The organism is Pedobacter roseus (genome assembly GCF_014395225.1).
GTDB lineage: Bacteria > Bacteroidota > Bacteroidia > Sphingobacteriales > Sphingobacteriaceae > Pedobacter > Pedobacter roseus.
This window is the reverse complement of sequence record NZ_CP060723.1, coordinates 3,690,978-3,806,320: the sequence shown is the minus strand read 5'-3', so window position 1 is coordinate 3,806,320 and position 115,343 is coordinate 3,690,978. Positions and strand designations below refer to the sequence as shown.

The window sequence follows — 115,343 nt, the reverse complement described above, 5'->3', positions numbered from 1 at the left end:
TTTTGATCAGGTTTTCCAGGTGCTCGGTATCATTTACAAATATCATAATCGATCCATCAAATATGCCTTCATTGGTATCAACAGTGATGGAACGCATATTTACTTTAAAGTCGGTAGAAATAACCCTCGTAATGTTATTGATTAAGCCAACATCATCAATACCTACAATACGTAAGCCAGTTAAGAAGGTGAGCTCCTGCTGTTTGTTCCATTTTGCTTTAACAATCCGGTATCCATAGTTTGACATTAATTGGGCAGCATTTGGACAATTTGTTCGATGGATTTTAATGCCCTCACTTACCGTAACAAAGCCAAAAACATCATCGCCGGGAATTGGATTACAACAAGCCGCTAAAGTGTAATCTATTTTTTGTAAATCTTCTCCAATCAATAAAATGTCGTTTTCCGAGCCCTTCATTTTAGATTTAACCATGTCAACCGTTAGGTTTTCAGGGCGTTCCGGTCCTCTGTTTTCTACTTCTTTCTCGGTTGTCAGGTATTCTCTAATGTCTTTCAGCTCAATTTTTCCAAGGGCTACATTTACAAAAAGCTCTTGTGTTGAAGGAAGTTTGAAGAAATAACTCAGTTTTTGAATGTTATCGGTATTATAGGTGATTTTTAGTGATTTTAGCTTTCTTTCCAGAATTTCCTTGCCATTTTCGGCAATTTTGCGCTTTTCTTCTTTTAAAGATGATTTGATTTTTGATTTTGCCTTTGCGGTAACCACCACATTCAGCCAATCTTCTTTAGGCGTCTGCTTGCTCGAGGTAATAATCTCTACCTGATCGCCATTTTGAAGTTTGTACGAAATCGGAACCAATTTGTGGTTCACTTTTGCCCCGATACAGGTTGCACCCACGTCGGTATGGATCTCGAATGCAAAATCCAAAGCCGTGGCACCTAAAGGCAACTGGATTAAAGCTCCTTTTGGTGTGAAGATGAAAATCTCATCAGAGAAAAGGTTCATTTTAAAATCGTCGAGGAAATCCAAAGCATTGGCTTCAGGATTGCTTAACATTTCACGTACTTTCTGGATCCATTGATCCAGACCGTTATCATTACTCGATTCTTTGTATTTCCAGTGTGCAGCAAAACCTTTCTCTGCAATTTCGTTCATGCGCTGCGTACGGATCTGTACCTCAACCCACTGTCCGCGTGGACCCATTACTGTAGTGTGTAAACTTTCGTAACCATTTCCTTTAGGTGAGGAAACCCAGTCGCGTAAGCGATCTGGATTGGGACGGTATAAATCGGTTACAATTGAATAGGCTTTCCAGCAGTCGGCTTTTTCATTTTCCGGAGCCGAATCTAAAATAATCCTGATGGCAAAAAGATCATATACCTCTTCGAAAGGAATATTTTTCTTTTTCATTTTATTCCAGATCGAATGGATCGATTTTGGTCTGCCGTAAACATCGGCTACCAAACCCTGCTCGTGTACAATTTCATCAATCGGTTCGACGAATTTTTTAATGAAAAGTGCACGTTCTGCTTTTTTCTCGTTTAATTTTTTTGCTATAAATTTATAGGTGTCCGGATCAAGATATTTCATGGAAAGATCTTCCAGCTCCGATTTTATCGCATATAATCCCAAACGATGGGCCAATGGTGCATATAAATAAATGGTTTCTGACGCAATTTTAAGCTGTTTGTGGCGCGGCATAAAATCCATTGTACGCATATTGTGCAAACGATCGGCTAGTTTGATCAGGATTACCCTTACGTCATCAGCCAGTGTAAGCAGCATTTTACGGAAGTTTTCGGCCTGTAAAGAGCTGTTGGTATCAAAAACACCCGAAATTTTGGTTAAACCATCTATAATTTTAGCGGTTTTCTTGCCAAATTCACGTTCAATATCTTCTAAAGTAATGTCGGTATCTTCCACCACATCGTGCAGTAGGGCGCATACAATAGAAGTTGTTCCCAGGCCGATTTCTTCAGCAGCAATCTGCGCTACAGCGATAGGATGATAAATATAAGGTTCGCCAGATTTACGGCGCATATCTTTATGGCTTTCGAGTGCCATATCGAAAGCTTTCCTGATTTCCTTTTTATCGCCCTTTTGCAGGGTAGATTTACTTGCCCGTAATAATGCCCTATATCTTTTTAGAATTTCTTGCTTTTCCGCCTCTAAATCAATCACTAACTCTGTTTTCATTTGTATTTTTTGCGTAAAAATTGCGTCTTATTTATGAATAAAACTTATATTAGTTTTGTGAAACAACTAATATATGAAATAACACCTAACTTTGTAAAAGTATAAATTTATGAAATTTAAAGGGCTCTTTTTTCTTTGTATTGTAATGATTTGTAGCTTTTCGCTACGGGCGCAGGATACTGGTGCTCCAATCTTTCCTAAAATGGGAAAAAGCGATACTATAAGAGTAGCCTCAACAAACGATAATGGTGTAATGATCCCTTGGATGCAGCTTAACGAGGTAAGCATTTATGCAGCCAGGATCTGGAAATCGCCGGCAGAACAGGCTGCTTATAACCGTTTAAGGTACAATGTATTAAAAGTAATGCCTTATGCGCTGTTTGCTAAACGCCGCTATGAGCAATTGGAGCAGGATTTAGCCAAAACACAAGAGAAAAAAGAACAGAAACAACTGGTTAAACAATGTGATAAAGAAATTAAAGACATGTTTAACCGCGAAATAAAGGATTTAACGATTACTCAAGGTCAGATTTTAACAAAACTGATCGACCGCGAAGTGGGGCGGACAACTTACGAAATTGTAAAGCAGACTAAAGGTGGTTTTGCTGCATTTTCTTATCAGATTGTTGCACGTGTGGTTGGACATAATTTAAAAAGCACTTACGATCCTAATGAGGATAGGGATATAGAATCGATTATCCGCACCTCTGGATTTTATCAATAACATATAATGCAGGAACGCATTCCGAATATTTATTCATTCAAGGTTAAAAAGATCAATGGCGAAGAGCAGCCGTTATCAGCCTACCGCAACAAAGTTGTTTTAATTGTAAATACAGCCTCCGAATGTGGTTTTACGCCGCAATTAAAAGAATTACAGCAGCTTAAAGACGAGATCAATGATCCGGATTTTGAAATTTTAGGTTTTCCCACCAACGATTTCGGGAAGCAGGAGCCTTTAAATGGTTCAGATATTGCTTCCTTTTGTGAGATTAACCATGGGGTGAAATTCCCTATTTTCGACAAGATTATGGTGCGTGGGGCACATGCCCACCCACTTTATCAGTTTTTGAGCGATAAGAAACAGAATTCAAAATTAAGTTCGAAACCCCGGTGGAACTTTCATAAATATATAGTAAACAAAAATGGCGAACTGGTCGATTATTTTTTGCCATTTACCAAGCCACTGAGTTCTAAAATTAAAAAGAAAATTCAGCAGTTGCTGAATCAAAATGCCCAATAATTACATCATGAAGTTAGATATTTTAGTTATAGCCGTGCACCCTGATGATGCAGAGCTTTGCTGTTCAGGTACTATTTTAAAACATATTGCCCTCGGGAAAAAAGTTGGAATTGTGGATTTAACCCGCGGAGAACTGGGTACGCGTGGTACTGCCGAAACCAGGGATGAGGAAGCGGCAGATTCTGCAAAAATTTTAGGTTTACATGCCCGCGAAAATCTGGGTATGCGCGATGGTTTTTTTCAGGATGATGAGTTTCATCGTTTGGAGGTTATTAAAGTGATCAGGAAATATCAACCTGAAATTATTTTAAGCAACGCATTGGAAGACCGTCATCCTGATCATGGCAGGGCTGGTGACCTGGTTTACGATTCGGTATTTTTATCGGGTTTGCCAAAAATCGAAACTTCAGTAGACGGTGTTAAACAGGAAGCGCACCGTCCGAGATTATTGTTGCAATATATCCAGGACCGTTATTTAAAACCAGATATTATTGTAGACATCACCGATCATATTGATAAAAAAATAGAATCCATCAAGGCTTTTAAAACCCAGTTTTATAACCCTGACGTAGATGGGTTACAGACTTATATTTCTTCTCCTGAATTTTTTGAAAGTATGATCGGCCGTGCCAGGGAATTTGGTAAAAGCATCGGCGCCACTTTTGGCGAAGGTTTTACTTCAAGGAAATTGCTAGGGGTTGATAATTTATTTGATTTGAGGTAGCCGTTTATATAGCCGACATTTAGTCCCGTTTTAATCAATAAATTGTTTCAAAATTGTAGAAAATAAAAAAGGCAAGCCTATACGGTTTGCCTTTTTCGCTTAAAAAACAAATAATTATTTATTAGCGTCAAAATTGCCCTTTATTTCACCAGCTTTAAAAGCAGCTTTAGTTTTAAGGTCATCAACTTTATCCGCAGCTTTATCTGCCAAATCGCTGGCTTTATCTTTCAGATTTTCGCCTGTAGCTTCTGAGTTTCCCTTAGCTTCACCTGCAGCAAATGCGCCTTTTGTTTTTAGCTCATCGTATTTATCGTCTGCTTTATCTTTTAACTCTTCTGCTTTGTCTTTTACATTTTCCCATGTATCCTCTGCCTTATCCTTAACATCTTCCCAAGCATCTTCTGCTTTATCTTTTAATTCGTTAAGTTTGTTTTTTGCTTTATCTAAGAAACTTTGTTCTTGGTCTTGATTTTGATTTTCTATGCTCATAGCTAATTAAATTTTTCAAACTAACAACTTAAATCAGATATAGTTTTAAATTTTTGCTGTTGCCCTGCCAATGTCAAAAAATTTAACACAAAATAACAAAAACACCCTTTATTTGTTATTCTCAAAACGAATAATAATGGCGAATATATTCTCATCTCTCAAAAACGCTTACAATCTTTTTAAACATGTAGATTTCGATAAACTGGAAGCTTTATCGAAAAAAGTTGATTTACCTAAAATGGTAGAAACCATCTCGAGCCTGGATGATAAACAAATACAGGGGATGATGAAAATGATGGGCGGATCGCATAAAAAGAAAGAATTGCCCCCAATTGAAGGCGATTTTTATCACCTGGGCGATGAAGCCTTAAAAGATGAAGACCGGGAACTTCAGTTAAAAGTGCGTGCTTTTTTAGAAAAAGAAGTAAAACCGATTGTAAACCATTATTGGAATAAGGCCGAATTCCCTTTCGAAATCATTCCAAAATTGGCCGAACTTAATATCTGTGGTTTAACCTATAAAGGGTATGGCTGTCCTGGTAAATCAAATTTAATGGAAGGTATTTTAGCTATGGAAATGGCGCGGATTGATACCTCAATTTCTACGTTTTTTGGTGTGCAGAGTGGTTTGGCCATGGGATCGATTTATTTATGCGGATCGGAAGAGCAGAAACAGCAATGGTTGCCACTGATGCAGCAATTTAAAATTATTGGTGCATTTGGTTTAACCGAGCCTGAAGTAGGTTCTGCGGCGGCGGGAGGCTTAACCACCACCTGCAAAAAGGTAAATGGCAAATGGGTGTTGAACGGGCAGAAAAAGTGGATCGGTAATGCAACTTTTGCAGATATCTTAATTATTTGGGCCCGTGATGAAGAAAGTGGTGAGGTTAAAGGTTTTATTGTGAAAAAAGATAATCCAGGTTTTGCGGTAGAAAAAATGCAGGATAAAATGGCTTTGCGCATTGTACAAAATGGGATTATTACTTTAACCAATTGTGAGGTTGAAGAAGCCGATCGGTTGCAAAACGCAAATTCATTTAAGGATACGGCCAAGGTATTGCAGATGACAAGGGCTGGAGTGGCCTGGCAAGCGGTAGGTTGTGCCCGTGGAGCCTATGAAAATGCGCTGGAATATACCCGTAACCGCAAGCAATTCGGTAAACCTATTGCCTCGTTTCAGTTAATTCAGAACCATCTGGTAGAAATGTTATCGAACTTAACGGCCATGCAAACACTGTGTTTTAGGTTGTCGCAGTTGCAGGATCAGGGATTGTTGAAAGATGAACACGCTTCGTTAGCCAAAGTATTTTGTTCGTTGAGAACACGTGATGTGGTAAGCAAAGCCCGTGAAGTAATGGGTGGCAACGGTATTTTACTGGAATATAATGTAGCGCGTTTCGTGGCCGATGCTGAGGCGATTTATTCGTATGAGGGTACGAAAGAAATTAATACGTTGATTGTAGGTAGGGCCATAACCGGTTTCTCAGCTTTTGTTTAGTTTAAAGAAAAGACAGACATATTTTTTAGGGTTGGGAAATGAATGTTGGTATTTCATAGCTGCTGAAGCCCTGCCATTTGCTTTAGTCCCGACGAAAAGTCGGGAGATGCCGCTGCTGTCAGGTTTAGGAACAAAGGTAGATACACGCTGCAACCCAAAAAGAACTACGGTTTTGGCCAATTAGCCCCGGTTGAAACGATACCCTGCAGCAACGAGGTATGAGGCAGCGAAGCGTATAAGTAAAACGGGAATAAACTTAATGTTTTGAACAGGCCATGCGCTTCATAATAAAATTTGTGTTTTGAGAATGAAAAATTTGTAGTCTTGCTTTAATCATTAAATTGCTTTTAACACCCAGGTTTCGCGGATTCTTCCAATTTTATTTGCCTGTTCTTTCATTTTTTTTAATAACTCATTATCAATGTATTTTAATGAGGAAAGCTGATGCCAAACTGAAGTTGCTTTGGTGATCAATTTAAAACCTTGTTCTAAAAAGAAGTTTTCTGCCTGTTCAAAACTTTCAAACTTATTATCTTCTACGTGGTGCGCCTCCAAAAATTGAGAAAAATGATCATTGTTCTCGTTTTTAAGTGCAGGGCGTTTAACATAAACATCAGCAGTGATCCAATAACCGCCCCTTTGTTTTAACGATTTATGGATGGTTTTACATAACGATATCTTTTCTTCGGTGTTCAAATACACCAATAAACCTTCATTTATAATACTAATCGGGCCAAGCGGTATTTGATTTATAGCATTCAGAAAAGCATCCTCGTTCAATACGTTTAAAGCTTCGGTTCGGAGTTTTCCTTTTAGGTTTAATTTCTCCTCAACCATTAGCCGCTCAACCAAATCTTTCTTGATATCAATAATGCCTTGTAAATCGGTATCCAGGTAGTAAATAGTTGGATGCCTTAAAACCAGATCCAAGCCTCTAAAAGAGTAACCAGAAGAAATTTCTAAAATATTTAAAGAGCCCGAGGCAAAAAGTAAACTATCAAGTGATAAATACCTGCTTTCGAAATGCACCAGCCGTTTTAAAAATACCTCGTCAAAATCTCTGTTTGATAAATGTTCAAGCGCGTTATTGCCATAAATTAATTTTACGGCATCAGCAACAAAGGGAATATCCGTTAAGCTTTTGGCCAGCAGTAGCGATTTTGCTGAGGGACTTATCGAACTGTGATCACGATTCATTTGTAATTATACCAAAAAAATCTCTGTCTAAAACGGATACTTATTAAATGCAACCTGACTCATTGCGCTCTTTTCGAATAGCGCAATACAGGATTTGTTATATTGAGGGTCGAAGTTTACTTCTCCAGGCTCCAAAGTTTTCGGAACATTGGCATTTTCCATAAAGAAGTAAACTTTTGTATTGCCATATTTAGTGTGGGGCATTAAATTACCGTAATCTTCCATTTCTTTCCACACTGAATCTTTAACGGTTACCACATAAATGCGTTGCACAGGACCAGTATTATTGGCGTTTCTGTACTTCACAATTTCTTTAAAACCGGCTTTCATATCTTCAACTCCAGGCTGATTAAAAGTATCTTTCACAATAAAGAACGTTAAAACCAGAACAACAGCAACGATAAGGTAGGAAAGTGATTTTTTCTTCATGCCTACAATAAAGGCAATATTTTTTCCATAACCGTCAAGCCTTCGTCAATATGCTTTTGTTCAATGCACAGTGCCGGACGGAAACGTATAGTTTTTTCGCCACAGCCCAGAAACATCACATTGTTTTCCAGCCCTTTGCTGATAAAAGTATTACGCATTTCTTTGTTTGGGAAATCGAATGAGCACAATAAACCTCTTCCGCGCACATTACTCATTTGATCGAATTTATGGGAGAACTTTTCTAGGTTATCTCTTAAATACCCACCTACCTTTGTTGCATTTTCACAAAGCTGATCTTCTTTTATAATTTGTAAAATCTGCGTAGAGCGTACCATATCTACCAGGTTACCACCCCATGTAGAGTTGATGCGGCTGGGAACTTTAAATACATTGCTTTCAATTTCATCTACTTTACTTCCTACCAGGATACCGCATACCTGCATTTTTTTACCAAAAGCAATGATATCTGGTCGGGCTTTTTCGCTAAAATGCTGGTGACACCAAAATTTGCCGGTTAAACCCACGCCGGTTTGTACTTCATCGTAAATTAAAAAAGCTTCATTTTCATCTGCCAGTGTTTTAAGCTGGATCAAAAACTCCTCCCGCAAGTGGTTGTCGCCACCTTCTGATTGTATGGGTTCTATAATGATGGCACAGATTTCATCTTTATTTTCAGCAAAAGCTTTTTTGATCTGCGCGATCGAAGCTTCTTCCGTTGCGATGGCATGGTTTAAATGATCACCCGAAAGAGGGAATTTAACCTCTGGAACGGCAACCCTTGGCCAGTCGAATTTGGCAAACCATTTGGTTTTATCGGGCAGGGTATTGGTTAAACTTAAGGTATAGCCGGTACGGCCATGAAAAGCCCTTTCGAAGTGTAAAACCTTAAAACCTTTTTCTTCCGTATATCCTTTGGCAAAGTTTTTCTGAACTTTCCAGTCCATGGCTACTTTTATTGCATTTTCTACCGCTAAGCCACCGCCTGCAATAAAAAATGCATGAGGCAGGTAATCAGGGATACCAACTTCCGAAAATGTTTCTACAAACTGTGCATACTGCTGGGTGTAAACATCCGAATTTGAAGGATTGGCCAAAGCTGCCTGGAACAGGCTGTTCTTAAACCCTTCATCGCTGATCATTTTAGGGTGGTTATAACCTAAGGGAACGGAGGCGAAACAGGTAAAAAAATCGAGTAAAGTTCTGTTGTATTTCGAATCGTAAATGTATGCACCATGACTCTTTTCCATATCATAGGTCAGGTCGAAACCATCGGCCAAAATGTGCTTTCTTAACGATTCGTTAACGCGATCTGCAGGTACTGTTAATTGATACATAAACTTGGTTTTGGTATATTCCAAATTTAGTTAAATGTGCCTAAAATCAAAATTTAAGCACTTTTTGTGAGAATTACGTAAAAAATAGGTTTAAATCGTTTAAAGTATGATTATAGACAAAATTGGGTTTTGGACTTCACAGATGTGGAAAACTTTTTCGCCCGGATGCCTTATAAAATGCTCGCTTACCACAAATTATTAAAGCTTTTATCTTTTGAAATTAGTGTTGGAATAGCGGGAAAAAAAATATTTTTATCCTGCCTGAGAGAAATTAAACGTTAATATTACGTTTATTTGTGCCGGATGTAATACTGCCTTAATTTATTTTGTATCTTCGTTTCAGACCAAATACCACCCCGTCCCTAAAATTATATGTTTAAAAACCTTAAGATTTTTCTGATTCTTATTGTATTTGCTATAACCAATGCGGGTTTTGCCTTTGCTCAGAATAACCTGCTTTCGGTAAAATATGTTGGTGTAGAAAAAGGGCTGTCGAACAATATCGTAAACTCCCTGTACCTGGATCATTTTGGTTTTATATGGATGGGTACCTACGATGGCCTAAACCGCTACGATGGCTACGGATTTAAAGTTTTCAGAAATAACTGGGGTATTGAAAATTCGCTGGTAAACAACCACATTACCGCCCTTAATGGCGACCAGGATAAAATCTGGATCGGTACACAAAAAGGTATTTCTTATTATAGCTACTCAGACGGAGAATTCCATAGTCTGAAATACCTTGAAAAAGGCCAGCCCATCAATTTGTCCTTCTCTGTTAATTCGATTGCTGTTGATAAAAGCTCGAACGTTTTTATTGCTACGGATGAACATGGGCTGTTTATGCAAAAAAAAGATGCTCCCCGTGCCGAATACATTAGTTTAAATGGCGGTAAAATACACGCTGTGAAAGGCCTCTGTGTTGATGAACAGCATGATTTATGGTTTTATGCCAAAGATTATGGCCTATGCAGGTATAATATCCAAAATGGGAAAACCCAGTTAAACAATTCGAAAATAAGAAATGTGACGGCCATTGTTAACGGTAAAAACGGGAAACTTTGGATTGGTACCGAGCACGGTTTGTATACTTTTGATAAAGTAGCCAATAGCCTTAAACAGGTAGATAACTATCCGGTTGCTGATAACATTATGGGGCTGATGCTCGATGGCGAGGGGAAGTTATGGGTATCAACTGATGGTAATGGATTGAGGGTTTATGATACGAGACTTAAAAGTTTAAACAGTTTGCCTACCGGGCGTGAAAAAGGTTTTATATCCAGTAACTCCATTGGTCAGGTGATTGAAGATGGGGAGAAAAGAAAATGGATTGCTACGCTGCGGGGAGGGGTAAACATCATCGATCAGGAAAATGCGCAATTCCGGACGATAAAAAATGATCCTTTGAACAAAAATTCTCTGATCAATAATTTTGTACTTTCTTTTTGCGAGGATAGCACCCAAAATATTTGGATAGGTACCGATGGTGGTGGTTTGAGTGTGTGGAACAGAAAGACCAATACATTTAAAAATTATGCTGAAAACGGTGGTGATGGCGCGCTACAAAGCAATTTTATTACCAGTATGCTGAGCGATGCTGAAAATAATGTTTGGGTAGGGAGTTTTAGCGGGGGCATTGACCGTTTTGACAGGCGATCGGGGAAATTTATCCACTACAGGTGTTACAATAGTGCAAGGGGTTTTGATGATATCAATATCTGGAAGCTCTATCTGGATAAAGGTAAAAATATCTGGGCCGGCACCACGCGTGGAGGTGCATTGTACCTATATAATAAAGCTTTAGATAAATTCGAACTTTTTGATAACAGGCTTAAAGATATCCATACCCTGTACGAAGATACGGAAGGCAATCTTTGGGCTGGTAATTACACACAGTTGATCAAGGTTGACCGGAAGTTTAAAAAACACATTTATTTTACGGTCAATACTGCCATAAGGGCCATAAATGAAGATGCCAAACAGATGTTGTGGATCGGTACGGAAGGTGGAGGCCTTTTGTGCTTTAATCCCCGAACAAAGAAAATTAAACGCTATTTTGAACAGAACGGATTACCCAGTAATTCTGTACTCAATATTCTGCCCGATAATAACGGCAGCTTTTGGTGCAGCACTTATAATGGCTTATCGCAGTATAATCCTGTAACAGGGAAATTTAAAAGTTATTATTCTTCTGATGGCCTGCAGAGTAACCAGTTTAATTATAATGCCGCATTAAAATTGCAAGATGGTGCTTTTTTATTTGGTGGTACAGCAGGTTTTAACCTGTTCTATCCCTCAAAAATAAAGCAGAACCGCAGGGTGCCAAAAATTGTGCTCACCGATTTCAGGATCAACAATATTCCGCTCAATCAGGATTCTGCCTATAAAAATACAACGGTAGTCAACCTGCAAAAAATTTCAATCCCTTATAACGCTGCGGTTATTTATGTCGATTATGCAGCCATTGAGTTCTCTTTTCAGGATCAGATTGCTTATGCCTACTATTTAGAAGGCTGGGACAGGGACTGGAACTATGTAAACAAACTTTCTACGGCCTATTATTCGAGGCTGGATGAAGGCGAATATAAATTACATATCAAAAGTACCGACACCGAAGGCAACTGGAGCAATAATGAAAAAATTATCGTGATCAAGATTCTGCCGCCCTGGTATCGTACCTGGTGGGCTTATGCGATTTATATCATTCTTATTTCTAGTGTAGTTTATGTTTTTCAGACTTACCGCAACAGGCAGCGTAATTTAAAACATGAGGTAGAAATTACGAACCTCAAAATGGAACGTGAGAAGGACCTGAACGAGAAAAAACTTGATTTCTTTACCAATATTTCGCACGAATTACGGACACCGCTTACCCTGATTGTTAACCCGATTAAAGACATTTTAAGTAGTAAGGAAGCCGGACAGGAAAAAAACGATCTTAATGTAGTTTACCGGAATTCGAGGCGTTTATTAAGTCTGGTAGATCAATTGCTTCTTTTCAGGAAAATGGAGAGTGAAAATGATGCGTTAAACATTGTAAAATTAAACCTCTACAAATTTGCCAAAGAAATATTCTTATGTTTCGGTTATACTGCAAAAAACAATAACATCGATTACATTTTCGAATGTGAAGAAGAAAGCATCGAGATTTATGCCGATCGGGATAAACTGGAGATCATCCTGTTCAATCTTTTGTCTAACGCTTTAAAATTTACCCCAATGGGCGGAATGGTGAAATTAAGCATCGTTACGCATCATAATGGGGTTAAAATTGAAGTGAGCGATAATGGTCCGGGTATTGCTAATGAGGTTGCGGAAAAACTCTTCGATAAATTTTATAAAGCTGCCGGTAAAGAATCTTTAAAAATGGGATTCGGCATTGGTTTGTACCTGGTAAAAAGTTTTGTAGAACTCCATAAAGGCAAAATATACTTTTCGTCGGTTAAAGGTGAAGGCACCACTTTTTCGATAGAGATGCCACTGGGTGACTCTCCAACCGAACTGGTAGATTGCGCAGATGGCGACCAGTTGCTTTATATAAACGAACTGATGGCACAGGAAGAGGAAAGCACTGATTTTACCGAACATGACACTAAAGGCAACCTTGAACTGCTGATTTCTGATTTGCATAGTATACTCGTTGTGGATGATAATACGGAGATTATCGGCTACATTAAACAGATTTTTCAGGATAAGTTTAAAATTTATAATGCCACAAACGGCCTTGACGGACTTAAAATATGCAAGGAAGTTTTGCCTGATATTATCATCTCGGATGTTAATATGGACGGGCTTAATGGTATTGAGCTTTGCCGGGCTGTTAAAGAAGATTCAGAACTGAGCCATATTCCGGTAATCCTGCTTACGGCCGATCCGAGCGCCGAGGTTCGTTTAAGCGGTATAGAAGTTGGTGCCTACGATTTTATCAGTAAACCTTTTGATAAGGAACTTTTTTCGGCCAAAATTAATGGTATCATCAAAAACAGGCAGAACCTGCAATCGTATTTTTATAATGAGATTACGCTTAAATCAGATGCGCACAAGGTTTCGCAGGAGGATAGGGGCTTTTTGCAAAATTGTATAAATATTATCGAAGATAACCTGACCGAAGAAAACTTTAGTGTAAAAACCCTGGCCTCTGCATTGGGGATGAGCCATTCTAACCTGTATAAACGGATCAGGGCAACCTCTGGTCAATCGGTGAGCAGTTTTGTAAGGTTTATCCGTTTAAGAAAAGCTGCAGAATTACTGATCAATACCAACCTGAATATTAACGAGGCTGCTTTTAGGGTTGGCATTAACGATATTAAATATTTTAGGGAGCATTTCCAGAAATTGTTCAACCTTACCCCCTCAGAATTTGTAAAGAAACACCGTAAAACTTTTCATAAATATTATAATCTAAATTCGCTCGGTTAACTTAATTAAGCTGTATATAAATGTATTTTCCTAAATCACCCCCTGTAAAGTATGATTTACCCCCCTGTTGCAAAGCGTAAAAAGTTGCTATTTAGCCAAACCAAATATAACCAGGAATTACCATTGGAAATTCGATATGCTTGCACCAATGGCTTCCCTAAACTGTTATGATGTTGTATAAATTCAATCCCTATCTTTTGTTTCCAACCAGACCGGCTAAAATTATAAGCCAAAAAGCATGTTTTTTATTCCTGTTAATAGTGTTTGTTGCATTGCTTTTGTCTTTTGATCATTGTGAGGCACAGCAGGTAAAAATAAGCTCAATTGCCAATAACGGATGGGCCAATAATTCAGTAAATGCTGTTATTTTTCGCAAAAACTCTATTGTAACCTATAAAAACACCCAATATGCGGCTTATTATGATGCAGATCAGTTTGTAGTTTTGGCTAAAAGACAAAGTAAAGCCAAATTCTGGATCTGCAATAAAACGCAGTATCAGGGTGATGCAACTGATGCGCATAAATCCATCAGCATTGCAGTTGATGGGGCAGGCTACCTGCATATTGCATGGGGACAGCACAATAACCAGTTAAATTATGCTAAAGCAGTTTCTGCCGGTTCGCTTACCCTTGGCGAAAAAGAAGCAATGCTTGGGAAAAAGGAAGAAAAAGTAAGTTATCCCGAGTTCTATAAACTCAGCAACGGAGATTTGCTTTTTTTCTACCGCGATGGTGGTTCCGGTAATGGAAACTTAATGATTAACAGATATTCGGTTAGTGCCAGGCAATGGAGCCGCATACAAGACGGTTTAATTGATGGGGAAGGTAAGCGGAATGCGTATTGGCAGGTGGCAACCGATAAGGCCGGTGGTTTGCATATTTCGTGGGTATGGAGAGAAAGTCCTGATGTGGCCAGTAACCATGATCTGGCGTATGCGAAATCAACCGATGGTGGCATCACCTGGGTAAAAAGCACGGGAGAAAAATATAAATTGCCCATCACGGCATCAAATGCAGAGTATGCCCTTAAAATTCCTCAAAAAAGTGAACTAATTAACCAGACTTCGATGTTTGCAGATGAAAACGGAAAAGTTTTTATCGCAGGGTACTGGACCGATAAACCAGATTCTATCCCACAATACCACATTGTTTTTAATGATGGTAGCGGCTGGAAAGTGAATAAACTAACATTCAGGAATACACCCTTTAGTTTAAGTGGCGGTGGCACAAAGAAAATTCCAATTTCCCGTCCGCAGATTATAGCCTGGCCTTACCAAAAAAGTTATGCTGCCGGAATTTTGTTCAGGGATGCCGAGCGGGGTAACAAAGCTTCGATTGCATTAAATCAAAATATTTACACCAATAACTGGAAATTGGAAGACCTGACCCAAACCAGTGTGGGCGATTGGGAACCGAGTTACGATACCGAACTTTGGAAAGATCGTGGCATCCTGAATATTTACATCCAAAATGTAACCCAGGTAGATGGGGAAGGGAAGGCCGCAACGAAGCCAACAGCTGTACAGGTATTGGAGTGGCTGCCTAAAAAACAATAAATAAACTGAAACGCACAATGATTAAACTAAATATGAACTTGATTTCGCGCTTATGGCTGCTGGCTTTTTTAATCCCCTTTCAACTATCAGCACAAAAGAAAACCGCTGCAGGTGAAAAAATGTCGGCTTACCTGTTTGTATATTTTACCGGGAATAATAAATCCGAAGAGGCCATACACTTTGCCATCAGCAATGATGGTTTCACCTATAAGGCCCTGAATAAAGATCAGCCTATTTTATCTTCCGCAAACATCAGTTCAAGCGGAGGCGTACGCGATCCGCATATTTTGCGTGGTGCCGATAGCAAAACTTTCTACATGGTGGCCACCGATATGGAATCGGCTAAAGGATGGGATTCCAACCGGGCAATGGTGCTGCTAAAATCAACCGATTTAATCCACTGGAGCTCTAAAGTAGTCAATATCCAGAACCGGTTTAAAGGAAACGACAGTTTAAAACGGGTGTGGGCACCGCAAACCATTTATGATGCGAAAGCCAAAAAATATATGGTGTACTGGTCGATGAAACATGGCAACCAGCCCGATATCATTTATTACGCTTATGCCAACTCAGATTTTACCGATCTGGAAACTAAACCGAAACAACTGTTTTTTAGTCCTACAAATGGCTCTTGTATCGATGGTGATATTATTTACCACGATGGAAAATACAATCTTTTTTTCAAAACAGAAGGTGAAGGGAATGGCATTAAAAAAGCGGTTTCGAGTGAATTGACTAGTGGTTATGTGCAGGAAGATCATTATTTACAGCAAACCAAAGAGGCGGTAGAAGGTGCCGGGGTATTTAAGCTTAATAATAACAGTGGTTATATCCTGATGTACGATGTGTACATGAAAGGCCGCTACCAGTTTACCAGAAGTACGGATTTAAAAAACTTTAAAGTGGTTGATGAAGCCGTAAATATGAACTTCCATCCGCGCCACGGTACCGTTTTGCCCATTAGCTCGGCTGAAGCGGCACGATTGGTTTCTAAATGGTATTCGCCACGGGCAATATTCGAATCGGCAACTGCTTCTGTTATCAAAACCAATAATATTGTGGTCGATTCGGCCAAAAACACCGTGTTTTTTCCACTTAAGTATGGTACTAATTTAAAGGCGGTAAATCCACAATTTATTTCTTTTCCGGGCATTGAAATTTCTCCGTCCGGACCGATCGATTTCAGTAAAGGTGCAGTAAATATCAAAATTAAATTAGCAGGTAAAGCAGCCCAATCTTTTACGGCATCGGCTGAAATAAATAATAATCCGGTGCTGTCCGGTTACTTTGCTGATCCTGAAATTATTTACTCCAATAAAACCTCAAAATATTATTTATACCCTACCAGCGATGGTTTTACAGGCTGGAGTGGTACTTATTTTAAAACATTTTCCTCTACCGACCTGGTAAACTGGAAAGATGAAGGCATCATTTTAGACCTGAACCGCGATGTAAGCTGGGGGAAAAGAAATGCATGGGCGCCAACCATTGCAGAGAAGAAAATCGGAGGTGAATTTAAGTATTTCTACTATTTTACTGCAGCCCAAAAAATAGGTGTTGCGGTTTCCGATCATCCGAACGGGCCATTTAAAGACAGTGGCAAGGCATTGATTGATCAAAAGCCAAAAGGCATAAAAAACGGTCAGGAAATTGATCCGGATGTATTTACAGACCGCAAAACAGGCAAGACTTATCTTTATTGGGGAAATGGTTACATGGCCTGTGCACAATTGAACGATGATATGGTTTCTATTGATAGCAGTACCCTAAAAATAATTACGCCGACCAAGGATTTCAGGGAAGGGACAGAGGTTTTCTACCGCAATGGAAAATATTATTTCCTATGGTCGGAAGATGATACCCGGAGCGAAAATTACAGGGTAAGTTATGGTTATTCAGATAACCCAACAGGCCCGATCACCATCCCTGAAAATAACCTCATTTTAGCCAAGATACCATCGGAGGGCATTTATGGCACTGGCCACAACAGTGTCATTCAGGTTCCGGGAAAAGATGAATGGTACATGGTATATCATCGTTTTACGATTCCGAAAGGAATCAGTATGGGCAGCGCCGCAGGTTATAACCGTGAGGTTTGCATCGATAAAATGGAATTCAATGCCGATGGTACCATCAAAAAAGTCATTCCAACCAGGAAAGGAATAAACCCAATCAAATAATGAAGAAAATATACATCACACTTATACTGGCAACATTGTTTTCAGTTATAGTAAGGGCACAAAACACAAGACCAGAAATACTCCAGATCATCAATAAGGTAAACCGTTACTGGCAAAGCAACAACAAGGCCGAGGTACGTGCTTTTTGGGATAATGCAGCCTACCATACCGGGAATATGGAGGTATTTGCCTTAACAAAGGATGAAAACTATCGTAAATATTCGGAAGATTGGGCTGCACACAACCAATGGATGGGGGCAAAATCAACCGATAAAAGCCAGTGGAAATATAAATATGGTGAAACCGACGATTATGTGCTTTTTGGAGACTGGCAGATCTGCTTTCAAACTTATATCGATCTCTATCATTTAGATCCAAAGGAATATAAAATAGCCAGGGCCAAAGAAGTAATGGAATATGAAATGGCTACACCTGCAAACGATTACTGGTGGTGGGCCGATGGTTTGTACATGGTGATGCCGGTAATGGCCAAACTTTACAAAACCACAGGCAATAAACAATATCTCGAAAAATTGCACGAATACTTTTCCTACGCCAACAGCATTATGTACGATCAGGAAACGGGGCTTTATTACCGCGATGCCAAATACGTGTACCCCAAACATAAAAGTGTAAACGGGCAAAAGGATTTCTGGGCGCGTGGTGATGGATGGGTTTTCGCCGGTTTGGCAAAAGTGCTTAAGGATCTGCCCAAAAACGATCAGCATCGAAAAGAGTACATCAGCAAATATAAAAGAATGGCCGATGCCATTGTCAAAAGTCAGCAGGCCGAAGGCTATTGGACAAGGAGTATGTTGGATGCCGCACATGCCCCAGGGCCCGAAACCAGTGGAACGGCCTTTTTTACCTATGGTTTACTCTGGGGAATTAATAACGGTTACCTCAAAGAAAAAACTTACCTGCCTGCCGCCATAAAAGGCTGGAAATACCTTAGCGGAACGGCTTTGCAGGAAAACGGGAAAATTGGTTTTGTACAGCCCATAGGAGAGAAGGCCATTCCGGGTCAGGTTGTTGATCAAAATTCGACTTCTAATTTTGGCGTGGGTGCTTTCTTGTTGGCAGGATGTGAATATTATAGATTTTTAAAGAAATAAAATGAAAACTTTATACAAAAGCTTATTGGTGATCGCAATTGCTGCTTTAACCTTACCAGTATCGGCACAGAAAAAGAAAAAAAATGCCGAAAACTTAAGCGACAGACAATTTTGGCTGCAACAAATGGATAAAATGGTAAAGCCGGTTTTGTATAACCTGGCTAAAGATAGTCTGCGTATTGCGATGCCGCAGGTTACCTCCATCCATATTGATAATAAAGAACACCGCATAAAAGTACAATATGTGGAGGTTTTGGGCCGTGTTTTAAGCGGAATAGCACCATGGCTGCAATTGGAAGATGGAGACGCAGAGGAAATTGCACTCCGCAAACAATACCGCGAATGGGTGTTACAGGGTTTGAAAAACTCCCTCGATTCTAACGCCAAAGATTTTATGAACTATGATATAGGCGGGCAGCAACTGGTAGATGCTTCTTATGTGGCACTGGCCTTAATCAGGGCGCCATGGATATGGGAACACCTGGATGCGAAAAACCAATCGCTGATGATGAAATCGATCGTCACCACCCGTAAATTTAAACCCGTATTTTCGAACTGGTTGCTGTTTTCGGCCATGAACGAGGCTTTTTTAGCCAAATTTGGCTACAGTTGGGATCCGATGCGTGTTGATTATGCCTTACAGCAAATGGAGCAATGGTATGTGGGCGATGGCATGTATAAAGATGGCAGCACTTATGCTTTCGATTACTATAACAGTTATGTAATCCATCCATACCTGGCCAAAATAGCCGAAATTATCGGAACCAGGGTAAAGGATTACAACAGCATGTTCGAAAAAATAAGGAAAAGAAACGAACGTTATGCCATTATCCAGGAGCGCCTGATCAATACCGATGGAACTTATCCTGCTACCGGCCGATCTATCGTTTACCGTGGTGGTGCCTTTCACCATCTGGCAGATATGGCTTATAGAAAAGCCTTACCTAAACAGCTAAGTCCTGAACAGGTACGCTGTGCGCTTACCGCTGTAATCAAAAAAACACTCGAAAGCCCTGGCACTTATAAAAACGGTTGGTTAACCATAGGTTTATACGGTTCGCAGCCCGATCTTGGCGATTTTTATAATAACCAGGGTAGTCCTTACATCTGTACCAATATTTTTCTTCCTCTTGGTTTGCCTGCCAGCGATCCCTTTTGGTCTAACCCGCCTGCAAAGTGGAGTGCGCAGCGCATCTGGACCGGAGAAGATTTCCCTAACGATCACAGTGCCGATTTAAGATAATATATCAACCTTAGCGTAATGCTATTAAGTTGAGAATTTTTAACCACAGATGCACACAGATAAACACAGATTGATATCTGTGTGCATCCTTTTCATTTGGGCTAAATAAGACTATACTTGTATTTATCAAAATAAACGTTTTTTTAACGTTTAAAAATCCTGCTAAATCTCCAAAATTGCTTAAAACAGCGTTTTTTTAACATAAAATCAGAATTTAACCCCCTTAATTACCGTATTACCCCTCACTGGGTAGGTGATATTTGTGCGTAATTTGTTTAATCCAAATATAAAACTATCCCTACATGTAACTAAATCACCATTACCCGTCATCAGGAAAGTCTCTGATTGACCGCGGAAAGAAAAATGTCAATTATGCTGTAATTGATTTTTACCCCTAATAACTAACCAAATTATATTATGCAAAAAAAATTACTATTATCATTAAAGTATATGGCGCTGCTGGCAATATTCGTTATTGCGGGTGCGGGTCATCTAATCGCCCAAACTGTTCCAGCAGAAATAAGCGGTACGGTACAGGATGCTAAAGGGGTGCCGATCCCTGGTGTTACCGTAAAAAACTTAACTTCCGCAAAAGTAGTCGTATCAGACGGCAACGGAAGGTATAAGATCGCCGCTGCTAAAGGCGAGAGCTTATCTTACAGTTATATTGGTTATACTACCATTACGCAGGTTGTTGCCAGCCAGGCAGTTGTAAATGTAAAACTCCAGGAAGCTGGCGACAAAACATTAAACGATGTGGTGGTTGTGGGTTATGGTACGCAGAAAAGATCGGATGTAACCGGTTCAGTAGTATCGGTACCTAAAGCAAGGCTGTCTCAATTACCTGTAACCAACGTGATGCAAGCTTTAGAAGGTGCGGTTGCGGGGGTTAACGTTACAACAACTTCATCAGTACCGGGTAAAGAACCTGCAACGCTTGTACGTGGGCAGAACTCTATAAACGCCAACTCAGGCCCTTATGTGGTAGTAGATGGTGTTCCTTTGACTAAAACAGGCGGTTCGCTGAATGATATCAATCCAAATGATATTGCTTCAATGGAAATTTTGAAAGATGCCAGTGCAACTGCAATTTATGGTACAAACGGCTCAAATGGTGTAATTTTGATCACCACAAAAAGAGGAACCTCGGGCAAACCGGTAATCCGTTATAGCGGTTATGCCGGATTAGAAAACCTGGCGCATATTTTAACTCCGCGCAGTGGCGAAGAGTATCTTCAAAAATATGCAGATTATTTAAAGCAGACCAATCAGGTACAACAGCGTCCGGTGCCTAATATTGGCGAACTTCCGGCCTACAATGCCGGTACCACTACAGATTGGGTAAAAGAAGCAACACAACAAGGACAGATGCAAGATCACAACCTGAGTATTTCAGGCGGCTCTCCTGATGTAAAATATTTTATTTCTGGTGATTACCTCAACCAAAAAGGTGTGGTAAAAGGCTACCAGTTTAACCGTGTTGCACTGCGTTCTAACCTTGATGTAAATGTAACCAGTTTCTTAACTGTTGGTACGTCATTATTCCTTACCAGTAACAATTATGATGGCGGAAGGGCAAACTTATTGTTTGCAACAGCCATGAGCCCTTACGGACAAGAATATAATGCAAACGGAACCTATGCCATTTATCCAATGAACCCTGAGCAGTTGTATACCAATCCGCTTTTAGGTTTAAACACTACCCAGATCAGCAGGACAACAAATATTAATGGAAACGGTTATGCTGAAATTAAATTTCCGGGAGCATTAACAGGTTTAAAATTCAGGTTAAATGCAGGGTATACTTATTTTCCTAAGCGGGAGGGAAGTTACATCGGCCGTTTAGCTAACGACATGCTGGGTACGGCCAGAAGTTTTAATGCTTCTACCAACAGTTATACCATCGAGAATATTTTAACCTATTCTAAAGATATTAAAAAGCACCATTTCGATTTTACTGCACTTTACAGTGCACAAGAACGTAAGTACAACGAAACCACTGCTGGTGCTGTTGGCTTTATAAACGACGAACTTGGTTTAGACAACATTGGTGCCGGCGCTACGCAAACCAGTGCTTCTTACCGAGATAGGTATGGCCTTAATTCGCAAATGGGACGTTTGTTCTATTCGTATGATAGCCGTTATTTATTAACCTTAACCGCTCGTAGAGATGGTTCATCGGTATTTGGCGTAAATACCACCAAATATGGCGTTTTCCCTTCAGCAGCGATCGGCTGGAACATTTCTAACGAAAGTTTTATGAAAAATGTTTCCCTGGTAAATAACCTGAAATTAAGGCTTTCTTATGGCAAAACGGGTAACGAAGCCATTCCGGTTTACAGAACCATTACCACTGATGGAACTGCCCGCTCACCATTTAACGGTATCAGTACCATTGGTGTACAGGCTGGCAATCTGGGTAATACCTCATTACAGTGGGAAACCACAAAAACAGCCAACATCGGTATCGATTTTGGGATCCTTAAAAACAGGATCAACGGTAGCATTGAGGCTTACCAGAACAAAACCAGTGGATTATTATTGGAAAGAAGTTTACCGATCATCACAGGTTACAGCAAAGTATTCGATAATATTGGTAAAACAGAAAACAGAGGTTTAGAGCTCACCTTAAATACACAAAATTTTGTTGGTGATAAATTCCGTTGGGAAACTATGCTGGTATTCGCTACCAATAAAAACAAAATTACTTCATTGTATGGCGATGGGAAAGACGATTTAGGAAACAGGTGGTTTTTAGGTCAGCCGATTAGTGTTGTTTACGATTATAAAATGACGGGTGTTTGGCAAACTGGAGAAGACGTTTCAAAACAGGATCCAACCGCAAAACCAGGAAGCTTAAAATTTGCTGATTTAAATGGTGATGGAAAAATTACCGCTGATGACAGGACCATTCTAGGGCAGATTGCGCCAAAATGGACTGGTGGGATTACCAATACTTTCCATTACAAAAATGTTAACCTGAGCATTTTTATCCAAACTGCACAGGGAATGACGAAAAACAACCCCGATTTAACTTATGGTGATGAAACCGGCCGCAGAAACACACCAGCCGAAATTGGATATTGGACACCTGAAAACATGAGCCAAACCAGGCCGGCACTATCTTATAACAATACTTTAGGATATGGCTATGCTTCGGATGCAAGTTATACCCGCATTAAGGATGTTACGTTGAGTTACGTTTTTGGTCAGTCGGTTTTAGATAAACTGCACCTGGGTAGTTTAACCGTTTACGCCAGTGGCCGTAACCTGCACACCTTTACCAAATGGGTAGGCTGGGATCCTGAAAACAATTATTTCACCCGTGGCTCTTTAGACTGGGTAAATAACTATCCCATCACCAGGACTTTTGTATTCGGTTTAAATGTTTCATTACGTTAAATTTTATTATCATGAAAAAGAATATAACCATCATAGCAGCATTAGCGGTATTACTTTTTGCATTTTCATCATGTAAAAAAGCATTTCTGGATGAAAAACCCTTTTCTTCATATACCCCATTAACCCTCACCGATTCCCTGGGCTTCGAGGCCTCTTTAATCGGTTTATATAACCATACCAGCACCATTTTTTCGTGGTCTGACCAACAGGGATGGCCAAGTGTTTGGCAGGTGGGTACCGATGTTGCCAATGCAACCAATAACCAGCAGGGCGTAGAAATCCCTTATTATAACTATGCCACTTTAACCCCTACCGATAATGGTTCTGCCCGCACCTGGAACAGAAACTACATCATGATTAATTTAACCAACATTATTGTTGATGGGATCGAAAACCCTTCGGTTAATTCGTTAAGTGCCAAAGGAAAAAGCCAGGTAAGTGCCGAAGCTAAATTCTTCAGGGCTTATGCCTATAATAACCTGGCTACCTGTTATGGTGGTGTGCCTTTGATTGTTCATGCCTTAAGCGGTCCAAAAACCGATTTTGTGCGGGCACCGCTTGATGATGTAAACAATTTTATTGTAAGCGATCTTATTTATGCTGCGGCAAACTTACCTGATATCGAAGCGGTGAAAACCAATTCAAAAGGCAAAATGTACGGTAGGGCCAACCGTTTTATGGCCATGCAGCTCCTTGCTGAGGTGTACCTTAGAATGAATAAACCAGATTTGGCCGAACAGCAGGCGCAGGCCATTATTGCCAGCGGAAAGTTCAGTTTAATCAAAAACCGCTATGGCGTTAAAACCAGTGTTGGCGGCGACTATTATTCTGATATGTTTCAATATGGAAACCAAAGACGCTCGCAGGGCAATACGGAAGCCATTTGGGTGTTAGAACAAGAAAATCCAACCAGTGTGGTAGGCGGTATTACCGATAACCCGCAACAACGTAGGGTTTGGGGTGCAGCCTATTACAATATTGCCGGTATGGCATTGGCCGATTCGTTGGGTGGCCGCTCCATTGGCCGTTTGCGTTTAAGTAACTGGGTTTTATATGGCTTGTATAAGGGAAAAGATATCAGAAATTCTCAATACAATATCCGTAGAAGATACTATTACAATGATCCGAACCCTACTTATGCCGCAAGATATGGCAAACAGGTGCCTTTTACAGGACCAGATACCCTGATCAATATTTGTCCGAGTACGACCAAATGGGGTGCTTTTGATCCGAACGATACTTTTGGGTACGCGATGATCAAAGATTTTATCCTGATGCGCCTGGGCGAAACTTATTTATTGCTTGCCGAAGCACAGGTAAAACAGGGTAAAACCAGCGAAGCTGCAAATACCATTAATGTATTGAGAACGCGTGCAGGTGCAGATCAGGTTTCGGCATCCCAAATGACAATGGATTTTATTTTGGATGAACGTGCCCGCGAACTGATCGGAGAGGAAAACAGAAGGATGACTTTAATGAGAACAGGTACCCTGGTAGAAAGAGCACTTCGTTTAAACTCAAACGATGCTTCTAAACCGATTACCGGTTTAACTGCTAAAAATTTATTGTTACCGATCCCATTGGGTGAAATACAACTGAATAAAGATGCCGTTATTACCCAAAATCCAGGTTACTAATTAGTATAGTTGATTATCAGGGTCATCGCTAATTGGTGGCCCGATAATTAAAACATTGATTATCTTACCGCATCAAATTTTTTTCAAAACAAAACCTGATTATGCTTAAAACCAAATTATCCCTGGCACTGATTTTATTCTTTATTTCATTTTCGAATAGCTTATTGGCACAGGAAAAGCTCAATGCTTTTTTTCCCGGTAAAATATGGAAAGACAATAATGGTGTGCACATCAATGCACATGGAGGCGGCATTGTAGAATACAAAGGTACCTACTATTGGTATGGAGAACATAAAATTGAAGGCGAAAAAGGAAATACAGCGCAGGTGGGTGTACACTGTTACTCATCAAAAGATTTATATAACTGGAAAGACGAAGGCATTGCTCTTGCCGTTTCTGATGATCTGAAAAGCGATATTGCCAAAGGATGTATTTTAGAGCGCCCGAAAGTAGTGTACAACAAAAAGACCAAAAAGTTTGTGATGTGGTTCCATTTAGAGCTTTTGGGCAAAGGTTACGAAGCTGCCCGTGCGGGCGTGGCCGTTGCCGATAAAGCAACCGGACCTTATACATTTATTAAAAGTTACAGGCCAAATGCGGGCAAAATGCCATTTTATGCAAGTGGTACACCTTTAACTGAGCAAGTAAACTGTGATAAACCAGCCAATAAAAGCGATGGTTTTTTCTGCAGAGATTTACCCGGAGGCCAAATGGCCAGAGATATGACAGTTTTTGTTGATGACGATGGCAAAGCTTACCACATTTTCTCTTCCGAAGAAAACTTTACCCTTCACCTTGCAGAGTTAACGCCAGATTATTTAAGCCATACCGGAAAATTTATCAGGATATACGTGGGCCATCAAACCGAAGCACCTGCGCTGTTCAAAAAAGATGGAACTTATTACATGGTAGGCTCAGGCTGTACCGGATGGGCACCTAACCCGGCCAGGTGGTTTAAATCAAAATCTATTTTCGGTCCATGGGAGTTTATGGGCAATCCCTGTGAAGGCGAAAAATCAAATATTACTTATGGAGGTCAGAGTACCCATGTGCTGCCTGCCCCGGGTAAAAAAGGAGAATTTATTTTTATGGCCGATAAATGGGAACCTAAAAATGCAATCGATGGCCGCTATTTGTGGTTACCGGTCAAATTTGATAAAGGAGATATCAAAATCAGCTGGCTCGATAAATGGGACCTGAGTATCTTCAAATAAACTAGAAAAAAGCAATAAAAATTAAAAATACAAATTGCGCTAAAAAGCGGGATAATGGATATTTTTTATCCTAAAATTCTATCTATGAATACATTAAAATTAAAAACATACCTGCTCGTTATTAGTGCTTTATGTTATGCCGGAGTGGCATTTGCACAGCAGGGCAACCATACTTTTAAACTTGGTGAAAGCGATTTCCTTTTAGACAACAAGCCTTTTCAGATCATTTCAGGAGAAATACATTACCCAAGGGTTCCGAAAGAAGCCTGGCGCAACCGAATGAAAATGGCAAAAGCCATGGGCTTAAATACCATAGGCACTTATGTGTTCTGGAACCTGCACGAACCCCAGAAAGGAAAATTCGATTTCTCGGGCAATAACGATATTGCAAGCTTTGTTAAAATTGCCAAAGAGGAAGGCTTGTGGGTCATCCTGAGGCCTAGTCCTTATGTTTGTGCCGAGTGGGAATTTGGTGGTTATCCTTATTGGTTACAGAACGAAAAAGGTCTTGTTGTACGCAGCAAACAGGAAGAATACCTGAGCGAATACCGCAAATACATTAACGCCGTGGGCAAACAACTGGCACCATTGCAAATTAACCATGGGGGTAATATCCTGATGGTACAGGTAGAAAATGAATATGGTTCTTATGCCGCCGATAAAGAATACCTGGATATTAACCGCAAAATGTTTATCGAAGCAGGTTTTGATGGATTACTCTACACCTGCGATCCTGAAATTGATATTGTTGGTGGACACTTAAAAGGTTTACTGCCGGCCATCAACGGTCAGGATAACCCTGAAAAGGTTAAAAGCGCCATCAATAAATACCATGAAGGTAAAGGACCATACTTTATTGCCGAATGGTACCCAGCCTGGTTCGATTGGTGGGGAACTGCACACCATACCATTCCCGCCGAAAAATATACCGGCAAACTCGATTCGGTATTGGCTGCGGGCATTTCTTTAAATATGTATATGTTCCATGGCGGCAGTACAAGGGCATTTATGAATGGTGCAAATTATAAGGATATTTCGCCTTACGAACCACAGATCAGCAGTTACGATTACGATGCCCCTTTAAACGAAGCAGGTAATGCGACCGAAAAGTTCAGGCAGTTCCGTGCAGTGATCGAAAAGCACCTGCCAAAAGGCACAAAATTATCGGCCATCCCTGCCGATAAACCTGCAATTGCGATTAAAGCTTTTCAACTGACTGATGCGTCATACATTTTTGATCATTTGCCAAAAGGTACTGAGAACGATAAACCGCTAACTTTTGAAGATTTGAATCAGGATTATGGTTATATGCTCTACCGGACCAAAATTGAAGGTGGAAAAAAAGGATTGCTAAAAATCAATAAACTGCGTGATTATGCCCTGATTTTTATCAACGGTAAAAGGGTAGGGGTTTTAGACAGAAGGTTAAATCAGGATAGTATCATGCTCGATTTACCTAATGGCAGCCTGCAACTTGATATTTTTGTGGAAAACATGGGAAGGATTAATTTTGGTAAATACCTGTTAGACAATAAAAAAGGCATTACCGAAAGCGTTTTTTTTAATGGTAATGAGTTAAAAAAATGGACAATGTTTAGTTTGCCTTTTAACCATACTAAAGAAATAAGTGCTAAAGGAAATGTGAATCAGGTTAATGAAGGACCAGTGATGAGAAAAGGAACTTTTAACCTTGCCAAAACCGGCGATACCTATCTCGATATGCGTACCTGGGGTAAAGGCGTGGTTTGGATAAATGGACATAATTTAGGGAAATACTGGTCAATTGGCCCTCAGCAAACCATTTACTTGCCAAAAGAATGGCTAAAAGCTGGTAAAAACGACATCACTGTTTTAGAATTACTGGATAATAAACAAGCTACGGTGGAGGCCATATCTACCCCGATTTTAAACAGCCTGAAAAAATAATTAGAGGGAGTAAACCAGGGGATGCAAATGCAGATTCCGCTGAATAATTTTTTACCTTAGGTAACTGTAATGAAAATGCCAAAATTATCCATCCTTAAATTATTGAACATGAAGTACTGCCTGTTTTTTTTACTGATCTGCGCAAAATTAAGCTTTGCCCAAAACCTGCAGGATTATCGCATTAGCCCTGTAGAATTTAATAAGGTAAAACTAACAGATAAATTTTGGCTGCCCCGTGTAGAAACCAATAAAGAAGTTACCATTCCCACTTCATTTGCCCGTTGTGAAAATACCGGGAGGTTAAAAAACTTCGAAATGGCGGCAAAAAAAACAGGGAAATTTTGTACCACTTTTGTATTTGATGATACGGATATTTATAAAACCATAGAAGGTGCTTCTTACTCGCTGGCCGTATATCCGGATGCGAAGCTAGAGGGCTATATCGATTCCCTGATCGTGGTTATTGCCAATGCGCAGGAACCGGATGGTTACCTCTATACCGCAAGGACCATTAACCCTGCAAACCCGCCATCCTGGTCGGGAAAAGAGCGTTGGGTAAACGAAGGGAATATGAGTCACGAATTGTATAACTCCGGCCATTTAATCGAATCGGCGGTGGCACATTACCAATCAACAGGCAAGAAAAACCTGTTAAACATTGCCATAAAAAATGCAAACCTGCTCGTGGCCACATTTGGGCCGGGCAAAAGGAGTGTAGCACCCGGACATGAGATTGTTGAAATGGCCCTCGTGCGTTTATATAGGGTTACTGGCAATGAAAGTTACCTGAAACTGGCGAAATTTTTTATCGATCAAAGAGGAATAAAGCAGTATGATGCAAAGGATAAAAACCCCTGGAAAAATGGTGCATATTGGCAGGATCAGACGCCGGTAATCAACCAGGATGAAGCTGTTGGACATGCGGTAAGGGCCATGTATTTATACGCTGGTATGGCCGATGTTGCTGCCTTAACCGGAGATAAAGATTACCTGAATGCCATTGATAAAATATGGGCCAACATGTGTGGCAAAAAAATGTATGTAAACGGTGGCATTGGTGCTGTACCCGATGGTGAACGCTTTGGTAATGATTACGAATTGCCCAATGCCACTGCTTATAACGAAACCTGTGCCGCAATTGGCAACGTATACTGGAACCAGCGCATGTTTTTGTTGCATGGCGATTCAAAGTATATTGATTTAATGGAAAAAGTGATGTACAATGCATTGCTTTCGGGGGTAGGCCTGGATGGGAAAACATTTTTCTATACCAATGCGATGCAGATTTTTGATGGGCCGCTGCATAAAGATGCTGAGCCGGGCAGGTCGGGCTGGTTCGAATGTTCTTGCTGCCCAACCAACATGTCGCGCTTTTTACCATCTCTTCCCGGTTATATTTATGCCCAGTTCAAAGATCAGGTGTATGTAAACCTTTTTGTGGCCAGTTCTACTGATTTAAAGGTGAATAACCAATCGGTTAAAATTACCCAGCAGAACAATTACCCCTGGGACGGAAACCTCAATTTTAATATAGATCCACAAGAAGCAAGCAATTTCAGTCTTAAACTACGCTTGCCGGGCTGGGCAATAAACGAGGCGATTCCGTCTGATCTTTACAGCTACAACCAGAAAGGCAAAGCAGCATTTACGATAAAAGTAAATGGTAAAAACGCAAAATACCAAATCGAAAAAGGTTATGTAACCATCCAAAAACTTTGGAAAAAAGGAGATAAGGTAGAATTTGTGCTTCCAATGGAAGTGAAAAAAGTAACCGCAAATGCGCAACTTAAGGAAGATGCAGGCAAGATCGCTATACAGCGCGGACCAATGATGTTCTGTGCGGAAGCGGTAGATAATACAGCAAAAATAAGTGCGATTAAAGTACCTGAAAATACACAGTTTAAATATACATTTAATCCAAACCTGTTAAATGGAGTGGCAGAACTGAGCGGTAATGCGGTAACAACTGCAGCTAACCGAAATAATGTAATTGTGCCACTTAAACTTATTCCATACTATGCCTGGGCAAACAGGAGTAAAGGAGAAATGAGTATCTGGTTCCCTGAATTGTAGGATTATCAGTATTATTTGCCACGGAGGCTCATAAGTGAAAATCTTCCAAAATTGTCACCCTGAGCGTAGTCGAAGGGCATTCGGGCGTATAATACACTTCGATAGATCGTCATCCCCAACCCGATAGCTATCTCGTCGATTGAGAATTTTAATGAAAAATGTTTTTAGCATTAGGATTCACGCCTGCGCGGGAATGACGACCGTTTTAAGATAGCGTTATAGATTTGCCACGGAGACTCAGAGCACACGGAAAATCCCCTGCGGCTTGTCATCCAGAGTATAGTCCAATGGCATTCGGGCGTATAATACACTTCGATAAATTGTTATTCCCAACCCAATAGCTATCGGGTTGGGAATCTTAATGAACCATGTTTTTAGCATTAGGATTCCCGCCTGCGCGGGAATGACGACCTTTGTAGGAATGGAGCCCACGCATTTGCTACGGAGGCTCAGAGAACACGGAAAATCCCCCGCAGCTTGTCACCCTGAGCGTAGTCGAAGGGTTCTTTATGATTAACTCAAATACAGTATCCTTCAATTTCATTTAAAATCAAATCCCGATTGGGAAAATAATAATCGTTATAATAACGTTTAAAAATGGAAAAATTTATCTAAAAAGTGCTTTTAGGCATGTTTTATCATGATTTACCCCCTAATATTTACCATATTACCCCTCACACAGTGCAGGTTTTTTATAGTTATTTGTTACATAACCAGATATAAAAACTAACCACTATGACAAAAAGAAAACTACGCAAACTCCCCTAAAAAACATTAAGATTTTAGCATCCAGGTAACGGGATGCCGCCGCAATACCAGCGTTAAATTTTGCCTGTTGACCAAAATAAGCAAAGCACTATGGTATGTGTATGAAATGAATATGCCATCATGAGATACTAACTATATCCGTGGTGATGGCATGTTATTGACCAAACTAACCAAATAACTAATTTCTAGCCTGAATTAAAAAATGAGAAAAAGCTACAAAAAGTCAGCTCATGTAATCCGCTATTTATTTTCGCCAAAACTGGTATTCCGAACGGTTTTGGGATTATTGATGCTGATCTGCTCCTTAAATGCCAAAGCCCAAACGGAGGTAACCGTTAAGGGTATGGTAAAAGATACCGTAGGTGGACTGCCCGGTGTAAACATTAAAGTTTCCGGAACCAACCGGGGAGTTTCGACCGACGAAATGGGAAGATACAGCATTAAACTTCCAAAATCTGGAAAATTGCTCTTCTCGCTGGTGGGTTATAAACCTCAAAATAAAACTGTTGCCGATTACGATCGCGGAGCAGATGGAAGTTATACCATTAATGTAACGCTTTTGTCGGATGCCAACTCGCTCGATGAAGTAGCCGTAGTAGGTTTCGGAACGCAAAAGAAAACCAGTGTAATCAGTTCGATTACGGCCATTAATCCGAAAGAACTTAAAGGGCCAACGAGTAACCTTACCACTATGATGGCCGGGCGTGTTGCCGGGATGATCGCCTACCAAAGAAGTGGCGAACCCGGTGCCGATAATGCCCAGTTCTTTATCAGGGGACTAGGAACTTTCGGCGCGGGTAAACAGGATCCTTTGATTTTGATTGACGGGGTAGAATCGACACAAAATGATATGGCCCGACTACAGCCTGATGATATTTCTTCGTTCAACGTACTTAAAGATGCTACCGCTTCTGCTGTTTATGGAGCCAGGGGAGCCAACGGAGTCGTGCTCATCCTCACAAAATCTGGTCAGGCCGGTTTAACCAAATTTAGCTTCAGGGCCGAATCGTCTTTATCTTCCAATACCAAAAATTTCAAGTTTGCAGATAACGTCACCTATATGAAACTCGCAAACGAAGCCGCGCTGACCAGAAACAGGCTTGCCATTTTACCTTACCTGCAAACCAAGATAGATGCTACGGCAGCGGGCGAAAACGAACTGCTTTATCCAAATAACAACTGGATCGAACAGCTAATAAAAGATTATACGGTTAACCAAAGGTACAACCTCAATATTTCCGGAGGGGGCACCAAGGCTAGTTATTATATTGCTGGTACCTATAATATCGATAATGGGGTGCTTAAAGTGGCCGATCTCAATAATTTTAACAGCAATATCAAACTGAAAAATTATTCGGTACGCTCAAACATTAATATCAACCTTACCAATACCACCGAGGCCATTCTTAGGGTTTACGGACAGTTTGATGATTATACCGGGCCGGTAGGCGGTGGCGGTGCCACTTTTAACCGCGCAATATGGTCTAACCCGGTGATGTTTCCGGCCGTTTACCCGGCCAGTTTATCGCCTTACAGCAATCACCCTTTATTTGGTAATGCTGTATCGCCAACAGGCGCATTATATATGAATCCTTATGCAGAGATGGTAAAAGGTTATCAGGATAAAAATGCCTCTACTTTACAAACGCAAATCGAGATTAAACAAGACCTGAAATTTATTACCCCGGGTTTAACGGCCAGGCTGATGAGTTACGCACGCAGGTATTCATATTTCGATATTTCGCGGGCCTACAATCCATTTTATTACTCGGCAACAGAACAGCCTGATAAATCAATCGGTTTAACGCTGATCAATGGTGGCGGAGCTTTATCAATCGGTCCGGTAGGAACAGAGTACTTAGGTTACTCTGAAGGTAAAAAAGACCTGAACTCTACTTTTTATGCCGAATTTTCTGGTAATTATAGCCGTACGTTAGCACAAAAACATGCGGTTAGCGCCATGTTAATTACCACCATGCGCAATTACCTGGCGGCAAACCCAGGCAGTTTACAGCTTTCTTTGCCTTCGCGTAATCAAGGGGTTTCGGGTAGGGCAACCTACGGCTACGATAACCGTTACCTGGCCGAGTTTAACTTTGGTTACAACGGTTCTGAACGTTTTGCGGCAAATAACCGCTTCGGTTTCTTCCCTTCCTTCGGTTTAGGTTACAATGTTTCTAACGAGAAGTTTTTTAAACCCTTAACCAAAGTAATTACCAGCCTGAAACTGAGGGCAACTTATGGTTTGGTGGGTAACGATCAGATCGGAAATGCAGACGACCGTTTCTTTTACCTCTCTGAAGTAAATATGAACAATGGTACCTATGGGGCAAATTTTGGCGAAGATGGTCTGTATTACCGAAATGGTATTTCGATATCACGTTATTCAAATCCATTAATTACCTGGGAAAGATCTAAACAAATTAACCTGGGTATGGATATGACACTTTTCAACGACCTGAGCCTGACGTTTGATGTTTATAAAAACGAACGTTCCAATATTTTAACCGACAGGACTTTCATTCCAAGCACCATGGGTTTACAGGCCGCCATAAGGGCAAATACCAATAAAGCAGAGAGTAAAGGTGTCGATTTTGCAGCCAGTTATAACAAGTCTTTCAGCAACAGCATGTTTTTATCGCTCCGTGGAAACTTTACTTATGCCACCAATAAAATTCTGATTTATGATGAACCTTCTTTTAATGCGAATGAAGCATACCGTTATCATGTTGGTTTACCTACAACCCAGGCCTTTGGTTTAATTGCAGAGCGTTTGTTTATTGATGATGCTGAGGCTAAAAATTCGCCAGTACAATTTTCTGGCGTACCCGGTGTAAATTATGGTGGTGGAGATATCAAATACCGCGATGTAAATGGCGATGGGATCATTTCAGATGCCGATCAGGTTCCGATTGGTTTACCTACAAGCCCTGAAATTGTTTATGGATTTGGCGGAACATTCGGTTTTAAAGGATTTGATATCTCAGCTTTCTTTCAGGGCTCTGCAAGGTCATCTTTCTTTATTAACCCGGGCAATATTTCTCCATTTGTACTCAATAAGGAAGAGGGGAATCCAAATGCAACCCAAAATGGATTGCTGGAAGTAATTGCTGATAGCCACTGGTCTGAACAGAACAGGGATACCTACGCTTTCTGGCCACGCTTAAGTCCCAACTTTGTAGATAATAATACACGTACCTCTACCTGGTGGATGCGTAATGGCGCTTTTTTAAGGCTAAAGAGTGTCGAAGTGGGCTATAACCTGCAAAACAAACTGCTCAAAAGATTGGGCCTCAACAGTACAAGGGTTTATGTTAACGCCACCAACCTTGGTGCACTAAGCTCCTTTAAACTTTGGGACCCAGAAATGGGCGGAAATGGCTTGGGATATCCTGTCCAAACCGTGTACAACATAGGTGCAAGTGTATCTTTTTAACGATTTAGCTGAAAATAAAATATGAAGACCAACTATCATTTATTTCAAAAAAATATGGCAAAGCCCGCTTTGGCAACATTGGCACTCGGCCTTTTGTTAAGTGTACTGTCCATCACATCCTGTAAAAAATACCTCGATATCGTTCCCGATAATGTGGCCACGATAGATAATGCCTTTACTTTAAGGAATGAGGCCGAAAAATATCTTTTTACCTGTTATTCCTTTCTTCCAAAGGATGGTGACCCCTTATTGAATGTAGGTTTTATGGCCGGGGACGAAATCTGGACCTCTTTAGATGAACGCGAATTTATCTCTTATGGCTGGAGGGCAGCCCGGGGAGGTCAGGGTGCAGAAAATCCATACCTCGATGCCTGGAACGGCCGCTATCAGGGTGGTGGTGCCGGCGATAACTTTGGCCTTTTCAAAGCGATCAGAAACTGTAACATCTTTTTGGAGAATGTGCAGGATTTATCCAAAATCCCTGATTTAAGCATGTCAGAACGCGAACGCTGGATCGCTGAAGTAAAGTTTTTAAAGGCGTATTACAATTTTTACCTGATGAGGATGTATGGACCCATCCCGATTATCGATACCAATTTAGGCATCAGTGCCAATGAGGATGAGGTAAGGGTAAAACGCGCACCATTTGACGAATGTGTAACCTATGTAGAGGGTTTGCTCGATCAGGCAATACCGAACCTGCCACAGATTATTACCGATAAAAGTACCGAGCTAGGCCGCATTACCAAACCCATTGCCCTGGCTATTAAAGCAAAACTATTGCTTACTGCTGCAAGCCCTTTATTTAATGGCAATGCCGATTATAGTGGTTTTGCAGATAAAGATGGGGTTAAACTATTTAACACCACCTACGATGCCAACAAGTGGAAAAAAGCTGCAGATGCAGCAAAAGCCGCTATTGACGCCGCTGAAGCTGCCGGTTTTAAACTTTACCAGTTCCCTGGCACTACTTTTAAACTTTCTGATACGACTTTAAGGCAGTTGACCATTAAAGGTGCTGTAACCGAACGTTTTAATATAAATCTCGAACACATTTGGGCAAATCCCAACAGTAGGACAGGTACCCTGCAGCGTACTGCTATGCCACGTTTGGCCACTACGGTTGTAGTGGGTAGCGCAAGGCAACAACTGGCACCACCATTAAAAATTGCCGAAATGTTTTACAGCAGAAACGGTGTGCCTATCACTGAAGATAAAACTTTGGATTTTACCAATAAATATACACTTCGTACTGCGGTTAAAAGTGAACGCTTTTACATCAAAGAGGGCTACACCACCGCCAGGATCAACTTCGATAGGGAGCCAAGGTTTTATGCTGATTTAGGTTTTGATGGTGGCGTTTGGTATAAATACGACAGCCCGACCAATTCTGATGAAGGTACCTTCTCTGTGGAGGCGAAATCGAACCAGGTGGCGGGTGCCAATAACTTTGGCTGGTATAACGAAACCGGATATTTTGTTAAAAAACTGATAGACTGGAACATGATTAATGGTTCTAACGGTGCAAGTTACAGGGATTATCCATGGCCGCAGGTAAGGTTGGCAGATCTTTATCTGATGTATGCCGAAGCACTGAACGAAACATTGGCTAGTCCATCAGCAGATGTTTACGAATACCTTAACCGGATCAGGGCCAGGGCCGGACTCGCAACCGTACAAGCCGCCTGGACTAATTTTTCGAACAACCCCGGCAAATTCAGCAACAAAAACGGCATGAGGGAAATCATCCAGCAGGAAAGACTGATCGAAATGGCTTTTGAAGGCAGTCGTTTTTGGGACATCAGGAGATGGAAACGTGCCGCAGAGGTACTCAACCAAGCCATCACCGGATGGAGTGTGTACCAGCCCACTAACTCGGAATATTATCGTGTAAGGACCATTTTTAACCAGAATTTTGTTTCACCACGCGATTATTTATGGCCTTTAAGAACTTACGATTTAACTGTTAACCCTAAACTGGTACAAAATCCAGGTTGGTAATATCAATTTTAAAAGCATATCAAGATGAAAAAAATAAATAAAAACCTGTTATTGCTGCTTTTAAGCACGGTAGCCTTTTTTTCGGGCTGTAAACAAGATACCATCGGCCCATTGGAAAACAGTACCACCGTACCAGGTCAGGTATCCAATGTTTCGGTAACCAATGGTCCCGGTAACGCAACACTTACTTTTAGCCTGCCTAACGATAAAGACCTGCTTTACGTAAAGGCCGTTTACAACCTGTCTAACGGTCAGGAGATGGAGGTTAAATCATCGTATTATGGCAATAGCCTGCTGGTTGAAGGTTTTGGCGATACCAATGAACATGAGGTTAAAATTTATGCCGTAAGCAGGAGCGAAGTGGCTTCGGCGCCTTATGTAATCAAGGTAAAACCGCTTGAAAATCCAATCTGGGGTGTATATAGAAGTTTAAAAGCGGTTGCCGATTTCGGTGGACTTAACTTCAAAGCAACCAACCCTTCAAAAGCAGATTTGTCAATAGAGGTATTTGTCCAGTCTAAAGGCAAATATGTGCCCACTTCGAAAAACATTTATACCGCTGCCATTGATATTGATCAATCGGTTCGCGGTCTGGATACGTTGACACAGAAATTTGCCATCAGGATCAGGGATAGGTGGTTAAATTATACCGATACCCTATTTGCTACATTAAAACCCCTTTATGAAACTACAATCCCAAAATCTACCTATAAAGAAGTGATTTTGCCTGGCGATAGTCCGCAGGAATATAGCAATACCGGCGTCTCGAAAATGTGGGATGGTAATATTATCGATTGGCCAAGTGTATGTTTAACCAAACCAGGGGTATTGGTTCCGCAATGGGTAACCTTCGACCTCGGAAAGCTCGCTACGCTGAGCCGTATCGTGATCTGGAACTATCCTGAATACCTGAATGCCGGCAGAACCTATTATTACGGAGGTAATTTAAAAGAGTTCGAAGTATGGGGAACTGATAGTCCACCTGCAGATGGAAGTTACAACAACTGGGTATTGTTGGGTAAATACAATTCGCAAAAACCATCAAAAAGTGCCTATGGCGTTCAAACCAGCGAAGATTATGCCTTTGCCAATGCAGGGATAAGCTACAATTTCGCTGTGGGCCTTAAAAAGGTCAGATACCTGAGGATCAAATCGATCAATAACTGGCAGGGTACCACTTTCATGAGTGTATCGGAAGTACAGGTTTACGGCGACCCGAGATAAGGCATTTACTTAAAAGAAATTTAGAAATGAATAAGCAAAGCATATATAAAAACAGGTTAACATTAACTGTTCTGGCCCTGGCAGCAGTTATTTTTAGTGCCTGTACAAAATCAGACGAGTATAAAAAGTTTACGCAGGGCGGCGAAATTTCTTATACAGGTAAATTAGATTCCATTAATATCAAATCGGGTAATAACAGGGTATTTATACAAGGGCTTTTCCTGGCAGATCCGAAAGTTACCATTTGCAAAATATTCTGGAATAATAAAGCAGATTCGGTGGTGATCCCGGTAAAGAAAAAATATGCTACCGATACCCTGAAGTATTTTGTTGAGAAAGTGACCGAAGGAGTACAGAATTTTGTGATTTATACTTACGATGCGGCGGGTAATAAATCGATTCCGGTTTATAAAACAGGCCGATCGTACGGGGCAAGGTACCAGGCTTCACTCTTTAACAGGCCGATCGAATCGGCTTTTACAGATGCATCGGGCGCAACCAAAATTACCTGGCTGGGCATGGACCGTTTAACCGGGGTTTTTGCAACAGAAATTGAGTACACCGCATTGAGTAATGTGGTCAAAAAAATCAGGACAAAAATCGATGACAACACCACGTCAATAGCGGATATTAAACCGGGTACAGGAATCAGGTACCGTACTTTATTTTTGCCAGATACCATATCTATCGATACCTTTTCTACCGAATTTCAGTCACAACGTGTAGGCGCAGATATTACCGCAACCTATTTCAAAAATAGTGGTAATCCATTTTTGGCTGCAGCCAGCGGAGGGAGGTGGCGCAATATTGCCGATTGGACAGTTACAGCAAACATTAAAAACCATGGCGGCCTGGGTGGTTGGTGTTCCGATTCGGGCGGCTGTTTAGCCATGGAAATGGGCTGGGACGGCACGGCTAAAATTGTAAATGGTAAAATTTATCAGAGCTTTACACTACCTGCCGGAAATTACAGTTTTGAAATTGTGATGGCCAAAAACGAAGCCCTCGATCCTGTGTACATTGTAGCTGCCGCCGGAGATACACTACCTGATGTTGCGGATGTAGCAACTTCATTGGGTTACACCAATTTTGCAAACAACAAATTTCAGTTTAGCCTGGCGCAACCTACAAAAGTTTCAGTTGGTTTCTTAGCCTCTATGACTACAGGCAACCAGTTTTGGATTGTAAAATCAGTTACGCTGAAATCACTTTAAGCCAATGAAAAACAGTAGCTATTAACATTAAAGAGATTTTTTGTTGACCGGTATTAACCGGAAAGGGCGTTTTACGAAACATTCTTTCCGGTTTTTTTTGTGCTTTAGCACTGTTTTAAATCATGCAGGTGACTACAGGATGGATTGCCAAAATAGAATATGCATATTTGATTTTAACCAGGTATTAATTCTTACCCTGTCGAAAGGCATGCGTATTCCCAGCTTATGAGTAAAAAGAAATTACTTCTGATTTTTGTATCCCTCCTCGGCCTATCCTTCATTAATAAAAGGTTACCGATTAAAATCATAGCGGTAAAGGTCGATGCGCCATTTAATATGCCTGCCATTAAAATTCCCGATTTTTCAGTAAGCAAACAATTTTCCATTGCAGATTTTGGCGCCGTTCAGGGAGATAAAGTAAAAACATCAAAAGCGATTTCTAGCGCAATTATCCAGGCAAATAAAGAAAAGGGAGGCATTGTTGTGATCCCTGAGGGCGAATGGTTAACGGGTAAAATTCATTTAATGAGTAACGTTAATCTTCATTTAAACAAAGGGGCTGTCCTTTTATTTTCTGATGATCCTGAAGATTACTTACCTGCAGTACCCAGTTCCTGGGAGGGGCTTGAGTGTTACAATTACTCGCCATTGATTTATGCTTACCAATGCAAAAATATAGCGATTACCGGTGAAGGCGAAATAAAAGCAAAAATGGAGGTATGGAAAGGCTGGTTTGCCAGGCCTCAGGCCCATTTAGAAAGTATAAAAAAACTGTACAATATGGCGGCGGCCTACAACCCGGTGGAAAAAAGGCAAATGGCCAATGATTCTGCACATCTGCGCCCGCAGTTTATCCAGTTTAACCGCTGCGAAAATGTATTACTCGAAGGAATAAAGATCACCAATAGCCCATTTTGGACCATACATCCTTATCTTTCAAAAAATGTGGTCATCAGGAAAATCAATGTTTTTGCACATGGACATAACAATGATGGTATTGATCCAGAAATGAGCCAAAACGTGCTCATTGAAGATTGTGTGTTCGATCAGGGCGATGATGCAATTGCGATAAAATCAGGACGAAATCCCGAAGGGTGGCGGTTAAAAACGCCTTCTAAAAATATCGTGATCAGGAATTGCCTGGTTAAAAACGGACATCAGCTGTTGGCCATAGGGAGTGAACTTTCGGGCGGGATTGAAAATATATTTATCGAAAACTGCAAAGTTCAGGATGGTGCAAAACTGAATCACCTCATTTTTATCAAAACCAACGAACGCATGGGCGGTTATGTGAAAAATATTTTTGCGAAAAACATTACGTCAGGTAAAATAGATCTTGGAATATTGGGCATCGAAACCAATGTGCTTTATCAATGGAAAACCCTGGTGCCAACCGTCGAAGTGAGGTTAACCCCCATAAAGGATGTTTTTTTAGAGCAGATTAGGGCAAAAGAGGTAAAGTTTATATCCAGGATTTTGGGAGAGAAAAAACAGCCAATTGAGCATATTTCCTTAAAAAAGGTCACTGCTGATGTAGTTAGCGGCCCAGCTAGCATTCATGAAAATGTGAACGGTTTTGTGGAGCAAAAATAATGGGTATCACTCAAAAAACATATAAAGTAAAAATTACGGTATGACAATCAAAAGGATATTTTTATTAAGCACATTAGCTGTGTTCTTTTATAATGAAGGTTCTGCCCAACAGAAACTGGCCTATAAATTTGATTTTGGCCCGGGAAAAGTAGCTAAGGATTATATTCAGATCCTACCCGAAACAAGTTTTTCCGGTAATCAGAAATATGGATTTGATTTTGATACAAAAGTAGAAGCTGTTGATTATGGCGGTAAAAATGCACTCACTGCCGATCTGGTTAAAAGTACCAGGCCATTTTACTTTTCTGTTGCCGTACCTGAAGGAAATTATAAAATCACCTTAACCTTAGGCGATCCGAAAGCTGCTGCTGTAACAACTGTTAAAGCCGAATCGCGCCGCTTGATGCTCGAAAACGTTAAAACAAAAGCTGGCGAGTTGATCACCAGAACTTTTATTGTCAATATTAAAAACAGAAATATCAGCGGTGGACAGGTGGTGACATTAAAACCACGCGAATTAACAAAACTTGATTGGGATGATAAACTTACACTCGAATTTGATCAGAATACGGCATTAGCGGCCATGGAAATTGAGCAGGTTAAGGATCAGATAACGGTATTTTTAGCGGGGAACTCAACAGTGGTTAACCAGGACGATGAGCCATGGGCATCATGGGGACAGATGATCCCCGGTTTTTTAAACCAGGCGTAGCGATAGCCAACCATGCAGAATCGGGCTTAACGCTTGGCTCATTTTTAGGCAGTAAACGGTTAGCTAAAGTATTGAGTGTAATGAAGCCCGGCGATTATTTATTTATTGAATTTGGGCACAATGATCAGAAAGAGAAGGGACCTAATGATGGTGCATATAAATCGTACACGGAGCGCTTGAAAACATTTATAACTGAGGTAAAGAAAAAAGGTGGAATTCCGGTGGTGGTAACTTCAACCAGCAGGCGGTCTTTTGGTGCCGATGGTAAAATACAAAACTCCCTGGGCGATTTTCCTGAAGCGGCAAGAAAAGTTGCTGCGGACGAAAATGTAGCTTTAATTGATCTTAATGCCATGACAACCGAACTGTTTAATGCTTTGGGAGAACAAAATTCGATCAAAGCTTTTGTACATTATCCGGCAAATAGCTACCCGGGGCAGGATAAACCTTTGGCCGATAATACGCACTTTAACCCTTACGGCGCTTATGAAATTGCGCAATGCATCATCTTAGGCATCAAATCGCAAAAACTGGGCATTGCTCAGTACCTGGTTAACGATCTGCCCGATTTTAATCCTGCAAAACCTGATGATCCGAATGCTTGGAAATGGCCGGAAAGTCCTAAAAGTAGTTTGGTTAAACCAGATGGGAATTAATTTTGTCGTAATTCAAGGGCTTTAAGATTCCCGCTTGCGAGGGAATGATGGCGTTATTTTTTTATGTATAGCTGTGGCGTCCTTTTCGATCCCGAAGATTAGGGAAGAAATCTTTTAATATAGTTCAAAGATCTCTCCACTGCGCGTTGCTTCGGTCGAGATGACGATTTTTCTAATATTACTTTAACTCTTTTTGAAAATAAACCAGCAGATTAAAAAGTGGAGTTCGTCATTCCCTACCCGATAGCTATCGGGTTGATTGAGGATCTTAATGCAAGGGCTTTAAGATTCTCGCCTGCGCGGGAATGAAGGCACTATTTTTATCTCGCCTTCTTCACCCCCTCACTCGTCATTACAATTCTTTTAATCGTTCCATCGCTGTTATAGTTTAAATAATCAATGCAAACTGATCTTCTAAAGCTACCACCATCGGTATTAATGGCACCGTTATGGTAAATGAAATACGATTTTCCTTTAAAATCAATGATGGCCTGGTGGTTGGTGTTCGAGTTTCCGGCAATTTCATTTAAAATCCCTTTATACTCCCAGGGACCATTCACATTCTTGCTCATGGCATAAACAATCTTTTCAGGGAAACCAGATGCATAAGATAAATAATACCAGTTTTTGCGTTTATGGATCCATGGTGCTTCTGTAAATCCGGGAACGTTTACTTTCTGAATGGGACCATCCAATTCAATCATATTTTTTTTCAATTTGGCATAGTAACATTGTTGATTGCCCCAAAATAAATATGCCTGTCCGTCATCATCAATAATTACCGTTGGGTCAATATCATCCCAGCTAATTTTTACATCAGTGGTCATATCGTTCGTAATCAAAGCTTTTCCAATTGCATCTTTAAAAGGTCCGCGGGGATTATCGGCCACTGCCACACCAATTGATTTACCATGGATGGTGCCGTGCTGGATGGCCACATACCAGTAAAACTTTCCATCACGTTCAATAACCTGCGAAGCCCACGCATCATCGCTGGCCCAGGCGAAATTTTTTACATTTAATGGCGATGGATGTTCCTTCCAGGTTACCATATCGGCCGATGAATAACATAACCATTCGTGCATTTCGTAACGTTCTTTGCCTTTGGGCGCCACATCATGCCCGGTATATAAGTAAACCGAATCGCCATGAACAAAAGCAGCCGGGTCGGCAGTGTATTTATCCGTAATAATCGGGTTGCCTTTTGAAACGATAATTTTCTCTTGTGCTTTTACACTGAGTAAACTCATGGAAAAACCTAAGATCGATAAGAATATTTTTTTCATGCTTATTGGGTTAATAGCGCTTTTAATTCGTTATGGCTAATGTTTAAAATTGTTCCGTGTCTTAATCCTTTTGGAAGAGAGATTTTTTCAGAAACATCGGTCCAGTTTTTTAAATCTGTTGATAGAATGGCGCCATATTTATGATCGCGGTATTTATCAAAATAAACCAGCCAATCGTTACCTTTTCTTAGGGTTGTTGGTCCTTCGGCCCAGTAATTTCCGGTAATGGCTGCGCTTGCTTTCGAATAGGGACCAATTAGTTGTTTTGCATAAGCCACTTTGATGTTTTTTTGAGCAGGCTCGCGGGTTTCATCTTTTAAAAACATCACAAATCTTCCATCATTATTTACAATGGTGGCGTCAATTACATTAAAACCAGGCTCATAAAGCAATTTGGTATCAGAAAAACTTTTAAAATCTTTGGTGGTCACATAATAAATGCGATGGTTGTAGCCATCTTCCATTTTAGAGGCCGTTTCGGTAAATCTGCCGGTGATGGTACTTGCCCAGTAAATCATGTACAGTTTGCTTTTACTATCGTAAGTAATTTCGGGTGCCCAGGTATTTCTGGCGCCATCTTCTTTGGCCATTACCGGAATAAACTGTTGTTCGCTCCAGGTAATTAAATCTTTAGAGCTGGCATAACCAATGCCTTTATCTTTCCAGCTTACCGTCCAAACCATGTGGAATAAACCATCAGCACCGCGGATAATACAAGGATCCCTCATTAATTTATCCTTACTCACCGTTGGTTTCAAAAAGGAAGAGTCATTTTTAAGCGCGCTCCATTTGTAAGCGTCGGTACTATAAGCAAGATGTAAACCATCCTCTCCGTTATTTTTGAAATAAGCAAAAAGATAAACATCCTTTTGGGTTTGGGCCTTTGCCTGAATAGCCGCAAAGAGCAATGCGATTGAAAAGTATATCAGTTTTTTCATGTTATTCTATCACTAAAACAAATCCTCCATGTGGTTTCATGGTAATTTTAATAGTTGCGTTTGAGGTGAGTTCGCTTTTAACAAATGAAAGATCTTCATTTCCATCTGTAATCAATGTGGCTGTTTTTCCTCCAAATTTATTACCATCAAAACTGATTTCTTTCGCAAAAGTTTCGCCGTTTATGCCGCCGATGTACCATTTGTTGCCCGATTTTCTGGCCATTACCACAAATTTGCCCGGATAACCGTCAATCAGTTTCGTATCTGACCAGCTGGATGGAAAGTTTTGCAAAAATGTTTTAACGTAAGCAGGTACTTTAGCCATTCCATCAGGCGTTTCTGCCAAATGCTGTACTCCCGACTGGAAAATTACAGGTAAGGCAAGTTCGAAACCATTTGTGGTATTACGGTTTATTTTTGGGAGTTTGTTCAAGGTCATTGGGGTAAAATCCATGGGGTCGAACACATTCCTGGTAAAAGGGATGGTGGTGGCATGCAGCGGTTCTTCATTGGCATTCTCCTGTTCGAAAGTAATAAATTCCATTCCTCTAATCGATTCCATGGTTACCAGGTTAGGGTAGGTACGTTGCCAGCCTCTTGGTAAGGTGGCACCATGGCAGTTTACACTTAAACCGAATTTGGCGGCATCTTCAAAAATTTCAAGGTAATATTTAATCATCGATTGCCCATCGCCACCAAAAAAGTCGACCTTAATGCCTTTAATACCCATTTTTTGGAGCATTGCAAATTCTTTCAAGCGGCTTTCTTTAACATTAAGTTTGTTTCTGGGCGTGTATTTTACGGTATTCCAATCGCCTGCAGAATTATACCAGAGGATTAAACCCACATTTTTTGATTTAGCATAATCTGCCAGTTCCTGCATTTTATCAAAACCAATTTTGGTGTCCCAGTCTACATCGATCAGGCAAAACTCCCATTTCATATCTGCAGCAAAATCGATGTATTTCTTTTGTACATCATAAGTGATGGAGTTATCCTTTAAAATAATCCAGCTCCATGAGGCCTTGCCCAACTGAAATAAATCGGGGTTGATATTGCTTTTGGCAGGGTAGGCCAGATCGGTCCCAAGGGTAGATCCGGTGATGGTTTTTAAACTGCCGATGGCAATAATGCGCCAGGGCGTGTACCATGGCAATTCAGATTCGGGGTTTACATTTTGCCCTGTAAAAGCTTCTCTTTGATCAGGAAAACCGACTTCATAATTTCCATCGGCTGAATTTTGTTTAAGGCGTGTTGCGCAATAATTGCCATCCAGGCCACTTTCTGAGATCAAAAGCCAGGTATCTTTATAGTTGAACAAAGCCGGATAAACCCAGCCTGCATTTGTTGGGGCAGGGGTACCCACATTAATTTCCTTTTTGTAATATTCTTCGTAAGATGGGTTCGTACTTTCCCAGCCTGTTTTTGCGACCGACATGGGTTGCATCCAGGCTTTAGCACCGTTAAAAAAGTGAAAAGAGGTTTTTTCTTCTGCTAATTTTTTAATTTTTGCATCGCGGTCAGGGAAATAATATCGGAAGGCAACACCATCATCAGATACCTGGAAGATGACATCCATTTTCTGCTTTGATGGTGTCTGCAAATGGATTATTCTTTTGTTAGCGGCATAATTGTTAAGCAAGCGCTTTGCGTTTTTTAAAGTATAACTGTCTTTAACCAGCTCATTTTTAGAAACCGATAAAATGGAAAGTTTTTTTGAAAAATCTTCGTCGGCGCGGACCAAGCCCAAGCTTGAAGTATTAAGCACTTCGGCACCATTGCGGCTGATGGTATAAGATAATTGCTGCTGCGCTAAAACAACGGTAACCTTAAGGGTTTTATCAGGACTACTGATTTCGTATCTGTTTTGCGCATGGAGCGTCTGCATGGTGGCAATTATTGAAAATGCCAGGGCAAGGGCTTTATATTTCATCACGGGATTATTTTAATTCGAGTACGACAACAGATTGTGCAGGAAGCTCAACTTTCAATGTATTTCCTGATTTTTTAGCTCCGGTAAATTTTGCATTGTGCACTTTATTGGCATTTGTAAACGTATTTACATCAGTAAGCTGTGCCGATGTTAAAATCTGGCCGGTAACGGTTTTCCATTTTAATTCTCCCAAATCGGTGTTTAAAGCAATTTTGTTTTTAGGATCGAGGTTAACCAGCGAAATGTGGATGGCACCTGTACTATCCTGCGATGCTGAAACATTCAACGCCAGGATTTTTTTGTCTCCTAAACTATAATCAGGGCTGGTGAAATTAATGGGCAGGTATTTGGCATCCATGTGCACTTTATACAGATCGAAAACGTGATAAGTAGGGGTAAGCACCATTTTATCTTTTTCAGTTAAAATTAAAGCCTGTAATACATTGATGGTTTGCGCCAGGTTTGCCATTCTCACACGGTCAGAATGGTTGTTGAAAATATTAAGCGTTGTTCCGGCAATTAAAGCATCGCGCAGGCTGTTTTGCTGGTAAAGAAAACCAGGATTTGTGCCAGGCTCCACATCAGTCCAGATTCCCCATTCATCAACAATCAGTGCTACTTTCTTTTTTGGATCGTATTTATCCATAATAGCAGCGTGTTTGCTCACAATTTCTTCCATACGCAAACAGTTTTTCATGGTGTTGAAATACTGCTCTTCATCAAATTTGGTGGCCGAACCTTTGGCGCCCCAATTGCCCGTAGGTAGGGTATAATAATGCAGGGTTAATCCCCACATTCTACCTGGACCAATGTTTTTCATACAGGTTTCTGTCCAATGGTAATCATCAGAACTGGCACCACTGGCAATTCTTTTTAAAGGTGCACCTGCATAATCTCTTGCATAAGTAGCGTATCTTCTATATAAATCGCTGTAATATTCAGGAGTCATATTTCCTCCGCAGCCCCAGCTCTCGTTGCCAACACCCCAAAACGAAACTTTCCAGGGTTTATCCATTCCGTTTTGTTTGCGGATGGCTGTCATTGGGCTTACGCCGTCAAAATTGAGGTATTCTACCCATTTGGCCATTTCCTCAACGGTTCCGCTACCTACATTGCCGGCAATGTACGGTTCACAATCGAGCATTTTACAAAGGTCCAGAAACTCGTGCGTACCAAAACTATTATCTTCAATTACGCCTCCCCAGTTGGTATTTACCATTTTGGGACGTTCGTTTCTCGGGCCTATGCCATCCCGCCAATGGTATTCATCGGCAAAACAACCCCCTGGCCAACGCAGGTTAGGCACTTTTATTTTTTTTAAGGCATCCACCACATCTAATCTGATTCTGCCTTTATTTGGGATGCTGGAGTTTTCACCCACCCAAAAACCATCGTAAATACATCGGCCCAAATGCTCGGAGAAATGGCCATAAATGTGTTTGCTAACAATTTGATTTCCTGCTGGTTTAATGCTGAGCAAAGTTTCGGTTTGTGCATCAGCAAACAGGCCACTGCAGAGCAGAGCGATAGAAAGGATTAATTTTTTCATCTGTTTATATGGGTTTCTTTTTGTGGTTCTCGGTTTTTAATTGAAAGGGATTTTGATCACGCTGAAAGAATAGGGTTTTAGGCTGGTGTTTAGTTTTTTGCCTTTTACATTTATTGCTGAAACTTTCGGACTTAAAGCCTGTGGATTATCGAATGAATTTACCTGGTTGAGGTTCGAATCTGCCAGTTCTTCTACTGTTCCGCTACTTTTTAATTTGGTTTTTCCATCCAGTTCAAAATCAATCGACTGGCTTTTATCAGTATTGTTGGCTATTTTGATAATCAGCTCTTTTTTGTTTTTATCGAGTACCGAAGAGGCATATAATCCATCCTGTCCGATGATATTTTTATCATCCAAAGTGATTGAAACCACGTCAGTTCCTTTATTGGTGGCAAAAAGTTTTTGCACATAATAATCGGGTGTACCATAAATATTCAGGTTATCCACCCAAATCATATCCGGGGCCCACTGCCAGGCATCAATATGTGCAAAAAGGGGTGCGTAAGAAGCCATTTGAACCACATCGGCGTTGCGCTCCAAACCCGTCATTAAAGCTGCTGAAGCCAATGCACTTTGCCAGTTATTACGGTTGCTGCCAACAAAGTTTTTATCGGCATGAACTGCGTATTCTCCTACAAAAACCTTCGATTCGTTCCGTGGATAATTATCATAGCGTCCTGCATTTTTCAAAAACCAATCTGCCGGGCGATAGTAATGTTCATCTATAAAATCGGCCTTATTTTCTCTTAACGAAGTATTAAGCAGGTTAAAACGGTCGCCCTCCGGATCAGTGCCCGAACTGTTGATGAGTTTAAAATCAGGATATTTTGCTTTAATGGCCTTGGTGAAAATGGCTAATCGCTCCAGGTATTGAGGACCCCAGTTTTCATTTCCAATACCCATCATTTTTAAATTAAAAGGTTTAGGGTGCCCCAGATCTGCCCTCATTTTACCCCATTTGGTATTTACATCGCCATTGGCAAATTCGATCAGGTCAAGGGCATCCTGTACATAAGGGTCAAGTTCATCCAGGGCAGCCACTTCACCGGTATTAAACTGGCAGGCCATGCCGCAGTTTAAAATGGGCAGGGCATCCGAACCAATATCTTCTGCCAGCTGGAAATATTCGAAAAATCCCAAACCAAAACTCTGGTAATAATCTGGTGCTGAGCGGTAGGCAAATTCAGTATTCCACCGGTTGATGATCAATTGCCTGTTTTCTATCGGGCCTATTGTTTTTTTCCATTGATAGCGGTTGGCCAAATCGGTGCCTTCTACAATGCAGCCGCCCGGGAAGCGGATAAAGCCAGGTTTCATATCTGCTAAAAGCTGAACCATATCGGCCCTTAAACCTTGCTTGCGGCCTTTCCAGGTATCGCCGGGAAAGAGCGAGATCATATCTAAATCAATTTGACCTTTTCCTTCGAAAATGATGGCGAATTTTGCCTTTGGATCCGTTTCTGTAGCGGTAAAACTGGCCGATTGTTTTTTCCAACTGCCGCCGCTTTGCTCAGGAACAAGATTTCCTTCTCCAATTACTTTATTGTTTGCACTTAACAACTGCAGGTGCAGGGTTACGCCAGGGCTTTTCTGACGGTACATCACCGAGAAATCATAGCGTAAGCCTTTTTTAACACCAATGCCTTTAAAACCCTCATTGGTGATGCCAAAAGGGCCGTTTTCGTTGTTAACCTGCAGGTAACGTGGGTTAGCTGTATTTACTTCCTTGCGGTTAACGACCAAAATTTCGCCTTCATTTGCTTTTTTTCGCTGAATGCTCCAGCCCATTAAGGGTTTAGTAAACTCGAACGACCTGTTTTTAATCAGTTCAGCATAAATTCCACCGTCAGCCCCAAAGTTGATATCCTCAAAAAAAACACCCCACATATTGGGCTGAACCCTGGCAACGGATTGATCTAACTTGATTTTGACCACTTTCGGGCTTTGAGCCTGCAGCAACAGTGGGATGGCTGTAAAACTGAGCGAAGAAGCAAAACAGGCGTTTAACACGCTTTTTTTAAGTGCGTTTAGTTTCATTGGTTTTAATATTTGGTCGATTCTAATTGTAAAAGTAAAATATTTAAAATAATAAACGTTATTTGTACGATTATTATTTTGAAATAAAATAATCTACAATGTTATCATCTGCAGTAAAACAAACTTTCCTGATCAGGGTATTATAAATTTAGCTGAAAGAATGATAATTGCTGATTCGCCAACAGATCATCTATTTGGGGAGAATATTTTACTATAGCATATTAACATGTAAAAAAACAGGATACCACAGGATGCTTATTGCCGGATTAGTTGCTAAGTTAGCCTGCTGGTAAATGTAAAACACAAATATTACAGCCAATACTAACCAAATACCAGTCCACAAGCATGAATATCTTTAAAATCAGTTTTTTGATTATTGCCCTGTTTTTTCAATCTGTTGCTAAGGCGCAGCCTAAAACCCCCGATTGGGTGGCTAAGGTTGGCCACCGCAATACCCAATACAAAAGCAACGTTTTTTTAACAAAGAAATATGGAGCGATTGGCAATGGAAAAACATTAAACACGGTATTTATTCAGCAAGCGATTGATGATTGCGCAGCAAAGGGTGGGGGTATAGTTACTTTCGAACCCGGAAAATATTTAACCGGATCGCTGTTTATTAAAAAAGGGGTTAACCTCAATATAGGCAAAGGCGTAGAGCTATTGGGCAGTGAAAACATTAAAGATTATCCGGAAATTGATACCAGGGTTGCGGGGATTGAGATGAAATGGCCTGCTGCCCTGATCAACATTATCAAACAAAATAAGGCAACTATCTCGGGGAGCGGATTAATTAACGCACAGGGAAAGGTATTTTGGGATTACTACTGGAATTTGCGTAAAGAATATGAACCAAAAGGTTTACGCTGGATTGTTGATTACGATGCCAAAAGGCCACGCACCATACTGATTGCCGAATCTGCTGACGTAGTTTTAAAAGAGGTAAACATACAACAAGCTGGTTTTTGGACGGTACAGGTACTTTATTCGGCTTATGTAACGGTTGATCAAGTCACCATTAGAAATAATGTAGATGGGCATGGACCGAGCACGGATGGGATAGATATTGATTCATCTACCTGGATACTGGTTCAAAACTGCGATATAGACTGTAACGACGATAATTTCTGCTTAAAAGCCGGCCGTGATTGGGACGGCTTAAGGGTAAATAAACCAACTGAATACGTGGTGATCAGAAACAGCATTGCCAGAAAGGGTGCCGGATTGTTAACCCTGGGCAGCGAAACTTCTGGTGGAATCCGCCATGTTTGGGCCACCGATTTAACAGGTTATGATACCGGAAATGCGCTGAATATTAAATCGGCCACCATAAGGGGCGGAACGGTAGAGGATGTCTATTTTAATAACATTACCATGCATGGCGTGGGCAATGTACTGCAGGTAAACCCCAATTGGAACCCAACATACAGCTATTCTACTTTGCCCGCGGGTTATAGTCTGGAAACCGTGCCTGCGCACTGGAAAAAAATGCTGACCCACGTAGAACCTAAAGAAAGAGGGATTCCAAAAATACAGGATATCCATCTTTACAATGTAAAAGCAACCGGCGCTAAAAAAGCAATCAACGCAGTTGGTTTACCCGAATCTACGTTAAAAAACTTCACATTGTCGCAAATTGCGATAGATGGGGCAACAGCCGGAACGATTGATTTTTGTGCCGACTGGAAATTCTACAATGTTAGCATACAGGCAGCAGATGGCTCGAAGCTTAAAGTAAGCAACTCAACAGCCATCAAACTGTAGTTTAAGTAACTTTTGCATTGATGTTTTGAAATAACGTATGTATAACGCTTTTAAAACATCACTATAGTATATTAACATTAAAAAAGCAGGATACTACAGGACGCGGGTTTAAAATTTACTCTCTAAATTGGTCATCAATCAGGCCCGTTTCTAAATTGAGCTTGCCCTAACCAAATTACATTTATGAGACCTCGAGTTATTCAATCAACCTGTATGGATGATCTGCTGCTGTGCAGTGAGATCGTTGGTAGAAAACGGACTTTAAAAGGGAATTCCATTACAGCAAAGCATTGAACGCGATGACAATTAAGAAATTATCTGTTCTGACCCTGATTTTAGGATTATCAGCCTACAGCTTTGCCCAGCAAAGGCCTGTAGCGCAGACTAGCCCTCCTGAAACCATAAAATTGTTTTTCGAAAAAACGTACCTGCAAACCGACCGCACTTATTACAGCGCTGGTGAGGAGATTTGGTTTAGCGCCTATCTGGTTAATGCAAAAAGCACGAGTTTAACCTCAACCAGCAACAATTTATATGTAGAATTGATTTCACCTCAATCAGCCATTTTGGATAAAAAAACCATCCGTTTAGATAATGGTTTGGGTAAAGGCGACTTCAAAATAGCCGATACCATTCCATCAGGTTGGTACAACATCAGGGCCTATACCAACTGGATGCGTAATTTTGGAACCAACTTTGTGTTTCAGAAAAGTATTTTCATCACCAATCATTTAAAAGAAAATGCCACTTACGCCACCCGCAATGCTGACAAAAAACCTCCGGGAGCTGCAAATCCGGGTAAGCAGAAATCCATCATGTTTTTCCCCGAGGGCGGTTCATTGGTAGAAGGATTAAATAGTTTGGTGGCTTTTAAAACCAACGATGACCTGGGCAATGGCCTTAAAGCAAGCGGAAGTGTAATCTCTTCAAAAGGCGATACCGTTACCACCTTTCAAAGTACCGATGCAGGCATGGGGATTTTCGCTTTTAACCCTAAGGCAAACGAAAGTTATAAGGTAGTTGGATTATTCGGAAAGGAGCCGTTTTCGGCGGTATTACCGCAGATTTTGAAAAAGGGCCTGGCCTTACACCTCAGCAGCGATTCCCTTCAGCTTAAAGTAACGATAAGTGCAAACGAAACGTTGTTTAATGAAATTAACGGGAAATCGTTATCCATTATCATCAAACATGCAGGAGACAATGTGTACAGCGGCACGGCTAAAATGACAAAACAGGCTATTTCAGTTTCTATTCCAACAAAAGATATTCCCCAGGGCATTTCGGTACTTACCCTAATTGATGATGCCGGAAGGCCAAATTGTGAGCGCCTGGTTTTTATTAACGGGGAAAGCAAAAACAGACTGACCATAACACCAGGTAAAACGAGCTACAAAACCCGCGAAAAAGTAGAACTGAATATTAAAGCTACCGATTTGATGGGCCAGCCTGCAAAAATGGCTTTATCGTTGGCTGTAGTAGATGGCCTGATCCCAGACGATGGATCCAATATCGAATCCTATTTATTGCTCCAATCTGAAATTAAGGGCGAGATTAAAAATGCCGGTCAATATTTCGATCATAATAATCCGGCCAGATTAAAACAGCTTGATTTACTTTTATTAACACAGGGCTGGAGGGATTATGTATGGAAAAAACTGGCAGATAGTGCCATCAAAATAAAATATCTGCCCGAGGCCGGATTAGGCATTAAAGGCCTGGTGCGCGAGAAACTGGCCAATAAACCATTGCCCAATATGAATGTTACGCTGTTTGGCTCGGGTTTTAATGGCGATAAGCTATTTGCAACGCAAACCGATCAGAACGGGCACTACTTTTTCGACGGATTAAAATGGTACGGGAATCAGCCCATAAAAATCTCTTCTCAGGATGGAAAAGGAAAAAAAGGAGGGTGGCTGCAGATTGATTCGGTAGAAAAACCGGTTGCCATCCAGTTTAAAAACGGATTGCAGGATTTTGCAAAAAAGATTGATGCTGAAATAAGCAAACGCATGGATTATAACCGCACCTATAAGTTTGGCGATTCCATAACCTTAAATGATGTAGACGTAAAAGCAAATAAAGGCAAAAATGTCGAAATGTTCGATCAAACCCTGATGACTTTTGGTTATCCCGATCAGGTATTCGACATCACAAACGCCGATTACAGTTATAAAGGGCTCGAGCATTTTTTACTCACTAAAGTAAGTGGTGCCCAACCGGTTGATGATGCCGATTCTATTGGGAATGAAGGCATCACATTTATCTCAAACGGTAAAAAAATCCGTCCGCGGATTAAAGTGAATAACAGGGAAGAATTGGTAGCCGAGCGCCTCGATTATTACAGTTTAACCATGGACCAGGTTAACCAGGTAAAAGTTCAGCACCTGGTGAACAACAGCGGTAATGATGTGTACGTCATCAGCCTCAATTTAAAAGACAGTGCATTAAGGGGTACCAGCCTCAATCTGCTAAACATTAACCTTACCGGATATTACACTGCCCGCGATTTTTATTCGCCCAATTACAGTAATCCTGCAAACGCGAATAGAGATTTACGCACTACTGTTTTTTGGTCGCCATTAATAAAAACCAACGAAAACGGGGAGGCTAAAGTGAGCTTTTACAATAGCGATAACAAAGGAAACATCGTAATCAGGGCAGATGGCATTACCCAAAAAGGTGCAGCCTTATCCTCAAAAACAAGCTATACCGTTCAATAATATCCGAAATGATTAAACCTTTAAAATACTTTTTGCTGTTAATGATCAGCTTTTGTTCCATCACCACTTTCGCCCAGCGGCAAATGGAAAAATTAGGGCGTGGCATGGTAGCTGTTAAACAGGGTGCAGATTCTGTTTTTGTAAGCTGGCGGATTTTAGGCACCGAACCGGATGATATCGCTTTTAACCTTTACCGTAAAACGGGTAGCGGAAGCCCAAAGAAATTAAACCCGACACCATTGACCAAAGGCACAAATTTTACCGATGTTGGTGTAAATACCAGTGCAGACAATAGTTATTTTGTAAAACCGGTTATCAAAAACCACGAACAGGAGGCCAGTAGAGCCTTTGTTTTAGCCGCAAAAACCCCCATCCAACAGTATTTAACTATTCCTTTGCGTACACCACCCGGTTATAGTCCGAACGATGCTTCAGTTGGTGATCTTGATGGCGATGGCGAATACGAAATCATCCTGCATCAAACCGGCCGGGGTCGCGATAACTCTTCAAACGGGCTTACAGATCCACCAATTTTTCAGGCCTATAAACTTGATGGCACTTTTTTATGGGAAATTAATTTGGGCAAAAATATCAGGGAAGGGGCACATTATACCCAATTTATGGTGTACGATTTAGATGGAGATGGAATTGCTGAATTTGCCTGTAAAACAGCTGATGGCACAATAGACGGTAAAGGAAAAGTAATTGGCGATTCGACTAAGGATTATCGGAACAAAAACGGGAAAATATTAGATGGTCCTGAGTTTTTTACCATTTTTAGCGGAAAAACCGGAGAAGCCCTGGCTACCACAGATTACATCCCGGCCAGAGGCGATATTAGTGGCTGGGGAGGGAGCGGAGGAAATGGTAAAACCGACAACACAGGCAACAGGGTAGATCGTTTTAATGCCTGCATTGCTTATCTGGATGGGATACACCCCAGCGTGGTGATGTGCCGCGGATATTATGGACGTACGGTTTTGGCTGCCTGGGATTGGAGAGGGGGAAAATTAACTTCCCGCTGGGTTTTCGATACAAAAAATGGTAAAAACCCTTATTCCGGAATGGGCAACCACAACTTAAGCGTGGCCGATGTAGATGGTGACGGGAAAGATGAAATTATTTACGGCTCCATGTGTGTGGATGATAATGGCAAAGGTTTATATACCACAGGTTTAAGGCATGGCGATGCCCTGCACGTTTCCGATCTCGATCCGGAGCGACCTGGTTTAGAGGTTTTCGGCATACACGAAATTGAAGAAGGGACGAAAGGCCCTGGTGCTGCACTTTATGATGCTAAAACAGGAGTAATTTTATGGCATGGATCAGACGATGAAGATGTGGGCAGAGGGGTGGCCGATAATATAGATAATACCCGCATGGGTGCACAAATGTGGTGGTCGGGCTCAAATGGTTTGTTTGATATCAAAGGAAACAGAATCGGCGAACAGCCCCGTTCTACAAATTTCCTGATTTATTGGGATGGCGATCTTTCCCGTGAACTTTTGGATGGAAACCACATCGATAAGTATAACGGTGGTCGCTTGTTGACGGCTAATGGCGCTGTTTCCAATAATGGCACAAAATCTACCCCGGCTTTAAGCGCCGATATTTTTGGTGATTGGCGGGAGGAACTGATTTTGAGGGCCTACGACAATCAAAGTTTAAGGATTTATACCACAACCATCCCAACCGATTACCGGAATTATACCTTAATGCACGATCCACAATACCGTTTAAGCATTGCCTGGCAAAATGATGGTTACAACCAACCACCGCATACCGGGTTTTATTTCGGTTATGGGATGAAAAAAGCACCAAAACCCAATATCATACTTGTAGAGCCCCGTAAATAGGCAAAAGGAGCATTTTAAAAAAAATAGTATAATAAAATGAAATCAATATCACTTAAACTTCTGGCTGTTATCGGTATCATCAGCATGGTCTCGGCTTTCATCAAGCCTGGTAAACCAGCCCTCCATACCATTGGCGATTCAACCGTTAGGAATTCAAATAAAGAAACCTGGGGCTGGGGAACACCTATTGCAGCATTGTTCGATACCACAAAAATCCACGTCGAAAATAATGCGATGGCCGGCAGAAGCACCCGGACATTTCTTTCAGAAGGCAGGTGGGACAAGGTTCTGGAAACCTTAAAACCTGGCGATTTTGTCACCATGCAATTTGGCCATAACGATGGCAGCGAACCCGACACCACAAAAGCAGGCAGAAGAGGTGTTTTAAAAGGAACCGGAGAAGAAACAAAAGTATTAACCTGGCCTGATGGTAAAGTAGAAACGGTGCATACTTATGGTTGGTACATCCGCAAATTTGTCCGCGAAACCAAAGCCAAAGGCGCAACACCCATTGTTGTTTCCATGATACCAAGAAACGAATTCAAAGAAGGCAAAGTGCTTCGCGCCGATCAAAGTTTTGGCAAATGGGCTGCCGAAGTTGCACAACAGGAAAACGCTTATTTTGTCGACCTCAATAAAATTACTGCCGATAAATACGACGCCATGGGCCCCGGGAAAGTAAAAACTTTTTTCCCCGGAGATCATACCCATACCAACCTCGAAGGTGCAAAATTAAATGCCGAATCGGTTGTAGAAGGCATCAAACAATTAAAAGACTGTAAACTAAAAAACTACCTGCTTTAATTTTCCAAACCCCGCAGGTTTTTAAAACCTGCGGGGTTTTATAGAAATAATCAATCTGTGTAATTAACCGCGAAGGGAAAAATAAACCATGAAATCAACTAAATACCTATATCCAATCCTTGTAATCGCTTTTATCACTTTTTCTTCCTGCATTATCCTAAAGCAAAAAGATAAGCCAACTTTATTCCTCATCGGCGATTCTACCGTTAAAAATGGCAAAGGTAAAGGCGATGGCGCTTTATGGGGCTGGGGTAGTTTTATCGCGAATTTCTTCGATACTGATAAAATTAATGTCGAAAATGATGCCCTAGGCGGAACAAGCAGCAGGACTTTCCAAACCAATGGCCTTTGGGATGCTGTTTTAGCGAAAGTAAAAAAAGGCGATTTTGTAATGATGCAGTTTGGCCATAATGATAGTAGTCCGCTGGATGATACCGCCCGTGCCCGCGGTACAATTAAAGGTATTGGTATGGAAAGTAAGGATACCTATAACCCCATTAAGAAAAAACAGGAAGTGGTGTATACTTACGGCTGGTACATGCGCAAATTTATTAATGATATTAAAGCAAAAGGCGCTACCCCGATTGTTTGCTCTTCCATTCCGCGTAATCCAGTTAAAGATGATCAGGTGGTGTTGGTTAACGATAGTTATGCCGGTTGGGCGCAAGAGGTTGCCCAGGCAGAAAAGGTAGATTTTATCCCCTTAAATCAATTGATTAAAGATAAATATGCAGGTTTGTCTGCTGCTCAGGTGAAAACATATTTTACCGAAAAAGACCATACCCATACCAATGAAGAAGGTGCAAAAGTAAACGCAGCAGCTGTTGTAGAGGGCTTAAAGGCATTGAAAACGAGTAAACTGAAAAGTTATTTGAAATAATAATCTGTTTTGCTGAGGGATAATTTATTGTGTAAATCGATATGGTATCGTCATTTCGACTGAAGCTTACCGATTCTTCATCGGTAGCGTAATGGAGAAATCTTTAAACTTTTCGGTAATAACATTCAAAGATCTCTCCATTTCGCGTTGCGCCAGTTGAGATGGAGTCCATACTTGTCGGCAGAAAAAGTCTCCTCGCAATGAACGATTTTTCTACATCAGTAGAAAGATCGTCAACGGAATGAAACACAAAAGCTTTAAGATTCCCGCCTGCTCGGCAATGACGCAATGTTAAGGAAAAAACTAAATGTAGTAGTGCAACTAACCAGTCGCAAATATTTTACAAATTAATAAACGTTGTTTAAACGGTTTAAAGCAGTTCGAAACCATGAAGCAGGACACTACAGGTTGCCCATGTTTGTTTTAAACCTTATAATAGTGGATTAACCAGATATACCGAATGCTTTTGCATTCATTTCTTTTAAAAATATGCAGATAAAGGCATTCGCATTTACCAAATGGATAGTAGCAACTATAGGTTTGATTTTCTTATTTTCTACCGGCGTTGTAGGACAAAGCATTTCTTTAAAAGGTAAATGGCGCTTTAAAATCGATGCCAATGATGAGGGGGTTAAAGGAAAATGGTATTCAAGTGTATTGCCTGAAACCATCAATCTGCCAGGTTCAATGGCCGAAAACCTGAAAGGTGATGATATTACCCTAAAAACCAAATGGACAGGCAGCATTTACGACAGTTCTTACTTTTTTCATCCCCGCCTGGCAAAATACCGTAAACCGGGCAATATAAAAATCCCTTTTTGGTTAACACCTGCCAAGCATTATACCGGTGCTGCCTGGTATCAGAAAGATGTGGAAATTCCTGCAAACTGGAAAGGCCAGCGGGTAGTTTTATCTTTAGAATATCCACATTCCGAAACCCGTGTTTGGATTGATGACATCGAAATTGGTACGCAGTATACTTTTGTTGTTGCGCAGAATTTCGAACTCCCCGCCAAGCTAAAAGCAGGTAAACATACCATCACCTTATTGATCGATAACCGGATTAAAGCCATCAATGTGGGGCAGGATTCGCATAGCCTAACCGATCATACCCAGGGAAACTGGAACGGCGTGGTGGGCAAAATGTTTTTGCAGGCAGGGTCTCCGGTTTATTTTGAAGACATCCAGGTTTATCCAGACCTGAAGAAAAAATCGGTTAACGTTAAAATTCAGCTTCAGGCCGGTGCGGGTATGGCCTCCAGCGGAAAAATAACCCTTTCGGCCAAAAGTTTTAATACCAAAAATATCCTCAATGTAAAACCTGTAACGGTTCCTTATCAAATAAAAAACGGAACAGGAAATGTGGAAATTGAATTGCCAATGGGCGATAAAATTGCCACCTGGGACGAGTTTGATCCGGCATTGTACCGCTTAACCGCATCATTACAGTCTAAAGATGGCAAGAAAGATGAAAAGCAGGTACAGTTTGGAATGCGCGAATTTAAAGCGGTTGGCAGAAGTTTCGAAATTAACGGACGCCCGGTTTTTTTACGCGGTACCGTTAATAACTGCGAATTCCCATTAACCGGATACCCCTCAATGGATGTGGCGGCCTGGGAAAGAATTTTCAAAATCTCAAAAGACCATGGTTTAAACCACATGCGTTTTCACTCCTGGTGTCCGCCTGAGGCCGCTTTTATTGCTGCTGATTTAGCAGGCTTTTATTTGCAGCCCGAGGGGCCAAGCTGGGCAAACCACGGTACATCCATTGGTGATGGAAAACCCATCGATCAGTTTATTTATGATGAAACTAACCGCATGACAAAAAACTATGGCAATTATGCTTCATTTTGCATGATGGCTTATGGCAACGAGCCCCGCGGTAAACAGGTAGAGTATTTAACCAAATTTAATAACTATTGGAAAGCCAAAGATTCGAGGCGGTTATACACAGGTGCATCTGTTGGCGGTAGCTGGCCGGTTATTCCGAACAACGAATACATGGTACGTGCCGGGGCCAGGGGCTTAGATTGGGGCCGGAAACCTGAAAGTATTTCTACCTACGCTAAACAGATCGAACAGTTTACCGTTCCCTTTGTAGCGCATGAAATGGGCCAGTACTGTGTGTTTCCAAATTTTGAAGAAATCAAAAAATATACCGGCGTTTACCGGGCTAAAAACTTTGAAATGTTTCAGGAAGACCTGGCTGATCATGATATGGCCGGTCAGGCAAAAGATTTTTTAATGGCATCAGGTAAATTGCAGGCCTTATGCTACAAAAACGAAATCGAAAAAGCGTTAAGAACGCCCAATTACAATGGCTATCAGTTACTCTCTTTAAATGATTACCCTGGGCAGGGAACAGCATTAGTTGGTGTTTTGGATGCCTTTTGGGACGAGAAAGGATACATTACGGCTAAAGAATTTAAACGTTTCTCAAACAGTACGGTGCCTTTGCTTAAAGCTCCAAAATTTGTTTATACCAACAACGAAAGTTTAGATGCCGCTGTAGAAGTGGCCCATTTTGGAAAGGCTCCATTAACTAACGCTAAAATTTCGTGGACCATAAAAGATAGAACGGGGATTGTTTTAGGTCAGGGGAATTTCGATCAGAAAACTTTACCGGTAAGCAATTGCATCCAGATTGGCGATATACATTTTGCATTGAATAACATTCAAAAGGCAAGCCAGCTCAACCTTGAAGTTAAAATTGAAGGAACAGAATACGCCAACGACTGGAATTTCTGGGTTTATCCGGCTACGCTTCCGAAGCTTAAAACCAGTTTCTATTATACTGATAAACTGGATGAGCAGGCAAAAAAAGTATTGGATGAGGGTGGAAATGTGTTCCTGAATGCCGCAGGCAAAGTAGTAAAAGGTAAAGAAGTGGTGCAGACATTTTTACCCGTTTTTTGGAATACATCGTGGTTTAAAATGCGCCCGCCACATACGTTGGGCATTCTTTGCGATCCCAAACATGCTGCATTTAACAACTTCCCTACTGAAGGCCATAGTGATATGCAATGGTGGGAAATTGTAAATAAAGCCCAGGTCATGAATCTCGAAGATTTTCCTTCAGGCTTTAAACCGGTTATTCAGCCCATCGATACCTGGTTTCTAAACCGAAGGCTGGCATTGGTTTTAGAAGCCAAAGTAGGCAAAGGAAAACTGATTGTATCCAGTGCTAATCTTTCACCCGATTTAAAAGAATCGCCTGCTGCACAACAGCTTTATTTTAGCTTACAGCAATATATGATGTCTGATCAATTTAACCCAAAATACGAAGTAGCCTTTAACACCGTCAAAGATATTTTCGAAAGTCCTTCAAAAATTCAGTTCGATACTTTTACAAAAGATAGTCCTGATGAGTTAAAGCCAAAGCCAAAATCGAAATAACGAATAAAAACATTGCCATGAAGAAATTTATATCCTGTTCCGCATTTTTATTGATCATCAGTACGCAGCTATTTGCCCAAAAACTGCCCAATAAAAAGGCGGTTTTAAAAGTTTTAAAATCAACCAATGCTTATTTTATGAATAAGTGGCCTGATGCCGGGAAATCAATCATTACCAATAAGGAAAGGCCAAGCAATATCTGGACAAGGGCCGTTTATTACGAAGGTTTAATGGCTTTGAACAAGATCAACCCCGATCAAAAATATTACGATTATGCTGTACAATGGGGCGAAAAACACAACTGGGGTTTGAGAAATGGCATCCAGACCCGGAATGGCGACGACCAGGCCTGTGGGCAAACCTACATTGATTTATACAACATCGATAAAAAGCCGGAGCGTATTAAAGACATCAAGGCATCAATTGACCTGATGATTCAATCGGGCAAGGTAAACGATTGGACCTGGATTGATGCTTTGCAAATGGCGATGCCCGTTTTTGCCAAATTGGGGAAGTTATATAACGATAACACCTATTACGATTACATGTATAAAATGTACCTGCACAGCAAAAATGTAGAAGGTGGAGGTTTATACAATGCAAAAGATGGACTTTGGTGCAGGGATAAAGATTTTGTGCCACCATATAAAGAGCCCAATGGCGAAGATTGTTATTGGTCGCGGGGCAATGGCTGGGTAGTAGCTGCTTTCGTTCGCGTGCTGGAAACCATGCCAAAAGATGCGGTGGGCCGTGATGAATATTTAAAAACCTATCACGAAATGATTAAAGCCCTGGTGCCGCTGCAACGTACCGACGGTTTCTGGAATGTGAGCTTGCACGATGACGGTCATTTTGGCGGTAAAGAAACCTCAGGCACAGCATTATTTGTGTACGGCATGGCCTGGGGTGTAAATCAGGGAATTTTAGACAAAGCCACTTATTTGCCCGTGATCGTAAAAGCATGGAACGGAATGACCAAAGATGCGGTTCAGGAAAATGGTTTTATAGGGTTTTTACAGGGTACCGGAAAAGAACCTAAAGATGGTCAGCCGGTAACTTACACCAGCAAACCAGATTTTGAAGACTATGGTTTAGGCTGTTTCTTATTAGCCGGAACAGAGGTTTACAAATTGAAAAAATAATTAAAATGAAGTTCAGAAATTTTCAATTTTTATCAATAATCATTTTGTCGCTTTTAGTACCGCAATTACTTTCGGCACAAAAAATGCCTGGCGTTAAAATTGGTATTTCTGAAACTAATATCCCCTTATCTTTCCCACTCGTAGAACAGGATAAAGCCGCTACCATTTATATCGATGCCAAGGATGCTGAGGTAGTTGCAATAGCCGCCGAAGCTTTTAAAAATGATATTCATCTACTCACCAACCTTACACCTTCCGTTAAAAAAGGCAATGAAAATTTAAGCGCTTATCCAGTAATTATCGGTACGCTGGGGCAATCGAAAGTGATTGATCATTTGGCAAAAACCAGGAAAATAAATCCGCTGAGTTTACAGGGCAAATGGGAAACCTTTTCCATTTCAGTAATCGAAAATCCCACCAAAGGTGTAAAAAGGGCATTGGTAATTGCAGGCAGCGACAGGCGGGGAACAGCTTTTGGTGTTTTCGAATTGTCGCGCATGCTTGGCGTATCTCCCCTTAATTGGTGGGCCGATGTAAAACCCGCTTTAAAGAAAGCACTATATATTAAAGCTGGAGAAAGTGTGGTTGGTCCGCCATCAGTAAAGTACCGCGGCATTTTCATCAACGATGAAGATTGGGGCATTCAGCCTTGGGCCGCTAAAAATATGGATACCGATGTAAAAGACATTGGTCCAAAAACTTATACTAAAATCTTCGAACTGTTGTTGCGGTTAAAAGCCAATTACATCTGGCCGGGCATGCACCCCTCCACAAAAGCTTTTTATTTTTATGCCGATAATCCAAAAATTGCCGATCAATATGCCATTGTTTTAGGATCAAGCCATTGCGAACCCATGCTGAGGAACAATGTTTTTGAGTGGGCCGAGAATTTTGAGCATGAATATGGCAAGAAACCCGGCGAATGGCGTTACGATCTCAATAAACCCGAAATTGCAAAATATTGGACAGACCGTGTTCAGCAGGCCAAAAACTACGAATCGGTTTATACCGTTGGTATGCGTGGCATTCATGATGGCAGTATGCCAGGACCAAAAGACAAAAACGAAAAAGTAAAATTGCTCGGGCAGGTCATTACCGATCAGCGTGAAATTTTAAATAAATATAGCACCAAACCTGTTAATTCAATTCCCCAGATATTTTGTCCTTACAAAGAGGTTTTGTCGCTTTACCAGGCGGGGTTAAAATTGCCTGATGATGTGACGATTGTGTGGGCTGATGATAACCATGGTTATGTTCGTCAGCTTTCAAATCCCGAAGAGCAGAAACGTTCAGGCGGGAGTGGTGTTTATTACCATATTTCTTATTGGGGTGCACCTCACGATTATTTGTGGCTTTCGTCTATTTCTCCATCACTGATCTCTTACGAATTAACCAAGGCCTATCAATATAAAGCCGACCGTTTATGGGTCATTAATGTCGGTGATATTAAGCCTGCCGAAATGGAAACACAGTTTGCCATGGATTTGGCCTGGGATATTCATCGATGGGAGCCTCAAAAAGCATATTTATATGCCGAAAGCTGGGCGGCAGAAATTTTTGGCGCAGCCTTTGCAAAACCAATTGCCGATATTAAAGCTGTTTATTACCGTTTAGGTCACGAGGCCAAACCTGAACATATCGGCAGTGTAAACATTACCGATGCACAGGCTGATGAACGATTGATGGCTTACGAAAAAATTTACAACCAGGCCAAAAAACTGGCTGATCAAATGCCCGAACGTTTAAAGGATGCCTATTTCGAACTGATTTTCTATCCGGTTCAAGGTGCTTATTTGATGAACCAAAAGATTTTATATGCAAAAAAAAGTTTGTTACTGGCAGCAAAAGGAGATCAAATTGCTTTAAGCTATTCTAAAAAAGCTAAAGATGCTTTTGAGCAGATCAAGCTCATCACCAAAAAATACAATGAAGAAATTGCTGGCGGCAAATGGAATGGAATAATGGATTACAGACCACGCAAATTACCTGTTTTTGACATGCCAAAAGTGGCTGAAAGCATTGCGGCTCAACCTACAGCTCAAACCAAAGAAAATAAACCGGTTTTGATCAGTGCGGCAAAATTTAAGGATAAATTTGCAGCAAAAGGAACTGTGTTACAATCGATAAATGGTTTGGGAATCGGCGGTAGTGGCATGTCGGTTTATCCCTTTACCACTAAAAGCATATCAGAAAATGCACTAAATACAGCTCCGTTTTTAACCTATCAGGTCGATTTTGAAACCGCTGGTGAACATCAGGTAGAAGTGAAATGTTTGCCTACTCAGGGTGTAAATAACGGCATTAAAGTGCGTTATGCGATTGCCGTCAATGGCGATCAGGCTCAAGTAGTAAATGTGGCGCCAGCATCCGAAAATAACACCTGGAAACAAAATGTACTGCAGGGTTATGCCTCAGGAATTACAAAACATCAGGTTGCTAAAGCAGGAAAATCAGTGATAAAAATTTATTTGCTCGATCCTGGGGTAGTAATCAATCAATTGGAAATCAAATAATATGTGGAAGAAATATTTAACCCTTCTTTTATTGCTGTTGTCTTTTTCAGCCTTTTCGCAAAGCATAGGCGATTACAAAGGCGGTTTTAAAAGGCAGGGGAACGCCATTTCATTTTCAACCTCTAAAGGTGAGGTGAAATTCGATTTATGTACCGCCGAAATGTTCAGGTTAAGAACCAGCTGGAGCGGTGCGTTTGAAAAGAATGAAAACCTGATGGTCATCAATTATAATTGGCCAGATGTTTCGGCCAAAGTAGAAGAAAAGAAAGATCAGATTACCATCACCACTTCCAGGTTGATTGTTAAATTAAACAAATCACCGTTTAAAATCGATGTTTTTGACTCAAAAGGAAAGTTATTGAGCGCTGAAAACAATGGATCAGTTACTAAAGAAAATACAAAGGTTGGCGTAACCAAAAAACTGCAGGCCGATGAGCATTTCTTCGGTTTTGGAGAGCGCATGGATTTTATGGACCGCCGCTTCAAAAAAGTAACCTTAAACGTTGGTCGTGGCAAAGGTTTGCCGCATGCCATTGGTGCCTACAATATTTTAGAAGCCAACTATTGTCCCGTTCCATTTTTTATGAGCACCAAAGGTTATGGCATTTTCCTGCATAATTCTTTTGCCACGGAGTGGGATATGGGTGCATCAAACAAAACACAATACAGCTTTAAAGCCGCAGATGGTGAACTGGATTATTATTTCATTTACGGACCAACCTTTCCGGCAATTTTAAACTCTTATACTTCGATAACAGGTAAATCTCCGATGTTACCACAGTTTGCATTAGGTCTTCATGCGGGTACCTACAGTGGCGGTACATGGGGGCACGAAGAAAAAACTTCAGACCATTATGTAGTCGAACTGGCCAAAAAATACAGAGAACTCGGCATTCCTGTCGATTTACTTTGGCTCGATTCTACCTGGCGTTTATTTGGAGAAATTGGAGGTAAAGGAGCAACCTCTTTTGAGTGGAGAGAGACTTTTAAAGACCCCAAAAGTATGTTCGATAGCATTTACGCCATGAACTATAAAATGGTAGGTCTGCACCTCCGCCCAAGGTTTGATAATGCCAAAAAATTAAATTTATTGGATCAGGCCCGGGAAAAAGGTTATACCTATCCCGAAAATGGAAAACCTGGCGAATTTGTAAACTTCTTTGATGAAAAAGCAACCCAGTGGTGGTGGGATAACGGCGTAATGCGTGTAGCTAAATTAGGGGCTAAATTTCTAAAAACCGACGAGGGAAGTGCTTTCGGCGCATTAGCAAACGAAAGCGAAAAAGTGGGCCCAACAGGTAAAGATGCAGAGCGTTTGCATAATGTTTTTCCGGTGGCCTATGCCAAAGCACCTTTTTTAGCATTCGAAAAGTTTAATGGTTTTAGAGGTTTAAACCAAACGCGTGAGGGTTACTCAGGCATACAACGTTACCCTTACATTTTTGCAGGCGACTGGCCGAGCGAATGGCAATATTTTGCTCCTGTAATTAAAGCAGGTTTAAATATCGGCCTCTCTGGGGTAGGTTCCTGGGCGCATTGCATGGGTGGTTTCGAGCATCAGGCCGATCCCGAATTGTACATCCGTTGGGTACAGTTTGGCATGTTCAGTCCCATTGCTTTGGTTTTTGGAATGGATCACCCAGGCTACAAAGAACCCTGGAAATATGGCGATGATGCATTAAGGAACTTCAAAAAATACGACCTTTTACGCTACAGGCTTTTCCCATATTTATACACCAGTATGCACCAGCAATATGAAACGGGTTTACCCATGATGCGTGCCTTGGTTTTGAATCATCAGGATGATGAAAATGTGTACGAAATTGGCGATCAGTATCTGTTTGGCGATAATTTAATGGTGGCGCCGGTTACAACAAAAGGTGCCATTACCCGTTCGGTTTACTTGCCTGAAGGCACCTGGTTTAACTACTGGACGGGCGAAAAGTATGAAGGCAAAAGTTACCGCCATGTGGTGGCCCCGTTAGATACCATTCCATTATTTATAAAAGGAGGAAGTATTATTCCGATGCAACCCGAAATGATTTATAGTGGCCAAAAACCGGTTGATGTCATTACCCTGGATATTTTCCCTTTTGGCGAATCTAAATATGACCTTTACGAAGATGATAATTTAAGTGCTGATTATAAAACAGGGAATTTTGCGATCACTAAAATTACTTCATCCTTAACAACTTTAGGTTTGGTTTTAAAAATAGCAAAGCCAGCCGGACAATTTAAGCCAGGCAAGCACAAGTATCTGGCAAAAATCCATTGGACGGGTAATGCAAAACCAAAATTGGTGGTAGAAAATGATACGAAACTTAACCCCGTTGGCAATGCCGATCTGTTGGATAAAAATGCAGGTTGGTTTTACGATGAGCAGCAAAAAATACTTTGGATAAAATCAGGAGGGGATAATGGTAGGGATGTTAGTTTCAAAATTAATTAGAATAGGTTAGCAAGCGTTTTGTCATTCTGAGCGCAGCGAAGAATCTTTTAGCGATGAAACTAGGGTTTTTCCAACCCACAAAAGGAAAGATGACAATCTTAGTATGGGTGGTCGTCATTGCGAGAAAGGCTTTTTCAGCCGACGAAGCAATCTTTCTAGCAAGGATCGCTGGCAGGAAAGATTGCTTCGTCGTTCCTCCTCGCAATGACGACCGCACTAATGGATTCTGTCTATGGTAGGGCAGCGAAGAATCTGTTAGCGATGAAACTAGGGTTCTTCCAACCCACAAAAGGCAAGATGACAATCTTAGTATGGGTGGTCGTCATTGCGAGAAAGGCTTTTCAGCCGACGAAGCAATCTTTCTAGCAAGGATCGCTAGCAGGAAAGATTGCTTCGTCGTTCCTCCTCGCAATGACGTCCGCACTAATGGATTCTGTCTATGGTAGGGCAGCGAAGAATCTGTTAGCGATGAAACTAGGGTTCTGCCAACCCACAAAAGGGAAGATGAGAATCTTAGTGTGGGTGATCGTCATTGCGAGAAAGGCTTTTTCAGCCGACGAAGCAATCTTTCTAGCAAGGATCGCTGGCAGGAAAGATTGCTTCGTCGTTCCTCCTCGCAACAACGAGCGCACTAATGGATTCTGTCTATGGTAGGGCAGCGAAGAAACTGTTTGCGATGAAACTAGGGTTCTTCCAACCCACAAAAGGAAAGATAAGATGGCAATCTTAGTACTAATAGGCAAGAGATTCTTCTTCGGATAGTTAGGGCGGGGCGGTCGTCATTCCCAACCCGATAGCTATCGGGTCGATTGGGAACCACGGAGTGCTCATGAATACCTTTGAAACAAGGGAAGCTTATGAATAATTGTAATGCAATAAGCTTTAAGATTCCCGCCTGCGCGGGAATGACGACCTTTCTATTTTACGCCGAAAACAAAATCTGCGTATTTTGCGTAATCAGTGGGAACAAAAACATAAACGGAACAAACCATTAACAAAAATGAAAATAGCATTTAAAATGAAACTTAAACCAGGATTTGAAGCCGAATATAAATCCCGTCACGATCAAATTTGGCCTGAATTATCAGCTTTACTCAAAGAAAATGGGATCAGCGATTATTCAATTTTTTTAGACGAAGAAACCAATACCCTGTTTGCCGTTCAACAGCAAAACGGGAATTCATCACAGGATTTGGGTAGCACCAAAATTGTGCAGAAATGGTGGGCTTATATGGCTGATATTATGGAAACCAATCCCGATAATTCACCTAAAAGTTTTCCTTTAGAAATGGTATTTCACCTAGATTAATCAGCATGAACACCAAACGATTTTTTTTCCTGTTTTTAATCTGTATTTCAGTCTTTAATCAGGCATCAGCTCAACTCCCGGCTAAAAAAGCCGTTGCCTGGCCAAAAATTGAAGCGCAGATGAAACCATGGACCAGGTGGTGGTGGATGGGAAATGCGGTTGATGAGCAGAATTTAAATCTCGTTTTGGAGAAATATGCTGCCGCAGGCCTTGGGGGTGTAGAAATTACCCCGATTTATGGCGCGGTAGGCTTCGAAAAACAATACCTGCAGTTTCTTTCTCCCGAATGGATGAATGCCTTGCATTATACAGTAAAAAAGGCCAATGCCTTGGGGATGGCGGTTGATATGAACACCGGCACAGGCTGGCCATTTGGCGGTCCGCAGGTAAAACCAGAAAATGCCGCAACCAAACTGATTGTTCAGGATTATAAATTAAATGCAGGCGAAAAATTAACCGAAAGCATCAAGGTAAAAGAAACCAAACAAGATTTTGCAAAGCTGCAGGCCCTTACCGCTTATGGCCCAAATGGGGAAACCGAAGATTTATTGCCTCTTGTTCAACAGAATGGCGTTTTAAATTGGTCGCCAAAATCGGGTACCTGGACTATTTATGCTGCTTTTGCAGGAAAAACACGACAAATGGTTAAACGAGCTGCCCCGGGTGGCGAGGGTTTTACTTTAGACCATCTTGATCAAAAATCGGTTGATGTTTACCTGAAAAGATTTACAGATGCTTTCGGAAATAAACCACAAGGAGTAAGATCGTTTTTTAACGACAGTTATGAAGTATATGGCGCCACCTGGACACCGACTTTTTTTGCTGAATTTAAAAAAAACAGGGGTTACGACCTGGCTAAACACATAAAAGATCTGGTGAGTAAAGATTCAACCAGCGGGCAGATTGCGCGTTTAAAATCCGATTACCGCCAAACCATGGATGAATTGTTATTAGATAATTTTACCAAAAACTGGACGAACTGGGCACATGGACTTCAATCGCTGACTAAAAATCAATCACATGGCTCACCTGGTAACCTGCTCGATCTTTATGGAGCTGTAGACATACCAGAAACCGAAACTTTTGGTTCCAGTGCTTTTGATATCCCGGGTTTACGCCGGGATCCGGCTGATGTGAGGAATGTCGATCCCGATCCGATGATGAGTAAATTTGCATCTTCGGCTGCACATACAGGGGGTAAAAGCCTTGTTTCATCCGAAACCTTTACCTGGCTCACCGAACATTTTAAAACTTCGTATTCGCAGTGTAAACCCGAAGCCGAGCAATTGTTTTTAGCGGGTATCAATCACATTTTTTATCATGGCACTACAAATTCACCAGTAAATGTGCCCTGGCCAGGTTGGTTATTTTATGCCTCGGTAGAAATGAACCCAAACAATAGTTTGTGGCCGCATGCGCAGGGACTGAATAATTACATTGCCCGTTGCCAGTCTATTTTACAAGCCGGAAAAGCCGATAATGAGTTATTGATTTATTGGCCGATTTACGACGTTTGGAACAAAGCTAAAGGTTTGGATATGGCGCTTAAAGTGCACGATGTTGATGAATGGTTACACCCCACGCCCTTTTATAAACTGGCTAAAGATTTATCAAAAGCAGGTTATTCATTCGATTTTGCCTCCGATCGTTTATTGAGCAGATCAAAAGTTGCCCCTAACGGAATTAAAACCGCCGAAAATGCATCGCCATATCAAGTGCTTATTATTCCAGCCAGTAAGCTAATGAGCCCCGAAACTTTAGATCATATCGTACAATTGGCAAGCGATGGTGCAACCGTTATTTTTCAGGAATTACCGCAAGATGTACCCGGCTTAAACGACCTCGAAAAAAGGAGGGCAAAACTGAAAACGACTTTATCAAAATTTGTTTTTACTGGTGAAAACGGAACTTCCGGCTATAAAATTGGCAAGGGTAAAATTCTCCTGGCTGGCGATGTTCAGCAGGCATTGGTGCAAAATTCAATCAACCGCGAAAGTTTAACCGATACAGGTCTGCAATTTATCAGAAGGAAAAATAATGACGAAACCTATTATTACCTCGTTAACCATACCGCCAAAAATATCGATACTTATTTAGCCCTTAATGCTGCTGGAAAAATCACTTTGCTCGATCCACAAAGTGGGATGATTGGTGCCGGGGCCATGCAAAATGGTAAAGTAAGGGTACAAATTAAATCAGGGGAGGCCCTTTTCTTAAACGTAGCTCAAAATCAGCCACAAAATATTGCCTGGAATTACCTCAATAAAGCAGGTAGTAAAATCAACCTGAATAATCCATGGGCCTTGCATTTTACTGCCGGAGGACCAGCACTTCCTGCAGATCAAAAGCTCGATAAACTAAGCTCCTGGACGGATTTAAAAGATCCTAGGCTTGCAGCATTTTCGGGCACCGGTGTATATACTTCCAATTTTAATTTAACTGCTAAAAATGCCAGAGAGTATGTGTTAAATTTAAATCAGGTAGATGAAAGTGCCAGGGTTTGGATCAATGGACAGGAGGTAGGATTACTATGGAGCATCCCCTTTGAAGCCCGCATTGGTAAATATTTAAAAAAAGGAAACAATACCATTAAAGTAGAGGTGGTAAATCTGATGGCCAACCGCATCAGGGATATGGATCAGAAGAAAATTCAGTGGAGAATTTATCACGAAATTAATTTTGTGAATATCAATTATAAAGAATTTGACGCTTCAGGCTGGTCTGTTATGCCTTCAGGTTTGATTGGTCCGGTTACCATTACCCCATATTTTTAACTTGTTAATAAGTTTTTATGTTAAAAAATTGCTGAAAAGCAATTTTTTTTTGGATTTAGTTATTCAGCTAAATCGATTTATATGAAGTTTTGATGAAGAAATGTGCTTTATGGTAATATTTTATAATAAATCGGCAGGATAGTACAGGATGGGGGTAGCTTGCAATCTGTATATATTTATTCAACTATTACTAACCAAATAAACTTTAACCAAATATTTAATTAACGTTCGTTAAACAGAATCTATGCAGTAGAAATCTACATCCCTTCTTCTTACTTTTTTTCCCTTACCCGATACGCTCGTAGAAACCTTCTTTGCATAATCTTTTGATGGCCGTTCCGCATCCAATAAAATTGCTATGAGTAAAATTTTACCAAAATTTTTAATCGTCGGGTTAACATTTATTTTTTTTCTGAGTAGCTGCAGGAAAAAAGAATTCGATGACTTTTACGGTCGTCCCGAAAACCTCGGAGACCCTATTTATCAACAACTTCAGGCTAAGGGTAATTTTAGTAAGTTTTTAGATTGTATCGATAAAGCGGGTTATAAAGAAACGCTTAGTGCGGCAGGTTCCTGGACTGTTTTTGCGCCTACAGATGAGGCTTTTGCTTCTTATCTAAAAGATAATAACCTAACTGAAGTTTCAGCAGATCTGGCTTCCAAAATTGTTCGTTATGCCATGATCTACGATGGAGAGAAGGTGGAGCGTTTAAGCGATTTTTTCTCTGTTAAGGGATTTATCAAAAATAGCGCCTTTAGACGAAGAAGCGTTTATTACGATTTTGTTTATGATGGAAAGGATAATAATGGAAATGCAATTAAGGTAATTGCAGCAAACCGTAACGGTTCTTATCTCGCAACTGATTTCAACAATAAGAATATTACCTATTTTTTATCGCCTTACATGACATTTAATGGTCTGTCGGCTGCCGATTATAATTTCTTCTATCCAAACAGTGCTTACAATGGCAACAATATAGGTGCAGCACGATTAATTGATGGACAACAAAATATTGTAGCCGAAAATGGCGTAATCCATGTAATCGACAGGGTATTAACCCCACCTCAAAGTATCGATCAGTACATTAACGAAAAGCCCGATTACAGTATTTTTAAAGGCTTACTGGATAAGTTTGTCACTTATTCTTTAAATATCGACATCTCTCACCGTTACGAGGTACTGAGTGGCAAGGCAGCCAATGTTTATGCCAAAACCTATAGCACCTTGCTGGCTTTCTCGCCAAACAATGAAAATTATTTAAAAGTAGACGCAAATGATGCACAACAGGGTTCGTATAGCATTTTTGCACCTACCAATGCTGCCGTAAATGCTTATGCACAAAATGTATTGCTTAAATATTGGAAGAAAAAGGGCGTAAACAATCTGAACGACCTCTATGTGGTGGCACCTGATGTAATTAAGGATTTTGTTAATTCACATTTGTTTACCACTACCGTTTGGCCAAGCAAGTTTGCTACTACGCCCAATGCACTAAATGATTTTACAACCCGTGTTGCGGCCGATGTGGTAGATAAACAAGCCCTGAGCAATGGCTTTTTATATGGTATAAATAAGGCCCAGAATGCGAATGTATTTGCAACGGTTTATGGCAACGTAAACCTGGATCCCGATTACAGTGTGATGAAACAGGCCTTGATTTATTTCGGGTTGATTCCTGCTTTAAAAACACCAACATTGCGTTATGTAGTTGTAATGATCCCTGACGTAACGCTCAGGAGAATGGGATTCAATTATGATCCGTTCTATGCATCAGCACCGATCAGAGGTGATTTAGTCGCGCTGAAACGCATTTTGCAAACCCATATTATTGCTTTGGGCGATAGGGAAATCCCTAACTTTAGCACGGGATCTGGAATTTTAGAAGCCTCAAACGGCGAATATGTTAAATATGCTGCTGGCAAACTGATTTCAGCGGGTACACAGGATAGTGTTGCTGTTGCCAAGCAAAGTATCCCTGTCGATTCTATCAGTACCACACCGGTTAATGGTGTAGCAGTTTACGGAAAAGAGGCACTTACCTATACCGTGCTTAACATTGGTAAACATATCGAAAAATATGGTACCCTCACCACCGATCCATATTATTACTTCTTCCAGCTGTTAAACAACAACATTATTTACACTAAAGCTACTGGTGTAATACAGGGCACTGTAGAGGGCGTAAATTATACGGTTTTTATCCCTACCAATTCAGCCATTATGCAGGCTGTAAAAGACGGTATTTTACCAGGTAACGTAACTACAGGGATCCCAACTACCGCACCAACCGATGGTTTGGACGTAACCAAAGTGAGTAAATTCCTGCTCTACCATATTATCAATAAAAATACCATTGCAAGCGATGGGCAAAAGATCGGACAGTTTGAAACCCTAATGAAAAACGATGGTGGCGATGCCGCCAAGATTACCGTTGCCATTAATACGACCACTTCTTTAATGCTTAGGGATGTAATCGGCAGAACGGCTAACGTGCTTTTAAACCCGGCAGACAGGAGTAATGTATTATCAAACCGTACGGTAATCCATCAGATCAATAATTACTTAAAATATCAATTCTAAACCGATATGACTAAAAAATATACTTTACGTTTATTTGCCTTGCTGTGCTTTTTATTTGCGTCTGCTATTGCCGGTGCGCAGCAAATTAACTACGTGCGGGGTAAGATTATTGATAAAAAAGATAAACAGCCCATTATTGGTGCTTCGGTGGTAATTGTTGATAAAGACCGCAGGGTAATAAAAGGTGTATCATCTGATATTGATGGTAACTACACGCTGCCTGTGGCTGATAAAACCTACCGGATTTCGGTTTCTTACATTGGCTATAAATCAACTGCGCCTATTGCGATTGATAAAGCCACAATTAACTTTCAATTAGAGGCTTCCGATAACCAGATGGACGAAGTGCAGATCGTTTCGAAAGCCAAGGCTGATAATGGCAGCGGGATGAGTATCGATAAGCGCGATCAAACTTCCGCTATAGGCACCATCAATGCCAAAGAACTGGAAGATATGCAGGCCGCCTCTATTGATCAGGCTTTGCAGGGCCGTTTAGCCGGTTTGGATATTGCGGCGAGCAGTGGCGATCCCGGTGCCCCAATGCAGATCCGTATCCGCGGTACATCTTCCATTAATGGTGCTGTAGATCCATTGATCGTAGTAGATGGTATGCCTTACGATATTTCCATCCCAACTGACTTTAACTTTGCAACTTCTGATGAAACCAATTACGGGCAGTTATTAAACATCGCCCCATCAGATATTAAGGATATTAGTGTACTAAAAGATGCTGCGGCCACTGCTATCTGGGGTTCGAGAGCAGCAAATGGCGTTTTGGTGATCAATACCAAAAGGGGAACCATGGGGCCGCCTAGTATTTCTTACAATTTTAAAGGTTCTTATTCAAAACAGCCCAGCCCTATCCCAATGCTTAATGGTAACCAATATTCATCGTTGGTTCTTGAAGAATTTTATAATGCGGGCCGCCAGTTTTCTACATCAGATTTTGCTAAACAATTCCAGTACGATCCGAACGATCCGTACAATTTTTATAATTACAGCAACAATACCGATTGGTTAAAATCAATAACCCAAATTGGATACCTTCAGGACCATAACCTGTCCATTTCTGGTGGTGGCGAAAAAGCCAGATATCGTGCCTCGGTAAATTATTTTAACCAGGAAGGTACTACTAAAGGTACGAGTTTGGGCCGTTTAAGTGCCAGGGTGAATTTAGATTATCAGGTATCCACTAAAATTAAGTTCAGTGCCGATATTGTGTATACCCACATTGATAATCAAAACCTATATTCTCCTGGGGTGAGAGATGTGGCCTATAGTAAAATGCCAAATCAAGCTGTTTACGAATATGATGAATATGGAAACTTAACCTCAAATTACTTTAGTCCTGCCACTACTGCTCAGGGTAGTTTTGGATACGACTTTGGTAAAAACAAAATATCTGGCACTTACAATCCTCTGGCTATGGCCATGGCAGCAAGTAACCACCAGCTGGGAGAAAGGATAATACCAAAATTCGGTTTGCAATACCAAATCATCCCGGATCGTTTGAGACTGAATGCAAATTTTCAGGCTGATATTAACAACACAAAAATTAAAACATTTTTACCCCAAATTGCAACGGGCAGACCATTTTCAGAGCAGGTTGTAAATTATGCCAGCGATTCGGATGGTGATGCTTTTACTATGGCCACCAATATAACACTTGCATATACGCCAGAATTAGGAAAAAAGCACGATTTAATTGCCTTTGCCAGGTTTGATAGTAACGATAGCCGTAGAACCGGACAAAGTATGTTTGCCACCAATACGGCATCATCTTTCCTCGCAGATCCTTCAATTGATGGGCGTACAAATGCTGTTGGCTCTGCGTCTTCATCGTATGCACAAAGCCGTTCGGTGGGTTTGTTGCTAAATGCACAATACAAATTTTTAGACCGCTATATTTTTAATGCCGGTATCAGGGGCGATGGTAACTCTAAGTTTGGTCCGAATAACCGTTATGGTGTATTCCCTTCGGCATCTCTCCGGTGGAGGATTTCGGGTGAGCCATTTATGAAAAGGACTGAAAAATACATCGACGATTTTAGTTTCAGGGCCAGTTATGGTATTGTGGGCAATGCACCCCGTGGCGATTATACTTATTTAAACACCTATCAGAATTATGGTTTCAGTTACCTGGGCATGTCTGGCGTATACTCCAGCAATCTGGAATTATCAGATTTAAGGTGGGAAAAAGTAGCACAATCTAACCTTGGACTTACACTTAATATGTTCAAAAATGCGATTAATATGGATTTCGACATCTACCGGAAGCGCACAACGGATTTATTTTATCCAGGTATTGCCATCCCAACCTACAACGGTTATTCGGGTGTAGATCTGAACGTGGGTACCATGGATAACCAGGGTTGGGAATTTAACCTCAACGCCACCCTGATCAGAAAGAAAAATTTTAGATGGGACTTTAGCTTTAATATTTCGCACAATGAAAATATCATCCGCGAAATCGATCCGCTTTATCCCCGCGAAAATAAAGGGAAAATTACGGCTAACAATGTATTCAAGGTTTACATCCAGGAAAATAACCCCTTTGGCTCTTTTTATGGATTTAAGTTCAAAGGCGTTTACAAAGATCTGAACTCAACAATTGCCCTGGATGAAAGTGGCAACCAGATTGTTGGTCCCAACGGCCAAAGGGTGTATATGCGTTTTGCTTATCCATCAATCGATTACGTATTCCAGCCTGGTGATGCCATGTATGAAGACATTAACCACGACGGAAATATCGACTATAAGGATATTGTGTATTTGGGCAACAGTAATCCAAACTTAACTGGAGGTTTTGGCACAGGGATTACCATCAATGGCAACATCCGCTTTGGTGCCAATTTTAGTTACCGTACCGGTTATCAGATCATCAACGGCACAAAGATTACCACTACCAATATGAACGGTTTTAGTAATCAAAGTACCGCGGTATTAAGAAGGTGGAGGGCCGAAGGCGATGTAACCGATATGCCCAGGGCAGTTTATGCCACTGGCTATAACTTCTTAGGATCAGACCGCTATGTAGAAGATGGCTCCTACCTGCGTTTGCGCAGTGTAACCTTGAAATATGATTTCAGTAAAAACTTTATGAAAAGACTGGGGATGAAAAGTTTAAGTGCCAATTTGATGGTGGAGAATATTTTAACCTTTACCAAATATACGGGTCAGGATCCGGAAGTACCAGTAAAACTAACCGCGTTTTCTACCGTAGTTGATAACTCTACCACGCCTCCGATCAAAACAATTACCCTTGGTTTAACCGCAAATTTTTAATCAGCAACATCATGAAAAAGATTTTATATAGTATTGGCATAATCGTGATGCTGATCATGAGCAGCTCATGTAAAAAATGGTTGGATTTACAGCCCCGGGATGGCATTACCCGTCAGGGCTTTTGGAAAACCAAAGAAGATATTCAGGCCGCGGTTGCAGGCTGTTACGCTTCTTTATTGGCCTCTCCACCGAATATTACAGATAAAGCTTTAACCGAATATATATTTATATATGGCGAAATACGGGCTGACATGATTGATGCCGGACCAAATGGAACCATTGAGGAGAAGGATATTTTTGACAACAATATTGTTCAAAGCAATACCTTAACCAGCTGGGCTGCTTTTTACCGAACCATTAACTTTTGCAATACCGTACTGGATTTTGCACCTGCGGTAAAGGAAACCGATCCTACCTTAACCGATGCACAATTAAATGCCTATATCAGTGAGGCACTCGCCCTCAGGAGCATGATGTATTTTTATCTGGTCAGGAATTTTAGGGATGTACCCTTAAAATTAACGTCTTCATCAAAAGATACCGATTTGCAGGAGCTTACTAAAACACCTGGTGCTGATATTCTGAATCAGATCGTAGCCGACTTAAAAAAGGCTGAGGCCGGTGCGGTAAACACGTATGGCAATACTGTATCAGATAAGGGACGAATTACAAAATTTACGGTTAATGCCTTGTTGGCCGATGTGTATTTATGGATGGATAATTTTACCGGCTGCATTACCGAATGCAACAAAATTATGGATTCGCAGAAATTTGCCGTTCAGGGCGCAGGTTCTGGTTGGTATACTAACGTATTTTACAATGGCAGTTCGACAGAAACCATTTTCGAATTCTCGAACAAGAATTCGGTAAACAACGTATTCTATAATTTACTCGTACAATCTAAAAAACGCTTTATTGCTTCGGGTATTTTAACCTCCGATATATTCACTCCGGATGATGTGGATCCCGACCGCATTTATGACATCCGGGCTTCGGCATTTTACAGTGGCGATAACAGTATTGTTAAATATGGTACCGAAAACCCTTCGTATGTAAACTGGCAGGCTTACCGCTTATCCGATATCTGGATGCTAAAAGCAGAGGCTTTGGCTTATACGGGGGCAGGGGCAGATGCCATTAACCTCATTAAAGATTTGAGGTTGAAAAGAAACGCGGTTAAAATGACCGAGCAAAGCCCTGATGAAAATGATAAGGATGCGATATGCGATTATATATTGGCAGAACGATCGAGGGAGTTTGCTTTTGAAGGCAAACGCTGGTATGATTTATTGCGCATAGCAAAACATGAAAATTATCGCCGTTTAAACGTACTGCTCGAAATGGTCGCCCGAACGGTATCACCAGCTGTACAACAATCGGCTATAGCCAAATTTAGGGATGTAAACAGCCATTATTTACCAATTAATGAAAACGAGCTTTTTGCTGATTCAAAACTTGTCCAAAATCCATTTTACACCAAATAAATTTTAGCATGATGAAAAATAATCCAAATGTACGCAGCTTCGCCATATTGATGGTGATATGCGTTATTGCTTTTATATTTATAAATGCATGTAAAAGAGAATCGTACACTTTAGCCACTACAGATGATGTAAACATTACCGGTTATTTAGATAAATACCCGGAGAAGTTCTCGATGATGAGGCAGATTGTAGAGCGCTCGGGAACAGCGGGCTATTTGGGCGCTTATGGCCGATATACCTTATTTACGCCTACAAATGATGCAGTAACCGCCTGGCTTAAAGGCATTGGCAAAGCAAATGTTTCCGATTTAACTGTTGAGCAATCGAAGGATATGGTTAAATTCCATTTGCTGCCCGATACGGTTGCAACCAATCGCTTTACTGATGGAAAATTGCCTCAGATTACATTATATGGCCAGTACCTGCAAACAGGTGCAATAAACGACGGCGGTGTAAGTAGCTATATTGTAAATAAACAGGCGAAAATTAGCCAATCCAATGTAAGGCTGGGAAATGGGATTATCCATGTGATAGATCACGTTCTCATTCCCGCAACATTAACAACGGCCCAAACCATCGAGGCAAGCGGCCGATATAAATATTTTACGCAGGCCTTAAAAGAAACCGGTTTCTATGATTCGTTAAATGTGGCCTCATCGGCAGTAAAAGATACCACCCGTCGCCTTCAAACTGCCATTATCGAATCAGATTCTGCTTTGGTAAAAGCTGGTTACTCCAGTTATGAAGCGTTTAAAGCTAAATTTTCTAAAACGGGCGATCCCAAAAACCATAGCGATAGTTTGTGGTTATACATTGCCTACCACCTTTCGGCCGGTGCAACATACACACCTGATATTATTGCCTCATCAACGATTAATACTTTAGCGCCAAAAGAAGTAGTAACTACTAAATATGTTAATCAACGGATTTTACTTAACGACGATGAGTTTAACGGTGTGTTAGAACCTGGGGTAGAAGTAAACAGAACTTTTAGCAACATTACTACAGCCAATGGCGTACTGCACGAAACTAAAAACCTATATGCCATTAAAGTACGTTACCCAACTGGCGTATTCTTCGATGTTTGCGACCAACCCGAGTTAAAAGCAAATCCGATCTGGAGAGGCCGAAACGGTGCAACAGGGGGTACAATCCCCTTAATTGCAAATGGTGCGCCTATTCTTTCGGGAATGAGGGTGAACAATCCGGCAAAAGCAACACTTCCTCAGAATTACGACTATTTTGTATCTGTTTTTGGTGCTACAAGAAGGATCGCTTATGATGATAAGTTAAACCTATCATTAGGTTTAACAAATGCAAACCGTGCAATTTGGGTTGAACTGAAAACGCCAATGTTGGTAAAAGGTAAATACAAAGTTTGGATATGTTATAGCCAATTTGGTAGCGGACCACTTTGTCAGATTGCTATGGATGTTGGAACGCCTGATGCTCAGGTATTGCCAAATCTGATAGATTTTAGACAAACACTCGGGTCATCTGGAATGACAGATGCTGGTGCGGCCTTAGCGAGTTCCGACCCCTTAATGCTGGCCCAGGGCTTTAAACGTTATCTGGCTACCACAAATGATAAAGATAAAAATGGCAATGCGGGTTTAATTCAGCCTGCTGTTAAAAATAACTGGCCTACAGCAACAGGCAGATTAGCTGGAACAGTAAATATTACTACTACCGACAGGCACTGGATCAGGTTAACCATGGTTGGCGGTGCAGAAGCGAGCAGCAATACCTGGCTCGATATGATTCATTTTATACCAGAAAATGATGACCAGAACTATCCAAGGTTTTCACCAGGTAAAGACGGCCTGATTTTTCAAAAACCCTAACCATTAAATAGGAGGTTGTGCCACATACATGGTGGTACAACCTCATATTACAGAAAAATAATAGACCTGTAAAAGGGAATAAAAGAATAAAAATGAAAAGAAATATACTACATATCATATTATTACTGAGCGCTGTGTTTTGGCTGGGGAGTTGTAAAAATGCATTGGAGGAGCATAGCGAGATTGTGAATGTGGACAATTCCACTGATCTGTTGCAAAAAATTGCCAGCCAGTCTAACTTAAGTAAGTTTGCCGAATACGTGAGGAGTACCGGTTATGATAAACTGCTCACTTCATCCCAAACCTATACGGTGTGGGCGCCAACAAATGATGCATTGGCAACGCTTGATGCCGCCATTGTGAGCGATCCTGTTAAACTGAAAGATTTTGTGGCCAACCACATCGGTTTAACCGCTACCGCTGCACCTAAAGGGCTTACCGATACAGTTAAGGTACTACTTCAAAATACAAAATACGCCACCATGGTGGGGCCTACTTTCGAAGAAGCGGCTATTGTAGGTAAACCTGCTTTTGTAAAGAACGGTGCTTTATATGTGATTGATAAAGCGGTGCCAACCAAGTTAAATGTTTGGGATTTTATGCTTAGCAGTACCGATGCAGCCATCCAAACCAAGTACATTGCCAATTTATCTATACAGGTTATCGATACCGCCAATGCAACCATTATTGGTTACAATGCTTTGGGCAATCCGATATTTGCACCCAACCCACCAATGGTATCAAGAAATGCCTATTGGAACAGTGTTGCCGATTTGAGGACAGAAAGCCAGCAATACACCTTTTTTATGTTGCAGGATGCTACATTCAATACTGAGCGCAACCGTTTAGAGCCATTTTACCCAAATGGAGGCGCATTTATTTTGGTGCGCGATCTGGTAGCAAAAGGTTTATACACTTTGGATAAATTACCTGATACCCTGATTTCGACAAGGGGTGTTAAAATTCCCATCAAAAAATCGGCTATTGTAAAATCGTACCGCGCCAGTAACGGAATAGTATACGTCATGAATGCATTGCCTTTCAGAACCAAAGATAAAGTGCCTACCTTTAAAATCGAGGGCGAATTTCCTTTTAGTTTTAGGTCGGATAGAACAGGCAATACACTTTACCGGCTAAAGCTGGATGATAAGGGCATCTCCTATAAAGATATTGAAGTGTACAACCATGGCGTTGCCGAATATTATGTTCAGTACCTATCAACCGTTGCCTCAGTTAAATACAAAGTATATGCAAGGGCCATATCAGGCGGACCAGGTGATGCCCAGGTAGCTAATTTTACCCAAAGGTATTTTATTTACAACCCAACAACTTTGGTTTTCGATTTATTTGCCACACAGACTGTAACGCCTTTAAATTACGCAGAGGTTTACCTTGGCGATTACACTCCTCAACAATATGGGACATTGCAACTACGCTTAACGGCTGCCAATACCACTTCGGTTAACCAAAATACGCTCATTTTAGATTACCTGCGATTTGAACCTATTCTTCCTTAATAAGTAATCTGACTCAAAAAAAGACTATGCATAATTTTACCATCATAAGAAAAGGAATTTTACTCGCGCTGTTTGGGCTGATGTGCTCCGCTATGGCTCTTGCTCAGCAAACCGATACCAGCAAAACAGATTCGAGCCAATACAGTACCGATACCACAACGGTAAAGGTGAGACAGAAAAAATTGGTAGGCCAGAAAATAGCAGGCGTTGTGGTAGATGGATATACCAATAAGCCCATCACCGGAGCCAAACTTACCGTAACCGATTTTTCGGGTGCTTTAACCGATAATAATGGGAAGTTCAGCATTGTTGTTCCCGATTTTAACGCGACTATCTTAGTCAGTTTTACCAATTACCACACCAAATTATTACCGGTACATAAAGGCAAGTTAGTTACCATTAAAATTTATCCAGCTACCTACAACTCTTTATTTACCGAGGTAGTATTGCCTACTGGTACACAAAACCTGGCCCGTTCTCAATCAGCCTTAAGTTATCTGAACCCTCAGGGCGGCTGGAACGTTAATTCGGAAACGCCAGACAGTTACCTGCAAGGCCGCATGGCTGGGGTTAACTCGATAAGAAGATCGGGAACACCAGGTATTGGTGCCGATGTGTTTGTACGCGGTTTTACTTCCCTGTATGCCTCGAACCAGCCATTATATGTTGTTGATGGAATGGTTTACGATGCCAATTCTTATGGTACATCGCTTACTACCGGTCACAAAAACAATCCTTTACAGTTTATCGATGTTCGGGATATCGAAAACATCACTCTGATTAAAGATGCATCGGCCGCTGCGGTTTATGGTACCAAGGCTGCTAATGGCGTAATGATCATTACCACCAGCCATGCTAAAGATCTGGCTACATTGATCGATTTTTCTGCCTATACAGGGATCAATTTAAAGCCTAAAAAAATTAATGTAATGGGGGTAGACGATTATCGTAGTTATTTATCTGATGTGTTGAAAAGCCAGGGTTTAAGCGCAAGTGTTATTGCCGCTAAACCCTATATGAACGATGATCCAAATCCGGTAACCAATCCAACATACCACATGTATCATCAAAATACCGATTGGCAGGATGAGGTATTTAAAAATAGCATCGATCAGAGTTATTTTCTGAAAGTAAGTGGCGGCGATAACATTGCCAAATATGCACTTTCGGCAGGCTACTCGGCTGATAAGGGCATTATAGATTCGACTAGCAACAATAAATATTCAATGCGTTTTAACAGCGACCTGAATTTAACCAAGAAACTTACCGGGAATACCAATTTATCATTTACCTATACCGAGCAGCGATTAAAAGACCAGGGTTTATCGGCCCGTTCAAACCCCATCTTCCTGTCGCTGGTTAAGGCTCCGTTTTTGGCCGTAAACGAAATTAGTGCAACCGGAGCGGTTTCGCCAAACCTGGCCGAAGCGGATACTTTGGGCGTAAGTAACCCGCGGGCGTTAATAGAAAAAGGCCTGAACCAGAAAAAAGCCTATCGCTTTTTTGGTAATATTAATTTTGATTATGCCTTTAATAAAACCTTCAAGCTTTCTAATCTAACTGGTGTAACCTACGATAAAACACAGGAAACTTTATTTATTCCGCGTAAAGGAGTAACCAACGAAATTTTGCCAACAACCATTGGCGATAGTAAACTGGGAACGCAGGTGATTCGTTACTTCAGTGTTTTCGACGATTTGCATTTAAGCTTCGACCGTAGGTTTGGTAATGATCATACTTTACATGCGGCATTGGGTACACGGTATACTTCGAGCCAGAGCGAGCAGGATTATGCCATTGGTTACAACTCCGCAACTGATGTATTGATCAGTATTGGCAACAGTAATGCCGCCCTGCGCTATTTTGGAGGTGATATTGGTAAATGGAGCAATTTGAATAGTTATTTCACAGCCAATTATAACTATAAGGACAAGTATTATTTAAGCCTTAACGCTGCTGTAGATCAGTCGTCGAGGTTTGGCCGAAAAGATATTTCTTCTTCAGTACGCTACATTGGCGGTTATGGTTTAGATATCCTCGGTAATAAATCGGCTATTTTGCCTGCGTTAAGTGCTGCGTGGTTAATCTCTTCGGAGAATTTTATGCGCGATTATAAATACATCGATTTATTGAAATTCAGGTTAAGCTATGGTTTGGTTGGTAACGATGATATTGGTAACTACAACAACAGGCAATATTATGTTTCTCAAAACCTGTTGGGCTTACAGGGGCTTGTTCGTGGCAACATCGCCAACCCGGGCATCCAGTGGGAGCAGGTAGCCAAATTCAATACCGGTATAGATGCTTCATTTTTTAATGAGCGTTTAAGCCTGAGCCTCGATTATTACATCCATACCACCAGTAAAATGTTGGCTTATGTGCCTGTTGCATCAGTGGGCGGTATCAATTCTTATATCGATAACCAGGGTGGTATGCGTACCTCAGGATTGGATTTTGGTTTAAACAGCCGCATTTTAAATAAAACCTTAAAATGGGATTTAGGCATTACCCTGGGTACGTACAAGAATAAAATAAACAGTTTGCCAGGCAACATAGATATTTTAACCAGTTATGCCAATGGCACCTATTTAACAAGGGTGGGCCAAACGGCGAATTTATTTTACGGGCAACGTACCAATGGTGTGTATGCCACCACTGCCGAAGCTACTGCTGCAGGGCTGTCAATCAGGAATAGTTCAGGTGCATTGGTTCCATTTACAGGTGGAGATACCAGGTTTATCGATACCAATGGCGATAAGATCATTAATGATGCAGACCGTGTGGTAATCGGCGATCCTAACCCCGATATATATGGGAGTATTAACAATACGTTCAGTTATAAAAACTGGAGTTTAGATGTGTTCTTCTCTTTTGTGGCGGGCAACGACATTTACAACTATACCCGTTCGGTATTGGAATCGGGAAACAGTTACTATAACCAGACTGATATTGTTCGGAACCGCTGGCGTGGAGAAGGCCAGGTAACCAATGTGCCAAAAGCAAGTTTTGGCGACCCAATGGGCAACGCACAATTTTCTGACCGGTGGATCGAAGACGGCGCTTACCTACGTTTGCGCACCCTGAATTTAACCTATAATGTACCGCTAAAAGCAAAGGCAATTAAATATGCCAGGCTTTATGCAACAGCCAATAATGTATTTACCTTAACCAATTACTTAGGTTACGATCCTGAGTTTAGTGCCTCGGGCAGTATCTTCACACAAGGTGTAGATACCACCTTAGAGCCTCAGTTCAGGTCGTTCCAACTGGGCGTTAGAATTGGTTTATAATTGATAATGTATAAAAAGATGAAGATGGATTTTAATAAAAAAGTTATTGCCCTATTAGCGGTAGCCCTGCTTGCAATAGGTTCATGGTCGTGCAAAAAAATTACAGACGAAGTACCCGAAGATAAATTGGATATTACCAATGCTTATCGGAATGTGGGTGATGCAGATGCAGCCGTAATTGGTGCTTATGGCCAGTTTTTGGGGCTCGAAAAGTTATACATTTTACAAAACGAACTGCGTGGCGATCTGGTAGAGGCTACAGGTAATGCCGATGCTTATTTAAAGCAACTATCAAACCACACCACCAGCAAAGATAATCCTTATATCGATCCAAGGCCTTACTACGCGGTAATCTTAAATATTAACGACGCACTCAAAAACTTTAATTTAATGCTTGCCGACCATAGGATGAGTGTTGATGATTACAATAAACATTATTCCGATTTGGGTGCTTTGCGCAGTTTTATCTATTTACAGCTGGGTGCACAGTACGGTAGCGTTCCCTATATCACCGAACCGGTAGAGAAGGTAGAAGATGTTAAAAATTTAAGCCTTTACCCTCGCATATCTTTCGATGAACTGTTAACCCGACTAATTGATTTTACCGAAAAACTGCCTTACAAAGAGGTTTATTCTTATCCGGCAGGCAATGCATTAAATGTGGCCATCGACGGACAAAACACCCAAAAAATATTCATCTGTAAACCTTTTATCCTGGGCGATTTATATTTGTGGAAAGGCAATTATTTAAAGGCTGCAGAGAATTATGCTAAGGTGATGAATGTTGAAAATACCAATAGCAATATCAATGTACAGTTTGATGCGTATAAAGTAGTTGGTTATTTAAGCTCTGCCTATAACGATCTGGTGGTTCGTTATACCAGGGCCCAGGATGAAGGTGCTTTAATTACCGATGGTGGTTGGCGCAATATGTTTATACAGCCCACTAATAATATTACCTGGAATTCGGAGTTCTTTTGGGGCATACCCTATAACCCAAGTTATAAACCCGGTAATCCAATGGTTGATGTTTGCTCTTCCATATATGGCAAATATTTAATCAAACCTTCGCAGGCTGCGATAGATAACTGGGCTGCTCAAAGGCAATATAGCGGCATCCCTTACGACGCAAGAGGAAGATTATCTTACGAAAACTCGGCAGCTGGTCCGGTGATTACCAAATTAACCGATAACAATACCATTCTGAGCAGTTTTAATAAAGGTGGTAAATGGGGCATTTATCGCGCAGGTCTTTTACATCTGCGTTTTTCGGAAGCGGCAAACCGTGATGGACAGGGCAAATTGGGCTGGGCCTTTTTAAATATCGGGATCCAGGATACTTATTATACAGGAACTTATTTAAGTGGTGCAAAATCTCCTGTTTCTACTGCCGAGATCAATACCATGCAAACACCTTATCCTACCTCATCGCCCTATTATTTTGATGCCAGAAGCAATTCAGATTACAAATCGCCCTGGTATAGGAATACAGGGATTAGAAACAGGGCAAATGTGCGCCCAATTGATGTAAGCTTTCAAACCGATATGGTGGGCTTAGAGGGTAAAATTATCGATGAGGCTGCACTCGAACTGGCTTTTGAAGGAAACCGTTGGCCAGACCTGATCCGAATTGCCAGAAGACAAAATAATCCTGCTTTCTTAGCTGATCGTATTTATCAGAAACTACTGAAAGCCGGTGATCCGAATGCGAGTGCAACGAGAACTAAATTAATGACACCAAGCAATTGGTATTTACCTTTTGAGTGGAATTAAACTAAAAGACGTTTATCCTAAATAGTAATTACAATTTATGATCGATTCCAAAAATCGGTCGTCATTTCGACCGCAGTGGAGAAATCTTTGAACTTTGCATTTAAAGATTTCTCCATTCCGCTGCCGATGAAGAATCGGCATGCTCCAGTCGAAATGACGATAGCTCCTATGGAATTTGTTGATGGTACGACTAATTTATTGCATAAAATTAATAAGAATGATAGGGATTTTAACAGATTGATAGGCTGCGGGTAATCGTCATTCCCAACCCGATAGCTATCGGGTAGATTGGAATCTTAATACAACATAGCTCAAAGATTTCTCCATTTCGCTGCGCTACAGTCGAAATGACGACCCAGCTATTGCGAGGAGGAAAGACAGCCCGTCTCGAATTTCAGGAAAGCAATATTACTACTCATGAGCAGCTAAATAACTTAAGCAATAGGATTAATTGCCCACTATCCATAATTATTTACCACTCCAATTTCAATAACATAACCCCTTGTCTCTTCAATTCAAATTGTAAATTATCAGACGCTAAATTATACTTCGTGGGTTTATCGATCATTTTCAACTGGCCGGCTTTTTCCAGTAAAGCGATCTGTTTGGAATCAGGATTTTGTGGTGATCCCATTTTTTTCCAAACCTCATAAGAATTGTTATGTTCATTATCAATCAGGTATTTGGTGAGGGTTACCACTTTAGCCTGAATGCCATTTAACTTAATTGAAATTAAATCTTTCGATAGGTCTTTATCCTCATCATGGTAATTCCAGATTAAAACTGCAGCAGATTTCTGGTCCTTTGTAGCCAATACGCCCAGATCGGTTGTTTTTCTAATGCTCGAATCGAGCACAGATTTTAAAGGATACATGCGGTCGCTTTTTGCTTCAACACGTTTACCTTTCATCATGCCAAACATCCTGAATACATTTAAAACAGGTTTATCTACACCGTTTGTTGCTAAATCTCTAAAACCCGCAAACCAGGGTTGGTTTTCAAATTCGAACGACCAGGTTACCGCACCTAAAAGGTTAATTTTATATTCATCGGTAAGCTGATATAACCGGGCAAAAGAGGCTGCGGTATAACTGGAGTACATGGTGCCATTGCGGTAGGCATTTTCAGGATTGGTAGACATGCCGCAGGCCGCACAACCCTCAGGATCTGATTCGCCTATAATAACAGGTATGTTTTTAAGCTGCGGGTATTTTTGAATGATCCGATAATTTGATTCAATGTTTTTGAGTTGATTTTTAATGCTCATTACTACTGTTCCGTTTATTACTCTTGGCGAGCCTTTGGCATGAAACAGCACTGCATCTAATGGAGAGCCGATTTTTCCGGTGGCGTAATTGGTATCGTTTAAACAGTGGGAAATAAAAGCATCAAGGTATTTCGAACCTCCTCCCGTTACATTTGCACCGCCGATTTTGGCTGTTGGCAAAGCCCGCTTAACACCATCGGCCGCATAATCGTAAAGTTTAAAAAACTCCTGTTGCGTACCTTTCCAATAGGCGCCATCGGGTTCATTCCACACTTCCCAGTACCAGCTCTCCACTTCAGCCTTTCCATAACGGGCTATACTGTGTTTTACCCATTCGTAAGCTAAATCGCCCCATTTTTTATAATCTTTAGGTGGGTAAGCCCAACCGGTTAAAATTTCGTCGTAACGTGCACCAGGTTTCCATTTGTGCTGATAAGGCTGTGGTTTTATCGATAAGGCCTCGGGCATAAAGCCGATTTGGGCCAAAGGTTTCATTCCGCGCTTAACGTAGGCATCAAATATCTGATCCACAATTTTCCAGTTGTAAACCGGTTTTCCGTTTGCATCCTCGGTATAGGCATTGGTTGATCCCCATTTTAAAGCTGGTGTGCCATCACCTGAGGTTAAAAGGTTGTGCGCCCTCACGTAAACAGGCACCGGACTTAGTTTCGAAATTTCGCTGAGTAATTTCTGACCATCTTTCATGTAGGTATAATTGGGTTCATCATAACCAAACCAGGCCCAAACCGGTTTCATAGGTGCAATTTCGCGGTCAAAGTTGACCTCAATATCGGCTTTGGTTTGTGCAAACAGGCCATTGGCGAAGCAAATGATGCCTATAAAAGTTAGTACGGTTGCTTTAAATTTCTTCATCTTTAAATTTAATGATTATGGTTTAGTATAAACTTCAGCTTCTATAATACTTAATGCACCTTTTAATTTGGTTTCTGCCCTTTCTATGCCATCATCGAGTTTTTTGCCGTTTACTTCAAGTCCAATTGCTTCTTGCCCGCTTGTGCCTGAGCCTAAAAGCTGTATGGTTACGGTTTTACCTTTTACAGGTTTAAATTCGGCAACGAAATAACCTAAACTGGTTTTGGTATTTCCTTTAAAAACCGTTACACCATCAACCAAAATTTGAATTGGGTAGATTTTTGTCCTGAAACCATTTAATTTTAAGGAAACAGCAGAAACAGTACTTTCTTTTTCCAGGTGATATTTTATCCAGGCCGAAGCAATTTTGCCATCGTTTACCCAATCGCTCAGTTCATTGTCGTCAAAACTTAAATTGGCTTTATCTTGGTTCGCACCGGCCTCTGCAGTTATTATTTTAACTGATTTTCTCGTGTCAACGTAAGATGGGCTCGATGGTGTTGGCCCTTTATCCAGGTTAGGGGCTAAGCCATAGGCAGGTAATTGCATCGCCAGGCCATTTTGTACTTTTACAGGTAAAGTTTCTACCGCAATTGACGCTGGTTTTAAACCATCTGAAAAAGCTTTCAGGTTAATGGTTCCGGCAGTGGTTGTGGACCTGATGAGTACCCTGTTTACGCCACCCTCAACCGGGAGTTTTTTTGCTAAAATATAATTATCGGGTCCCTGTGCCAAACCACCACGCCACTCTGCCGGGCCATCAATTTCAAAATTAATTAAATTTAAAGCGGTAGGGCAGCGGTTTCCTAACCGGTCAACTACTTCAACCTGTACCAGAGCCACATCCGCGCCATCAGCCTTAAAGCCAGTGGGATTTTTAATTGCCGTTAGTTTTAGGCTTACCGGTTCGCCAGCAGTTTGCAGCTGTTTTTCGGCCAGTTTTGTTCCTTTTGTAGAATAGGAAACGGCTTTTAATACTCCGGGTTTAAAATCTGCATTTTTAAAAGAGAACAGAAATCCGTCAGATTTTTCCCCATACCCGAGTGATTTATTGTTCAGGTATAACTCTACCTTATCGCCAGTGGCAATTACATATATATTTTTACGGGTGCCGGGTTTGTAGTTCCAATGCCCAACAATATGCAGCCCCGTTTTTTTAACATCTACCCAGCCATCCCACATTACCTGATGGGCAAAAAAGGCATCTTTAGGAATGCGCATGGCATCTACTTCGCCGCTTCTGCGGTAATTTTCTTCACCCCGGTAATGGGTATTCGAATCAGAAAAAATGATGTTTACACCTCCTGAACTCACCCTTGTTCCGGTACCTGGCCTTGCTTCGTAGTATTCATTCCAACGGATGACATCTTCAATTGCCTGCGAATCCTGGTTGCGGTTATAATCACTCGCATCAGCACCTTTATATAATGGTCCGGCGCCGTTTTTATGGTAGGGTGGTGAAAATTCGTCCCAATATTTACGTAGTGCTTCGTCTCTCGAATATTCCATTGACCATAAGGGCTTGCCTGCACTTTTGTTGATGTACAGCATTTCGCCGCCATATTCTGCCTCGGGAATATCCAGCATTTCACGCGATCCGATGGCTCTTCCGCCGAAAGGATCGTATAAGTTTCTGATCTCTTTCATTTCTTGTATATGAGCAGCGCTGATGGATTCGTTTCCACATTCGTAAAACAAAATACTTGGATTATTGCGGTTGTAAATAATGGCATCCGTCATTACCGCTTTTCGCTGGTCCCAGCGGGTACCGGTAACATCTTTTTCCGAATCACCGGCGGGCATAGCCTGGATCAGCCCCACGCGGTCGCAAGATTCTACATCCTGTTTCCAGGGGGTAATGTGCATCCAGCGTACCAAATTGGCATTGCTTTCTACCATTAAGCGGTTGCTATAATCGCTTAACCAGGGTGGTACCGATAAACCAATGGCCGGCCATTCGTTACTGCTGCGCTGGGCATATCCTTTCATCATTAAAACACGGTCGTTTAAGTAAGCCATCCCGTTTTTAAATGCTGTTTTTCTGAAACCTGTTTTGGTCGTTAGTTCGTCTATTATGGTTCCGTTTTCCTTTAAACGGGTGTGTATGCTGTATAAATATCCATATCCCCAGCTCCAAAAATTCAGGTTATTGACTAAAGCTTCTGCTGTTAATACCAGTGTTTCTCCCGGATTAATAACCTGGGCAGGTGCGCTAAAAACCTTGATCGATTTCCCATCCGCATCTTTAATTTCAACCTCATAAACCAATGATTTTGTTTGCCCGCTTTCATTTTTTACCTGAGATTCGGATACCACTACAGCCGATTTTTCTTTGATTTTAAAATCTTTGGCGTAAATATAATTGCCGGTTGTTTTTAATATTGAATAGAGTGGGAGGGTTTGATAGGTTTTTCCGGTAACATGCAGACGGACATTTTTAGAAATGCCACCGTAGTTGGCGTTAAAATTTTTATCGTTCCACTGGTAGCCGGAGTTGGTTTCTTTTTCTTTATAATTCCATGCATTATCAATTTTAACAGCCAGGATGTTTTCTTTATCGGTATGGATGAGGTTACCGATATCGAAACCGAATGCCATTACACCATTTTCATGGCGACCGATAAATTTTCCGTTTAAATAGAACTCACCGGCCTGTCTTATTCCCTCAAACTCGAGGAATACTTTTTTATCCTTTGCATCCGGAACGGTAAAACGTTTTCTGTACCAAACGATGCCTGTAGATAGTGAGTCAATCGATTTTTTAAATGCTTCGTCCTCATTCCAGGCATGGGGTAGCGTAATTGATTTCCAGCTGTTATCATCAAAATCAACAGCTTCGGCATGGGTTACATTGCCAACATAGAGCTTCCACCCCGGATTAAAATTGTAGGTTTTGCGCAAATCCGGATGTTGTGCCCATCCTAAAAACGGTATTAGTAAAAGAAATGAGATTAAGATTTTTGGTTTCATGTGGGCTATTTTGCTAATGTTTTAACTCTTTGAGGTATAAATCTTTATTACGATCGCAGGTAATTTCCCCGTTTTCATATTTCAGTTCAGCCATTTGGATGGAACTTCTTCGGGTGCTGTAATCATCAATGCCTTTATTTTCGGGTGTTTTGCCTGGATGGGTAAAGTAATAGATAAATGCGCGGTCATCGTTCACTATTACATCGCAGTGGCCGCCCATTACGCCGTCATCAACCCCTTTTCCTGGTTCCTGTAGGATGTTCTTCTCCTGTCGTTTCCACGTTAAAAGGTCGTTTGAAGTGTACACGCCCAGGCCTTTCCAATTGTCTACAATCATCCAATAAGTATTTTTCCAATAAAATACTTTTGGACCTTCACAGCCCTTATCGCCAATAATCTTCTTGCCACTGTCTTCCCAATGGTATAAATCTTTACTATCGGCATAATAAATAGATTTACCCGCCATTTCATTGTTGTAATACATTCGCCAGCCCTGATTGTCGGGCAGCTTAAAAACACAGGCATCAATACACCTGTCGGATGCCAAATTTAATTTGGATTCGAATTTCCAGTTGATCAGGTTTTTACTCGTGAGATGAACAATATAACGGGGGTGACGCCAGTCTTTAAAAACGCCTGGCACGTAGGTAAGGTACATGTGGTAAATGCCTCTGTTTTCGATTACTTCGGGTGCCCAATGGGTATAATCGGTTAGGCGGTATTGAATGTCGCAGGTATCGCGGTATTTCCATTTTACGCCATCTTTAGAGGTTGCAATCCCGATTCTGGTGCCATGTACCCAGCTTACACCATCCAGATTTTTTACATTGGCCCTGCGGTTGGTATAAAACATAAACCATTTTTTCTCCCCTTTATTCCAGATCACTACAGGATCGGCAGCACCATCGTAAACGGGATCCCTAAACAGCGGCTTCTCCATTAACTGCAGTTTGCTGTTTTGTTGTGCAAAGGCGGAGATTGAGCTTAAAAGTAAATAGAAAAGTAAAAATTGCTTCATTTAGGTAGGTTGAATAGTGGATATTAAAGCGGCTAAAAGAGTCGTCATTCCTAATCCGATAGCTATCGGGTCGATTGGGAATCTTAATGCAATACGCTTTAAAATTTCCGCCCAATGTCATTAAGTCAAGGGTTTTAACCACAGATGTATACAGATAAACACGGATTTTTATATCTGTGTGCATCCTTTTCATCTGTGGTTAAATTACATTTACCAGCCAGGATTTTGTAAAGCCTGTTTTTGGGCCGGTGTTAATGCCGCACCACCACTTTTTACTACATCCAAAAAGCTTTGTGGAATTGGGCGTAAATAATGCTTACTGTCTACAGGTTTGGCCTCGAGATTAAATGCGGCTGTTCTGCTCACCAATGTTTTGGTGCGGGCAAGATCTTCCCACCTCATTAATTCGCCCATCAGTTCTCTTGACCTTTCGTTTAAAATAAAAGCTGTAAACTTATCAGCCTGAGATACCGCTGCAATTTTATCATAGAATTCTCTGCTGGAGTTAAAAATATCGGCCTCGCTGTTTAAATGCATCGAACTTAATGTGTTGGTAGTTGCTACAGGGATATTGTTGGATTCGAAATAGGTGTTTTTATCCGAATAAGAAGACAATGCGGTAGCATTTGTCGCCGGGTTTGTTTTATAAGAGATACCTCCATCCACATACGATTCTCTGTTTTCGCCATCTTTATAAGCCGCACGATCTCTTACTCTATTTAAATAAGGAATGGCTTGGGCAAACTGCCCTAATCTTCCATAGGCTTCGGCTGCGATAAGATAAGTTTCGGCTAAACGGGCTAAAATACCATCACGCTGACCGAATTGTGAAGCTACAAGGTTTCTGGAACCATCCATAAATTTGGAGAGTGCAACAAACTGGCTTACACCGTAATTGCCATGGGCATTGAGGTAACTTTGCGGCTGACCAGAAAAATAGCGAACAAACATATTTGCTTTACGGCGGCCAATATCAGTTGGTAAGGGATTGCTTGAGTTAACATCGGCAGCTGTATACCGGGTATCGCCAGCATTGTTTACAATGTACAATACCGATTCTTCGCCACCCACAAACTTAACCTGGCCGGCCTGCACTGGGGTTGGTGCTGTTGCAGCAGTCCATTTTGGGGCACTTGCAGGGTTGTTACATACATATCTTGTTTTAAAGCTTTTCCAGAACCTGGAATCGTTAACACGGTCGAATACATCCACCGCATAATCTGTTGACCTTAAACGTTGAAACTCACGGCCTCCGGCAAGATCGCGCACCATGCCGGGAAGAGTTTGATAAACAGATGGATAGTACAAGTGAATCTGGTTGCCGTAACGGCCCTGAGTAGTGATGTTGTTCGAAAACTGAGCTGCTAAAATAACCTCTTTATTGGTTTCGTTCGAACCATCAACAGTGGTAAAATTCCAAAGATCGCTAAAGTTAGTAGCAAGGGTATAAGTACCGCTGTTAATTACCAGATCGGCATATTTTACTGCATTCTGTAAATCGGCAGTTTTGGTGCTGCTGTTCCAATCATTATTGATTTCACTTGCACGGAATAAATAAGCTTTGGCTAAAAAGTGCGCTGCTGCCCATTTGGTAATTCTGCCTGTTTCTGCAGGCGCTGCAGGAAGTAAATCATAAGCCTGGGTAAAATCCTTGATGATCTGTGCATAAATATCGCTGGTCGGACTTCTGGTAAACTCCTCTTGTATGGTTTCTGACGGTTCTAATTTTAAAGGAACAGCGCCAAACTGTTTCACCAGTTTAAAATAATCAAAAGCCCTCATAAAGTAGCCTTCACCTAAACGGACGTTTTTGTTGGCACCATCGTAGTATACCGGCACATTTTTAATGACGATGTTGGCCGAGTTGATATTGCCGTACATGTTATCCCAAACGGCCGCAATATCTCCCGATAGCGAGTTGAAATTACCATCGTAAGAGTTAAACATCTGCTCAGTACGATCGCCGCCAACTGTAAATTCATCAACGCCGTAATTGGTGGTGGTATATGCCCAGGTATAGTTAAAATGAAACTTTAAACTCTGGTACATGCCAATTACCAGGCCATCAAGGCCCAATGCAGTTTGAAAATCGGAAGTATTATGCGAATTAATGACTTCTTCATCCAGGAAACTTTTTTTACAGGAAGTGGGAAGGATCATCAGTCCGCTTAATAGTGCAATTCCTGTTAATATATTTATAATCTTTTTCATGTTATTTTTGATTAGAAGCTGGCGTTAATTCCAAATACAAAACCCCTGTTAAATGTAGAACCACCCAAATCCGGATCTATCCAGCTCACGTTAGAGTGGATTAAACCAGGATTTATGGCCTGGGCATATACCCTCAATCTTGATAAAGTTAATTTTTTGGCCAGGTTTGCTGAGAAATTATAACCTAAGGATATATTCCTGATTTTAATAAAAGAAGCATCCTGATAGTTTAAAGCACTCACATACTGATCTCCGCTGGCACTGGCATAGTTAGGTGCCGGATAATCATTGGTTGGGTTGGTTGGTGTCCAATAATCTACAACCCTTTGTGCAAAGCGTCCTTGAAGTGCTTCGGCACCTGTTGCAATCAGGAAGTTATATCGTGCTATGATGAAAATAGAAAGATCGAAGTTTTTATAACCAAAAGTATTGGTTAATCCGCCTGTCCAGCTTGGGTTGTAATGGCCCAAAACAGCACGGTCATTGTTGGCATCAATTTTATAATCGCCATTTAAATCTTTAACTTTTATGCTGCCCGGGCTAAATATTACGCCATTGGCTTTATATTTTGCAATTTCCGCTAAATCTTCGGGTGTATTTTGCCAGATACCTTCTTTAACAAAATCATAAGCAACACCGTTGCGCTGTCCGATAAAGAAGCGGTCGTTTACCATATCTCCATTGTCCAGCTTCACGATTTCATCTTTACTGGTCGAGAAATTTAACGTAGATTCCCAGCTAAAGTCAGTGGTTTTTACGTTAACGGTATTTAAGGTTAAATCAAGTCCCCTGTTTTTGGTCGATCCAACATTGTCATAAGAGGTGGTGTACCCATTTACAGAGGCAATCTTTTTAAGTAAGATAAGGTCGGTTGTTTTTGATTTGTAAAGGTCTAAGGAACCACTGATCCGTCCTTTCAATATATCGAAATCAAGCCCTAAGTTGTATTGTAATGTTTTTTCCCAACTCAATAATTTGTTTGGTAAAGGGATTGGCGTGGCCAATGAGGCATCAGATGATACATATCCGGTTTGTGCCGAACTGCCAAAGGTGTACGTTAATGGCTGCAATAAACCTAATGTGCTACCTATATCAACTGATGAGTTGCCCGTGCTACCCACACCAAGTCGTAATTTCAATTGACTCACCCATTTGATGTTCTTCATGAAATCTTCCTGTTCCAATCGCCAGGCTAATGCTGTTGAGGGGAAAAAATCCCATTTATTGCCTGCAGCTAACTGAGAAGCGCCATCCCAACGTGCTGATGCTGTTAATAAATACTTGCTGTTAAAGCTGTAATTAGCCCTGGCCATGTACGATACCAGTGTAGATTTTCTCAAATCAGTGTTGAAACCATCTAAGCCGGTAATGTTCGCTGTATTTAAACCATACCATAAAGAATTTGGCAATGATATTTTACTGCCTGTTAATGACGATGACTCCTCGCGGAATGAAGAAGAACTTTGTAGTAACGTTACACCAAAGTTATGTTTGTTAATGGTTTTATCGTAGTATAATAAATGATCTAATGTGTAAGCAAACCGATTACTTTGATTAAGCTGGGCATAATTGTTGATCGATCCGGGTACGCCTGCATCACGGTTTACCGATTTTGCATCCTGGTACCTTCCGTTGTAGTAATTTGAAAAATCAGGGCCAAAATTAACGCGGTATTTTAAACCTTTTAAAATATTAACCTCTGCAAATACAGAACCCAATGTTCTTAAGGTTTTGCGTAAATTGATGTTATAATCGGCTTCTAAAACGGGGTTCTGAATATTAATATCGCCACCCGGAAGGTTAATTCTGTTTCCGTTTGCATCAAAAGGAATGGCTAAAGGTAACATGCCACGGGCTGCAAAATAGATACTACTTGCACCAGAAGCACTTGCAGCCTGGAAACCATAATTCTGCAAACCGTAGGTAGCGGTTAAGTTAGCGCCCATTTTAAACCATTTAACCGGGTTTATTTCGATGCTGAGTTTTCCGCTATACCTTTCAAAATCTTGCCCCAGTTGCGTTCCTTCCTGGTTTAGGTAACCAAAAGAGCCATAAGCTTTAATCTTATCGGTACCACCGCTCACACTTAATACATGATCCTGGGTAACGCCGGTTCTGGTTACCAAACTTCCCCAATCGGTTGTTGGCACTAAGCTACCATCGAAAACGCCATTAACCCATCCCATATCCAGGTTGGTAAGCATATTAGGGTCTTGTTTAAATATCTCTCTATCAGCTGCCTGCGTGGCTATAACGGGATATGGATAAATAGATGGGGTAGTGGTACCATTCACCGAGTTTAAGTAAGCCGTTCTGCGGTAGGCATCGCGGCGAAATTCGATGTACTGGCCCGAATTCATCATATCGGCCCTGTCTTGCAAGGTTTCAATGGTTGCCGTACCCACATAATCGAGCGTTACCTTACCTATTTTTCCCTTTTTAGTGGTGACCAAAACCACGCCATTAGCACCTCTGGATCCATAAATGGCTGTTGCTGATGCATCTTTTAAAATGTCGATGGTTTCAATATCATTAGGGTTTATTGCATCAATGCCGCCTGCCTGTAAAGGAATTCCATCAACAACATATAATGGTGAATTACTTGCCGTTAGTGACCTTACGCCACGAATTAAAATGCTCCCAAGCTGACCCGGACGTTCGTTTGAGGTAATATCTACACCGGCAGCTTTCCCTTGAATGGCCTGTAATGCATTGGTTACCGGCCTTGACCTTATTTCTTCAGCGCCAACGCTTACCACAGCTCCGGTAAGATCACTTTTTTTAATCGCATTATAACCCACAATAACTACCTCATCAAGATCATTTATGGTGCTTTTAAGCTGAATGGCAATTGATGAGCGGCCACTCACCGGAATTTCCTGAGTAGCATAACCAACATAAGAAACCACAAGAACCGGGCTTGGAGTGCCGGTAGGAATGGTAATGGAAAAGGCACCATTTACATCAGTGGTAGTGACCAAGGTTGTATTTTTTACCTTAACAATTACGCCTACTAAAGTTTCTCCTTTATCGTCCGTAATTTTTCCTTTTACGATATCATCAAATTTTTTGAATCCTTTTTTGCTCAATGGATTGCCATTTGTGATACTGGCGGCTGCATTACTGGTTGTGCTCATCATCAGTAAGGAAAGCGCTGAAAGTCCCATAATGAGGATTTTTTTACTGCCAGCTGCACTTCGCCGATGTGGTGACTTTGATTGTAAATTAAAATACATAGTTTTTAATTATTGATTAGAAATATTTGGTTAGTTGTATCAGCACCTTTAAAAGCGAAGGCACTATGAGCGTTAATCTATAACGGATTAATTTGGATCGAATCTGAGGTTGTCAAGGCATTTTAAAGACGATTTGTTTAATATTTGGGAAGATTTACAGATTGTTTTTCATTGTCAGATTGATGTGTTGAGATCTATGCAAACGTTTGCGCAGATTTTTTGTATTTTTTTTATGCTCATGGTATTTCCGGCTTATTAATTTATGGTCTTTATGAAGTCGAAAGCCTCCTCTGCTATGAAAAACAGGCTTTAACGCTTTACTGGATATATTTGGTTAATTGTTTACACTAGATAGCGCTTTTATTTTATTCAGCCATCCTGTTCTATCCTGTGCTGGGGGTGGCAGGGTAATTAAACTAGTATAACTTGTTAAATTCGGAAGTAATTAAGCGGGAAGAATTTTGGTCAATTTTATGTTTCAACGATACAACTTAAGTATCAGTTACTTTAAATGAGCCATGCCATGGGTCTTACTGGGGCAATAGGCCTGTAATGAGAAATGTAGCAATATAGAAGTTCCTGCTGCTATATATAACTTAATGGATTAAGTACATTTAACGAGGAAAAGGATAATCGTTTAGGTTTACTGACCTAGGTATCTTTTGAAAACATGGACCAGGCTTTCGGCAATTATTTTATTTCCTTTATCCGAAGGGTGCAAACCATCATAAGTCACTTTTGCAGCCTCGGGCGGGTAAGGATAATCATCGCCTTTAGGTTGGTAGGGGATAGTAGCCGATTCGGGATATTTATAATTTTGGTACATACCCGTAGACGGATTTTTCAATCGTTTAAATTTGACTGCCTTTTCGATTTTAAGTTTTTGATTGTGGTAAAGATCAACAACCGGGAAGTTTTCATGGTTACCGATTTCGGCGATTGCGTTGGCGAACATCTCTAAAGTCTGACCATTTTTTGCTTTATACGAGCCGTAAGCATTGTTGTTCGCATTGGCGATGTACACAAAATCGTTCCGCTGCATCGGTGTAATTATTACGATTTTAGCATTGGGATTTAAACTTCTGATTTTATCGATAATGATGCGGTAAGCGCCACAGGTAGTGCCTGTTCCGGTGTTGTTGATATAATCGTTTAAAGAACCGGCCGGGATTCCAGCCCACCAATCGTTGGTGCCCAGAAAAACCGAATATAAGTCTGATTGAACGATCCCAAGTTTATCAATTTCTTTTGCAATGCCAACAGTTGTCCAGCCATTATGGCCCTGATTAATATAATTGATGTTCGGCAAACGTTCTTTAACCCGATCCAGATAGCCCTTTGTTACGCGGTTTCCCGTTTCGTTTAAATGGTTATTGAGGTAAGTAATGGAATCGCCAATGGCCGTCCACTTGATTTCTTTTGCTGGGATAAATGAAAAATTGATTGTGGTGCTGAATAAAAGGATTAAAATAACTCGTTTATAGTTTTTCTTGCTCATAAAGGCTTAATAATAATCCTGGTGTTTAAAACAAAAAATTGTTTGGCGATGAATTTAAGAAGAATATTTTAAGTTTTTGACAATGATTTATATCTGAAAGAAAATAGATGTATGATTTTATATCAGACATCTATTTTTTTAGAACATTGATCGATTTTTATTTCATTTTAAGGCAAGCCATCATATATTTACTTGAAGCAACATGATAACAGGTTAAATAATTTATTGGGGTTCCTTAGCAATAGGGAACCTTTTTTACGCTCCTCCAATAACATTAATCAAAAAATTAAGTGCACCTGCAGAATGAAGTGCTTTTGTGGATTGCATAGTCATATCTGCCGTTTCTGAAGCTCTTTTCAGCATCTCTTTTTCATAAGCTGAAATGGCCTCTTTGCTATTTTGGAAAGCTTTATGCTTTAAACATTGACTCAGCTCCAGGGCGTCGAGCATGGCCATATTTACGCCTTCGCCTGCATAAGGTGGCATTAAGTGTGCCGCATCACCAAGCATGGTTAAATTTGGAATGGTTTCCCAGTTTTGATCTAAAGGCATGCAATATTGCGGGCGTGGAACAAAAGCACCTGAAGCATTTTTAAATAACTCCATCCAGACCGGATCCCAATCCGAAAATTCTTCCTTAAACCAGTTTATCACCTGGCTTTTATCTGAAAAATCGATGCCCGATGTTTTTACCCAGTTTTCGTCCGTATTGCAACCTGTGTAAAATACCAAACTGCCATCGCCTTTTGAACTTACAATGAGCGATTTTTCGCCACCCATGGCAAATATTTTACCACCATTTAACAGGGCATGAATTTTTGGGCATGCAGTTGCCGACGAATAAACAGCACCTTCTACAACAGTAACACCCGAATAAAATGCCTTAATGGGCGTAATATATGGTCGGATTTTAGAGTTTGCACCATCAGCCGCAATTACAATATCTGCCTGCACAAGGTCTCCATTTTTAAACCCGATTAACCATGAATCTTGTTTAGGTTTAAGTGATACGAACTGACTATTCCAGATTACAGTATTCTTTTCTAATGAATCTAAAAGGATTTTTTGTAGCGGACCTCGATCTATTTCTGGTCGGAAAGCTTCTCTGTTATCCGTATCATTATCCTCAAATACAATATTGCCATGCTGGTCAACAATACGTGTACGGTCTGCCCCTGGACGGTAATTGGCCATAAATGCATGCATAAGCCCGGCCGCCTGTAAGGCTGCCAGTCCCGATTCTTCATGTAAATCCAGGGTGGCACCTTTTGGCCGTGCATTTTCGTCAGCGTCGCGTTCGTAAACATTTACGTTGAAGCCGTCCATTTGTAAAAGTCTGGCGAGGGTTAATCCCCCCGGACCGGCGCCAATAATGGCAATTTTTTTATTTTTAATGTTGTTCATTATTTTTCTGATTGGTGATGCCTTTAATTATAATCTCACAGCAGGTTAAAATTACTTCTTCGGTAATAATCTGTACCGGACGATCCAAATAGTCGAAATATTCCGCTACCAGATCCTGAATAGGTGAAAACAATATTGCCCTGTGTACGTCATGCGGCAAATCGGGTATAAGTTTTGTTTCGATATTAGTTTTTAAGAAAGTATGGATCGGCGCAAAAAACTCACCTTGCCTGATGTTTTTCTTCTGGAATGCCTTATTTAAAAGGGGAGAGGATTTGCCATATTGAATGAGTGAAAAAGCAGGTTTATTATTTTTAAGGTAGTTAAAGGTGTTCAGCCAGAGCTTTTTCATCCCTTCTGCGAATGGCATTTCTGGTTGAAAATTTTCCAATACGGCTTTTTCATAAGTACCAAGTACTTCCTCAATAAAGAGTTTTACCAACAGGTCTTCCTTGTTTTCGTATTTGATGTATATGGTACGTGGTGATATGTTGGCTGCTTTAGCAAGTTTTTGCATACTCAGGTTTTCAAGCCCCTGTTCAGAAATAATCTGTAGGGCAATTGATCGGATAGCTGCTTCTTTCTCTAAACTTTTAGGCCTCATTTGCTTTTGTTAATTAAATACAGATCAAAAGTAAGTAAACGTTTGTTTACTTTAAAACTTATATTAAATTTTGACAAATGAATTAGTTTTAAGGGTGATGTTACGTGAGGACAAGTATTATGGCTATGAAATATTAACCTATTGATAGAACCGTAATGCAATAGTTTTACGATTCCCGTATGCATGGGAATGACGATCTGCTCTTTATGTCACCAATCATTGGTCTGTGTTTCCACAGGCTAATAATTTAAATTGATCAAAACTTATCCTTCATCCCAAAAAGCCCCATTAATCCTCCGGTATGAACAGCAAGAACTTTTTCGTCCTTACCGATAGTTCCTAGTTTCTGTAAATCGACAATCGCATAAAACATCTTTGCGGTATAAACAGGATCTAACAGCAGTCCGGTTTGGGCAGTAAAGGTTTTAATAAAATTGATTAGTTCGGGGGTGGTTTTGGCATATCCGCCAAAGTGATAATCTAAATGCAGGTGTAAATGATTGGTTAGGGGAGTATACTGCACAATTTCATCCTCAATAAATGAGCCGCCTTTTAATACAGGGATAATATGGAGTTTTGTGTTTAATTGATGTTGCTGTATCCCTTTCAATAAACCCGCTGCGGTGGTTCCCGTGCCGGCGGCACAGAAAATATGATCGTAAGGTTCGATTAACTCACCAATGATTTCTGTACAACCTATGGTCGCTTCGGGCGAAGCACCACCCTCATCAATAAAACAGGCTTGTTTATCATCAGTAAAATGCTGTTTAAACAATTTGTGTTTGTCGCGATAACTTTCGCGGTCGACAAAAATGAGTTTCATGCCAAATAAACGGCACAACAATAACATTTCGTTTTTTACTTCTTCTCCACGCACAAAGGCGGTTGATTTAAGTCCTGATCGCGATGCAGCAGCTGCAGTAGCTACCAGGTGATTGGAGTAAGCCCCGCCAAAAGTGACCAGATGTGTTTTATTTTCTGCCCCAGCTTTAGCTAAAATGTATTTGAGTTTACGCCATTTATTGCCCGAAATGTAAGAATCAATCAGGTCATCACGCTTTACAAAAAGATTGTTAAATGGCGCAAATGTTATTTTTTGTACCGGGCTATATATTTTTTCGAACACGCGTAAAAATAAAAAACACCTGAATATTTCAGGTGTTTTTGTGCATTATTATATCTAATCGATCATTATTTGCCGATTCCAAAACCAAAACCTGCATTAACCATGCTATATTTTGCCTGGGTATACGAGCCATAAAACTTAAAGAAACCAAATTTCAGCTGAAAGCCTAAACTTGCTCTTAAGCCATCAATATCGGTCTGTTTAACCGAAATTGGGTCAACATAAGTAGCTGAAGTAGTTGCACTGGTAGCAAAGCGGTAAGTGCCCAATGCTTTCAAATTAGTATTAGAAGTTTGGTAGCCTACGCTGGCAAATGGAGTGAAAAACAAGATCTTTTTAGAAACAATGGCATCAAAATTTACACCGTTAAATTTGGCGTCAATGCGTTGATCTGAATTTCCGGTATTATCGATATCCAGAGGAAGATTATATTTATATTGGGTAAAACCACCCGCAATCGCAATATCTATTGGGATTAATTTTTCTGTTGATCCCATAAACAAAGGTAAAAGTTCAACTTTTGCGCCAAAACCGATCATTGATAAACTTCCCAGGTCGCTGCCCAGTTTTATTTTAGGCATGGCCCTTAAAGTAATATCTATATTTTTTGGTAAACCCAGGGTCGCCTGTATCTGTGCAGACGGCACTACATGGAAACCCACGCCCTGTGGCAGGTTGAAAAATTTACCAGTTGGGATACCATTGCTGGTGTACACTTCCATTTTACCTCCTTCACGGTCATCACCAAAAGCAGTAGGACCTATTGAGGAAGCACCGGGAGCAGGTTTAATATTACTTAAGCCCAAAGTATTTACATCATAACTTCTTCCCGATTGGGGAACAAAAGCAGCAGAGGCCGATACCCTGACATCAAATTTTAAAAAACCTTTTGATTGGGCAGTGTTCGACCATCCATCCGTTAAACCCAGGCCTAAACCTTTGTACAGCGGATCGAAATAAGCATTAACCAATTTGGTTGCATCTGCCGGGCCACCAACAAACAGGCCTCCAACATCTTGCTGCGCACTTGCTTTTTGAGCCATTACCAATAAAAACAAGGCCGCCAGGACCTTTAAAGAGTAGCATTTTTTCATATAAATGATTTAGGATGATTTGATTGTACTAAAGATAAGCCTCTTTTTCCGAAAACTGCAATCATTAAAAAATTCTTGGAGTTAAAAGTTTATTTTTGTCCCATGGAAAATGTGGTCGAATTGCAGGAATCAGAAGAGCAGGAATTATATGAACATTTAAAAATCATTGTCGATAAAGGGCAGTCTTTGCTGCGTATTGATAAATTTTTGATGGTGCGTGTAGAAAATGCCTCCCGAAACCGTATTCAGAATGCAATTGATGCCGGGAATGTATTGGTTAACCAGAAACAGATCAAAGCAAGTTACAAGGTTAAACCTTTTGATGAGATATCGATTGTACTGCCACATCCGCCACGTGATACCGAAGTTTATCCCGAAGATTTGCCGCTCGATATTATTTATGAAGACAGCGATCTGTTGGTGGTCAACAAAGCAGCCGGAATGGTAGTTCACCCTGGCTTTAACAATTATACCGGTACCCTGGTTAATGCTTTGGCTTTCCATTTTGAGCAATTGCCTCAATTGCCGGGTAACGATGGTCGTCCGGGTTTGGTACATCGCATTGATAAAGATACCTCTGGATTGTTATTGATCAGTAAAAACGAAAAATCTATTACACATTTGGCCCGTCAGTTTTTCGATCACAGCATTACCCGTAAATACCTTGCTTTGGTTTGGGGCGATATCGAAAATGATGGAACGGTAACCGGTTACATCGGCAGAAGTGCGAAAGACCGTCGTGTGATGGATATTTACGATGATGAAGAAAAAGGCAAATGGTCGGTAACACATTATAAAGTATTAAAACGTTTGGGTTATGTAACTCTGATTAGCTGCGAGCTGGAAACTGGCCGTACCCATCAGATCAGGGCGCACATGCAGCATATTGGTCACCCACTTTTTAACGACGCCATGTATGGTGGTGATAAGATTTTAAAAGGCACTACGTTTAATAAGTACAAACAGTTTGTAGATAACTGTTTTGAGTTGTTGCCCCGTCAGGCACTGCATGCGCAGAGTTTAGGTTTTATTCATCCCACTACAAAGGAATATATGTTCTTCGAATCGCCATTACCGCCCGATTTTAAAGCTGGCTTAACCAAATGGGAAAATTATATCGTTACATCATAAAATATGCTTCAGGAGTACCTTTTATTTAATGATGAGTTTCAGGCAGCTGATGTTCCCTTTTTAACGGCTGCCAACAGGAGCTTTAAATTTGGTGATGGACTGTTTGAAAGTATGCGGATGATAAATAATAAGTTGCAGTTTGCCGATTTACACGCTGATAGGCTTGCAGCTGGCATGAAAGCACTTAAAATTGATGGTCATGCTTTAATGGACGATTATTTTTTGCGTCAAAAAACAGCCGATCTTGCTAAACGCAATAAATGGAATGGCAATGTCCGTTTCCGCCTTTCCGTTTATAGAGGAGGAGCAGGCGTTTATACTCCAGAAATTAATAAAGCCGGTTATGTTTTAGAAGGCATTCCCCTAAAATCATCAAGCTACGAACTCAACAGTAAAGGATTGATTATCGATGTTTACGACGAGATGACCAAGCCGGTTAATAAGCTATCGAATTATAAAACAGCCAATGCTTTACTTTACGTCATGGCCGGAATCTTCAAGAGTCAGAATCGTTTAGATGAGGCCATGATCCTGAACCAATATGGTTTTCTTTGCGAAAGTATCAGCGCCAATGTTTTTGTGGTATACAACAAGCAGATTTATACGCCTTCATTGGCCGAAGGCTGCGTAAGCGGTGTAATGCGTACAGCGATTATGCAATTGTGTAAAATGAACGATATGCCTTTAATCGAAGCACAAATTAATCCCGAAATTTTAAAAGAAGCAGAAGAAGTTTTCATTACTAATGCCACTCAGGGTATTCAGTGGATAATGGGCTATGGAAGGAAACGCTATTTTAATGAAGTATCGAAATTTTTGAATGAGAAATTGAATGCAGGTTAGTTTATTGGTTCATTAGTCATTAGTTCATTGAGAATTGTTCATTAGGTTAACTGGTTAATTGTTTAAATCGGTTAATTGATTACAAGTTGCCATTGGTTCATTCATAATTGGTTGCTTGTTTTATTGATCATTGGTAATTGAACAATTGATTATTGGTCATGAGTTCATTTGAGAATTTCAACATACCATTTCCAACAATCGGCATCCGTATCTTTTATGTTATAACCGCATTTATCCTGGTTATAAATATTTTTAAATTGTAGAATTTTAGTATTATTGGTTACACACAAATTTAACCGAAATGAAAAAATTACTCATTCTCGTGATGGCTTGCTATGGCCTGAACGCCCGTTCGCAAGTGAACGGATCCAGAAACTTTCTGTACCTCAATTCCGATTCAATTGTTTATGCCCAAAAGATCAGGCTACGTCCCGATTTTTCAGGTTCCTGGACTATCAGGGCCGATTCAAGAAAAGTGTTAACAAGCCAGGTCAAGTTCTTTAATAACGAAGATGGTTTCTTTGCCAATACAAGAACACTTAATTTTTTAAGGCAAACATCTTTTGCGGAGCGAATTATCGAAGGTAAGATCAATCTTTATCAAGAGGTAGTTTACGATGATGCTCCTTTTGAAGAAGATTATTACAGGTTTAGAGATTATAGACGACAGGTTGTAAATACCAGAATGTTCTTTAACAAGGATTTTTCTGATCTGAAAAAGGTAAGTTATGGTAATCTGAATGAGGCAATGGCTGATAATCCGAAAAGCTTGGCCCTGCTAAAGCGTTATAGAAATACTAAAGTAACCGGAATTGTAATGTATGTAGCAGCAGGGGCAGCAATTATTGCAAGCGGAGTAACACTCATGTCGGGTTCAGGAATTACGCTTAACGGAAAAATCCCAAGTCTTGAACATCGTAGTTATACCGGAAGTTTCGTTTTATTAGGACTTGGTGCCGGTTTAAGTTTAGGAGGATTTCTTGTAGGCGAATCTGGTAAAAAGAATATAGAAAAGGCTATCGATAATTATAACCGGTAGTTTAAATAAGATTATAAACAGGCAGGTGAATCACCTGCCTGTTTCTTTTTATATTAATTCAGATATAAAATCGGGACAGGATAACGCTGTCGGGCGGGTTTATTTAACTTCGGATAGAAGCACAGTTTATGTGTTCTAAACCCGATCAAAGCGGGATGCCCCGATTTTACATCGGGAGCAGAAGCGGGAGCGGGGCTGATTTAACCTAAAAGCTACTGTAATTGCTTTCCAAAAAAAAAGAATCTTAATTGCTTAATTGTCAATAATTTTTTAGCTATTTGTTCATTACAATTCATTTGTCATTCTTATCCGGTAGCTATCGGATGTAATGATGGATCTCTTGACGGTAAATACATTGTTAAACGTTATTATAAAGATCCTTCATTGCATTCAGGATGACACAGTTCACCGCCAGTTATTCGACTTCAGACTAAGGACTTCGGACTAACCTACAACCTCATTCCCCTTAAAAAATCTTCAATCAGCATCCGTTTTTTCCCTTCGTACTGAATATCCAATAATTTGATAAAACCATCTTTAGCCGCAAACTTTAAATACGTTTTACCATCAGTTAAAAAACCTCCGGCAGCAATGCCTGGTTCTTTATCTTCTATTTCAGCCTTAAATACCTTTAAATTTTTATCATTAAGCGCAGTGAAAGCAGTTGGGTAAGGGCTTAAACCACGGATTAAATTATGGATCTGCTGTGCAGAATTGTTCCAGTCGATTTTGCAATCTTCCTTAAAAATCTTTGGTGCATGTTTTAAATCATCGCTTTGCGGCTGTGGCTGTTCGGTAACTTCACCTGCTTCAATGGCGTGGAGGGTTTTTACTAAAAGCTGAGCACCTACGGACATCAGTTTATCGTGTAAATCGCCAGCTGTTTCATCATTGGCAATGGCAACGCTGTCGCTCATAATAATGTCGCCTGTATCAATTTCCTCTTTTAGGAAAAAAGTAGTTACGCCGCTTTCTTTCTCCCCATTGATGATGGCGTGGTTAATCGGCGCTGCACCACGGTACTGCGGCAATAGTGAGCCATGTAAGTTAATGGTTCCTTTAGCGGGCATGTTCCAAACCACAACGGGTAACATCCTAAAGGCCACTACCACCTGTAAATCGGCCTGGTATGACTTCAACTCCTCAATAAATTCAGGATTTTTTAGTTTTTCTGGCTGTAAAACAGGAATTCCTTTTTCTACAGCATATTTTTTCACCGCACTTTCGTTCAGTTTCTGGCCACGGCCTGCAGGTTTATCTGGTGCAGTAACCACCGCAACAACATCAAAATTGGCTTGAACTAAGGCATCTAAAGAAGCTACAGCAAAATCGGGCGTACCCATAAAAACTATTTTCATAAAGAAAGTGTTGTGTTTCTAAAAATAACGTGGATACCCACGCTAAAGTTTTGCAAAATAACTAAAAATAAACCCATACTTACAGGCAAAAATGGTACAAGGCAAAGATGTTGTTAAAGCAAGTGGATTGGTGTACGTAACCGACGGTATGCCTGGGATTTACCGGAAAGGCAAGCCGGGGAAATTCCACTACGAAGATAAAGATGGACATAAAATAACCGAAGAGAAACACCTCGACCGGATCAAAACACTTGTTATTCCGCCCGCATGGCAAAATGTATGGATTGCCAATAAACCCAATGCTTACCTGCAGGTTACCGGTATTGACGCTGCCGGTAGAAAACAATATAAATACCACAGCAAATGGACCAGCCGCCGATCGGAAGATAAATATTTCCGTTTGCTAGAGTTTGGAAAAGCCTTGCCCAATGCAAGAAAAAACCTGGAAAAAGACCTCCGGAGGAAAGAATTAGATGAACGGAAGGTATTGGCCATTTCGGTTGATGTGCTTCAAAAAACACTCATCCGTGTAGGCAACGAAAGTTATAAACAGCTTTATGGCTCCTTTGGACTCACTACATTACGCGATAAACATGTTAAAATCAACGGAAGTAAAATTACGATGGATTTTATAGGTAAAAAGGGTGTTCAACAGAAAGTAGAACTGAATGATAGATCCTTAGCCAAACTGGTTAAAAAATGCAGGGACATCCCGGGTCAGGAATTATTCCAGTTTTATACCCACGGAAAAGAACATAAAAGCATCGATTCGGGCAAAATAAATAGTTATATCAGAGAAATTACCGGTGATGATTTTACCGCTAAAGATTTCAGAACCTGGGGCGGAACGCTCGAAGCTTTGCGCCAGTTTTCAAAATGCAGTGCCGACGAAAACTTTAGCCTCAACTCTAAAAAGGCCATAGTTGCCGTGTTAGATTGCGTGGCGAAAAAGTTGGGCAATACCAGAGCCGTGTGTAAAAGTTCTTACGTGTATCCACTGTTGCTTACCGCTTACGAGAATGATGAACTGGGGAAATACATGAAAAAAATGAACAATAATAAAATAGCCGGAAAACTAGGTCTGGCGCACGATGAGAAAGTTTTATTATCATTTCTAAAAGCCAATAGTAAATAGAAAACCCATTATATTTGTCTTTTCATCCCGATATGCATATTAATCTTGAAGATAACGCTGCCGTTTTTTATACATTGATTGAAGAATCTCCGATGCCTATTGCATTGTACGTTGGAGAAAAAATGGTGATCAAAGTAGCCAATAAGGCAATACTTAAAGCTTGGGGCAGGGATAATAGCGTTATTGGGCAGGAACTTGCCATTGCACTGCCGGAATTAAAAGACCAACCTTTTTTAGGGATTCTGGAAGAGGTTCGCCAAACAGGCATTGCTTACGAAACCAAAGAAGACCGAGTATTGCTGATTAATAATGGGTTACTGCAGACCTTCTATTTTGATTTTATCTATAAACCTTTAAAAGATGATAACGGGCAGGTGTGGGGCATTGTTAATAATGCTACCGATGTTACCGAACTGGTAAACGCAAGGTTAAAAGTAAAAGCTAGTGAAGAACTTTTCCGTAAAATGATCCAGGATGCGCCTGTAGCCATTGGCATTTTAAGAGGTGAAAATTTTGTAATTGAACAGGCAAATGAAGACCTGTTAAAATTATGGGGAAAAACAAAAAATGTTATCGGCCTCGATTTAATTGATGGTTTACCAGAACTGAAGGGACAACCCTTTCTCGACCTGCTAACCCATGTGTATAAAACAGGGGAGCCGCATTATGGTTATGAAACCATGGCCAGGATAGAACGGAATGGTATCCTTCAGGATTATTATTTCAATTTCGTATATGATCCAATCCGCGATCAGCACAATGTTGTTACCGGGATTATGGTGGTGGCCAATGAAATTACTTCGTTGGTATACTCGCGGATGGAAATGGCCAAAAGCGAAGAACGCTTCCGTAACCTGTTGTTGGATACGCCCATGGCCACTGGTTATTATGAAACTGAAGATATCATCATTTCTTTAGCCAACGATGAAATGTTGCGGTTTTGGGGTAAAGATAAAAGCGTAATTGGTAAGCCAATGGAAGAGGCCATTCCTGAACTAAAGGGACAGCCTTTTATCGGTATTTTGAAAGAAGTTTACCGTACCGGAGTCCCTTACCATGCCGATCAGCAAGAGGCTTTATTGCCTGTTAACGGTAAGCTGGAGAAAGTATGGTTCAATTTTACCTACAAACCTTTAAGAAATGCAGAAGGCGAGGTTTATGCCATTTTACATGCTGCAATGGATGTTACCAAGCAGGTACAGCTTCAGCAGCAAAAAGACGAGTTTTTAGGGATAGCCAGTCACGAACTTAAAACACCTGTAACCAGTATTAAAGCTTATGCCCAGGTACTGGAGCGGTTGATTAGGAATGATGGCGATGAAAAGAAAGCTGCAATGGTACACAAAATGGACCTGCAATTAAATCGTTTGACAGGGTTGATCGGAGATCTGCTTGATGTAACCAAAATCCAGTCGGGAAAAATGACTTTTAATCCGGTAAATTTTGATTTTGATCACGCCGTAGCCGAAATTGCAGACGAAATGCAGCACGTGAGTGCTAAACATCATATTAATGCCGAGCTAAGAAGCCATGCTACGGTTTACGCTGATAGGGAGCGGATCGGTCAGGTAATCACCAATTTCTTATCAAATGCCATTAAATACTCTGCTGACGCCAACCAGGTTGACGTTAAAACTGAAATGGTGGATAAGGAAGTGATTTTAAGTGTTAAAGATTATGGTATTGGCATTTCAAAAACACTACAGCACCTGGTTTTTGATCAGTTTTACCGTGTAGATGGAAACCTGCAGCATACCTACCCTGGCTTGGGCCTCGGACTTTATATTTCTTCTGAGATTATAAAAAGCGAGGGTGGAAGAATATGGGTGGAAAGTGAAGAGGGGCAGGGCGCTACTTTTTACTTCGCATTAAAAATCTGATTCCATCAATCTGTTGATCAATGGAATCAGTTATTATTATTCTTTTGGTGCCTTTTTTATCGAATGTACAGGTTGTTCATCCTGCTCCCGCTGCTTAGCCGGATTATTGGTTTTAGGTGCTTTATTCGGCGTACTGTCGTTTTCTTTTCTCACCGTTTTATGGTCAACAGGTTCTCTCCCTTTAGGTACTTCTTCCTGGTAATTACTTCCGGGTTTATCGCTCTTAACTTTTGGACCGCTCATAGCTATAATGATTGAATTTTAAATGAGTGAATGAATATTGAATGAAATCTCTATTCGTTTTAGATACAACAAAGCTCAATCTGTTAAGTTTGAAATAATCTTTAAAGCTGGTTGTTCCTCCATTCAATCACTCAATCCTTCTCTCGCTCACTCATTCCATCACTCAATCCTTCACTCATTAGTTATAAAGCAAATATTTTTTACGCATGGTTTTATAGGCGCTTAACCCCGGTTCCCAGCTGGCCCTTATTTCTGCTTCACTTTTTCCGTCGATTACCTGTTGCCTAAAATCGGCCACGCCAACCAATCTTTCAATTGTACCCATTTCTTTGCTCAGTTTGGTGTTAAAAAAATCTTCTTTCCGTGGCGAAGCTTTGTATAGTTCAATTAACCAGCTAATGTTTACCTGTTTTGATTTTATTAATTCGGCAGTATCGTATTTTCTCAAATCCAGGCCATAACATACCTGATCCTGGAATAAAGGTGTTTCCGACATGCCTTTGATACTTTTCGGTGTAAAACTGAAATCAAATTTGCCTTTAAGGTAAGGCGCGCCAACAATGGTAAAAGGGAACATCGTACCGCGGCCATGGTTTAAATAAGTACCCTCAAACAAACAGGTAGAAGGATAAAGTAAAATAGCCTGCTGGGTATTCAGGTTGGGAGATGGTTTAACCGGTAAAACATACTCCATGTCATGATTGTAACTGGCATTTTTGATAATCGTGATTTTGCATTTCACCTTATCCTTTAACCAGCCTTCGCCGTTTAACATCTGTGCATATTCGCCAACGGTTAAACCATGCGCAATGGGAATGGGCTGTACACCAATACCCGATTTAAATTTAGGATCTAAAATTGGCCCGTCTATTAAATAACCGTTTGGGTTTGGGCGGTCTAAAATCAACAGCGGTTTATTGTTTACTGCACAAGCTTCCATTACGTGCTGTAAGGTATTGATATAGGTGTAAAAACGTACGCCCACATCCTGGATATCAAAAACCATAATATCAATATCAGCAAGGTCTTCGGCCGTAGGCGTACTATGTTTACCGTAAAGCGAAATAGCCTTAATACCGGTTTTCGCATCTACATCATCATTAACCGTAACGCCGGCACTTGCATTGCCCCTAAAGCCATGCTCAGGACCAAATATTTTCTGAATTTTAATGCCACGTTTTAACAGGCTGTCAACCGAGGTTTGCTCACCTATAACCGAAGTGGGGTTAACCACCATGCCCACACGTTTGCCTTTTAATAAAGGAAGGTATTTTTCGGTCTGCTCGGCACCTGTTTTTAAATTCGATGGCAGTTTTGGAGTCCTGATCATCAATTTTCTATTTTCAGGGCTTTTTTTGCCAAGAACTTCCTGATCAAGCGGTTTTGGTTGTCCACAGGCCGATAAGGCGATTAAACTCATTAAAGCAAAGCTGATGTATTTTTTCATTTTCAATATTATTCTAATCTTCCGGTACGATAACAAAACAATTTACCCGATATTTTGATTTAAGCTATTGGTGTTTGGCTGTTATAACTCGATTCTTGATCTCTAAAGTTGGTTATTTATTTCCGAAAATGCCATTTTTAAAAAGGAATTGAGCATTTTTGTTACTTAACAAATAGATTAAATTGAACTTCGAATATTTCATAGCAGGGCGGATAGCCATTAAATCTGAGCGTACCTTTTCAAAACTGATTGTCCGCATTGCCATTGCAGGCGTGATGTTGAGTTTGGCTGTTATGATCCTCTCCATTGCCATCATAAAGGGTTTTAAAACGGAAATACAGGATAAAGTGAGGGGTTACCTGGGCGATGTACAGATTACACGCTACGACCTGAACAATTCTTTTGAGCATTCGCCTTTCGTATTGGATGCTGAAACCCAAAAAATGCTCAAAACCAACCGTGATATTGAGTTTTATTATCCTTTCGCTACAAAACCGGCCATTCTTTCGGCCAATAGTGAAATTGAGGGCATCAATTTTAAGGGCGTAGATAAAAGTTATCAATGGGATTATATCAAACAGCATATCATTAGTGGTACAATTATCGATTTTTCAGACAGTACGGCTGCCATGCAGGAGCTGTTGATTTCGAATTATACGGCCAAACGTTTGAAACTCAAAACCGGCGATGATTTCATCATGTATTTTGTGCAGAACCAGCTCCGTCCGCGGAAATTTAAAATTGTTGGTGTTTACGATATTGGCGTGGAGGATATTGATAAAGGATTTGTTTTGGGCAACCTGAATATCATCAAACGCTTAAATAACTGGCAGCCTGACGAAATTGGAGGTATTGAAATCCGGATTAAAGATTTTAACAAGCTAAAGCCGGCTGCGGATAATATTTTCGAAAAACTGCCGCCGAATTTACGTTCCTATTCTATTGAAGAAAACTTTCCGAATATTTTTACCTGGCTGGGCCTGCTTGATGTAAACACCAATGTAATTTTGAGTTTAATGTTAATTGTGGGCGTAATCAACATGGTTACGGCACTGTTGATCATGATTTTGGAACGTACTAATATGATCGGGATGTTAAAATCTTTTGGCGCCAGCAACTGGAGCATCATGAAGATTTTCCTTTACAACTCTGCTTATCTGATTGGAATTGGTCTTTTGTTGGGGAATATATTGGGCTTGGGCTTGGGTTTCTTACAGCAATCAACCCATATATTTAAGCTAAACCAGGCCTCGTACTTTTTAGCGTATGCGCCTATCGAATTTCACTTTATAGATGTATTGCTGCTGAATGTAATTACGGTTGTGGTTTGTTTAACGGTTTTGATTATTCCTTCGCTGTTGATCAGCAAGGTTTCTCCGTTAAAGGCCATCAGGTTTAAATAAAAAAAACTTGGGTCACCAGACAGATCAAATCCGGTGCCCAAGCAAACCTAAACCTAAGCTCTTGTTAACTCAATTTATATTTGTATTAATTTCTTTTTAAAATGTATTCGTAACTCATTGTAGCGTATGATGTAGCCGGATCGATGTTGGTTTGGGGTTTCGCTCTTCTTTTTAATGTTAAATCTGCTCCACTGCTTCTAATATCGTATTCGCCGTTTAAAATCATGTTCCAATCGAAATCCGCTGTCCAAACACCTTCATCAGCAAAATAGCCAGTGCCGTTTTTAAAATTATAAGTGCCTTTACCACTCAATGATTTTAAGGTAGAACCAACATCTGATGTAACATTAAATTTGCCATCTTTTAAAGAAATAGAAATCTGACGGGTTACCGGAACCGATTTAACACTGTTGGTTACTACAAGTACGCCGGTATAATTGCCATCCATTAAAACATCAACACTTGTTGGTTTTTTACAGCCGAAAGACAGGAAAATGGCAAATAAGAGAACACAGATTTGAACTTTCATACCCCTTAAACGGAGGTCAAAACCAAAACGCTACAGTTAAATTTAAATCCAGTCTGTTTCTTGTACACCCTGAATAAATTCGGTGTGTGGCTCGAGGTTAAGATAAGGATAGGTAACCTTTGAGAGGTATAAGCCTGTTGGATGGGCGGGCAATGATAGTTTGGAGGGCTTTAAGCTGATCAGTTCACTTTCAAATTCATCATGGCTAAGTTCTCCTTTACCAACCATTATTAATTTACCCATAATGATGCGGATCATTTTGCCCAAAAAACGATTACTGGCAATATGAAACCTAAACCGGTTGCCTTTAGGATTTACAAATAAACCGGCTTCCATTACGTTACAAATGGTATGCTCGTATTTATCCGGATGCGTGCAAAAAGCCCTGTAATCTTTGTATTGGGGTAAGAGTTTTACAACGGCTTTCATTTTATCAAAATCAAGGTTGTTTAACTGATAAAAGGAACTT

Annotated in this window: 70 protein-coding genes (2 of these 70 cut by a window edge); 45 read left to right on the top strand and 25 right to left on the bottom strand. The window is 40.8% G+C overall.

The features are described 5' to 3' along the window. Positions 1-2,158: the 5' portion of a RelA/SpoT family protein gene (locus H9L23_RS15595; protein WP_187591285.1), read on the bottom strand. The gene continues 50 nt to the left of window position 1, outside the view; only the first 2,158 of its 2,208 coding nucleotides appear in the window; it begins with the start codon at positions 2,156-2,158; the stop codon falls past the left edge of the window. A gap of 109 nt (positions 2,159-2,267) precedes the next feature. On the opposite strand from H9L23_RS15595, the gene H9L23_RS15590 reads away from it, so the two are divergent. The 3 genes from H9L23_RS15590 to bshB1 are packed head-to-tail and all read left to right on the top strand — an operon-like array spanning position 2,268 to position 4,125. Next, complete coding sequence (locus H9L23_RS15590) at positions 2,268-2,882, top strand: DUF4294 domain-containing protein (protein ID WP_187591284.1); 615 nt, start codon at positions 2,268-2,270, stop codon at positions 2,880-2,882. A gap of 6 nt (positions 2,883-2,888) precedes the next feature. After that, positions 2,889-3,401 (top strand): glutathione peroxidase, encoded by a 513-nt coding sequence (locus H9L23_RS15585; RefSeq protein WP_187591283.1) that lies wholly within the window; start codon positions 2,889-2,891, stop codon positions 3,399-3,401. Between the two features lie 7 nt (positions 3,402-3,408). Continuing rightward, positions 3,409-4,125 (top strand): bacillithiol biosynthesis deacetylase BshB1, encoded by a 717-nt coding sequence (bshB1, locus tag H9L23_RS15580; protein WP_187591282.1) that lies wholly within the window; start codon positions 3,409-3,411, stop codon positions 4,123-4,125. Between the two features lie 114 nt (positions 4,126-4,239). Here bshB1 and H9L23_RS15575 read toward each other — a convergent pair whose 3' ends face one another. Continuing rightward, positions 4,240-4,614, bottom strand: a complete 375-nt coding sequence (locus tag H9L23_RS15575) for a YtxH domain-containing protein (RefSeq protein ID WP_187591281.1) — start codon at positions 4,612-4,614, stop codon at positions 4,240-4,242. A 136-nt stretch (positions 4,615-4,750) separates the two neighbouring features. On the opposite strand from H9L23_RS15575, the gene H9L23_RS15570 reads away from it, so the two are divergent. Next, positions 4,751-6,112, top strand: a complete 1,362-nt coding sequence (locus H9L23_RS15570) for an acyl-CoA dehydrogenase family protein (RefSeq protein WP_187591280.1) — start codon at positions 4,751-4,753, stop codon at positions 6,110-6,112. Positions 6,113-6,448: 336 nt separating this feature from the next. Here H9L23_RS15570 and H9L23_RS15565 read toward each other — a convergent pair whose 3' ends face one another. Genes H9L23_RS15565 through lat form a run of 3 tightly spaced genes read right to left on the bottom strand, consistent with a single transcriptional unit; the run spans position 6,449 to position 9,072 of the window. Then, positions 6,449-7,309: a hypothetical protein gene (locus H9L23_RS15565; RefSeq protein ID WP_187591279.1), complete on the bottom strand. Its 861-nt coding sequence runs from the start codon at positions 7,307-7,309 to the stop codon at positions 6,449-6,451. Between the two features lie 27 nt (positions 7,310-7,336). Beyond that, positions 7,337-7,738: a hypothetical protein gene (locus H9L23_RS15560; RefSeq protein ID WP_187591278.1), complete on the bottom strand. Its 402-nt coding sequence runs from the start codon at positions 7,736-7,738 to the stop codon at positions 7,337-7,339. A gap of 2 nt (positions 7,739-7,740) precedes the next feature. Next, positions 7,741-9,072 carry an L-lysine 6-transaminase gene (gene lat, locus H9L23_RS15555; protein WP_187591277.1) on the bottom strand — a complete coding sequence of 444 codons (1,332 nt, stop codon included), beginning with the start codon at positions 9,070-9,072 and terminating at the stop codon, positions 7,741-7,743. 372 nt (positions 9,073-9,444) lie between these two features. Between lat and H9L23_RS15550 the strand changes: the two genes are divergently transcribed. The 17 genes from H9L23_RS15550 (at position 9,445) to H9L23_RS26650 (ending at position 41,441) form a co-directional block, all read left to right on the top strand. After that, complete coding sequence (locus tag H9L23_RS15550; protein WP_187591276.1) at positions 9,445-13,491, top strand: hybrid sensor histidine kinase/response regulator transcription factor; 4,047 nt, start codon at positions 9,445-9,447, stop codon at positions 13,489-13,491. Positions 13,492-13,751: 260 nt separating this feature from the next. Beyond that, positions 13,752-15,047, top strand: a complete 1,296-nt coding sequence (locus H9L23_RS15545) for a BNR repeat-containing protein (RefSeq protein ID WP_246474710.1) — start codon at positions 13,752-13,754, stop codon at positions 15,045-15,047. A 17-nt stretch (positions 15,048-15,064) separates the two neighbouring features. Then, positions 15,065-17,227: a family 43 glycosylhydrolase gene (locus H9L23_RS15540; RefSeq protein WP_223190985.1), complete on the top strand. Its 2,163-nt coding sequence runs from the start codon at positions 15,065-15,067 to the stop codon at positions 17,225-17,227. After that, positions 17,227-18,342 (top strand): glycoside hydrolase family 88/105 protein, encoded by a 1,116-nt coding sequence (locus H9L23_RS15535; protein WP_187591275.1) that lies wholly within the window; start codon positions 17,227-17,229, stop codon positions 18,340-18,342. The genes H9L23_RS15540 and H9L23_RS15535 overlap by 1 nt, the downstream gene beginning before the upstream one ends. A gap of 1 nt (position 18,343) precedes the next feature. Then, positions 18,344-19,585: a DUF2264 domain-containing protein gene (locus H9L23_RS15530; RefSeq protein ID WP_187591274.1), complete on the top strand. Its 1,242-nt coding sequence runs from the start codon at positions 18,344-18,346 to the stop codon at positions 19,583-19,585. A gap of 417 nt (positions 19,586-20,002) precedes the next feature. Beyond that, positions 20,003-22,987, top strand: coding sequence for a SusC/RagA family TonB-linked outer membrane protein (locus tag H9L23_RS15525; RefSeq protein ID WP_246474709.1), 2,985 nt, complete (start codon positions 20,003-20,005; stop codon positions 22,985-22,987). A gap of 11 nt (positions 22,988-22,998) precedes the next feature. Beyond that, a complete protein-coding gene (locus H9L23_RS15520; protein WP_187591273.1) occupies positions 22,999-24,624 on the top strand; it encodes a RagB/SusD family nutrient uptake outer membrane protein in 1,626 nt (541 codons plus the stop codon). A gap of 101 nt (positions 24,625-24,725) precedes the next feature. Continuing rightward, entirely contained in the window at positions 24,726-25,838 is a 1,113-nt protein-coding gene (locus H9L23_RS15515; protein WP_187591272.1) for a glycoside hydrolase family 43 protein, read from the top strand. Positions 25,839-25,922: 84 nt separating this feature from the next. After that, entirely contained in the window at positions 25,923-27,764 is a 1,842-nt protein-coding gene (locus tag H9L23_RS15510) for a glycoside hydrolase family 35 protein (protein ID WP_187591271.1), read from the top strand. A 108-nt stretch (positions 27,765-27,872) separates the two neighbouring features. Next, positions 27,873-29,837 (top strand): glycoside hydrolase family 127 protein, encoded by a 1,965-nt coding sequence (locus tag H9L23_RS15505; RefSeq protein ID WP_187591270.1) that lies wholly within the window; start codon positions 27,873-27,875, stop codon positions 29,835-29,837. Between the two features lie 970 nt (positions 29,838-30,807). Then, positions 30,808-34,041 (top strand): SusC/RagA family TonB-linked outer membrane protein, encoded by a 3,234-nt coding sequence (locus tag H9L23_RS15500; protein WP_187591269.1) that lies wholly within the window; start codon positions 30,808-30,810, stop codon positions 34,039-34,041. Between the two features lie 54 nt (positions 34,042-34,095). Next, positions 34,096-36,042 carry a RagB/SusD family nutrient uptake outer membrane protein gene (locus H9L23_RS15495; RefSeq protein ID WP_187591268.1) on the top strand — a complete coding sequence of 649 codons (1,947 nt, stop codon included), beginning with the start codon at positions 34,096-34,098 and terminating at the stop codon, positions 36,040-36,042. A gap of 24 nt (positions 36,043-36,066) precedes the next feature. Further along, positions 36,067-37,266 (top strand): DUF5000 domain-containing lipoprotein, encoded by a 1,200-nt coding sequence (locus tag H9L23_RS15490; protein WP_187591267.1) that lies wholly within the window; start codon positions 36,067-36,069, stop codon positions 37,264-37,266. 26 nt (positions 37,267-37,292) lie between these two features. Then, positions 37,293-38,480: a DUF4998 domain-containing protein gene (locus H9L23_RS15485; protein WP_187591266.1), complete on the top strand. Its 1,188-nt coding sequence runs from the start codon at positions 37,293-37,295 to the stop codon at positions 38,478-38,480. A 225-nt stretch (positions 38,481-38,705) separates the two neighbouring features. Next, positions 38,706-40,073: a glycoside hydrolase family 28 protein gene (locus H9L23_RS15480; RefSeq protein WP_187591265.1), complete on the top strand. Its 1,368-nt coding sequence runs from the start codon at positions 38,706-38,708 to the stop codon at positions 40,071-40,073. 40 nt (positions 40,074-40,113) lie between these two features. Continuing rightward, positions 40,114-40,785, top strand: coding sequence for a hypothetical protein (locus H9L23_RS26655; protein WP_246474708.1), 672 nt, complete (start codon positions 40,114-40,116; stop codon positions 40,783-40,785). Beyond that, positions 40,737-41,441, top strand: a complete 705-nt coding sequence (locus H9L23_RS26650; protein WP_246474707.1) for a rhamnogalacturonan acetylesterase — start codon at positions 40,737-40,739, stop codon at positions 41,439-41,441. Before H9L23_RS26655 ends, H9L23_RS26650 begins: the two co-directional genes overlap by 49 nt. 320 nt (positions 41,442-41,761) lie before the next feature. On the opposite strand, the gene H9L23_RS15470 is transcribed toward H9L23_RS26650, so the two are convergent. The 5 genes from H9L23_RS15470 to H9L23_RS15450 are packed head-to-tail and all read right to left on the bottom strand — an operon-like array spanning position 41,762 to position 49,184. Then, complete coding sequence (locus H9L23_RS15470; RefSeq protein ID WP_187591264.1) at positions 41,762-42,727, bottom strand: glycoside hydrolase family 43 protein; 966 nt, start codon at positions 42,725-42,727, stop codon at positions 41,762-41,764. A gap of 2 nt (positions 42,728-42,729) precedes the next feature. Then, entirely contained in the window at positions 42,730-43,665 is a 936-nt protein-coding gene (locus H9L23_RS15465; RefSeq protein ID WP_187591263.1) for a glycoside hydrolase family 43 protein, read from the bottom strand. Between the two features lies 1 nt (position 43,666). Continuing rightward, a complete protein-coding gene (locus tag H9L23_RS15460) occupies positions 43,667-45,598 on the bottom strand; it encodes a glycoside hydrolase family 97 protein (RefSeq protein WP_246474706.1) in 1,932 nt (643 codons plus the stop codon). Between the two features lie 7 nt (positions 45,599-45,605). Beyond that, positions 45,606-47,147 carry an alpha-N-arabinofuranosidase gene (locus H9L23_RS15455; protein ID WP_187591262.1) on the bottom strand — a complete coding sequence of 514 codons (1,542 nt, stop codon included), beginning with the start codon at positions 47,145-47,147 and terminating at the stop codon, positions 45,606-45,608. Positions 47,148-47,183: 36 nt separating this feature from the next. Further along, positions 47,184-49,184: an alpha-L-arabinofuranosidase C-terminal domain-containing protein gene (locus H9L23_RS15450; protein ID WP_187591261.1), complete on the bottom strand. Its 2,001-nt coding sequence runs from the start codon at positions 49,182-49,184 to the stop codon at positions 47,184-47,186. Positions 49,185-49,529: 345 nt separating this feature from the next. On the opposite strand from H9L23_RS15450, the gene H9L23_RS15445 reads away from it, so the two are divergent. The 18 genes from H9L23_RS15445 to H9L23_RS15360 all read left to right on the top strand — a co-directional run bounded on the left by H9L23_RS15445 (position 49,530) and on the right by H9L23_RS15360 (position 86,565). Next, positions 49,530-50,948 (top strand): glycoside hydrolase family 28 protein, encoded by a 1,419-nt coding sequence (locus H9L23_RS15445; RefSeq protein WP_187591260.1) that lies wholly within the window; start codon positions 49,530-49,532, stop codon positions 50,946-50,948. Positions 50,949-51,247: 299 nt separating this feature from the next. Next, positions 51,248-53,668 (top strand): MG2 domain-containing protein, encoded by a 2,421-nt coding sequence (locus tag H9L23_RS15440; protein WP_187591259.1) that lies wholly within the window; start codon positions 51,248-51,250, stop codon positions 53,666-53,668. Between the two features lie 8 nt (positions 53,669-53,676). Continuing rightward, positions 53,677-55,524, top strand: a complete 1,848-nt coding sequence (locus tag H9L23_RS15435) for a rhamnogalacturonan lyase (RefSeq protein WP_187591258.1) — start codon at positions 53,677-53,679, stop codon at positions 55,522-55,524. A 36-nt stretch (positions 55,525-55,560) separates the two neighbouring features. Next, positions 55,561-56,328, top strand: coding sequence for a rhamnogalacturonan acetylesterase (locus tag H9L23_RS15430; RefSeq protein ID WP_187591257.1), 768 nt, complete (start codon positions 55,561-55,563; stop codon positions 56,326-56,328). Between the two features lie 88 nt (positions 56,329-56,416). Next, positions 56,417-57,208, top strand: coding sequence for a rhamnogalacturonan acetylesterase (locus H9L23_RS15425; RefSeq protein ID WP_187591256.1), 792 nt, complete (start codon positions 56,417-56,419; stop codon positions 57,206-57,208). A 489-nt stretch (positions 57,209-57,697) separates the two neighbouring features. Then, on the top strand, positions 57,698-60,604 hold the full coding sequence (locus tag H9L23_RS15420) for an exo-beta-1,4-galactosidase (RefSeq protein ID WP_187591255.1): 2,907 nt from the start codon (positions 57,698-57,700) through the stop codon (positions 60,602-60,604). Positions 60,605-60,621: 17 nt separating this feature from the next. After that, positions 60,622-61,746: a glycoside hydrolase family 88/105 protein gene (locus tag H9L23_RS15415; RefSeq protein WP_187591254.1), complete on the top strand. Its 1,125-nt coding sequence runs from the start codon at positions 60,622-60,624 to the stop codon at positions 61,744-61,746. Positions 61,747-61,751: 5 nt separating this feature from the next. Beyond that, a complete protein-coding gene (locus H9L23_RS15410; RefSeq protein WP_187591253.1) occupies positions 61,752-64,259 on the top strand; it encodes a glycosyl hydrolase 115 family protein in 2,508 nt (835 codons plus the stop codon). A 1-nt stretch (position 64,260) separates the two neighbouring features. Then, positions 64,261-66,708, top strand: a complete 2,448-nt coding sequence (locus H9L23_RS15405; protein ID WP_187591252.1) for a glycoside hydrolase family 31 protein — start codon at positions 64,261-64,263, stop codon at positions 66,706-66,708. Between the two features lie 1,000 nt (positions 66,709-67,708). Then, positions 67,709-68,017: an L-rhamnose mutarotase gene (gene rhaM, locus H9L23_RS15400; protein WP_187591251.1), complete on the top strand. Its 309-nt coding sequence runs from the start codon at positions 67,709-67,711 to the stop codon at positions 68,015-68,017. A 5-nt stretch (positions 68,018-68,022) separates the two neighbouring features. Beyond that, the gene (locus H9L23_RS15395) at positions 68,023-70,791 is read left to right on the top strand and encodes a glycosyl hydrolase (protein WP_187591250.1); all 2,769 of its coding nucleotides are present in this window, start codon (positions 68,023-68,025) and stop codon (positions 70,789-70,791) included. Positions 70,792-71,149: 358 nt separating this feature from the next. Beyond that, positions 71,150-73,372, top strand: a complete 2,223-nt coding sequence (locus tag H9L23_RS15390) for a fasciclin domain-containing protein (protein WP_187591249.1) — start codon at positions 71,150-71,152, stop codon at positions 73,370-73,372. A gap of 6 nt (positions 73,373-73,378) precedes the next feature. After that, positions 73,379-76,657, top strand: a complete 3,279-nt coding sequence (locus H9L23_RS15385) for a SusC/RagA family TonB-linked outer membrane protein (RefSeq protein WP_187591248.1) — start codon at positions 73,379-73,381, stop codon at positions 76,655-76,657. A gap of 11 nt (positions 76,658-76,668) precedes the next feature. Next, positions 76,669-78,141 (top strand): RagB/SusD family nutrient uptake outer membrane protein, encoded by a 1,473-nt coding sequence (locus H9L23_RS15380; RefSeq protein WP_187591247.1) that lies wholly within the window; start codon positions 76,669-76,671, stop codon positions 78,139-78,141. 8 nt (positions 78,142-78,149) lie between these two features. Then, positions 78,150-79,985, top strand: coding sequence for a fasciclin domain-containing protein (locus H9L23_RS15375; protein ID WP_187591246.1), 1,836 nt, complete (start codon positions 78,150-78,152; stop codon positions 79,983-79,985). A gap of 92 nt (positions 79,986-80,077) precedes the next feature. Next, positions 80,078-81,502, top strand: coding sequence for a fasciclin domain-containing protein (locus H9L23_RS15370; protein WP_187591245.1), 1,425 nt, complete (start codon positions 80,078-80,080; stop codon positions 81,500-81,502). A 26-nt stretch (positions 81,503-81,528) separates the two neighbouring features. After that, entirely contained in the window at positions 81,529-84,792 is a 3,264-nt protein-coding gene (locus H9L23_RS15365) for a SusC/RagA family TonB-linked outer membrane protein (protein WP_187591244.1), read from the top strand. A 24-nt stretch (positions 84,793-84,816) separates the two neighbouring features. Then, complete coding sequence (locus H9L23_RS15360; protein ID WP_187591243.1) at positions 84,817-86,565, top strand: RagB/SusD family nutrient uptake outer membrane protein; 1,749 nt, start codon at positions 84,817-84,819, stop codon at positions 86,563-86,565. Positions 86,566-87,037: 472 nt separating this feature from the next. Here H9L23_RS15360 and H9L23_RS15355 read toward each other — a convergent pair whose 3' ends face one another. The 10 genes from H9L23_RS15355 to H9L23_RS15310 form a co-directional block, all read right to left on the bottom strand. Continuing rightward, on the bottom strand, positions 87,038-88,705 hold the full coding sequence (locus H9L23_RS15355) for a GH39 family glycosyl hydrolase (protein WP_187591242.1): 1,668 nt from the start codon (positions 88,703-88,705) through the stop codon (positions 87,038-87,040). A gap of 15 nt (positions 88,706-88,720) precedes the next feature. Beyond that, complete coding sequence (locus H9L23_RS15350) at positions 88,721-91,675, bottom strand: glycoside hydrolase family 2 protein (protein WP_187591241.1); 2,955 nt, start codon at positions 91,673-91,675, stop codon at positions 88,721-88,723. Between the two features lie 13 nt (positions 91,676-91,688). After that, positions 91,689-92,693 carry a family 43 glycosylhydrolase gene (locus tag H9L23_RS15345; RefSeq protein ID WP_187591240.1) on the bottom strand — a complete coding sequence of 335 codons (1,005 nt, stop codon included), beginning with the start codon at positions 92,691-92,693 and terminating at the stop codon, positions 91,689-91,691. Between the two features lie 210 nt (positions 92,694-92,903). Further along, positions 92,904-94,904 (bottom strand): RagB/SusD family nutrient uptake outer membrane protein, encoded by a 2,001-nt coding sequence (locus H9L23_RS15340; protein WP_246474705.1) that lies wholly within the window; start codon positions 94,902-94,904, stop codon positions 92,904-92,906. An 11-nt stretch (positions 94,905-94,915) separates the two neighbouring features. Next, positions 94,916-98,071: a SusC/RagA family TonB-linked outer membrane protein gene (locus H9L23_RS15335; RefSeq protein WP_246474704.1), complete on the bottom strand. Its 3,156-nt coding sequence runs from the start codon at positions 98,069-98,071 to the stop codon at positions 94,916-94,918. A 712-nt stretch (positions 98,072-98,783) separates the two neighbouring features. Continuing rightward, entirely contained in the window at positions 98,784-99,638 is an 855-nt protein-coding gene (locus H9L23_RS15330; RefSeq protein WP_187591238.1) for an SGNH/GDSL hydrolase family protein, read from the bottom strand. A 255-nt stretch (positions 99,639-99,893) separates the two neighbouring features. Next, complete coding sequence (locus tag H9L23_RS15325; RefSeq protein ID WP_187591237.1) at positions 99,894-101,042, bottom strand: FAD-dependent oxidoreductase; 1,149 nt, start codon at positions 101,040-101,042, stop codon at positions 99,894-99,896. Next, positions 101,029-101,646, bottom strand: a complete 618-nt coding sequence (locus H9L23_RS15320) for a TetR/AcrR family transcriptional regulator (RefSeq protein WP_187591236.1) — start codon at positions 101,644-101,646, stop codon at positions 101,029-101,031. The genes H9L23_RS15325 and H9L23_RS15320 overlap by 14 nt, the downstream gene beginning before the upstream one ends. Before the next feature lie 256 nt (positions 101,647-101,902). Next, positions 101,903-102,772, bottom strand: coding sequence for a 1-aminocyclopropane-1-carboxylate deaminase/D-cysteine desulfhydrase (locus H9L23_RS15315; protein ID WP_187591235.1), 870 nt, complete (start codon positions 102,770-102,772; stop codon positions 101,903-101,905). 65 nt (positions 102,773-102,837) lie between these two features. Then, complete coding sequence (locus H9L23_RS15310) at positions 102,838-103,866, bottom strand: DUF6588 family protein (RefSeq protein WP_187591234.1); 1,029 nt, start codon at positions 103,864-103,866, stop codon at positions 102,838-102,840. A 102-nt stretch (positions 103,867-103,968) separates the two neighbouring features. On the opposite strand from H9L23_RS15310, the gene H9L23_RS15305 reads away from it, so the two are divergent. From H9L23_RS15305 to H9L23_RS15295, 3 genes are all read left to right on the top strand, one after another. Further along, positions 103,969-104,997, top strand: coding sequence for an RluA family pseudouridine synthase (locus H9L23_RS15305; protein ID WP_187591233.1), 1,029 nt, complete (start codon positions 103,969-103,971; stop codon positions 104,995-104,997). A gap of 3 nt (positions 104,998-105,000) precedes the next feature. Next, entirely contained in the window at positions 105,001-105,840 is an 840-nt protein-coding gene (locus H9L23_RS15300) for an aminotransferase class IV (protein ID WP_187591232.1), read from the top strand. Positions 105,841-106,141: 301 nt separating this feature from the next. Beyond that, positions 106,142-106,879: a hypothetical protein gene (locus H9L23_RS15295; protein ID WP_187591231.1), complete on the top strand. Its 738-nt coding sequence runs from the start codon at positions 106,142-106,144 to the stop codon at positions 106,877-106,879. Between the two features lie 449 nt (positions 106,880-107,328). Here H9L23_RS15295 and fmt read toward each other — a convergent pair whose 3' ends face one another. After that, positions 107,329-108,237, bottom strand: coding sequence for a methionyl-tRNA formyltransferase (fmt, locus tag H9L23_RS15290; RefSeq protein ID WP_187591230.1), 909 nt, complete (start codon positions 108,235-108,237; stop codon positions 107,329-107,331). 91 nt (positions 108,238-108,328) lie between these two features. Between fmt and H9L23_RS15285 the strand changes: the two genes are divergently transcribed. Both H9L23_RS15285 and H9L23_RS15280 read left to right on the top strand, forming a co-directional pair. After that, positions 108,329-109,372 carry a DNA topoisomerase IB gene (locus H9L23_RS15285; RefSeq protein ID WP_187591229.1) on the top strand — a complete coding sequence of 348 codons (1,044 nt, stop codon included), beginning with the start codon at positions 108,329-108,331 and terminating at the stop codon, positions 109,370-109,372. Between the two features lie 32 nt (positions 109,373-109,404). Then, positions 109,405-111,252, top strand: a complete 1,848-nt coding sequence (locus H9L23_RS15280) for a PAS domain-containing sensor histidine kinase (RefSeq protein ID WP_187591228.1) — start codon at positions 109,405-109,407, stop codon at positions 111,250-111,252. 36 nt (positions 111,253-111,288) lie between these two features. Here the strand turns inward: H9L23_RS15280 and H9L23_RS15275 are convergent, their stop codons facing one another. Beyond that, positions 111,289-111,495, bottom strand: coding sequence for a hypothetical protein (locus H9L23_RS15275; protein WP_187591227.1), 207 nt, complete (start codon positions 111,493-111,495; stop codon positions 111,289-111,291). Positions 111,496-111,673: 178 nt separating this feature from the next. Continuing rightward, positions 111,674-112,942 carry an exo-beta-N-acetylmuramidase NamZ family protein gene (locus H9L23_RS15270; RefSeq protein ID WP_187591226.1) on the bottom strand — a complete coding sequence of 423 codons (1,269 nt, stop codon included), beginning with the start codon at positions 112,940-112,942 and terminating at the stop codon, positions 111,674-111,676. A 182-nt stretch (positions 112,943-113,124) separates the two neighbouring features. Here H9L23_RS15270 and H9L23_RS15265 point away from each other — a divergent pair, with 182 nt between their 5' ends. Beyond that, positions 113,125-114,345 (top strand): ABC transporter permease, encoded by a 1,221-nt coding sequence (locus H9L23_RS15265; RefSeq protein WP_187591225.1) that lies wholly within the window; start codon positions 113,125-113,127, stop codon positions 114,343-114,345. A gap of 85 nt (positions 114,346-114,430) precedes the next feature. On the opposite strand, the gene H9L23_RS15260 is transcribed toward H9L23_RS15265, so the two are convergent. Together H9L23_RS15260 and H9L23_RS15255 are read right to left on the bottom strand one after the other, a co-directional pair. After that, the gene (locus H9L23_RS15260) at positions 114,431-114,874 is read right to left on the bottom strand and encodes a hypothetical protein (RefSeq protein ID WP_187591224.1); all 444 of its coding nucleotides are present in this window, start codon (positions 114,872-114,874) and stop codon (positions 114,431-114,433) included. Between the two features lie 42 nt (positions 114,875-114,916). After that, on the bottom strand, positions 114,917-115,343 hold the 3' portion of the coding sequence (locus H9L23_RS15255; protein WP_187591223.1) for a tRNA pseudouridine synthase A. The gene runs 368 nt beyond the window's last position; only the last 427 of its 795 coding nucleotides appear in the window; its start codon lies beyond the right edge, outside the window; the stop codon is at positions 114,917-114,919.

Coding starts and splice junctions, on each gene's coding strand:
- H9L23_RS15365 (WP_187591244.1), top strand. CDS start 81,529: ATGCATAATTTTACCATCATAAGAAAAGGAATTTTACTCGCGCTGTTT.
- lat (WP_187591277.1), bottom strand. CDS start 9,072: ATGTATCAATTAACAGTACCTGCAGATCGCGTTAACGAATCGTTAAGA.
- H9L23_RS15590 (WP_187591284.1), top strand. CDS start 2,268: ATGAAATTTAAAGGGCTCTTTTTTCTTTGTATTGTAATGATTTGTAGC.
- H9L23_RS15375 (WP_187591246.1), top strand. CDS start 78,150: ATGATGAAAAATAATCCAAATGTACGCAGCTTCGCCATATTGATGGTG.
- H9L23_RS15430 (WP_187591257.1), top strand. CDS start 55,561: ATGAAATCAATATCACTTAAACTTCTGGCTGTTATCGGTATCATCAGC.
- H9L23_RS15505 (WP_187591270.1), top strand. CDS start 27,873: ATGAAGTACTGCCTGTTTTTTTTACTGATCTGCGCAAAATTAAGCTTT.
- H9L23_RS15320 (WP_187591236.1), bottom strand. CDS start 101,646: ATGAGGCCTAAAAGTTTAGAGAAAGAAGCAGCTATCCGATCAATTGCC.
- H9L23_RS15415 (WP_187591254.1), top strand. CDS start 60,622: ATGAAGAAATTTATATCCTGTTCCGCATTTTTATTGATCATCAGTACG.
- H9L23_RS15370 (WP_187591245.1), top strand. CDS start 80,078: ATGAAAAGAAATATACTACATATCATATTATTACTGAGCGCTGTGTTT.
- H9L23_RS15565 (WP_187591279.1), bottom strand. CDS start 7,309: ATGAATCGTGATCACAGTTCGATAAGTCCCTCAGCAAAATCGCTACTG.
- fmt (WP_187591230.1), bottom strand. CDS start 108,237: ATGAAAATAGTTTTTATGGGTACGCCCGATTTTGCTGTAGCTTCTTTA.
- H9L23_RS15390 (WP_187591249.1), top strand. CDS start 71,150: ATGAGTAAAATTTTACCAAAATTTTTAATCGTCGGGTTAACATTTATT.
- H9L23_RS15385 (WP_187591248.1), top strand. CDS start 73,379: ATGACTAAAAAATATACTTTACGTTTATTTGCCTTGCTGTGCTTTTTA.
- H9L23_RS15345 (WP_187591240.1), bottom strand. CDS start 92,693: ATGAAGCAATTTTTACTTTTCTATTTACTTTTAAGCTCAATCTCCGCC.
- H9L23_RS15420 (WP_187591255.1), top strand. CDS start 57,698: ATGCAGATAAAGGCATTCGCATTTACCAAATGGATAGTAGCAACTATA.
- H9L23_RS15310 (WP_187591234.1), bottom strand. CDS start 103,866: ATGAAAAAATGCTACTCTTTAAAGGTCCTGGCGGCCTTGTTTTTATTG.
- H9L23_RS15300 (WP_187591232.1), top strand. CDS start 105,001: ATGCTTCAGGAGTACCTTTTATTTAATGATGAGTTTCAGGCAGCTGAT.
- H9L23_RS15465 (WP_187591263.1), bottom strand. CDS start 43,665: ATGAAAAAACTGATATACTTTTCAATCGCATTGCTCTTTGCGGCTATT.
- H9L23_RS15560 (WP_187591278.1), bottom strand. CDS start 7,738: ATGAAGAAAAAATCACTTTCCTACCTTATCGTTGCTGTTGTTCTGGTT.
- H9L23_RS15570 (WP_187591280.1), top strand. CDS start 4,751: ATGGCGAATATATTCTCATCTCTCAAAAACGCTTACAATCTTTTTAAA.
- H9L23_RS15280 (WP_187591228.1), top strand. CDS start 109,405: ATGCATATTAATCTTGAAGATAACGCTGCCGTTTTTTATACATTGATT.
- H9L23_RS15355 (WP_187591242.1), bottom strand. CDS start 88,705: ATGAAGAAATTTAAAGCAACCGTACTAACTTTTATAGGCATCATTTGC.
- H9L23_RS15295 (WP_187591231.1), top strand. CDS start 106,142: ATGAAAAAATTACTCATTCTCGTGATGGCTTGCTATGGCCTGAACGCC.
- H9L23_RS15585 (WP_187591283.1), top strand. CDS start 2,889: ATGCAGGAACGCATTCCGAATATTTATTCATTCAAGGTTAAAAAGATC.
- H9L23_RS15335 (WP_246474704.1), bottom strand. CDS start 98,071: ATGGGACTTTCAGCGCTTTCCTTACTGATGATGAGCACAACCAGTAAT.
- H9L23_RS15360 (WP_187591243.1), top strand. CDS start 84,817: ATGGATTTTAATAAAAAAGTTATTGCCCTATTAGCGGTAGCCCTGCTT.
- H9L23_RS15510 (WP_187591271.1), top strand. CDS start 25,923: ATGAATACATTAAAATTAAAAACATACCTGCTCGTTATTAGTGCTTTA.
- H9L23_RS15485 (WP_187591266.1), top strand. CDS start 37,293: ATGAATAAGCAAAGCATATATAAAAACAGGTTAACATTAACTGTTCTG.
- H9L23_RS15330 (WP_187591238.1), bottom strand. CDS start 99,638: ATGAGCAAGAAAAACTATAAACGAGTTATTTTAATCCTTTTATTCAGC.
- H9L23_RS15410 (WP_187591253.1), top strand. CDS start 61,752: ATGAAGTTCAGAAATTTTCAATTTTTATCAATAATCATTTTGTCGCTT.
- H9L23_RS15515 (WP_187591272.1), top strand. CDS start 24,726: ATGCTTAAAACCAAATTATCCCTGGCACTGATTTTATTCTTTATTTCA.
- H9L23_RS15305 (WP_187591233.1), top strand. CDS start 103,969: ATGGAAAATGTGGTCGAATTGCAGGAATCAGAAGAGCAGGAATTATAT.
- H9L23_RS15395 (WP_187591250.1), top strand. CDS start 68,023: ATGAACACCAAACGATTTTTTTTCCTGTTTTTAATCTGTATTTCAGTC.
- bshB1 (WP_187591282.1), top strand. CDS start 3,409: ATGAAGTTAGATATTTTAGTTATAGCCGTGCACCCTGATGATGCAGAG.
- H9L23_RS15405 (WP_187591252.1), top strand. CDS start 64,261: ATGTGGAAGAAATATTTAACCCTTCTTTTATTGCTGTTGTCTTTTTCA.
- H9L23_RS15460 (WP_246474706.1), bottom strand. CDS start 45,598: ATGAAATATAAAGCCCTTGCCCTGGCATTTTCAATAATTGCCACCATG.
- H9L23_RS26650 (WP_246474707.1), top strand. CDS start 40,737: ATGGGCATCATGGGGACAGATGATCCCCGGTTTTTTAAACCAGGCGTA.
- H9L23_RS15495 (WP_187591268.1), top strand. CDS start 34,096: ATGGCAAAGCCCGCTTTGGCAACATTGGCACTCGGCCTTTTGTTAAGT.
- H9L23_RS15340 (WP_246474705.1), bottom strand. CDS start 94,904: ATGAAAAAGATTATAAATATATTAACAGGAATTGCACTATTAAGCGGA.
- H9L23_RS15260 (WP_187591224.1), bottom strand. CDS start 114,874: ATGAAAGTTCAAATCTGTGTTCTCTTATTTGCCATTTTCCTGTCTTTC.
- H9L23_RS15455 (WP_187591262.1), bottom strand. CDS start 47,147: ATGAAAAAATTAATCCTTTCTATCGCTCTGCTCTGCAGTGGCCTGTTT.
- H9L23_RS15540 (WP_223190985.1), top strand. CDS start 15,065: ATGATTAAACTAAATATGAACTTGATTTCGCGCTTATGGCTGCTGGCT.
- H9L23_RS15535 (WP_187591275.1), top strand. CDS start 17,227: ATGAAGAAAATATACATCACACTTATACTGGCAACATTGTTTTCAGTT.
- H9L23_RS15490 (WP_187591267.1), top strand. CDS start 36,067: ATGAAAAAAATAAATAAAAACCTGTTATTGCTGCTTTTAAGCACGGTA.
- rhaM (WP_187591251.1), top strand. CDS start 67,709: ATGAAAATAGCATTTAAAATGAAACTTAAACCAGGATTTGAAGCCGAA.
- H9L23_RS15500 (WP_187591269.1), top strand. CDS start 30,808: ATGAGAAAAAGCTACAAAAAGTCAGCTCATGTAATCCGCTATTTATTT.
- H9L23_RS15450 (WP_187591261.1), bottom strand. CDS start 49,184: ATGAAACTAAACGCACTTAAAAAAAGCGTGTTAAACGCCTGTTTTGCT.
- H9L23_RS15520 (WP_187591273.1), top strand. CDS start 22,999: ATGAAAAAGAATATAACCATCATAGCAGCATTAGCGGTATTACTTTTT.
- H9L23_RS15275 (WP_187591227.1), bottom strand. CDS start 111,495: ATGAGCGGTCCAAAAGTTAAGAGCGATAAACCCGGAAGTAATTACCAG.
- H9L23_RS15440 (WP_187591259.1), top strand. CDS start 51,248: ATGACAATTAAGAAATTATCTGTTCTGACCCTGATTTTAGGATTATCA.
- H9L23_RS15270 (WP_187591226.1), bottom strand. CDS start 112,942: ATGAAAAAATACATCAGCTTTGCTTTAATGAGTTTAATCGCCTTATCG.
- H9L23_RS15470 (WP_187591264.1), bottom strand. CDS start 42,727: ATGAAAAAAATATTCTTATCGATCTTAGGTTTTTCCATGAGTTTACTC.
- H9L23_RS15530 (WP_187591274.1), top strand. CDS start 18,344: ATGAAAACTTTATACAAAAGCTTATTGGTGATCGCAATTGCTGCTTTA.
- H9L23_RS15525 (WP_246474709.1), top strand. CDS start 20,003: ATGCAAAAAAAATTACTATTATCATTAAAGTATATGGCGCTGCTGGCA.
- H9L23_RS15425 (WP_187591256.1), top strand. CDS start 56,417: ATGAAATCAACTAAATACCTATATCCAATCCTTGTAATCGCTTTTATC.
- H9L23_RS15445 (WP_187591260.1), top strand. CDS start 49,530: ATGAATATCTTTAAAATCAGTTTTTTGATTATTGCCCTGTTTTTTCAA.
- H9L23_RS15380 (WP_187591247.1), top strand. CDS start 76,669: ATGAAAAAGATTTTATATAGTATTGGCATAATCGTGATGCTGATCATG.
- H9L23_RS15435 (WP_187591258.1), top strand. CDS start 53,677: ATGATTAAACCTTTAAAATACTTTTTGCTGTTAATGATCAGCTTTTGT.
- H9L23_RS15325 (WP_187591237.1), bottom strand. CDS start 101,042: ATGAACAACATTAAAAATAAAAAAATTGCCATTATTGGCGCCGGTCCG.
- H9L23_RS15285 (WP_187591229.1), top strand. CDS start 108,329: ATGGTACAAGGCAAAGATGTTGTTAAAGCAAGTGGATTGGTGTACGTA.
- H9L23_RS15480 (WP_187591265.1), top strand. CDS start 38,706: ATGAGTAAAAAGAAATTACTTCTGATTTTTGTATCCCTCCTCGGCCTA.
- H9L23_RS15550 (WP_187591276.1), top strand. CDS start 9,445: ATGTTTAAAAACCTTAAGATTTTTCTGATTCTTATTGTATTTGCTATA.
- H9L23_RS15575 (WP_187591281.1), bottom strand. CDS start 4,614: ATGAGCATAGAAAATCAAAATCAAGACCAAGAACAAAGTTTCTTAGAT.
- H9L23_RS26655 (WP_246474708.1), top strand. CDS start 40,114: ATGACAATCAAAAGGATATTTTTATTAAGCACATTAGCTGTGTTCTTT.
- H9L23_RS15350 (WP_187591241.1), bottom strand. CDS start 91,675: ATGAAACCAAAAATCTTAATCTCATTTCTTTTACTAATACCGTTTTTA.